The 111,277-nt window shown below is 66.5% G+C and carries 101 protein-coding genes and 1 tRNA gene (2 of these 102 running past the window's edge); 61 read left to right on the top strand and 41 right to left on the bottom strand.

The window, feature by feature from the left end; all coding sequences use genetic code 11:
- The 18 genes from ACJ7Z0_RS13840 to ACJ7Z0_RS13755 form a co-directional block, all read left to right on the top strand.
- A protein-coding gene (locus ACJ7Z0_RS13840) for a F0F1 ATP synthase subunit delta (RefSeq protein WP_055807996.1) crosses the window boundary here: on the top strand, positions 1-185 show its 3' portion. Its footprint begins 346 nt before the window's first position; 185 of the gene's 531 nt are visible here — the last part of the coding sequence; its start codon lies off the left edge, out of view; it ends in the stop codon at positions 183-185.
- Positions 186-233: 48 nt separating this feature from the next.
- A complete protein-coding gene (gene atpA, locus ACJ7Z0_RS13835) occupies positions 234-1,787 on the top strand; it encodes a F0F1 ATP synthase subunit alpha (protein WP_055807998.1) in 1,554 nt (517 codons plus the stop codon).
- 21 nt (positions 1,788-1,808) lie between these two features.
- Complete coding sequence (atpG, locus tag ACJ7Z0_RS13830; protein WP_055807999.1) at positions 1,809-2,684, top strand: F0F1 ATP synthase subunit gamma; 876 nt, start codon at positions 1,809-1,811, stop codon at positions 2,682-2,684.
- 86 nt (positions 2,685-2,770) lie between these two features.
- On the top strand, positions 2,771-3,157 hold the full coding sequence (locus ACJ7Z0_RS13825; RefSeq protein ID WP_434790306.1) for a hypothetical protein: 387 nt from the start codon (positions 2,771-2,773) through the stop codon (positions 3,155-3,157).
- Between the two features lie 127 nt (positions 3,158-3,284).
- Positions 3,285-4,685, top strand: a complete 1,401-nt coding sequence (gene atpD / locus ACJ7Z0_RS13820) for a F0F1 ATP synthase subunit beta (RefSeq protein ID WP_055808003.1) — start codon at positions 3,285-3,287, stop codon at positions 4,683-4,685.
- 130 nt (positions 4,686-4,815) lie between these two features.
- On the top strand, positions 4,816-5,235 hold the full coding sequence (locus tag ACJ7Z0_RS13815) for a F0F1 ATP synthase subunit epsilon (protein WP_093017231.1): 420 nt from the start codon (positions 4,816-4,818) through the stop codon (positions 5,233-5,235).
- Positions 5,236-5,485: 250 nt separating this feature from the next.
- Positions 5,486-6,655, top strand: coding sequence for an ROK family protein (locus ACJ7Z0_RS13810; protein ID WP_434792661.1), 1,170 nt, complete (start codon positions 5,486-5,488; stop codon positions 6,653-6,655).
- Positions 6,652-8,190 (top strand): sugar ABC transporter ATP-binding protein, encoded by a 1,539-nt coding sequence (locus ACJ7Z0_RS13805; protein WP_434790305.1) that lies wholly within the window; start codon positions 6,652-6,654, stop codon positions 8,188-8,190. The genes ACJ7Z0_RS13810 and ACJ7Z0_RS13805 overlap by 4 nt, the downstream gene beginning before the upstream one ends.
- A complete protein-coding gene (locus ACJ7Z0_RS13800) occupies positions 8,153-9,178 on the top strand; it encodes an ABC transporter permease (RefSeq protein WP_434790304.1) in 1,026 nt (341 codons plus the stop codon). Before ACJ7Z0_RS13805 ends, ACJ7Z0_RS13800 begins: the two co-directional genes overlap by 38 nt.
- 43 nt (positions 9,179-9,221) lie before the next feature.
- A complete protein-coding gene (locus ACJ7Z0_RS13795; protein WP_431126944.1) occupies positions 9,222-10,184 on the top strand; it encodes a substrate-binding domain-containing protein in 963 nt (320 codons plus the stop codon).
- A gap of 144 nt (positions 10,185-10,328) precedes the next feature.
- A complete protein-coding gene (locus ACJ7Z0_RS13790; protein ID WP_434790303.1) occupies positions 10,329-11,495 on the top strand; it encodes a Gfo/Idh/MocA family protein in 1,167 nt (388 codons plus the stop codon).
- A gap of 176 nt (positions 11,496-11,671) precedes the next feature.
- Positions 11,672-12,265: a hypothetical protein gene (locus tag ACJ7Z0_RS13785; RefSeq protein ID WP_434790302.1), complete on the top strand. Its 594-nt coding sequence runs from the start codon at positions 11,672-11,674 to the stop codon at positions 12,263-12,265.
- Positions 12,262-12,651: a hypothetical protein gene (locus ACJ7Z0_RS13780; RefSeq protein WP_434790301.1), complete on the top strand. Its 390-nt coding sequence runs from the start codon at positions 12,262-12,264 to the stop codon at positions 12,649-12,651. The genes ACJ7Z0_RS13785 and ACJ7Z0_RS13780 overlap by 4 nt, the downstream gene beginning before the upstream one ends.
- 103 nt (positions 12,652-12,754) lie before the next feature.
- The gene (locus tag ACJ7Z0_RS13775; protein WP_434790300.1) at positions 12,755-14,836 is read left to right on the top strand and encodes an NAD(+) synthase; all 2,082 of its coding nucleotides are present in this window, start codon (positions 12,755-12,757) and stop codon (positions 14,834-14,836) included.
- Positions 14,837-14,947: 111 nt separating this feature from the next.
- On the top strand, positions 14,948-15,475 hold the full coding sequence (locus tag ACJ7Z0_RS13770; protein ID WP_434790299.1) for a DUF3617 domain-containing protein: 528 nt from the start codon (positions 14,948-14,950) through the stop codon (positions 15,473-15,475).
- Between the two features lie 70 nt (positions 15,476-15,545).
- Positions 15,546-16,658, top strand: coding sequence for a ligase-associated DNA damage response exonuclease (locus ACJ7Z0_RS13765; protein ID WP_434790298.1), 1,113 nt, complete (start codon positions 15,546-15,548; stop codon positions 16,656-16,658).
- Positions 16,655-18,310: an ATP-dependent DNA ligase gene (locus ACJ7Z0_RS13760; protein ID WP_434790297.1), complete on the top strand. Its 1,656-nt coding sequence runs from the start codon at positions 16,655-16,657 to the stop codon at positions 18,308-18,310. The genes ACJ7Z0_RS13765 and ACJ7Z0_RS13760 overlap by 4 nt, the downstream gene beginning before the upstream one ends.
- Positions 18,307-21,060: a ligase-associated DNA damage response DEXH box helicase gene (locus tag ACJ7Z0_RS13755; protein ID WP_434790296.1), complete on the top strand. Its 2,754-nt coding sequence runs from the start codon at positions 18,307-18,309 to the stop codon at positions 21,058-21,060. The genes ACJ7Z0_RS13760 and ACJ7Z0_RS13755 overlap by 4 nt, the downstream gene beginning before the upstream one ends.
- Positions 21,061-21,070: 10 nt before the next feature.
- On the opposite strand, the gene trxC is transcribed toward ACJ7Z0_RS13755, so the two are convergent.
- The gene (gene trxC / locus ACJ7Z0_RS13750) at positions 21,071-21,520 is read right to left on the bottom strand and encodes a thioredoxin TrxC (protein WP_434790295.1); all 450 of its coding nucleotides are present in this window, start codon (positions 21,518-21,520) and stop codon (positions 21,071-21,073) included.
- 76 nt (positions 21,521-21,596) lie between these two features.
- Between trxC and pdeM the strand changes: the two genes are divergently transcribed.
- A complete protein-coding gene (gene pdeM, locus ACJ7Z0_RS13745; RefSeq protein WP_434790294.1) occupies positions 21,597-22,283 on the top strand; it encodes a ligase-associated DNA damage response endonuclease PdeM in 687 nt (228 codons plus the stop codon).
- Positions 22,284-22,398: 115 nt separating this feature from the next.
- Here pdeM and ACJ7Z0_RS13740 read toward each other — a convergent pair whose 3' ends face one another.
- The 3 genes from ACJ7Z0_RS13740 to ACJ7Z0_RS13730 are packed head-to-tail and all read right to left on the bottom strand — an operon-like array spanning position 22,399 to position 24,464.
- Positions 22,399-22,917 carry a TPM domain-containing protein gene (locus ACJ7Z0_RS13740; protein WP_434790293.1) on the bottom strand — a complete coding sequence of 173 codons (519 nt, stop codon included), beginning with the start codon at positions 22,915-22,917 and terminating at the stop codon, positions 22,399-22,401.
- Positions 22,918-22,919: 2 nt separating this feature from the next.
- Positions 22,920-23,849, bottom strand: coding sequence for a TPM domain-containing protein (locus tag ACJ7Z0_RS13735; RefSeq protein WP_434790292.1), 930 nt, complete (start codon positions 23,847-23,849; stop codon positions 22,920-22,922).
- A 12-nt stretch (positions 23,850-23,861) separates the two neighbouring features.
- Positions 23,862-24,464 carry a LemA family protein gene (locus ACJ7Z0_RS13730; RefSeq protein WP_093017398.1) on the bottom strand — a complete coding sequence of 201 codons (603 nt, stop codon included), beginning with the start codon at positions 24,462-24,464 and terminating at the stop codon, positions 23,862-23,864.
- A gap of 46 nt (positions 24,465-24,510) precedes the next feature.
- Between ACJ7Z0_RS13730 and ACJ7Z0_RS13725 the strand changes: the two genes are divergently transcribed.
- Positions 24,511-25,269, top strand: coding sequence for a hypothetical protein (locus ACJ7Z0_RS13725; RefSeq protein ID WP_434790291.1), 759 nt, complete (start codon positions 24,511-24,513; stop codon positions 25,267-25,269).
- Between the two features lie 4 nt (positions 25,270-25,273).
- Here ACJ7Z0_RS13725 and ACJ7Z0_RS13720 read toward each other — a convergent pair whose 3' ends face one another.
- The 7 genes from ACJ7Z0_RS13720 to ACJ7Z0_RS13690 form a co-directional block, all read right to left on the bottom strand.
- On the bottom strand, positions 25,274-25,789 hold the full coding sequence (locus tag ACJ7Z0_RS13720; RefSeq protein ID WP_434790290.1) for a cysteine hydrolase family protein: 516 nt from the start codon (positions 25,787-25,789) through the stop codon (positions 25,274-25,276).
- A 130-nt stretch (positions 25,790-25,919) separates the two neighbouring features.
- Positions 25,920-26,852, bottom strand: a complete 933-nt coding sequence (locus tag ACJ7Z0_RS13715) for an ABC transporter permease (protein WP_434790289.1) — start codon at positions 26,850-26,852, stop codon at positions 25,920-25,922.
- On the bottom strand, positions 26,849-28,000 hold the full coding sequence (locus tag ACJ7Z0_RS13710; RefSeq protein ID WP_434790288.1) for an ABC transporter permease: 1,152 nt from the start codon (positions 27,998-28,000) through the stop codon (positions 26,849-26,851). Before ACJ7Z0_RS13710 ends, ACJ7Z0_RS13715 begins: the two co-directional genes overlap by 4 nt.
- A complete protein-coding gene (locus ACJ7Z0_RS13705) occupies positions 27,993-29,525 on the bottom strand; it encodes an ABC transporter ATP-binding protein (RefSeq protein ID WP_434790287.1) in 1,533 nt (510 codons plus the stop codon). The genes ACJ7Z0_RS13710 and ACJ7Z0_RS13705 overlap by 8 nt, the downstream gene beginning before the upstream one ends.
- A gap of 17 nt (positions 29,526-29,542) precedes the next feature.
- On the bottom strand, positions 29,543-30,649 hold the full coding sequence (locus ACJ7Z0_RS13700; RefSeq protein ID WP_434790286.1) for a BMP family ABC transporter substrate-binding protein: 1,107 nt from the start codon (positions 30,647-30,649) through the stop codon (positions 29,543-29,545).
- A 64-nt stretch (positions 30,650-30,713) separates the two neighbouring features.
- Positions 30,714-31,100 (bottom strand): VOC family protein, encoded by a 387-nt coding sequence (locus ACJ7Z0_RS13695; protein ID WP_434790285.1) that lies wholly within the window; start codon positions 31,098-31,100, stop codon positions 30,714-30,716.
- A 2-nt stretch (positions 31,101-31,102) separates the two neighbouring features.
- Positions 31,103-32,104 carry an isopenicillin N synthase family dioxygenase gene (locus tag ACJ7Z0_RS13690; protein WP_434790284.1) on the bottom strand — a complete coding sequence of 334 codons (1,002 nt, stop codon included), beginning with the start codon at positions 32,102-32,104 and terminating at the stop codon, positions 31,103-31,105.
- A 200-nt stretch (positions 32,105-32,304) separates the two neighbouring features.
- Between ACJ7Z0_RS13690 and rutR the strand changes: the two genes are divergently transcribed.
- Positions 32,305-33,015 (top strand): HTH-type transcriptional regulator RutR, encoded by a 711-nt coding sequence (rutR, locus tag ACJ7Z0_RS13685; protein WP_434790283.1) that lies wholly within the window; start codon positions 32,305-32,307, stop codon positions 33,013-33,015.
- Between the two features lie 147 nt (positions 33,016-33,162).
- Here the strand turns inward: rutR and rutF are convergent, their stop codons facing one another.
- From rutF to rutA, 6 genes are read right to left on the bottom strand one after another with little or no spacing between them, the layout of a single operon-like run.
- Entirely contained in the window at positions 33,163-33,705 is a 543-nt protein-coding gene (rutF, locus tag ACJ7Z0_RS13680) for an NADH-dependent FMN reductase RutF (protein ID WP_434790282.1), read from the bottom strand.
- A gap of 21 nt (positions 33,706-33,726) precedes the next feature.
- Positions 33,727-34,329, bottom strand: coding sequence for a malonic semialdehyde reductase (locus tag ACJ7Z0_RS13675; RefSeq protein WP_434790281.1), 603 nt, complete (start codon positions 34,327-34,329; stop codon positions 33,727-33,729).
- A complete protein-coding gene (rutD, locus tag ACJ7Z0_RS13670; protein ID WP_434790280.1) occupies positions 34,326-35,129 on the bottom strand; it encodes a pyrimidine utilization protein D in 804 nt (267 codons plus the stop codon). Before rutD ends, ACJ7Z0_RS13675 begins: the two co-directional genes overlap by 4 nt.
- A 2-nt stretch (positions 35,130-35,131) precedes the next feature.
- Positions 35,132-35,524 carry a pyrimidine utilization protein C gene (gene rutC, locus ACJ7Z0_RS13665; protein WP_434790279.1) on the bottom strand — a complete coding sequence of 131 codons (393 nt, stop codon included), beginning with the start codon at positions 35,522-35,524 and terminating at the stop codon, positions 35,132-35,134.
- Between the two features lie 23 nt (positions 35,525-35,547).
- Positions 35,548-36,339, bottom strand: a complete 792-nt coding sequence (gene rutB / locus ACJ7Z0_RS13660; protein WP_434790278.1) for a pyrimidine utilization protein B — start codon at positions 36,337-36,339, stop codon at positions 35,548-35,550.
- A 14-nt stretch (positions 36,340-36,353) separates the two neighbouring features.
- On the bottom strand, positions 36,354-37,466 hold the full coding sequence (gene rutA, locus ACJ7Z0_RS13655) for a pyrimidine utilization protein A (protein WP_434790277.1): 1,113 nt from the start codon (positions 37,464-37,466) through the stop codon (positions 36,354-36,356).
- 217 nt (positions 37,467-37,683) lie between these two features.
- Between rutA and ACJ7Z0_RS13650 the strand changes: the two genes are divergently transcribed.
- The 3 genes from ACJ7Z0_RS13650 to ACJ7Z0_RS13640 are packed head-to-tail and all read left to right on the top strand — an operon-like array spanning position 37,684 to position 39,745.
- Positions 37,684-38,136: a YybH family protein gene (locus ACJ7Z0_RS13650; protein ID WP_431126996.1), complete on the top strand. Its 453-nt coding sequence runs from the start codon at positions 37,684-37,686 to the stop codon at positions 38,134-38,136.
- A gap of 45 nt (positions 38,137-38,181) precedes the next feature.
- Entirely contained in the window at positions 38,182-39,213 is a 1,032-nt protein-coding gene (locus ACJ7Z0_RS13645) for a YheT family hydrolase (protein ID WP_434792660.1), read from the top strand.
- Positions 39,197-39,745, top strand: a complete 549-nt coding sequence (locus ACJ7Z0_RS13640; protein ID WP_434790276.1) for a DUF2946 family protein — start codon at positions 39,197-39,199, stop codon at positions 39,743-39,745. The genes ACJ7Z0_RS13645 and ACJ7Z0_RS13640 overlap by 17 nt, the downstream gene beginning before the upstream one ends.
- A gap of 72 nt (positions 39,746-39,817) precedes the next feature.
- On the opposite strand, the gene ACJ7Z0_RS13635 is transcribed toward ACJ7Z0_RS13640, so the two are convergent.
- The 4 genes from ACJ7Z0_RS13635 to ACJ7Z0_RS13620 form a co-directional block, all read right to left on the bottom strand.
- Positions 39,818-40,432: a c-type cytochrome gene (locus tag ACJ7Z0_RS13635; protein WP_434790275.1), complete on the bottom strand. Its 615-nt coding sequence runs from the start codon at positions 40,430-40,432 to the stop codon at positions 39,818-39,820.
- Positions 40,433-40,585: 153 nt separating this feature from the next.
- The gene (locus ACJ7Z0_RS13630; RefSeq protein ID WP_434790274.1) at positions 40,586-42,007 is read right to left on the bottom strand and encodes an efflux transporter outer membrane subunit; all 1,422 of its coding nucleotides are present in this window, start codon (positions 42,005-42,007) and stop codon (positions 40,586-40,588) included.
- On the bottom strand, positions 42,004-45,165 hold the full coding sequence (locus ACJ7Z0_RS13625; protein ID WP_434790273.1) for an efflux RND transporter permease subunit: 3,162 nt from the start codon (positions 45,163-45,165) through the stop codon (positions 42,004-42,006). The genes ACJ7Z0_RS13630 and ACJ7Z0_RS13625 overlap by 4 nt, the downstream gene beginning before the upstream one ends.
- Positions 45,166-45,181: 16 nt before the next feature.
- Entirely contained in the window at positions 45,182-46,483 is a 1,302-nt protein-coding gene (locus ACJ7Z0_RS13620; protein WP_434790272.1) for an efflux RND transporter periplasmic adaptor subunit, read from the bottom strand.
- 175 nt (positions 46,484-46,658) lie between these two features.
- Between ACJ7Z0_RS13620 and ACJ7Z0_RS13615 the strand changes: the two genes are divergently transcribed.
- The 7 genes from ACJ7Z0_RS13615 to ACJ7Z0_RS13585 all read left to right on the top strand — a co-directional run bounded on the left by ACJ7Z0_RS13615 (position 46,659) and on the right by ACJ7Z0_RS13585 (position 54,127).
- Complete coding sequence (locus tag ACJ7Z0_RS13615; protein WP_434790271.1) at positions 46,659-47,333, top strand: TetR family transcriptional regulator; 675 nt, start codon at positions 46,659-46,661, stop codon at positions 47,331-47,333.
- A 43-nt stretch (positions 47,334-47,376) separates the two neighbouring features.
- A tRNA-Arg gene (locus tag ACJ7Z0_RS13610) sits at positions 47,377-47,451 on the top strand.
- 611 nt (positions 47,452-48,062) lie between these two features.
- Positions 48,063-49,937, top strand: a complete 1,875-nt coding sequence (locus ACJ7Z0_RS13605; RefSeq protein WP_434790270.1) for an ATP-binding cassette domain-containing protein — start codon at positions 48,063-48,065, stop codon at positions 49,935-49,937.
- On the top strand, positions 49,927-51,285 hold the full coding sequence (locus ACJ7Z0_RS13600; RefSeq protein ID WP_434790269.1) for an ATP-binding protein: 1,359 nt from the start codon (positions 49,927-49,929) through the stop codon (positions 51,283-51,285). The genes ACJ7Z0_RS13605 and ACJ7Z0_RS13600 overlap by 11 nt, the downstream gene beginning before the upstream one ends.
- Positions 51,286-51,385: 100 nt before the next feature.
- Entirely contained in the window at positions 51,386-52,432 is a 1,047-nt protein-coding gene (locus ACJ7Z0_RS13595; RefSeq protein ID WP_434790268.1) for a hypothetical protein, read from the top strand.
- Complete coding sequence (locus ACJ7Z0_RS13590; protein ID WP_434790267.1) at positions 52,419-52,949, top strand: phospholipase D family protein; 531 nt, start codon at positions 52,419-52,421, stop codon at positions 52,947-52,949. The genes ACJ7Z0_RS13595 and ACJ7Z0_RS13590 overlap by 14 nt, the downstream gene beginning before the upstream one ends.
- Positions 52,946-54,127 (top strand): ATP-binding protein, encoded by a 1,182-nt coding sequence (locus ACJ7Z0_RS13585; protein WP_434790266.1) that lies wholly within the window; start codon positions 52,946-52,948, stop codon positions 54,125-54,127. Before ACJ7Z0_RS13590 ends, ACJ7Z0_RS13585 begins: the two co-directional genes overlap by 4 nt.
- A 92-nt stretch (positions 54,128-54,219) precedes the next feature.
- Here the strand turns inward: ACJ7Z0_RS13585 and ACJ7Z0_RS13580 are convergent, their stop codons facing one another.
- Entirely contained in the window at positions 54,220-55,143 is a 924-nt protein-coding gene (locus ACJ7Z0_RS13580; protein WP_434790265.1) for a LysR family transcriptional regulator, read from the bottom strand.
- Positions 55,144-55,252: 109 nt separating this feature from the next.
- On the opposite strand from ACJ7Z0_RS13580, the gene ACJ7Z0_RS13575 reads away from it, so the two are divergent.
- Together ACJ7Z0_RS13575 and ACJ7Z0_RS13570 are read left to right on the top strand one after the other, a co-directional pair.
- Positions 55,253-55,885, top strand: coding sequence for an FMN-dependent NADH-azoreductase (locus ACJ7Z0_RS13575; protein WP_434790264.1), 633 nt, complete (start codon positions 55,253-55,255; stop codon positions 55,883-55,885).
- Positions 55,886-55,938: 53 nt separating this feature from the next.
- Entirely contained in the window at positions 55,939-56,673 is a 735-nt protein-coding gene (locus tag ACJ7Z0_RS13570; protein ID WP_434790263.1) for a glutathione S-transferase, read from the top strand.
- Between the two features lie 3 nt (positions 56,674-56,676).
- Here ACJ7Z0_RS13570 and rsmI read toward each other — a convergent pair whose 3' ends face one another.
- The gene (gene rsmI, locus ACJ7Z0_RS13565) at positions 56,677-57,636 is read right to left on the bottom strand and encodes a 16S rRNA (cytidine(1402)-2'-O)-methyltransferase (protein ID WP_434790262.1); all 960 of its coding nucleotides are present in this window, start codon (positions 57,634-57,636) and stop codon (positions 56,677-56,679) included.
- Positions 57,637-57,681: 45 nt separating this feature from the next.
- On the opposite strand from rsmI, the gene ACJ7Z0_RS13560 reads away from it, so the two are divergent.
- The 3 genes from ACJ7Z0_RS13560 (at position 57,682) to ACJ7Z0_RS13550 (ending at position 59,524) form a co-directional block, all read left to right on the top strand.
- Positions 57,682-58,059 carry a YraN family protein gene (locus tag ACJ7Z0_RS13560; RefSeq protein WP_434790261.1) on the top strand — a complete coding sequence of 126 codons (378 nt, stop codon included), beginning with the start codon at positions 57,682-57,684 and terminating at the stop codon, positions 58,057-58,059.
- Positions 58,060-58,124: 65 nt separating this feature from the next.
- Complete coding sequence (locus ACJ7Z0_RS13555; protein WP_431127034.1) at positions 58,125-58,769, top strand: SIS domain-containing protein; 645 nt, start codon at positions 58,125-58,127, stop codon at positions 58,767-58,769.
- Positions 58,766-59,524, top strand: coding sequence for a BON domain-containing protein (locus ACJ7Z0_RS13550; protein WP_434790260.1), 759 nt, complete (start codon positions 58,766-58,768; stop codon positions 59,522-59,524). Before ACJ7Z0_RS13555 ends, ACJ7Z0_RS13550 begins: the two co-directional genes overlap by 4 nt.
- A gap of 43 nt (positions 59,525-59,567) precedes the next feature.
- Here ACJ7Z0_RS13550 and ACJ7Z0_RS13545 read toward each other — a convergent pair whose 3' ends face one another.
- From ACJ7Z0_RS13545 to ACJ7Z0_RS13535, 3 genes are all read right to left on the bottom strand, one after another.
- Complete coding sequence (locus ACJ7Z0_RS13545) at positions 59,568-60,476, bottom strand: NAD(P)-dependent oxidoreductase (RefSeq protein WP_434790259.1); 909 nt, start codon at positions 60,474-60,476, stop codon at positions 59,568-59,570.
- A 41-nt stretch (positions 60,477-60,517) separates the two neighbouring features.
- Positions 60,518-61,654, bottom strand: coding sequence for a PilT/PilU family type 4a pilus ATPase (locus tag ACJ7Z0_RS13540; RefSeq protein WP_431127040.1), 1,137 nt, complete (start codon positions 61,652-61,654; stop codon positions 60,518-60,520).
- A 170-nt stretch (positions 61,655-61,824) separates the two neighbouring features.
- A complete protein-coding gene (locus ACJ7Z0_RS13535) occupies positions 61,825-62,868 on the bottom strand; it encodes a type IV pilus twitching motility protein PilT (RefSeq protein ID WP_354396606.1) in 1,044 nt (347 codons plus the stop codon).
- A gap of 51 nt (positions 62,869-62,919) precedes the next feature.
- Here ACJ7Z0_RS13535 and ACJ7Z0_RS13530 point away from each other — a divergent pair, with 51 nt between their 5' ends.
- The gene (locus ACJ7Z0_RS13530) at positions 62,920-63,606 is read left to right on the top strand and encodes a YggS family pyridoxal phosphate-dependent enzyme (protein WP_434790258.1); all 687 of its coding nucleotides are present in this window, start codon (positions 62,920-62,922) and stop codon (positions 63,604-63,606) included.
- Here the strand turns inward: ACJ7Z0_RS13530 and ACJ7Z0_RS13525 are convergent.
- The gene (locus tag ACJ7Z0_RS13525; RefSeq protein ID WP_434790257.1) at positions 63,603-64,076 is read right to left on the bottom strand and encodes an Lrp/AsnC ligand binding domain-containing protein; all 474 of its coding nucleotides are present in this window, start codon (positions 64,074-64,076) and stop codon (positions 63,603-63,605) included. The two genes, ACJ7Z0_RS13530 and ACJ7Z0_RS13525, sit on opposite strands and share 4 nt — an antisense overlap.
- 88 nt (positions 64,077-64,164) lie before the next feature.
- Here ACJ7Z0_RS13525 and putA point away from each other — a divergent pair, with 88 nt between their 5' ends.
- From putA to ACJ7Z0_RS13505, 4 genes are all read left to right on the top strand, one after another.
- Positions 64,165-67,137, top strand: a complete 2,973-nt coding sequence (gene putA / locus ACJ7Z0_RS13520) for a bifunctional proline dehydrogenase/L-glutamate gamma-semialdehyde dehydrogenase PutA (protein ID WP_434790256.1) — start codon at positions 64,165-64,167, stop codon at positions 67,135-67,137.
- Positions 67,138-67,265: 128 nt separating this feature from the next.
- A complete protein-coding gene (locus tag ACJ7Z0_RS13515) occupies positions 67,266-68,540 on the top strand; it encodes a Glu/Leu/Phe/Val family dehydrogenase (protein WP_431127048.1) in 1,275 nt (424 codons plus the stop codon).
- Between the two features lie 34 nt (positions 68,541-68,574).
- The gene (locus ACJ7Z0_RS13510; RefSeq protein WP_434790255.1) at positions 68,575-69,228 is read left to right on the top strand and encodes a nucleoside/nucleotide kinase family protein; all 654 of its coding nucleotides are present in this window, start codon (positions 68,575-68,577) and stop codon (positions 69,226-69,228) included.
- Between the two features lie 88 nt (positions 69,229-69,316).
- Positions 69,317-70,003, top strand: coding sequence for a DUF2242 domain-containing protein (locus tag ACJ7Z0_RS13505; protein WP_434790254.1), 687 nt, complete (start codon positions 69,317-69,319; stop codon positions 70,001-70,003).
- 16 nt (positions 70,004-70,019) lie between these two features.
- Here ACJ7Z0_RS13505 and rocF read toward each other — a convergent pair whose 3' ends face one another.
- Together rocF and ACJ7Z0_RS13495 are read right to left on the bottom strand one after the other, a co-directional pair.
- Positions 70,020-70,943, bottom strand: a complete 924-nt coding sequence (rocF, locus tag ACJ7Z0_RS13500; protein WP_434790253.1) for an arginase — start codon at positions 70,941-70,943, stop codon at positions 70,020-70,022.
- Complete coding sequence (locus ACJ7Z0_RS13495; protein WP_434790252.1) at positions 70,940-72,991, bottom strand: prolyl oligopeptidase family serine peptidase; 2,052 nt, start codon at positions 72,989-72,991, stop codon at positions 70,940-70,942. The genes rocF and ACJ7Z0_RS13495 overlap by 4 nt, the downstream gene beginning before the upstream one ends.
- Before the next feature lie 185 nt (positions 72,992-73,176).
- Here ACJ7Z0_RS13495 and ACJ7Z0_RS13490 point away from each other — a divergent pair, with 185 nt between their 5' ends.
- From ACJ7Z0_RS13490 to ACJ7Z0_RS13470, 5 genes are all read left to right on the top strand, one after another.
- Positions 73,177-74,856 carry a WS/DGAT/MGAT family O-acyltransferase gene (locus ACJ7Z0_RS13490; RefSeq protein ID WP_434790251.1) on the top strand — a complete coding sequence of 560 codons (1,680 nt, stop codon included), beginning with the start codon at positions 73,177-73,179 and terminating at the stop codon, positions 74,854-74,856.
- A gap of 137 nt (positions 74,857-74,993) precedes the next feature.
- Positions 74,994-75,548 carry a hypothetical protein gene (locus tag ACJ7Z0_RS13485; RefSeq protein WP_434790250.1) on the top strand — a complete coding sequence of 185 codons (555 nt, stop codon included), beginning with the start codon at positions 74,994-74,996 and terminating at the stop codon, positions 75,546-75,548.
- 17 nt (positions 75,549-75,565) lie between these two features.
- A complete protein-coding gene (locus ACJ7Z0_RS13480) occupies positions 75,566-76,093 on the top strand; it encodes a phasin family protein (RefSeq protein WP_434790249.1) in 528 nt (175 codons plus the stop codon).
- A gap of 41 nt (positions 76,094-76,134) precedes the next feature.
- Entirely contained in the window at positions 76,135-76,770 is a 636-nt protein-coding gene (locus ACJ7Z0_RS13475) for a TetR/AcrR family transcriptional regulator (RefSeq protein ID WP_431127063.1), read from the top strand.
- An 86-nt stretch (positions 76,771-76,856) separates the two neighbouring features.
- Positions 76,857-77,630, top strand: a complete 774-nt coding sequence (locus tag ACJ7Z0_RS13470) for an esterase/lipase family protein (RefSeq protein WP_431127065.1) — start codon at positions 76,857-76,859, stop codon at positions 77,628-77,630.
- Between the two features lie 24 nt (positions 77,631-77,654).
- Here ACJ7Z0_RS13470 and ACJ7Z0_RS13465 read toward each other — a convergent pair whose 3' ends face one another.
- The 3 genes from ACJ7Z0_RS13465 to ACJ7Z0_RS13455 all read right to left on the bottom strand — a co-directional run bounded on the left by ACJ7Z0_RS13465 (position 77,655) and on the right by ACJ7Z0_RS13455 (position 83,033).
- Positions 77,655-80,873, bottom strand: a complete 3,219-nt coding sequence (locus ACJ7Z0_RS13465) for a bifunctional cytochrome P450/NADPH--P450 reductase (protein ID WP_434790248.1) — start codon at positions 80,871-80,873, stop codon at positions 77,655-77,657.
- A 122-nt stretch (positions 80,874-80,995) separates the two neighbouring features.
- A complete protein-coding gene (locus tag ACJ7Z0_RS13460; RefSeq protein WP_434792659.1) occupies positions 80,996-82,258 on the bottom strand; it encodes a branched-chain amino acid ABC transporter substrate-binding protein in 1,263 nt (420 codons plus the stop codon).
- A 67-nt stretch (positions 82,259-82,325) separates the two neighbouring features.
- Positions 82,326-83,033 carry a TetR/AcrR family transcriptional regulator gene (locus ACJ7Z0_RS13455; protein ID WP_434790247.1) on the bottom strand — a complete coding sequence of 236 codons (708 nt, stop codon included), beginning with the start codon at positions 83,031-83,033 and terminating at the stop codon, positions 82,326-82,328.
- 86 nt (positions 83,034-83,119) lie between these two features.
- Here ACJ7Z0_RS13455 and ACJ7Z0_RS13450 point away from each other — a divergent pair, with 86 nt between their 5' ends.
- The 4 genes from ACJ7Z0_RS13450 to ACJ7Z0_RS13435 all read left to right on the top strand — a co-directional run bounded on the left by ACJ7Z0_RS13450 (position 83,120) and on the right by ACJ7Z0_RS13435 (position 89,940).
- A complete protein-coding gene (locus ACJ7Z0_RS13450) occupies positions 83,120-84,733 on the top strand; it encodes an AMP-binding protein (protein WP_434790246.1) in 1,614 nt (537 codons plus the stop codon).
- Positions 84,734-84,744: 11 nt separating this feature from the next.
- Positions 84,745-88,050, top strand: a complete 3,306-nt coding sequence (locus ACJ7Z0_RS13445; RefSeq protein WP_434790245.1) for a carboxyl transferase domain-containing protein — start codon at positions 84,745-84,747, stop codon at positions 88,048-88,050.
- 63 nt (positions 88,051-88,113) lie between these two features.
- Positions 88,114-89,442, top strand: coding sequence for a GDSL-type esterase/lipase family protein (locus tag ACJ7Z0_RS13440; protein ID WP_434790244.1), 1,329 nt, complete (start codon positions 88,114-88,116; stop codon positions 89,440-89,442).
- A gap of 120 nt (positions 89,443-89,562) precedes the next feature.
- Positions 89,563-89,940, top strand: coding sequence for a YXWGXW repeat-containing protein (locus ACJ7Z0_RS13435; protein WP_434790243.1), 378 nt, complete (start codon positions 89,563-89,565; stop codon positions 89,938-89,940).
- 18 nt (positions 89,941-89,958) lie between these two features.
- Here the strand turns inward: ACJ7Z0_RS13435 and purU are convergent, their stop codons facing one another.
- Positions 89,959-90,816 (bottom strand): formyltetrahydrofolate deformylase, encoded by an 858-nt coding sequence (gene purU, locus ACJ7Z0_RS13430; RefSeq protein WP_431127081.1) that lies wholly within the window; start codon positions 90,814-90,816, stop codon positions 89,959-89,961.
- Between the two features lie 66 nt (positions 90,817-90,882).
- On the opposite strand from purU, the gene aptA reads away from it, so the two are divergent.
- Complete coding sequence (aptA, locus tag ACJ7Z0_RS13425; protein ID WP_434790242.1) at positions 90,883-92,217, top strand: omega-aminotransferase AptA; 1,335 nt, start codon at positions 90,883-90,885, stop codon at positions 92,215-92,217.
- 16 nt (positions 92,218-92,233) lie between these two features.
- Here the strand turns inward: aptA and ACJ7Z0_RS13420 are convergent, their stop codons facing one another.
- Positions 92,234-93,091 (bottom strand): ChaN family lipoprotein, encoded by an 858-nt coding sequence (locus ACJ7Z0_RS13420; RefSeq protein WP_434790241.1) that lies wholly within the window; start codon positions 93,089-93,091, stop codon positions 92,234-92,236.
- A 60-nt stretch (positions 93,092-93,151) separates the two neighbouring features.
- Between ACJ7Z0_RS13420 and ACJ7Z0_RS13415 the strand changes: the two genes are divergently transcribed.
- Positions 93,152-94,213, top strand: coding sequence for an AbrB family transcriptional regulator (locus tag ACJ7Z0_RS13415; RefSeq protein WP_434790240.1), 1,062 nt, complete (start codon positions 93,152-93,154; stop codon positions 94,211-94,213).
- Between the two features lie 69 nt (positions 94,214-94,282).
- Here ACJ7Z0_RS13415 and ACJ7Z0_RS13410 read toward each other — a convergent pair whose 3' ends face one another.
- Positions 94,283-94,561, bottom strand: a complete 279-nt coding sequence (locus ACJ7Z0_RS13410; protein ID WP_165442149.1) for a BTH_I0359 family protein — start codon at positions 94,559-94,561, stop codon at positions 94,283-94,285.
- Between the two features lie 120 nt (positions 94,562-94,681).
- A complete protein-coding gene (locus ACJ7Z0_RS13405; protein ID WP_434790239.1) occupies positions 94,682-95,884 on the bottom strand; it encodes a DUF3108 domain-containing protein in 1,203 nt (400 codons plus the stop codon).
- Between the two features lie 134 nt (positions 95,885-96,018).
- On the opposite strand from ACJ7Z0_RS13405, the gene ACJ7Z0_RS13400 reads away from it, so the two are divergent.
- Together ACJ7Z0_RS13400 and loiP are read left to right on the top strand one after the other, a co-directional pair.
- Positions 96,019-97,089 carry a fumarylacetoacetate hydrolase family protein gene (locus ACJ7Z0_RS13400; RefSeq protein WP_434790238.1) on the top strand — a complete coding sequence of 357 codons (1,071 nt, stop codon included), beginning with the start codon at positions 96,019-96,021 and terminating at the stop codon, positions 97,087-97,089.
- A 141-nt stretch (positions 97,090-97,230) separates the two neighbouring features.
- Entirely contained in the window at positions 97,231-97,995 is a 765-nt protein-coding gene (gene loiP, locus ACJ7Z0_RS13395) for a metalloprotease LoiP (protein WP_434790237.1), read from the top strand.
- A 9-nt stretch (positions 97,996-98,004) separates the two neighbouring features.
- Here the strand turns inward: loiP and ACJ7Z0_RS13390 are convergent, their stop codons facing one another.
- Entirely contained in the window at positions 98,005-98,793 is a 789-nt protein-coding gene (locus ACJ7Z0_RS13390; RefSeq protein WP_434790236.1) for a helix-turn-helix transcriptional regulator, read from the bottom strand.
- Positions 98,794-98,874: 81 nt separating this feature from the next.
- Here ACJ7Z0_RS13390 and ACJ7Z0_RS13385 point away from each other — a divergent pair, with 81 nt between their 5' ends.
- The 3 genes from ACJ7Z0_RS13385 to ACJ7Z0_RS13375 are packed head-to-tail and all read left to right on the top strand — an operon-like array spanning position 98,875 to position 101,872.
- A complete protein-coding gene (locus tag ACJ7Z0_RS13385) occupies positions 98,875-100,665 on the top strand; it encodes an FAD-dependent monooxygenase (RefSeq protein WP_434790235.1) in 1,791 nt (596 codons plus the stop codon).
- A complete protein-coding gene (locus ACJ7Z0_RS13380; RefSeq protein WP_434790234.1) occupies positions 100,662-100,892 on the top strand; it encodes a hypothetical protein in 231 nt (76 codons plus the stop codon). Before ACJ7Z0_RS13385 ends, ACJ7Z0_RS13380 begins: the two co-directional genes overlap by 4 nt.
- Before the next feature lie 5 nt (positions 100,893-100,897).
- Complete coding sequence (locus ACJ7Z0_RS13375) at positions 100,898-101,872, top strand: Bug family tripartite tricarboxylate transporter substrate binding protein (RefSeq protein ID WP_434790233.1); 975 nt, start codon at positions 100,898-100,900, stop codon at positions 101,870-101,872.
- 27 nt (positions 101,873-101,899) lie between these two features.
- Here the strand turns inward: ACJ7Z0_RS13375 and ACJ7Z0_RS13370 are convergent, their stop codons facing one another.
- Both ACJ7Z0_RS13370 and ACJ7Z0_RS13365 read right to left on the bottom strand, forming a co-directional pair.
- The gene (locus ACJ7Z0_RS13370; protein ID WP_434790232.1) at positions 101,900-103,093 is read right to left on the bottom strand and encodes a toxin-antitoxin system YwqK family antitoxin; all 1,194 of its coding nucleotides are present in this window, start codon (positions 103,091-103,093) and stop codon (positions 101,900-101,902) included.
- A complete protein-coding gene (locus tag ACJ7Z0_RS13365; RefSeq protein WP_431127112.1) occupies positions 103,090-103,503 on the bottom strand; it encodes a VOC family protein in 414 nt (137 codons plus the stop codon). Before ACJ7Z0_RS13365 ends, ACJ7Z0_RS13370 begins: the two co-directional genes overlap by 4 nt.
- Positions 103,504-103,624: 121 nt before the next feature.
- Here ACJ7Z0_RS13365 and ACJ7Z0_RS13360 point away from each other — a divergent pair, with 121 nt between their 5' ends.
- From ACJ7Z0_RS13360 to ACJ7Z0_RS13345, 4 genes are all read left to right on the top strand, one after another.
- Positions 103,625-104,752, top strand: coding sequence for a TraB/GumN family protein (locus ACJ7Z0_RS13360; protein WP_434790231.1), 1,128 nt, complete (start codon positions 103,625-103,627; stop codon positions 104,750-104,752).
- A gap of 11 nt (positions 104,753-104,763) precedes the next feature.
- Complete coding sequence (locus ACJ7Z0_RS13355; protein ID WP_434790230.1) at positions 104,764-105,135, top strand: DUF2946 family protein; 372 nt, start codon at positions 104,764-104,766, stop codon at positions 105,133-105,135.
- 117 nt (positions 105,136-105,252) lie between these two features.
- On the top strand, positions 105,253-107,538 hold the full coding sequence (locus ACJ7Z0_RS13350; RefSeq protein WP_434790229.1) for a TonB-dependent receptor: 2,286 nt from the start codon (positions 105,253-105,255) through the stop codon (positions 107,536-107,538).
- Between the two features lie 42 nt (positions 107,539-107,580).
- Positions 107,581-108,492 (top strand): copper chaperone PCu(A)C domain-containing protein, encoded by a 912-nt coding sequence (locus tag ACJ7Z0_RS13345; protein ID WP_434790228.1) that lies wholly within the window; start codon positions 107,581-107,583, stop codon positions 108,490-108,492.
- Positions 108,493-108,531: 39 nt separating this feature from the next.
- On the opposite strand, the gene ACJ7Z0_RS13340 is transcribed toward ACJ7Z0_RS13345, so the two are convergent.
- Positions 108,532-110,283 (bottom strand): phospholipase D family protein, encoded by a 1,752-nt coding sequence (locus ACJ7Z0_RS13340; protein ID WP_434790227.1) that lies wholly within the window; start codon positions 110,281-110,283, stop codon positions 108,532-108,534.
- Positions 110,284-110,376: 93 nt separating this feature from the next.
- Positions 110,377-111,277, bottom strand: partial view of an ATP-binding cassette domain-containing protein gene (locus ACJ7Z0_RS13335; protein WP_434790226.1) — the end only. It continues 1,007 nt past the right edge of the window; 901 of the gene's 1,908 nt are visible here — the last part of the coding sequence; its start codon lies beyond the right edge, outside the window; it ends in the stop codon at positions 110,377-110,379.

Genomic DNA, 111,277 nt, shown 5'->3' with positions numbered 1-111,277 from the left:
TCGATGCCGCGGTTCTGGCCAATGTGGCCGTCGCGCTCGAAAAGCGTTTCGGCCGCAAGCTGCAGGTCACGGTCCAGCAGGAGCCGGAACTGATCGGCGGCATTCGTGTGGTGGTCGGCGACGAGGTGCTCGACACCTCCGTCAAAGCGCGCCTTGAACAAATGAAAGTTGCGCTGGCGGCCTGACGGTCTTCAGCCCTCTACTTGTAGCCTCAAAGAAAGAAGGAAAGAGTCATGCAACTCAATCCCGCAGAAATTTCCGAACTGATCAAGAGCCGCATCGAGGGCCTTGGGGTCAGCGCCAACATCCGCAACGAGGGCACCGTCGTTTCGGTGACCGACGGCATCGTGCGCGTGCACGGCCTGTCCGATGCAATGCAGGGCGAAATGCTCGAGTTCCCGCCCACGGCAGACGGCACGCCGTCGTTCGGCCTGGCGCTGAACCTCGAGCGCGACTCGGTCGGCGCCGTGATTCTGGGCGAGTACGAGCACATCTCCGAAGGCGACACCGTCAAGTGCACGGGCCGCATCCTGGAAGTGCCCGTCGGCCCCGAGCTCATCGGCCGCGTGGTGAACGCCCTGGGCCAGCCGATCGACGGCAAGGGTCCGATCAACGCCAAGATGACCGACGTGATCGAAAAGGTCGCTCCGGGCGTGATCGCACGGAAGTCCGTCGACCAGCCGATGCAGACCGGCCTCAAGTCCATCGACTCGATGGTGCCGATCGGCCGTGGCCAGCGCGAGCTGATCATCGGCGACCGCCAGACCGGCAAGACCGCCGTGGCGATCGACGCGATCATCAACCAGAAGGGTCAGAACATGACCTGCGTCTACGTCGCGATCGGCCAGAAGGCTTCGTCGATCAAGAACGTGGTGCGTGCACTGGAGCAAGCCGGCGCGATGGACTACACCATCGTGGTGGCCGCATCGGCTTCCGAATCGGCAGCCATGCAATACGTGTCGGCCTACTCGGGCTGCACCATGGGCGAATACTTCCGCGACCGCGGCGAAGACGCGCTCATCGTCTATGACGACCTCTCCAAGCAAGCCGTGGCCTACCGCCAGGTCTCGCTGCTGCTGCGCCGCCCGCCAGGCCGCGAAGCCTACCCCGGCGACGTGTTCTATCTCCACAGCCGCCTGCTCGAACGCGCAGCCCGCGTGAACGCCGACTACGTCGAAGCCTTCACCAAGGGGGCCGTCAAGGGCAAGACCGGTTCGCTCACCGCGCTGCCAATCATCGAAACGCAGGCCGGCGACGTGTCCGCCTTCGTTCCGACCAACGTGATCTCGATCACCGACGGCCAGATCTTCCTGGAAACCAACCTGTTCAACGCCGGTATCCGTCCCGCCATCAACGCCGGTATCTCGGTGTCGCGCGTGGGTTCGTCGGCCCAGACCAAGGTCATCAAGGGCCTGTCGGGCGGTATCCGTACCGACCTCGCCCAGTACCGTGAACTGGCTGCGTTCGCGCAGTTCGCTTCCGACCTGGACGAAGCCACCCGCAAGCAGCTCGACCGCGGTGCCCGCGTGACCGAACTGCTGAAGCAGGCCCAGTACAGCCCGCTGCCCATCTCGCTGATGGGCGCCACGCTGTTCGCGGTGAACAAGGGTTTCATGGACGACCTCGACATCAAGAAGGTGCTGCCGTTCGAACACGGCCTGCACCAGTTCCTGAAGTCCAGCCATGCTGCGCTGCTCGACAAGATCGAAAAGGCCAAGGCGCTCGACAAGGACGCCGAAGCCGAGCTGACCGCCGCCATCACGTCGTTCAAGAAGTCGTTCGCCTGATCGGCCGGACAAGGAGCACTCATGGCAGCTGGTAAGGAAATCCGCGGCAAGATCAAATCGGTGGAAAACACCAAGAAGATCACCAAGGCCATGGAAATGGTCTCGGTTTCCAAGATGCGCAAGGCGCAAGAGCGCATGCGTGCCGCCCGCCCCTACAGCGAGAAAATTCGCAACATTGCGGCCAACCTGGGCAAGGCGAATCCCGAGTACACCCACGCGTTCATGAAGAAGAACGATGCCAAGGCCATCGGCTTCATCATCGTCACGAGCGACAAGGGACTGTGCGGTGGCTTGAACACCAACCTGCTGCGCGCCGTCACGGCAAAGCTGCGGGAAGCGCAGAGCGCGGGCATCGCCATCGACTCGGTGGCCATCGGCAGCAAGGGCCTGGGCTTCCTGAACCGCATCGGTGCGCGCGTGGTGGCCCATGTCACCCACTTGGGCGACACGCCTCACCTGGACAAGCTCATCGGGCCGGTCAAGACGCTGCTCGACGCCTATGCCGAGGGAAAGCTGTCGGCCGTGTACCTGTGCTACACCAAGTTCATCAACACGATCAAGCAGGAGCCGCTCGTCGAGCAGCTGCTGCCGCTGGCCGCAGACTCGCTGCAAGTCGAGGCGGGCCAGCATTCGTGGGACTACATCTACGAGCCCGATGCGCAGAGCGTGATCGACGAGCTGCTGGTGCGCTATGTGGAGTCGCTGGTCTACCAGGCCGTGGCCGAGAACATGGCGTCCGAGCACTCCGCCCGCATGGTGGCCATGAAGGCGGCAACGGACAACGCGGGCAACGTGATCAACGAGCTCAAGCTGGTCTACAACAAGACCCGCCAGGCAGGCATCACCAAGGAACTTTCGGAAATCGTGTCCGGCGCCGCTGCGGCCGCCGGTGTTTGATGAGGCAATGTACCGGGCCACATTGCCATTCGAGGCCCGCTCTGCGGGCCCGATAACCGAAGGCCTTTTTTAGGGGACTCTGCATAATGAAAAAACTTCTCGTTCTGGTGGCCATGGCCGCCGCGCTGACTGCCTGCTCCAAGAAGGAAGAGGCGCCCGTGGCACCGCCGGCACCCGCCGCCACGCCAGCACCGGCTCCCGCTCCGGCGGCGCCTGCGCCAGCTGCACCGCCGGCCGCAACCGCGCCGACGGCATCGGCCGCGGACCTGCCGCAAGAGTGCAACGACTACCTCGCCAAGGCACAGGCCTGCGCGTCCGCACAAAGCGGCGCAGCCGCCGATGCGATGAAGGCGAGCGTGGAGCAGACCAAGGCTGCCTGGGCTTCGTTGGGCACCGACAAGGCCGCACTGGGCCAGGCCTGCAAGGCTGCCAGCGATGCTTTCGCCGCGCAGGCGGCGGCAATGAAGTGCTGATCGGAAGAAGTATCTGAAATCAAGGGTGCCGGCCCGTCCGGCATTCTTGCAAAAGCGGCCCGCGATGGCACAAGGACGCTTCTGCAAGAACCTGTCGCAACATTATTGAGATCCAGAAGGAAACGCCATGGCTGAAGGAAAAATTGTCCAATGTATCGGCGCCGTGGTCGACGTGGAGTTCCCGCGTGACCAGATGCCCAAGGTGTATGACGCCTTGAAATTCGAAGGCGGCGGGCTGACCCTCGAAGTCCAGCAGCAGCTCGGCGACGGCGTGGTGCGCACCATTGCGCTCGGCTCGTCCGACGGCCTGCGCCGCGGCCTGATCGTGACCAACACCGGCGCGCCCATCACGGTGCCCGTCGGCAAGGCCACGCTGGGCCGCATCATGGACGTGCTCGGCCGTCCGATCGACGAGCGCGGCGAAGTGAGCCAAGACCTCACCGCTTCGATCCACCGCAAGGCTCCTGCCTACGACGAACTCTCGCCGTCGCAAGACCTGCTGGAAACCGGCATCAAGGTGATCGACCTGGTGTGCCCGTTCGCCAAGGGCGGCAAGGTGGGCCTGTTCGGCGGCGCCGGCGTGGGCAAGACCGTGAACATGATGGAACTCATCAACAACATCGCCAAGGCTCACTCGGGTCTGTCGGTGTTCGCCGGTGTGGGTGAACGTACCCGCGAAGGCAACGACTTTTATCACGAGATGGCCGACTCCGGCGTCGTGAACCTCGAGAAGCTCGAGGACTCGAAGGTGGCCATGGTCTACGGCCAGATGAACGAACCTCCGGGCAACCGTCTGCGCGTGGCGCTGACCGGCCTGACCATCGCCGAGTCGTTCCGCGACGAAGGCCGTGACGTGCTGTTCTTCGTGGACAACATCTACCGCTACACGCTGGCCGGTACCGAAGTGTCGGCTCTCTTGGGCCGCATGCCTTCCGCCGTGGGCTACCAGCCAACGCTGGCCGAGGAAATGGGTCGCCTGCAAGAGCGGATCACCTCGACCAAGGTCGGCTCGATCACCTCGATCCAGGCCGTGTACGTGCCAGCCGACGACTTGACCGACCCGTCGCCCGCCACGACCTTCGCTCACTTGGACTCGACCGTGGTGCTGTCGCGCGACATCGCTTCGCTCGGTATCTACCCCGCCGTGGACCCGCTGGACTCGACCTCGCGCCAGCTCGACCCGAACGTGGTCGGCGAAGAGCACTACAACGTGGCCCGCGCCGTGCAAGGCACGCTGCAGCGCTACAAGGAACTGCGCGACATCATCGCGATTCTGGGCATGGACGAACTGGCTCCCGACGACAAGCTCGCCGTGGCCCGCGCCCGCAAGATCCAGCGTTTCCTGTCGCAGCCGTTCCACGTGGCCGAAGTGTTCACGGGCTCGCCCGGCAAGTACGTGCCGCTGGCTGAAACCATCCGCGGCTTCAAGATGATCGTGAACGGCGAAGCCGACCACCTGCCGGAACAAGCGTTCTACATGGTCGGCGGTATCGACGAAGCGTTCGAAAAGGCCAAGAAGGTCGCGTAAAGCGGCGCGGTCGACCGCCTGGCTTCGTCGCCGTGCTCGCCGTACTTGTGTACGGCTGCGCGCGGCGCCTCACCAGACGGCCGACTGCTTGCTTTCCGATGTTCCTCCATAGAACGGCAAAGGAAAAAAGATGGCAAACACCATTCATGTGGACGTGGTCAGCGCGGAAGAGTCGATCTTCTCGGGCGAAGCCAAGTTCGTCGCGCTGCCCGGTGAAGCCGGTGAGCTCGGCATCTATCCGCGCCACACCCCGCTGATCACGCGCATCCGTCCGGGTGCGGTGCGCATCGAAACGGCCGACGGCGGCGAAGAGTTCGTCTTCGTGGCCGGCGGCATTCTCGAAGTGCAGCCCAACGCCGTCACCGTGCTGTCCGACACCGCCATCCGCGGCAAGGACCTCGACGACGAGAAGGCCAACAAGGCCAAGGCGGCTGCCGAGGAAGCGCTCAAGAACGCCAGGAGCGACATCGACATCGCCATGGCGCAATCCGAGCTGGCCGTCATGGCCGCCCAGATCGCGGCGCTGCGCAAGTACCGCCAGAAGAAGTAATTAAGCAAGCAAGCAAGCAAGAGCCAAGGCTCTCGCTCCGAAGAAGCCGCCTCCTAGGGCGGCTTTTTTTCGTCCGCGTTCTGTCGAGAGAACGGCTTCGATCTGAATTTGGTCGAAGTTCGGCCTTGTCCGGCTGAAGCCGCGCACCTAGTATTCCCATTCCGCCGATCGGCACCCACGGGGGGCGGTGGGCCAAAAAGAATATTGGAGACAGCGCGTGGCACCCTGGAGTGGCATCACTGCGGACGAAATGCGATTGCTGGAGACCACCTTCTGGTCGGCCGGCGGGTCGCGCCATGCCATGGCCGAGCAGCTCGGCTTCTCCAAGAGCAAGGCCAATGCGCTGATCGCGGGCCTCGTCGACCAGGGCCTCTTGGCCGAAGCCGGCCTGCAGCGCTCGTCGGGTGGACGGCGCGCCGAAAACCTCCAGCTTCACACCGGCCTGGGCGTGCTCGTGGGCATTGACATCGGCGCCACCAGCCTGGACGTCGCGGTGTTGCGTCCCGACCTCACCGTGCTGGCGCAGCACGATGAACCCGCCGACGTGCGCGAAGGCCCGGCGGTGGTGCTGGCGCGGGTGCGCGTGCTCATGCGCGAGCTGCTCGCGCGCTGCAACAGCGGCGCCAAGGACGTGCTCGGCATCGGCATCGGCGTGCCGGGCCCCGTCAATTTCGAGATCGGCCAGCTCGTGAACCCGCCGCTGATGCCGGCCTGGGACAGCTTCTCGATCCGCGACTACCTGCGGGAGGACTACGCCGCACCGGTCTTCGTCGACAACGACGTGAACCTGATGGCGCTCGGCGAGCTCTGGCGGCTGAAGCGCTCGCTCAACAACTTTCTCGTGATCAAGATCGGCACCGGCATCGGCTGCGGCATCGTCTGCCACGGCGAGGTCTATCGCGGCGCGGCCGGTTCGGCCGGCGACGTGGGGCACATCTGCGTCGACCAGGAGGGCCCGCGCTGCCATTGCGGCAACGTCGGCTGCGTCGAGGCCATGGCCGCGGGGCCGGCCATCACGCGCATGGCCGTGCAGGCGGCCGAAGCCGGTGAAAGCGCCTTGCTCGCCGAATGCCTGCGCGTGCATGGGCACATCGATGCCGTCGATGTGGGCCAGGCGAGCCGTGCCGGCGATACGGTCGCCAACGGCATCATCCAGCGCGCGGGCAACCTCATCGGCCAGATGCTGGCGTCGGTGGTGAATTTCTTCAATCCGTCGCATGTGTTCATTGGCGGCGGCATCACGCGCATCGGGCCGCTGTTTCTCGCGGCCGTGCGGCAGAGCGTCTACCAGCGCTCGCTCGCGCTCTCCACGCGGCACCTGGAAATCCAGTACACGCCACTGGGCGTGCAGGGCGGGCTGATCGGCGCCGGCGTGCTCGCGATGCACGAAACACTCAAAGTCCGCGGGGTGGCGCCATGACGGCACAAGCAGAAACCAAGGGAAGCGTCGCGGTCGAATTCGACGGCGTGGTGAAGGCCTTCGGCCCGGTGCAGGTGCTGCACGGCGTGAGCTTTTCGCTCGCGCCCGGACGCGTCTACGGATTGCTCGGCGAGAACGGTGCCGGCAAGTCGACGTTGATGAAGATTCTTGCGGGCTACGAGTCGCTCACCGGCGGCGCGCTGCGCATCAACGGCGAGCCCCGGCACTTCACGAGTTCGCGCGATGCCGAGGCGCTGGGCATCGTGCTGATTCACCAGGAGTTCAATCTTGCCGAAGACCTGAGCGTGGCGCAGAACATCTTCCTCGGCCATGAAAAGAAGAAGGGCTGGCTGCTCGACGATGCGACGATGGAACGCGATGCTGCGGCAGCGCTCGCCGCCGTGGGCCTGCAGGTCGATCCGCGTACCAAGGTGCGGCGGCTCATCGTTGCCGAGAAGCAGTTGGTCGAAATCGCCAAGGCCATCGCGCGCCGTGCACGTCTGCTCATCATGGACGAGCCCACCGCCACGCTCACGCCCGGCGAGACCGAGCGGCTCTTCAAGCTCATTGCGCAGCTGCGCGCCGACGGCGTGACCATCGTCTACATCTCGCACAAGCTCGACGAGGTCGAGCAGGTGACCGACGAGGTGATCGTGATGCGTGACGGCCGCTTCGTTGCGCGCGCACCCACGCCCCAGGTCACGCGCCACCAGATGGCCAACCTCATGGTGGGCCGCGAACTCGCCGACCTGTACCCGCCGCGCGACGTGGTGGTGGCGGCCGATGCGCCCGCCATGCGCGTGCGCAACTTCAGCGTGCCCGGTTGGGCGCACGACGTCGGCTTCGAGGTGCGCCCCGGCGAGATCCTCGGCTTTGCGGGCCTTGTCGGCGCCGGCCGCACCGAGCTGTTCGAAGGCCTTCTGGGCCTTCGGCCCGCCAGTGGCCATGTCGAGATGCTCGGCAAGCCGGTGCCGCACCAGACGGGTTGGCGCAATCCGCGCGATGCGGCGCGGCACGGCCTCACCTACCTGAGCGAAGATCGCAAGGGCAAGGGCCTGCACGTGAACTTCGGCCTGCGCCAGAACCTCACGCTGATGGCGCTCGAGCGCTATGCCCAGCCCTGGCTCCAGCCCGAAGCCGAACGCGGCGCGCTGGCCGAGGCCGTGAAGGACTACGGCATCCGCACCGGCTCGCTCGACGTCAAGGCATCTTCGCTCTCGGGCGGCAACCAGCAGAAGCTCGCGCTCGCCAAGGTGCTGCAGCCCAGGCCCAAGGTGGTGGTGCTCGACGAGCCCACGCGCGGTGTCGACATCGGCGCCAAGCGCGACATCTACTTTTTGATCCAGCGACTCGCCCGCGAAGGGCTCGCGGTGATCGTCGTCTCGTCGGAGCTGATGGAACTCATCGGCCTGTGCCACCGCGTGGCGGTGATGCGCGCGGGCCGCCTCGTCGCCACGCTCAATGCCGACCATTTGACAGAAGAGGAGCTCATCGCTCATGCCACCGGAACAGCAGACATCCACGCCGCAGCCTGAAGCCGCGCAACACCGCGGCGAAAGCAAGCCGCGCTGGACCGAGCGCCTGCACGGCCTCGGCCCGGTCATCGGCCTCGTGCTGCTGTGCATCGGCGGCACGCTGCTGAACAGCGACTTCGCCACCGTCGACAACGCCATGAACGTGCTCACACGCACCGCCTTCATCGGCATCATCGCGGTCGGCATGTGCTTCGTGATCATCTCGGGCGGCATCGACCTCTCGGTGGGCTCGATGGCGGCGCTCATCGCGGGCAGCGTGATCATGTTCATCAACTGGGCCGGGCCGGCCTCGGGCTCGCCGCTCATGGCGGTGGTGATGGGCGCGGTGCTCGCGGTGGTGCTGGGCGCGCTGTTCGGCCTTGCGCACGGGCTCCTGATCACCAAGGGACGCATCGAGCCCTTCATCGTGACGCTGGGCACGCTCGGCATCTTTCGCGCCTACCTCACGTACTTTGCCGACGGCGGCGCGCTCACGCTCGACAACGATTTGTCGGACCTCTATGCGCCGGTGTACTACGCCAGCCTCGCGGGCATTCCGGTGCCGGTATGGGTGTTCGTGGTCGTCGCGATCATCGGCGGCGTCATCTTGAACCGCACGGCCTACGGGCGCTACGTGCAGGCCATCGGATCGAACGAACAGGTGGCGCGCTACGCGGCGGTGGACGTCGACCGCGTGAAGATCCTCACCTACGTGCTCCTCGGCGTCTGCGTGGGCATTGCCACGCTGCTGTACGTGCCGCGCCTGGGTTCCGCATCGCCGACCACCGGCCTCCTGTGGGAGCTCGAGGCGATTGCCGCGGTGATCGTCGGCGGCACCGCGCTCAAGGGCGGCGCGGGCAGCATCACCGGCACCGTGGTGGGCGCCATCCTGCTCTCGGTCATCAGCAACATCCTGAACCTCACCAGCATCATCAGCGTGTACCTCAACGCCGCGGTGCAGGGCTTCGTGATCATCATCGTCGCGTTCCTCCAGAGAGGACGCCGCTAGGCCGTTCCCGTTCCAATCCATCAACCACAAGGAGACATCCAGCATGACAAGCTTCACACGTCGCATCGCACTCACGGCCGTGGCGGCCGCGGCGCTCGCGAGCCTGCCGGCATTCGCCGCCGAGAAAGTGAACCTCGGCGTTTCGATTCCCGCGGCCACGCACAGCTTCATGGGCGGCATCAACTACTGGGCCAACCAGGCGAAGAAGGATCTGGAGAAGGAACACAAGGACCTGAAGATCACGATCAAGACCGCGGCCAACGCGCCCGAGCAGGCGAACCAGCTGCAAGACCTCTCGACCGTCACCAAGATCAACGCCCTCGTGGTGTTCCCGTTCGAGTCGGCCGCGCTGACCAAGCCGGTGGCGCAGGTCAAGGCCAAGGGCGCCTACGTGACCGTGGTCGATCGCGGCCTCACCGACACCAGCGCGCAAGACGCCTACGTGGCCGGTGACAACACCGCCTTCGGCCGCATCCCGGCCGAGTACATCGCAAAGCAACTCGGCGGCAAGGGCAACGTGGTCGCCCTGCGCGGCATTGCCACGACGCTCGACAACGAGCGCATGGACGCCTTCAATGCAGTGCTGAAGAACTATCCCGACATCAAGCTGCTCGACGCCAAGTACGCCAACTGGAACCGCGACGACGCCTTCAAGGTCACCCAGGACTACCTCACGCGCTTCAAGAACATCGACGCCATCTGGGCGGCCGACGACGACATGGCCGTGGGCGTGCTCAAGGCCATCGAGCAGGCCAAGCGCGACGACATCAAGATCGTCTTTGGCGGCGCGGGCGCCAAGGGCATGGTCAAGACCATCATGGACGGCAAGGACAAGCGCATTGGCGCCGACGTGAGCTATTCGCCCAAGTTCATCTACGACGCGATCAAGCTCACGGCCGAAGCGCGGCTGAAGGGCGAGAAGCTGCCCGCGACCACGATCATTCCTTCGGTGCTGATCACCAAGGAAAACGCGAAAGATTTCTACCACCCGAACTCGCCGTTCTGAGCTGCCTTGCTCCCTCTCCCCTCGGGGAGAGGGTTGGGGTGAGGGCAGCGGCCATGGCATAGGCAGCGTGCTCGTAAACGCCCATGCCCTCACCCTAGCCCTCTCCCAGAGGGAGAGGGGACAGTTTCCAGGGATCTCCTACCGATGACTGATCAACCTCTTCGCAAGCTGCGCTGCGCCATGGTGGGCGGCGGCCGCGACGCCTTCATCGGCGCCGTGCACCGCAAGGCCATGGCGCTCGACGGGCAGATCGAGCTCGTGGCCGGCGCGCTGTCGTCGAGCCCCGGGAAGGCGCGCGCCTCGGGCCGCGACCTCGGCCTGGCGGACGACCGCAACCACGGCGACTGGCAGTCGCTCCTGGCCGACGAGCTCCAGCGCCCGCCGGAGGAGCGCATCGACTTCGTCTCGATCGTCACGCCCAACCATGTGCACTTTCCGGTGGCAGAGGCCTTTGCGGAAGCGGGCTTTCACGTGGTGTGCGACAAGCCGCTGGTGCACACGCGCGAACAGGCCGATGCACTGGTGGCCGCCGTCGCAAGACAGGGCACGGTGTTCGGCGTCACCTACAACTACACCGGCTACCCGATGGTGCGGCAGGCGCGCGAGATGGTCCGCTCGGGCCAGCTCGGCGAGCTGCGCAAGGTGGTGGTCGAATACAACCAGGGCTGGCTCGCGAGCCACGTCGAAGGCAGCGGCAGCAACAAGCAGGCCGACTGGCGCACCGACCCCGCGCGCAGCGGCGCGGCCGGCGCCATCGGCGACATCGGCTCGCATGCCGAGAACCTCGTCGCAAGTGTCACCGGCCTGGAGATCGAAAGCCTCTGCGCCGACCTGAGCGCGCTGGTGCCGGGCCGCATGCTCGACGACGACGGCAGCCTGCTGCTGCGCTTCAAGGGCGGCGCGCGCGGCGTGCTGATCGCCTCGCAGATCAACACCGGCCTGGAGAACGATCTGCGCCTGCGCGTCTCCGGCGCGCTGGGCACCCTCGAATGGCGCCAGGAGCGGCCGAGCGAGCTGCTGCACCTGCTGCACGACGGCCCCAAGCGCATCCTCACGCGCGGCTCGCCGTGGCTTTGCGAATCGGCGCAGCGCGCGAGCCGGCTGCCCGCGGGGCACCCCGAAGGCTTCATCGAGGCCTTTGCCAACATCTACGGCGGCGTGGTGGCCGACATCCGCGCGCGGCTCGCGGGCATTGCAGCCGATCCGCTCGCGGCCGACTACCCACGCGTGGAAGACGGCGCGCGAGGTGTCCGGTTCATCGAGCGCACGGTGGCCTCGTCCGCGAGCGAGGCCAAGTGGACGGCCTGGTGAGGCTGCGCGTCGGGCCCTCACGCGCATCGAGCTCGCTGTAGGTGGCCTCCCACAGTTGAATCTGCCCTGGACTGCTGGCTTGCCACGGCAGCCGGAACAGCATCCCCCTACACCCACTCGCGATGCCCCGCCGACTACGGCGGACCACGGGTGCGGTCAATCGAAGGGAGACGCGTATGGATGCCGTCAACACGCAGACATGGTTGGTCCTGGCGGTCGTCGTGATCCTTGCACTGGTCGCGCTGGCCGTGTACCTCTATCAACGAAAACGACAATCCCAGCAACTCGAGGAGCACTTCGGTTCGGAATACGGCCGCGTCGTCAATGAGCTTGGCGACCGCTCGAAGGCCGAGGCGGAACTCAAGAGGCGGCAGCAGCGAGTCGAAGGGCTGCGCATCGTTGCGCTGGCACCGGGCGAAGCCGCCAGATTCGGCGCGGCCTGGAACAGCCTGCAGGCCGAGTTCGTCGACAACCCCCAAGGGGCGGTGGCCCAGGCGGATGAACTGGTGCGCGAGCTGATGCTGAAGCGCGGCTATCCGATGGGCGACTTCGAGCGTCGGGCGGCCGACATCTCCGTCGACCATCCCGCCGTCGTGAGCAACTACCGCGCGGCACAGGACATCCGGGCGCGAAACCTGCGCGGCGAAGCCGACACGGAGGAATTGCGCAGGGCGGTGGTGCACTACCGGGCCCTGTTCGATGACCTGCTCGAAGTGAGAGAGGTCGAGCGGGAGAGGATGCCGGCAAGGCCGGTGGAGGCCCGATCATGAATCGCGAATCGACCCAGGCAGAGCGCGCCGTCGCGCCGGACGATCTGGAACGCCCCGCGCCAGCGCCCGTACCGGTGCCCGAGACGAAGGTGCCCGCCAGGGGCGAAGACGACGCGCTGGAGCCGCTTTTCACTCCCGACGCGGCGCGGAACTTCCGCGCCAGCTGGGATGCCCTCCAGATCGGCTTCGTCGATGATCCGAGGCAGGCGGTGCGCCAGGCCGACGACCTGGTGCGCCAAGTCCTGGAGGATCTGTCGCGAAGCTTTTCGAACGAACGCAGCACGCTCGACGGCGGAACGGACACGGCGGAGCAGCCATCGACGGAGAACCTGCGCCTGGCCTTGAGGCGCTATCGCTCCTTCTTCCAGCGCCTTCTGTCTCTTTAGCGGCATGCGCGTGGCGGGCACTTGGCCGTGCCCGTCGCCCTGAGCCGGCCCGCATCGGCGCGGGATCGTGACCGCTTTCGCCGGCTGCTCCACAATCCGGTTCATGACCGAGCACGAGTTCTCCAATCCCTACACCCACGGCTTCGCGCGCCTCGCCGTGGCGGTGCCGCGCAACCGCGTGGCCGATCCGGTATTCAACGTGGCCGAGACCATCCGCATGTACCGCGAGGCGGCGGCCGACGGCGCGGTGCTGGTCGCCTTTCCCGAGCTGGGACTCTCGGCCTATACCTGCGACGATCTGTTCCACCAGGCGGCGCTGCTCGATGCCTGCGAGCGCGCGCTGCTGGAAGTGGCCGCGGCCTCGCGGGACATCGGCGCCGTGGCTGTCGTGGGCCTGCCGCTGCGGGTGGACCACCGCCTCTTCAATTGCGCTGCGGTGGTCGCGGGCGGCCGCGTGCTGGGCGTGCTGCCGAAGACCTACCTGCCCAACTATGGCGAGTTCTATGAAGGCCGGCAGTTCAATGGCGCCGACACCGCGCTCTCGACCGAGGTCGAACTCGGCGGCGAGCGCGTGCCTTTCGGCGCCGAGCTCCTGTTCCAGTCGCGGCAGATGCCTCTCTTCAAGCTGCACGTGGAGATCTGCGAGGACGTGTGGGTGCCGATTCCACCCTCGAGCTACGCCGCGCTGGCCGGCGCGACGGTGCTGGTCAATCTCTCGGCCTCCAACATCACGATCGGCAAGGCGGACTACCGGCATCGGCTGGTCAGCCTGCAGTCGGCCCGCTGCCTCGCGGCCTATCTCTATTCGTCGGCCGGCATCGGCGAATCGACCACCGACCTGGCCTGGGACGGGCAGGCGCTGATCTGCGAGGGCGGCGACATGCTGGTCGAGAGCGAACGCTTCAGCAACCGCTCGCACGTCATCGCGGCCGACGTCGACCTGGAGCGCCTGTCGCGCGAACGCATGCGGCAGAACAGCTTCGGCACCTCGGTCCAGAAGCACAAGAGCGTGCTGGCGGGGTGGCGCACCGTCGAGTTCGATCTGGCGCCGCCGCGCCAGGTGCCGGGCGGTCTGCTGCGCACGGTGGAGCGCTTTCCCTACGTGCCCTCGGACCCGGCGCGGCGCGACGAGCGCTGCGGCGAGGTGTTCAACATCCAGGTGCAGTCGCTGGTGCAGCGGCTCGAAGCCAGCCACATCGACAAGCTGGTGATCGGCGTCTCTGGCGGGCTCGATTCGACGCACGCGCTCCTGGTCTGCGCGCAGGCCATGGACCGGCTCGGCCTGCCACGCGCCAACATCCTCGGCTTCACCATGCCGGGCTTCGCCACCAGCGGCCGCACCCTGGCGCAGGCGCACCGGCTCATGGCCAGCATCGGCTGCACGGCGCGCGAGATCGACATCCGCCCGAGCTGCCGCCAGATGCTGGAAGACCTCGGCCATCCGTTCGGCCAGGGCGTGCCGCAGTACGACATCACCTTCGAGAACGTGCAGGCCGGCGAGCGCACCAGCCACCTGTTCCGGCTCGCCAACCATCACAACGGCATCGTGGTCGGGACCGGCGACCTGAGCGAACTGGCGCTGGGCTGGTGCACCTACGGCGTCGGCGACCACATGTCGCACTACAACGTGAACGCGAGCGTACCCAAGACGCTGATCAAGCACCTAGTGCATTGGGTCGCGGCGACCGGGGTGCTGGGCGCCGACGGCAGCGCGGTGCTGCGCGACATCCTCCAGACCGAGGTCAGCCCCGAGCTGATTCCCGACGATGCAACGAAGGATGCCGCCGACGGGTCGTCGAAGCAGCCCGGCCAGCGGACCGAGGACGTGATCGGCCCCTACGAGCTGCAGGACTTCCATCTCTACTACACGTTGCGCTACGGCTTCAGGCCGACCAAGGTCGCCTTCCTTGCGCACGCGGCCTGGGGCGACCGCACGCGCGGACGCTGGCCCGAGGACGAGCTGCAGCCGGCGCGCAACGAGTACGCGCTGGCCGACATCAAGCGCCATCTGGGCACCTTTCTCTACCGCTTCTTCAAGATCAGCCAGTTCAAGCGCTCCTGCGTGCCGAACGCGCCCAAGGTCGGCTCGGGCGGTTCGCTGTCTCCGCGCGGCGACTGGCGCGCGCCGAGCGACTCGGAAGCGGAGGTCTGGCTCGAGGACCTGAAGCGCGTGCCGGAGCGCTGAGCGCAGGGCGGGCAGGGGGTCTGCTGGCCGATCGCCATATTCCGCCGATCCGGCTTGTGGGTTAGAAAGCGGCTGGCTTTCATTTCAGACCCGTCTCTGCTGGAGTACACGATGAAGACCCACATCCGCTTCGGGATCGCCGCCGCGACCTGCCTCCTGTTCGTTGCCGGCGCGGCGCGCGCGCTGGACTACCCGCCGCGCAAGCCGGGGCTCTGGGAGCTGTCGATCCAGTCGGAGGACGGCGCGTCCAAGACCCCCGCCATGCAGACCCAGCAGTGCATCGATGGCGCCACCGACAAGGCCATGCGCGAGATGGGCAGCAGCACCGGCCAGCAAGCCTGCTCCAAGCAGGACATGCGCACCGAGGGCGGCAGGATCGTGGTCGACTCGGTGTGCAAAATCGGCAACACCACCGCCACCACGCATTCGGTGATCACGGGCGACTTCGGCACCGGCTACCGCATGGAAAGCCGCTCCAGCTACAACCCGCCGATGATGGGGCGCAAGGAAGGCACGGCCATCGTCGAGGCCAAGTGGGTCGGGCCCTGCAAGGCCGGCCAGAAGCCGGGAGACATGATGATGTCGAACGGCATGAAGATGAACGTGCTGGAGATGACGGGCGGCGCAAGGAAGAAGTAGGCTCGCGCCGACAAGGCTTCGCGTCGGCCCGTCTGCGCGAAGAGCCGGGCGCCGGCCTACGATGTGCGCCATGCCCGACGACTTGGTCATCGCCCGCCCCGAAGGCCTCTATTGCCCGCCGGGCGATTTCTACATCGACCCCTGGCGCCCGGTGGCGCGCGCCGTCATCACGCATGCGCACTCGGATCACGCACGCATCGGCCATGCCCATTACCTGGCGCACACCGACAGCGCGGGCACGCTGCGCGTGCGCCTGGGCAGCGACATCGCATTGCAGACGCTCGGCTATGGCGAAGCCATCGAGCACCACGGCGTGCGCGTTTCGCTGCATCCGGCCGGCCACGTGCTGGGCTCGGCGCAGGTCCGGCTCGAGCACGGCGGGCGCGTGTGGGTCGCCTCGGGCGACTACAAGACAGAGCCGGACGGCACCTGCGCGCCCTTCGAGCCCGTGCCGTGCGACACCTTCATCACCGAATCGACCTTCGGCCTGCCGATCTACCGCTGGCCCACGCAGGCTGCGCTGTTCGCCGAGATCGACGCCTGGTGGCGCGGCAACGCGGAGGCCGGCCGCGCGTCGGTGCTGTTCTGCTATGCCTTCGGCAAGGCGCAACGCATCCTGCATGGCGTGGACGCTTCCATCGGGCCGATCGTGGTGCACGGCGCCGTCGAGCCGCTGAACGCGGTGTACCGCGCCGCGGGCGTGGCCTTGGCCGAAACATTGCGCGTGACCGACCCGGGTGTCGATGCCGCGCTGCTGAAGCGCGCGCTGGTGCTGGCGCCGCCCTCGGCCCAGGGAACGCCATGGATACGCCGCTTCGGCAACTACGCCGACGCTTTCGCGAGCGGGTGGATGCAGCTGCGCGGCACGCGCCGCCGGCGCGGTGTGGACCGCGGCTTCGTGATGTCCGACCACGCCGATTGGCCCGGCCTGCAGCAGGCCATTGCGGGCACGGGCGCCAGCCGGGTGTTCGTGACCCATGGCAGCGTGGCAGTGATGGTGCGCTGGCTCACCGAGAACGGATTGGAAGCGCAGGGCTTCAAGACCGAATACGGTGACGAAGATGACCAGGAAGCTCCCTCCCCTTCCGGGGGAGGGCCGGGGAGGGAGCAAGCAGCGCTCGATGCGGACGCTGGCGGCCCTCATCCCAGCCTTCCCCCGGGAGGGGAAGGAGCAAAGGCATGAAAGATTTCGCCGCGCTCTACCGCGAGCTCGATGCCAGCACATCGAGCCTTGCCAAGCAAGCCGCGCTGCAGCGCTACTTGCGCGAAGCCGACCCCGCCGATGCGGCGTGGGCCGTGTACTTCCTGGCCGGCGGCAAGCCGCGCCAGCTCGTGCCTACCAAGCTGCTGCGCCTGCTTGCGCAGGAAGCGGCGGGCCTTCCCGAATGGCTCTTCGACGAGAGCTACGAAGCGGTCGGCGACCTGGCCGAAACCATCGCGCTGCTGCTGCCCCCGCCCACCGAGGCGCACGAGCTCGGGCTGGCGCGCTGGGTCGACGAGCACCTGCTGCCGCTGCGCGAAGCCGGCAAGTCGGCGCCGGACGAACTGCCCGCACGGCTGCGTGCGCAGTGGCGCCAGCTCGCGGCCGAGGAGCGGCTGGTGTACTTCAAGCTCATCACCGGCGCCTTCCGCGTGGGCGTGTCGAAGCTGCAGGTCACGCAGGCGCTCGCGGCGGTGGGCGGGATCGATCCCAAGCGCGTGGCGCAGCGGCTCATGGGCTACACCCACATCGGCGGCCGGCCGCGCGCGGAAGACTATCGCGCGCTCATCGCGCCGGAGTCGGGTGCGGAGCAGGTGCAGAAGACCAGTGGACAGCCATATCCGTTCTTTCTTGCGCATGCGTTCAACCTGCCGCTCGAACAGTTCGATGCCGCGCTCGGTCCACCGGCCGACTGGATCGTCGAATGGAAGTGGGACGGCATCCGCGCGCAACTGGTGAAGCGCGCCGGCGCGGTCTGGCTGTGGTCGCGCGGCGAAGAGCTGGTGACCGAGCGCTTTCCGGAGCTTGCCGTGCTGGGCGAGGCGCTGCCCGACGGCACGGTGCTCGACGGCGAAATTGCCGTCTGGCGCGAAGACAGGGTGCAGCCCTTTGCGGAGCTGCAGAAGCGCATCGGACGCAAGGCGCTGGGCGCCAAGCTGCTGCGCGAGATCCCGGTGGTGCTGCTGGCGTACGACATTCTCGAATGGGAAGGGCGCGACCTGCGCGCGCTGCCGCAGTCGGAGCGCCGGCTGCTGCTCGACGAACTCGTCACGCGCGCGCAGCATCCGTCGCTGCTGCCCAGCCCGATGCTCACGGGCATCGCGTGGAGCGATCTTGCGCGCCAGCGCGAAGCGGCCCGCAGCATGGGCGTGGAGGGAATGATGCTCAAGCGCCGCGACGCGCAGTACGGCGTGGGCCGCACCAAGGACGTGGGCGTGTGGTGGAAGTGGAAGATCGATCCGCTCAGCATCGACGCGGTGCTGATCTATGCGCAGCGCGGCCACGGCCGGCGCGCGAGCCTTTACAGCGACTACACCTTCGCGGTCTGGGACGGTCCGCCCGAGCAGGACGACCGCAAGCTCGTGCCCTTTGCCAAGGCCTATTCGGGCCTGACCGATGCCGAGATGGCGCGCGTGGATGCCATCGTCCGCAAGACCACGGTCGAGAGCTTCGGCCCGGTGCGCAGCGTGGAGCCCACGCTGGTGTTCGAGCTCGGCTTCGAGGGCATCGCGCGCAGCGCGCGCCACAAGAGCGGCATCGCGGTGCGCTTTCCACGCATGCTGCGCTGGCGCGAGGACAAGCCGGTGACAGAGGCCGATACCTTGCAGACGCTGGCCGCGCTGCTGCCGTCATGACCGACCCCATGGACCCCGCATTTCTCCCTCCCCTCCCGGGGGAGGGCCGGGGTGGGGGCAAGCGGCGTATCAACGATCAGCCGTCCCTCGAAGGCCGCGCGCCCCCATCCCAGCCTTTCCCCGGAAGGGGAAGGAGCAAGACAGCAGTCAAGGCGGCGCTCGATGTGTGGTTCGCGGCGCGCGGCTGGAAGCCCTTCAAATTCCAGCGCGAGGTATGGAAAGCCATCGCCGAAGGAAAGTCCGGCCTCCTGCATGCCACCACCGGCGCGGGCAAGACCTATGCGGTGTGGCTGGGCGCGCTGCAGGTCTTCTCGCAGGCCCGGAAAGAAACCGCGCGGCCCGCTGCCCCACCGCTCACCGTGCTGTGGCTCACCCCCATGCGCGCGCTCGCGGCCGACACGCTGCGCGCGTTGAAGCAGCCGCTCGAAGCCCTGGGCGCCGAGGTGCATCCCTGGAGCGCCGGCGCGCGCAGCGGCGACACCTCGTCGGCCGAGCGCGCCGCGCAGAACGAGCGCCTGCCGACCGTGCTCGTCACCACGCCCGAGAGCCTGTCGCTGCTGCTTGCGCGCGCCGATGCGAGCCAGGTGCTGGGCCGCGTGAAGATGGTGGTGGTCGACGAGTGGCACGAGCTGCTCGGCAACAAGCGCGGCGTGCAGGTTCAGCTGGCGCTTGCGCGGCTCAGGCGCTGGAACCCGGGGCTCGCGGTCTGGGGCATGTCGGCCACGCTGGGCAACCTGCACGAGGCCATGCACGCCTTGCTCGGCGATGAAGAGGGCGTGCTGGTGCAGGGCCAGGTGCCCAAGAAGCTGGTGGTCGATTCGCTGCTGCCCGGCCGCGCCGAGCGCTTTCCGTGGGGCGGTCACCTGGGCCTCACGATGCTGCCGCAGGTGCTCGACGAGATTGCCGCCAGCAGCACCACGCTGGTGTTCACCAACACGCGCTCGCAATCGGAGATCTGGTACCAGGCGATGCTCGAGGCGCGGCCCGAATGGGCCGGAATCATCGCGCTGCACCACGGCTCGCTCGACCGCGCTGTGCGCGAGTGGGTCGAGCTTGGCCTCAAGAACGGCGAGCTCAAGGCGGTGGTCTGCACCTCGAGCCTGGACCTGGGCGTGGACTTCCTTCCGGTGGAGCGCGTGCTGCAGATCGGCTCGCCCAAGGGCGTAGCGCGGCTGCTGCAGCGCGCGGGCCGTTCGGGCCATGCGCCGGGCCGGCCATCGCGCGTCACGCTCGTGCCCACGCACAGCATCGAGATGGTCGAAGGCGCCGCGGCGCGTGCGGCCATCGCTGCCGGGCACATCGAAGCGCGCCACTCGCCGGCGCAGCCGCTCGACGTGCTGGTGCAGCATCTCGTGACGGTGGCGCTCGGCGGCGGCTTCATGCCCGACGACCTGTATGCGGAAGTGCGCGGCACCGCTGCGTATGCAGAGCTGTCGCGGGAGAGCTGGGAGTGGTGCCTGGCCTTCGTCTCGCAGGGCGGGCCTTCGCTCGCCGCCTACCCGGACTACCGCCGCGCCGTGCCCGATGCGGAGGGCGTCTGGCGCGTGCCGGATGCGCGGCTCGCGCGGCGCCACCGCATGAACATCGGCACCATCGTGAGCGACGCCAGCATGGCGGTGCAGTACATGGGAGGAACGAAGATCGGCAGCGTCGAAGAGGGCTTTGTGGCGCGCATGAAACCCGGCGACTGCTTTCTGTTCGGCGGTCGGCTGCTCGAACTCGTGCGCATCCACGACATGACCGCCTGGGTGCGGCGCGCCACCGGCAAGCGCGCCGCGGTGCCGCGCTGGAACGGCGGGCGCATGCCGCTGTCGACCACGTTGGCCGATGCGGTGGTGCAGCAGCTCGCACTCGCCGGCGAGGGGCGCTTCGAATCACCCGAGTTGCAGTGCGTGCGGCCCCTGCTCGAGATCCAGCAGCAATGGTCGGCCCTGCCCACGCCGCAAACCCTGCTGGCCGAAACGCTCACCACGCGCGAAGGCTCGCATCTGTTTCTCTATCCCTTTGCGGGGCGGCACGTGCACCTGGGGCTTGCCAGCCTCCTGGCCTGGCGCGTGGCGCAGCACGAGGCGCGCACCTTTTCCATCGCGGTGAACGACTACGGATTCGAGCTGCTCAGCGCCCTGCCGGTCGACTGGCCTTTGCTGCTGCCGCAGGTGCTGCGCCTGCCCGAAGGCGAGGATGCGCATGCGCAGTTGCTGCACGAGGTGCTGGCTTCTCTCAACGCGGGCGAACTCGCGCAGCGCCGCTTTCGCGAGATTGCGCGCGTCTCGGGCCTGATCTTCCAGGGCTACCCCGGCGAGAAGCGCAGCAGCAGGCAGCTGCAAGCCTCGTCGTCGCTGTTCTGGGAGGTGTTCCGCAAGTACGACCCATCGAACAAGCTGCTGCTGCAGGCCGAGCAGGAGCTGCTCGCACAAGAACTCGAAATCGGCCGCCTGCGCGCGAGCCTTGAGCGCATGGCCACTCAGCAGTTGGTGCTGAAGACGCTCGAGCGGCCCACGCCGTTTTCGTTTCCGCTCATGGTCGAGCTGTTCCGCGAAAAGCTGTCGAACGAGAACGTGGCCGACCGCATTGCGCGCATGGTCGAGCAGCTCGAAAAAGCCGCGGGGGGCGTGGTCACCGCTGGCGGGGTCGAACGCGTGAAGAGCACGCTGGCGTTCGGACAGGAAGGGCCGGGCAAGCCGCCGGCCGCACCGCGACGGGAGCGCAGGCCGCCATCACGGCGGTCACGGCCCCTGCCGCCGCTGTGACGCGCCCCGCTCAGCCAGCGCCGTGCGACTTGACCCAGCGCACGATGTCCGCCGCGCCCATGGCCCCGGCCTGCCGCGCCACTTCGCGCCCACCGCGAAACAGCGCCAGCGTCGGAATGCTGCGGATGTTGAAGCGCGCGCCCAGGTTGGGCACGGCTTCGGTGTCGACCTTGGCCAGCCGCACACTCGGTTCGAGCTGGGCCGCTGCCTGTTCGTAGGCCGGCGCCATCTGGCGGCAGGGGCCGCACCAGGGCGCCCAGAAGTCCACCAGCACCGGGATCTCGTTGCGCGCGATGTGGCGGTCGAAGGTCGCTTCGTCCGGCAGCGCGGTCGAATGACCGGTGAACAGCGGCCGGTGGCAACTGCCGCAGTCGGGCGCGCTGCCCAGCTGCGCCGCGCGCACGCGGTTGGTCGTGTGGCAGTGCGGACAGACGATGTGCAGCGGAGGCGATTCGTTCATACCGAAGAACTGGGGTCCGAGGGGTGAATTGCAAGACGGCCGCCCGCCCACACGTCTTTTGCGACACTCGTTGCCCGTGACCTCGTCGCACCTTCTTCCCGCATCGGCGCTCCCGGTCCACTGGGCCGGCGAGCTGCTGCATCTGCTGCCCGAGCACGCCATCTGGTGGCCTGCCGGGCGCGTGCTGTTCATTGCCGACCTGCACATCGGCAAGGCCGCGACCTACCGCGCGCTGGGCCAGCCGGTGCCGGGCGGCACCACGCAGCAGAACCTCGCCCGGCTCGATGCGCTGATCGAGGAGCGCGCGCCGCAGCGCATCGTGTTTCTCGGCGACTTTTTGCATGCGGCGCAGGCACGCACGCCCCAGGTGCTGGCCGCGCTGGCCGCCTGGCGCGCCGCGCATGCGTCCATCGGCATGACGCTGGTGCGGGGCAACCACGACAGCCGCGCAGGCGATCCGCCCGCCGCGCTCGGCATCGACGTGGTCGACGAGCCGCATCTGCTCGGCCCTTTTGCCTGTTGCCACCATCCGCAGACGCATGCCACGCATTTCGTGCTCGCCGGGCACCTGCATCCGGTGTGCAGGCTGCACGGCCCGGGGCGCGACAGCGTGCGGCTGCCGTGTTTCGTGAGCGATGCGCAGCAGGCCGTGCTGCCAGCCTTTGGTGAGTTCACCGGCGGGTGGCTGATGGAGCGGGCGCCGGGGAGGCGCTTCTATGCGGTGGGCGGCAAGACCGTGTGGGCCCTGCCCGCATCGGACTGAAGGCGTGGCTCCTTCCCCCTTTGGGGGAAGGCTGGGATGGGGGCAGGCAGAGCGTGCCCCGTGTCAACGCCGCTTGCCCCCACCCCAACCCTCCCCCAGTGGGGGAGGGAGAAAGTCAAAGAACGACGGGCGCGTCCGGCAGCTCGTTGGTGTCGGGCTGGTTCTCCGCCAGCGGAAAGTGCGCCACCAGCAAGGCCGACATTTCTTCCAGCGCCTGCGTGAGCCCGTCCTCGAAGCGGCCTTCGCGGAATGCCGCGCCCATGCGCTGCGCCATGGCGGCCCATTCGGCGTCGTCCACGTGCGCGTCGATGCCGCGGTCGGCCACGATCTCGATTGCGTGCTCGGCCAGCAGCAGGTAGATGAGCACGCCGTTGTTGTGCTGGGTGTCCCACACGCGCAGCTTGCCGAACAGCGTCACGGCACGCTCGCGCGCCGAAGCATTCCGCCGCAGATAGGACCAGGGCAGGCCCGCCTCCACGCAGATGCGGATCTCGCCGCTGTGGCGCCGCTCGCTCGCGCCGACGCGCGCCGCCAGGCGTTCCATGGCGGCATCGGGCAGCACTCGCCGGACATCGGCCTCGTCCATCCACTGGTGGCGCCAGATGCGGCCGAGCTTCGAGAAGAGCGATGCCATGCCTACCAATCCCCCGAGGCGCCGCCGCCCCCGAAATCGCCGCCGCCGCCGGAGCTGAAGCCACCGCCTCCGCTGCTGCTGCCGCCGCTGCTCCAGCCACCACCGCCACCACCCCAGCCTCCGAAGCCGCCGCCACCACCGCCGCGGCGCCCGGCACCCGCCGTGGCCGCGGCAGAAAACAGCGACACCACGAGCGCCGCAAAGCCCGCCAGCACCGCGATGACCACGCTCGTCGTGAGGAAGAAGGCCACCACGCCGATGCCGCCGCCCATGACGACCGAGCCCAGCTTCTTGCCGACAATCGAGCGCACGATCGGCGCTGCGATGAAGACGCCGACGAACAGGAAGATCGCCAGGTTCTCCCAGTCGATGCCGTCACTGGAACCCTCGCTGCTGCTGTCGCCGGCAGGCGCAGGCAGCGCCTCGCCATCGACCAGCCCGATGAGCCGGGCCACTGCCGCGTTCAGTCCGCCCGCGAAGTCGTTGTTGCGAAAGCGCGGCTTCATCTCCTCGTCGATGATGCGGATGGCGGCGAGGTCGGGCACCGCGCCTTCGAGTGTCTTGGCCACCTCGATGCGCATCTTGCGATCGTTCTTGGCCACGATCACCAGGATGCCGTCGCCGACCTCCTTGCGTCCGATCTTCCAGGCATTGCCTACGCGGTTGGCATAGCTTGCAATGTCTTCGGGCTGCGTGGTGGCCACCATCAGCACCACGATCTGCGAGCCCTTGCGCTGCTCGAAAGCGGCCAGCTTGGCTTCGAGGTCGGTGCGCTCCGATTCGCCCAGGGTTTGCGTCTGGTCGATCACCCGTGCCGTGAGCGTGGGTACCGGCAGCAGGCCCTGCGCCCAAGCGGTGGCCGCAAGGCCGGCCCACGCGGCCGCCGCCAGCAGCACGGCGGCCAGCGCACGGCGAATCAGGGCAAGTGCCATCGGGCGGGTGTCTTACTTCTTGGGTGTGCTGAAGTCGACCGTGGGAGGCGTCGAGATCTGCGCTTCGTTCTGCACCGAGAAGTTGGGCTTGGGCTCGTAGCTGAAGATCTTGGCGGTGATGTTGGTCGGGAAGCTGCGCGCCAGCACGTTGTACTTCTGCACGGTCTCGATGTAGCGGTTGCGCGCCACGGTGATGCGGTTCTCGGTGCCTTCGAGCGTCACGCGCAGGTCACGGAAAGCCTGGTTGGCCTTCAGCTCCGGATAGCGCTCCGCCACCACCATGAGCCGCGACAGCGCAGAGGAAAGCTCGCCCTGCGCCTGCTGGAACTTGTTGAAGGCTTCGGGGTTGTTGAGCGTCTCGGGCGTCACCTGGATCGAGGTGGCCTTGGCGCGCGCCTCGATCACCTTGGTGAGCGTGTCCTGCTCGAAACTCGCTTCGCCCTTCACGGTGGCCACGATGTTGGGCACCAGGTCTGCGCGCCGCTGGTATTGGTTGAGCACCTCGCTCCAGGCCGACTTGCTGGCCTCGTCGAGCGACTGGAAATCGTTGTAGCCGCATCCGCTCAGGGACAGGGCCGCAGCAAGAATCAGGAACCAGCGTTTCACGATCGACATTTGCATTACCTCCGCAGAATTGCCGGAAGGTAGCATAGATGGCTCCATGGCCATCGATCCACTTCAAGCCCTGCAGGCTGCCAATCGCCCGGGCGTGCCCGTGGCCGTTGCCACCGCCGGCACGCTGCTCATTGCCGGCGCGACCGGCGCCTTGGGGCAGGAGCTGCTGCGCCGGCTCGCGGGGAGCCACCGCTATGCCCATGCGCGCGTGCTGTCGCGCGAACCCATTCGCGACGGAATGCGCGGCGTCGAAAGCTATCTGAGTTCCGGCCTGCCGATCGCGCAATGGCCACTGACCTCGGCCGACACCGCGGTGATCGCCTTCGACCCACCGCGGATGTACCACGACCGCGAGCGCGCGCTGTGGGTGCCGGAGCCTTCAGACCTGCCCGAACTCTCGCGCTGGCTGCGCGCCTGCGGTGTGCAAACGCTGGCCATCGTGCAGCCGCACGATCAGGGCAAGCTGCCCGAGGCGCTCAAGCGCGGCCTCGCGAGCCTCGACGAGCAGGCGGTGGTTGCCAACGGCTTCGACCGGGTGATCCTCGTGCGTTCGGCGCGCAAGCCCCTGAACGCGAAGTTCGCCAACCCCGCCGAACGGCTCGCGGCCTGGATGCTGTCGGTCGTGCGCTTCATGGTGCCGAGCAGCGAGCAGCCGGTGCGCGCTTCCAAGGTGGCCGAGCTGGTCGACGTGGCGCTGCGCATCGCGCCGCCGGGCGTGCACGTGGCCGCGCCCGAGCTGGTGTGGGAGTCCGCGCAGGGCGACGTGCACGCCGTGGCCCGGCGCTGGCTGGGTCTGGCCGGCTGACCGGTCAACCGCGCCAGTGGCGCAACAGTTCGGTCGAATCGACCACCAGCCCGAGGTGCAGCGACACCATCGCGAGCGCCGCGCTTTCCAGGTGCGCGTCGGTGCCGCGCACCAGGTCCCGCAGCACGATCAAGCGGTAGTTGTGGTTGTTGGCGTCGAAGGCCGTGTTGAGCACGCAGCAGTCGGTGAAGCCGCCATTGAGCACCACCGTCTCGATGCGCTGGTTGCGCAGCAGAAAGTCGAGGTCGGTCGGATAGAAGGCCGACAGCCGGCGCTTGGTCTCCACGCGCATGTCACCGGGCGCCACGCGCGTCACCCACTCGGTCCAGCGCGAGCCTTCGATGGCATGCGCATCGGCGTTCAGAATCGCGCCCACGTGCAGCGGAAAGGTGCGGCGCCATGCGGACGGAATGCCTTGGACGTCGTCCACGCCGCCAGGCCGCAGCACCGATTTGACGTGCACGATGCGAATGCCCAGCGCGCGCGCCGAATCATGAAAGCTGTCGATGGGCGCCACCACGTCGCGCGCCCGCGGCGCGGGGCACGGGCAGTCGGGGCTGTCGTCCAGATGGCCGCGGTGGTGGCCGGGTTCAGGTAGTCGGCGAACTGCGCCGCGTCGAGCTCGCGCTCTTCGTCGTAGACCCAGGCCTTCATCGCCGTTCCTCCCGCACATAGGGCTGGCCGAGTGCGCCGGGCTCGTCGTCTCCGCCGCGCCGGCCCAGTGCGACCCAGACCATCACGCCGAGCGTCACGGCATACGGCGTCATCATCACGAAGTACTGCGGCAGCTGCACGCCGGCCGCGGCCAATTGCGGAATCAGCGCCTCGATGCAGCCGAACAGCAGCGCCCCCACCAGCGCCTTCCACGGCGACCAGCGCGCGAAGATCACCAGCCCCACGGCGATCCAGCCGCGCCCGCCGGTCATGCCGGCGATCCAGAGCTTGGTGCTGACCACCGAGATGTACGCGCCGGCCAGGCCCACCAGCGCCGCGCCCGCGAGCACCGCGGCAAGCCGCCACATGGCAACGCGGAGGCCGGCGGCATCGGCAGCCTGCGGGTTCTCGCCCACCGCGCGCAGCCGCAGCCCGGCCGAGGTGCGCGAGAAGAACCAGGCCACCGCAACGAAGATCGGCAGCGTGAGCCACACCATGGCGTTCTGCTCGAACAGCCGGCCCACGCCGGGCAGCAGCGACAGCGGCCACAGCGCCATGCCGCCGATGCCTTCGGTGGCGTGGTTGGTCCATTCGGCCAGCGAGCCGACGAGCGCCGTGAGGCCCTGGCAGAAGAACACCAGCGCGAGCCCCGCGATCACCTGGTTCACGCGCAGCCAGATCACCATCACCGCGAACAGCAGCGAGACCGCGCTGGCCGCGAGCATGGCCAGCACCAGCGACACGGCCGGCTGCCCGAGCGCCAGCTGTGCGCCGATGCCGGCCAGCGCACCGACGAGCATCAGCCCTTCGGCGCCGAGGGAGAGCACGCCCGCGCGCTCGCTGATGATGAGCCCGAGCGCGGCAAGCGCATAGGGCACCGCAAAATCTGGCGTGCTCGCGAGCCAGTTGAGTGCAATAGCGCTGCTCACTGCGCCGCCTCCCCGCCCACGCGGCGCAGCCGGTGGCGAATGAAGAAATCGCTCGACGCCACGCACACCACGATGATGGCCTGGATCAGCTGCACCATCGAGAACGGCACCTGGTAGAACACCTGCAGGCTGCGGCCGGTGACGAACAAGGCCGCCACCAGCAGCGCCACCACGGTGGCCGCGAGCGGGTTGTTGCGCGCGAGAAAGGCAATCAGGATGCCCGAGAAGCCATAGCCCTGGTAGAAGGCCTGCGTGAGCCGCCCTTCCTGGCCCGAGGCCACCGCAAAGCCCGCCAGCCCGGCCATCGCGCCCGACAGCAGCACGGCGCCATAGATGGTGCGGCGCACCGGCACGCCGTTGGCATGCGCCACGCGCGGATTGGCATCGACGAAGCGCAGGTACAGCCCGGCGCGGCTCACGCCCACCAGCCACCACGCGAAAAGCGCCACCACGGCCGCCAGCACGATCGCGCTGCTCACGCCGGCGCCCAGTTCGGGCAGCCGCTCGAAGGCGCGGAACTGCGGCGAATAGGGAAAGTTGTCCTTCGGGTCCTTCCAGCCGCCATAGACCAGGTGCAGCAGGAAGTTGGCCGCCATGTAGTTGAGCATCAGCGTGGAGATGATCTCGTTCACGCCGAGCCTGATCTTCAGCCACGCCGGCCCCAGCACCCAGACGAGCCCGCAGCCGATGGCGGCCGCGAACATCAGCGGCAGGCGCAGCGGTTCGGGCCCGATCTGCCAGATCGAGACGGCCGTGGCGCCGATGGCGCCCCAGATCATCTGGCCCTCGAGCCCCAGGTTCCAGAAGCGCGCGCGAAACGCCAGCGAGCCGGCCAGGCCGACAAGGATCATCGGCGCGGCCTGGAACAGCACGGCGCGAAAGTTCTGGCCGTCGAAGAAAGTCTGCATCACGAACTCGTTGGCGAGCTCGTCCGCGGGCACGCCGGCCGCCACCAGGATGGCGGCGGATATCGCAAGCCCGACCAGGAGAGCCGCTGCAAGGATCAGCGCCTGCCGCCGCCATGCCATGTGCTGGCGGATCTCGAGCGCATAGCGCCGGCCTGCCAGCGGTTGGCGCCGCGCCCGGTGCGCGGCCTCCGGACTGGTTTGCGCCGCCTCGGCAATGGCCGCGAGCGATGCGTCAGCCATGGTCCACCATCGCCTGTCCGATGGCTTGCCGGTCGGCGGGCTGCGCAAACTCGCCGGCAATGCGGCCGCGCGTCATCACGCCCAGGCGGTCGGCGAGTTGCAGTACCTCGTCGAGGTCTTCGCTGATCAGCAGCACGGCGGCACCGCCATCGCGCGCGGCGCGCAGACGCGCATGCACCTCGGCGCTCGCACGCACGTCGAGCCCGCGGCTCGGGCTGTGCGCCAGCACCAGCGAGGGCGACTTGCCGAACTCGCGCGCGAGCACCAGTTTTTGCGCGTTGCCGCCGGAGAGCAGCGCGGCCTTCTGCGCCACCGAGCGCACCCCCAGCACATCGAAGGCGCGCACCGCTTCCCGCGTGTCGTCCTGGATGCGGCCGCGCCGCAGATGCCAGGCGGGACCGTAGCGCCCCGTGTGCACGCGCCCTATGGCGTAGTTCTCAGCCACCGAAAGGCTGCCCGCGAGCGCCAACCCGTAGCGGTCGGCCGGAATCGCGGCAATGCCCACGTTGCGGCGCTCCGGCGCGCCCATGGCCTTGAGATCGCCATGGCCTTCGAGATGGATCTCGCCTTCGAGCGCGCCGCCGGCATCGGGCAGGCCCATGATGGCGCCGGCCAGTTCGCCCTGGCCGTTGCCGCCGACACCGGCCAGCCCGTAGATTTCGCCGGCATGCAGTTGGAGGTCGACACCGTCGAGCACGCGGCGGCCCTGGGCCGACGCCGCCGAGCGCAGGCCGCGCACCGTGAGCCGCACCGGGCCGCGCGGCGACGTCGCCGCTTGGAAGCCCTGCGTCGCGATGGATTCGCCGACCGTGAGCTTTACCAGCTCGGCCACCGGCGTGGCGCCCGGCTCCAGAGTGGCCACCGTGCGGCCGCCGCGCATCACCGTCACGCGGTCGGCGTACGTCTTCACGTCGGCCATCTTGTGCGTGACCAGCACCACGGCGGAACCGGCGCGTGCGAGCCCCCGCACCGTCCGCAGGAGGCGCGCGGCCTCCTGGTCGGTGAGCACCGCAGTGGGCTCGTCCAGAATCAGGATGCGCGCACCCGCAAGCAGCACCTTGAGAATCTCGACACGCTGCTGCTCGGCAATCGAGAGCGCATCGACGCGTTTGGCGGGATCGATCTCGAAGCCCAGTTCCGAGGCCTTGTTGCGGATGTCGCGCGAGATCTCGCGCAAGCGTTCCCCGTGGCTTTGAAACTCCGCAGGCGCCGGCGCGGTGAGCAAGATGTTCTCTGCCACCGTGAAAGGCCGCACCAGCTTGAAATGCTGGTGGACCATGCCGATGCGGTGCCGGGCCGCATCGGCCGGTCCGGCAAAGCGCACCACGTTGTCGTCGACCAGCAGCTGGCCGGCCTCCGGCGCATAGAGCCCGGCTGCGATGTTCATGAGCGAGGACTTGCCCGCGCCGTTCTCGCCGAGCAGCGCATGCACTTCGCCCCAGCGCGCTTCGAAGTGCGCGTCGGTCAGCGCCGCAAAGCCGTCGAAGGACTTGCGGATGCCGGTGAGCTCGAGCGCGTTGGACACTGCCTGCCTGCCTGCACTTACTTCTGCGTGACCACGCCCTTGACGAACCAGTCCATCTTCCAGAGGTCGGCGTCCGACAGCACCGCGCCCTTGGCCACGCGCTCCTTGCCGTCGCGGTCGGCGAGCGGGCCGGCGTAGACCTGCTTGCCCTTCATGATGGCGTCGCGCTCGGCCGTGATCTGTGCGGCCTTGTCCTTGGGCACCGCCGGGCCGAAGCCCGCGATGTCGGTGCCGCCGTCCTTCATCTCGATGAAGGCGCCATAAGGCGCGGGCTTCCAGTTGCCGGCCATGATCTTCTTGAGCTCGGGCGTCAGGAAGCGGTCCCACACCCACACCGACGAGCACAGCGTGGCCTTGGGCGCGAACTGGCGCAGGTCGCGGTGGTGGCCGGTGCCGTACACGCCGCGCTCCTGCGCCACGATCTGCGGCGTGGGCGAGTCGACGTGCTGGCCGATCACGTCGGCGCCCTGGTCGATCAGCGCGGCGGCGGCGGCGCGTTCCTTCACGGGATCGTTCCACGCCCCGGTATAGATCACGTTGACCGTGGCGTTGGGGTTCATCTTCTGCGCGCCCAGCGCAAAGGCGTTGATGGTCCAGTTCACGACGCCGAAGGGGTTGGCCGCGACGAAGCCGAGCTTGCCGGTCTTGGAGGCCGCGCCCGCGGCCATGCCGCAGAGGTACTGGCTCTCGTAGGTGCGGCCGTAGAACGATTCGAGGTTGCTGCCGTTGGTAGTGCCCGAGCCGTTGAGAAAAGCCACGCCGGGGTACTTGGCGGCCAGGTCCTTGAAGCTGTCGGAATAGCCGAAGGCCGTGCCGATCACGATGTTGGCGCCGCGCTGGATGAACTTCTCGGCTGCCGGCTTGATGGCCGAGGCGTCTTCGGGCACGTTCTCGACAAACTGGATCTTCTGGCCGATTTCCTTCTCGACCTTTGCCCGTGCCTCGTCGAAGGCCTGCGTCCAGCCGCCGTCGTTCTTCGGGCCGAAATAGAGCATCGCGATCTTCGGCTTGTCCTTCAGCGTGAAGCCGTCGGCCGCCATGGCGGGCAGCGCGAACGTCGCGCCGCCGGCTGCGAGCGACAGTGCAAGGCCGAAGGTGAAGCCGTGAGTGGGATTGCGCAGCATGGAGCGACCTTTCGTGAGGAGCGTGTCAAGGAAGAAAGAAGGAGGGGCGGGCCACCGCGTGCCGTCACATCATGAAGTTGATGCGGAACACGTTGCCCTCGGGATCGAGCAGCACCGACTGGTACCAGTTGTAGTAGGTGACGTAGGGCGGCTTCACCAGCGTGGCGCCGGCCTCGAGCGCGACCGGCACCATGCGGTCCACGTCGTCCTTGCTGTCGACGTCGATATTCAGCAGGAACTTCACGCCTCGCGTGTCGGAGAACTCGGCCAGGTGCAGCAGCTCGTAGGCCTCGAGCGCGTTGAAGCCGAGGCTCGACTTGCCGGTGTCGAGTCCGCGAAAGATCGGCGATCGGATCGCCTCGATCTCGGCGAAGCCGAACACGTGCTGGTAGAAGCCGCTGAGCGCAACCACGTCTTTTGCAAAGACGTTGACGTAAGACAGATGCGCCATGCTCAGGCCACGGCCTTGGTGCCGCCGAAGGTGGTCTGCTTGACGAACTTCGACGTGAGGTGGTCGCCCGATGAAATGGGCGCGTACTTCGGCTCTTCGCCCGGCGCGAGGCAGCTTGGCAGGCACTCGACCATCGCGTCGTAGTTGGGCTGGTGAAAGAACACCAGAGACTGCCGGCGGTTGGTGCTTGCCACGTCAAAGGGTGGGTTGACCACGCGGTGCAGCGTGGACACCCACTGGTCGTTGGTCCACTGCATCATCAGGTCGGCAATGTTGACCACCAGTCCGCCTTCCACCTGCGGCACGTCGACCCACTGGCCCGCCTTGTTGAACACCTGCAGGCCCTTGTCGTCGGGCAGCACGATGGTGAGGCTGCCGTAGTCGCTGTGCGCGCCGGCGCGCAGTTGTCCCGGCAGCGGCGCTTCGCGCTGCGGCGGATAGCTCAGCACGCGGAACATGCTGATGTGCCTGTCGATCTTGTCGTCGAAGAACGGCTCGTCGAGCGAAAGGCCGAGCGCGAAGATGCGCATCAGCGAGCGCGAGAGATCGCTCATGGCCTCGAAGTAGCTCTCGTACGCCTCGCGGAATCCGCCGATGGGCGGCCAGCTGTTGGGCTCGAAGTGCGGGCCAGCGGCGGGTCCGCGGTGGTAGTCGTCGTCCGGCACGTTCGAAGGGCCGATCGAAAACGATTCCTTCAGGTCGCCGGGCGCGGCTTCTTCGAGGCTGTAGGAAAGGCCTTCTTCGCCGACAGCGCTGTAGCCGCGCACGGCATCCTGGCGCGGCCGATCGACCTTGCGCTTCTCGGCCAGTGGCATGTCGAAGAACGCACGCGAGAGCTGCGACACGCGCGCGATCAGCTCGGCCGGAATGCCGTGGTTCGTGATGACGAGGAAGCCGATGCTGCGGCAAGCCTCGTCGACCTTTGCCGCGACCTCGGCCTTGCCTTCGGGCGTGCCGGCAAAGTAGGGCGCGAGATCGATGATGGGTACGGACAGGAGCGTCATGTGTCGGTCGTCCTCGTGCTTGGCATGCCTTTCGCCATGCAACGTCTGTGCCAGTTGGACCAAATGGACAAAACGCATTTACCGCGTCAGCATGGTGCGCGCGCAGGGGCTTCAAAGGTTGGCTTGGCGCGTCGCGATGCACCGCGGCCTTACAGTGGTGCGCGTTGAAAGAAGAGTCCGCAATCGAGAAGCGAGGGAAGATGCCGAAGACCAAGGCGCTGGCCGCAGCCAGCAGCACAAAGAAGACCAGCCCGGCGCGCAAGCGCGCAAAACCGGCGGTGCGCAGCGCGTCCGCGGTGAGCCGCAGGCTGCGCCAGATCGAGGACAAGCGCAGCGCCATCCTCGGCGCCGCGCTGGGCTTGTTCTCGCGCTTCGGATTGCACGGCACGTCGATCGACCAGGTGGCGGCGCGCGCCGACGTGTCCAAGAGCAACCTGCTCTATTACTTTGCGAACAAGGAGGAGCTGTACGTCAGCGTGCTGCGCGACCTGCTCGAACTGTGGCTCGAGCCGCTGCGCGGATTCAGTGCCGAGCAAGACCCGCGCGAAGCCATCGGCAGCTACATCCGCCGCAAGCTCGTGATCTCGCGCGACCGGCCGGATGCATCACGATTGTTCTGCCTCGAAATGATCCAGGGCGCGCCGCTCCTGCGCGACGAACTCGATCGCGAATTGCGCACGCTGGTGGAGCGAAAGTCGGAGGTCATCCGTTCATGGATCGAGGCCGGCAAGCTCGCGCCGGTCGATCCGCATCATTTGATCTTCGCGCTCTGGGCCATCACGCAGCACTATGCGGATTTCGGCGTGCAGGTGCAGGCGCTGACGGGGCATACGCTGGAAGATGCGGCGTTCTTCGAGCAGACGGTGGAGAACGTGCAGCGGATCGTGCTGCAGGGGATTGCGCCGCGTTAGGAATTACTCCCTCTCCCTCTGGGAGAGGGCTGGGGTGAGGGTCAGCGGCGCTTAGAGATTCGCCGAGATTGCGAAGGCCGCTGCCCTCACCCTAACCCTCTCCCAGAGGGAGAGGGGACAAGGCAAGGGAGAGGGAACAAGACCAGCTCAGTGCGGCGGCGTTGCTATCTCGTGATAGCGCCGATCGAAATAAATCAAACTCTGCGCCGCACCGCCGATCGCAATCGCCACCGCTTCGCAGAACAGCACGTCGTGCGTGCCCGCACTGGTGGCGCGCACCACGCGGCAGTCGAACGAGGCCGCCGCGTCTTCGAGCACCGGCGAGCCGGTGGCCTTGCGGCTCCAGCGGCCGGCGGCAAAGCGCTCGTCCATCGGCGTCTTGCCGCCGAACAGGCCCGAGAGCGACTGGTGGCCTGCCGCCAGCACGTTCACGCAGAGCACGCCGTTGGCCGTGAACGCGGGGTACACCGAGGCCGAACGGTTCAGGCACACCAGCAGCATCGGCGGCTCGTCGGTCACGCTGCACACGGCCGAGGCCGTGAAGCCGGCGCGGCCGGCCGGGCCGTCGGTGGTGATGATGTTGACGGCGGCACCCAGCCGCGCCATGGCATTGCGGTAGTCGGCCTTGGGCAGCACGTGCGGCGCGCCGCCTGGCGCGACGTTGTTGGAAGCCATTGCGTTCAGCAGCATGAGAAGAAACTCCCGTGGGCGTCAGGCGAGAAGGCAGGCGTCGTCGAAGGCCAGCCGCGGCAGGCGGCCGAACACCTTGGCCGCATCGCCGTGCCCGAGGTTGATCAGGAAGTTGGCGGTCCAGTCGGTGCCCTCGAAAAATGCGGCATCGACCTTGGCCTTGTCGAAGCCCGACATCGGCCCCGCATCGAGCCCCACGGCGCGTGCGGCGAGCAGCAGGTAGCCTGCCTGCAGGCTTGCATTGCGAAAGGCGGTTTCATGTGCGGCCTCGGGGCTGCCGGTGAACCAGCTGCGCGCATCGGCGTGCGGAAACAGCGTGGGCAGCTTGTCGTAGAACTTGCGGTCCCACGCGGCAATCACGGTGACCGGCGCCGTCATGGTCTTGTCGAGGTTGCCCTTGGAAAGCGCAGGCGCAAGGCGCTGCTTGCCTTCGGGCGTGCGAACGAACACGAAGCGCGCGGGCGAGCAGTTGGCCGACGTCGGGCCCATGCATGCGAGCGCGTAGATCTGCCGGATCTGCGCGTCCGTGACGGGTTCGGTGGTCCAGCCGTTGTGGCTGCGTGCTTCGGTAAAAAGAAGCGCCAGTGCGGCGTCGTCGAGAGCGGGGGCGGAGGCGATGGTCATGCGAGAACGCCGGGTGCGCTGACCCGGGAAAGAAAGTCGAGCAGGCTGCGGTTGAAGGCGTCCGCCTCGGTCACGCTGTGCGCGTGCCCGCCGTGCGGCATGAAGTGGAGCGTGACGTCGTGCAGGCCGTCGGCCAGGCGCTGCGAACAGGTCCATGGCACCAGCCCGTCGTCCATGGCGGCCGCCACCAAGGTGGGCATGGTGATGTCGCCGAGGCGCGCGTCGATGTCGAAGGCGCGCAATGCCGCAATGCGCGCACGCATGTTGGCCTCGCCGGGAAAATGCGCAAAGGCATGGTCGACCTCATCGGCCACGCGCTGCGCGTGCTCCGCGCACCAGGCCGCGGGATACAAAAAGATCGGCTGCGCTTCCACGTACGCACGCGGGCCGCAGGCATCGAGCAGCGCAAGCCGCGCATCGAAGCAGCGCGCCGAATGCGGGTTGGGCTTGGACCATGCATTGACGAGCACCAGGCTGGCCACGCGCGAGGGCTCGTCGAGCGCAAGCTGCAGTCCGACGAGCCCGCCCAGCGCATGGCCCACCAGGTGGCAGCGCGGCGTCGACGTGGCGTCGAGGATCCGCACCACGTCGCGCGCCATGTCGGCAATGGCGTAGCCCGCGTCGAGCGCGGCGGGGCTGCGGCCCGTTCCGCGCTGGTCGTACGCAATCACGCGATGGCCCGCTTCGACCAGCGCGCCAAGCTGCGGTTGCCAGAAGGCGGCCGAACCGCCGAGCCCCGACGACAGCAGCACAGCCTCGCCATCGGCCGGCCCATGCACTTCGTAGTGCAGCGGCGGCATGTTCAGGCCTTGTTGCCCACGTGGGCGATCGAGGCAATCTCGACCAGCGCATCGGGCTTGACCAGGCCGCACTGGATGCAATAGCGCGCGGGCTTGGTGCCCGGAAAGAACTCGGCATACACCGTGTTGATCTTCGCGTAGTCGGCCCAGTCCTTGATCATGATCATGTTGAAGGTCACGTCGTCCATGGTGCCGCCGGCCGTCTTGATCACGTTCTGGATCGTCTCGAGCACGTGGCGCGTTTGCGCGGAGGCGTCGCCCACGTGCACCACGTTGTTGTCCTTGTCGAAGGGCAGCGTGCCCGACACGTAGACGACGCCGTCGGCCATGGTGCCGGGCACGAACGGGGCGATGGGCGTGGTGGTTCCGGCCGGGATGATGGCTTGCTTGGGCATGGTGTGGGCTCCTTTGAAAAAAATCAGGCAATGGCCGCTTCGGCCGCAACAGGCGGGGCGACAGGTTCGGGCGCAAAGGTGGCGCAGAACTGGTCCACCGTGGAGACCCAGCCGAAGAAGGTCTCGACGTTGTAGACCGACGCCTTCTGTATGGCCGCACCGCCAAGCTCGTGCGTCGCGTCTTCGAGCATCACAGCAAAATATTCGAGGTGGAACGCGTCGCGCAGCGTCGACTCGACGCACACGTTGGTCGCGATGCCGGTGAACACCAGGTGGCGGATGCCCCGCGAGCGCAAGGTGCTGTCGAGCGTGCTGTTGAAGAAGCCGCTGTAGCGCGTCTTGGGCACCACGATGTCGCCGGGTTGCGGCTTCATCTGGTCAATGAGTTCGTAGTCCCAGCCGCCCTTGGCGAGGAACTTGCCCTCGAGCTCGGGCTTGGCGCGCATGGTCTTGAGCGCGTTCGACTTGTGCCAGTTGGGCGAGCCCGGGCCGCCCGCTTCGACGTAGGCCGCGTCCCAGCCGTTCTGCAGAAACACGACCAGCATGCCGGCCGCGCGCGCCGCCGCAATGGCGCGCGCGATGTTGGCGATGGTGCCCTGCGCGCCTGAAATGTCGAAGCCCGCCGAGTCGACGTAGCCGCCGATCGACGCATAGGCGTTCTGCATGTCGACCACGACCAGGGCTGAATCGGTGGCATGCAGCGCGAGTGGTTCGGGCCGCGCGGGCAGCACCATCGGCGCGGGTGCGCCGGGCAGACGCGGGGCACCGACGGGGGTGGTCGAGGTGAGCGTGGTGTTGCGTGCGGGCGTGGCCATGCGCTTCGTTCCCTTCAGGCCGCAAGGCGCTCGGGTTCGGCCTGCGAGGCCACGGGGCTCTGCACGTGCGCGCGGCTCTTCATCAGCGGCTGGATGCGCTCGCCGAAGGCTTGCACGCCCTGCAGGAAGTCGTCGAAAGTGAGCAGCACGCCTTCGGTGCCCGGCACCTCGGCCATTTCGTCGAGCAGGCCGGCCACGGTGGCATAGGAGCCGACCAACGTGCCCATGTTGATGTTGACGGCCGAGGTCGGGTCGGCCATCTGGCGCACGTTGGTGTCGGCGCCCGACTTGGTGTCGGCCGCGCCCTGCTGGCCGAGCCACGCAATCGCCTCGTGGTCGGCGCCGGCCTTGTAGTGCTCCCACTTGGCGCGCGCGGCGTCGTCGGTTTCGTCGGCAATCACCATCACCAGCACATAGGTGGTGACGTGGCGGCCGGTCTTGCGCGTGGCCTCGATGAGCTTCTCGGCCGCGGGCGCAAAGGCCTTGGGCGTGTTCACGCCCTTGCCGAAGCAGAAGTTGTAGTCGGCGTACTTCGCGGAAAAGTCCATGCCGGCGTCGCTCTGGCCCGCGCAGATCACCTTCATGTCGGCCTGGGGCCGGGGGCTCAGGCGGCAGTCGTCCATCTGGAAGTGCGCGCCCTTGAAGTCCGACTGGCCGGTGCCCCAGAGGTCGCGCAGCACCTGGATGTATTCTGAGAGGTACTGGTAGCGCGTGCCGAAGAACTGGTCGCCGGGCCACATGCCCATCTGCGAATACTCGGGCCGCTGCCAGCCGGTGACGAGGTTCAGGCCGAAACGGCCGTTGGAGATCGAATCGATGGTCGACGCCATGCGCGCGACGATGGCCGGCGGCATCACCAGCGAGGCGGCGGTGGCAAAGAGCTTGATCTTGGTGGTCACGGCCGCGAGCCCGGCCATGAGCGTGAACGACTCGAGGTTGTGGTCCCAGAACTCGGTCTTGCCGCCGAAGCCGCGCAGCTTGATCATCGACAGCACGAAGTCCACGCCGTAGCGCTCGGCTGTCAGCGTGATCTCCTTGTTGAGTTCGAAACTCGGCTTGTATTGCGGTGCGTTTTCGGAAAGCAGCCAGCCGTTGTTGCCGATGGGAATGAAGATGCCGACATTCATGCAGAAGCTCCTGTTGCAAGGTCCGAAAGCCCTATGCATAGGCCGTGCCAAAGAAGAAAGTTGTTTTAAATCAATAGCTTGACTGTTTATAAATGTGTTTGTTTGACCATTTGGTCCAAAGTGGAGCATTTGAATCTCCGCGCTTGCGGCAGCCCGGTGCGCGCGGAGCCAAAGCGGTGCGGTCTCCGCGTCACGGATCGCGCGGCAAAATCACGCCATGCCCAAGACCCCACTCCGCGCCGCCGCGGCCATCGGCGGCACTGCCGACGACGTCGAGGCGGCCTTTTATGAAGCGCTGCAGCGCGGCGACATCGACGCATTGATGGCCTGCTGGGCCGACGAGGACGAGGTGTTCTGCGTTCATCCGGGCGGGCCGCGGCTGGTCGGGGCCACCGCCATCCGCACGGCTTTCGAGCAGATGTTCGGCAACGGCGCCATCCATGCGACGCCGGCGCGCGTGCGCAAGATCGAGTCGCTTGCGAGCGCGGTGCACAACGTGCTCGAACGCATCGAGGTGCTCACCGCCGAAGGACCCAAGCACGCCTTCGTGCTGGCCACCAACGTCTATCACAAGACCGTGGAAGGCTGGCGCCTGGTGGCCCACCATGCGAGCCCCGGCAGCGCGCGTGAGCCCAGCGATTCGAACGATCCACCCCAGACCCTGCACTGATCGATGCCTGCCGACGCGCCCTCTTCACCCTCCATGAATTCGTCCATGGGCTACATGGCGCCCCGGTGGCTGCCCGGCGGCAACCTGCAGACCATCTGGCCGGCGCTGTATGCGCGCCGCTTCGACGGGCCGGCGCCCTTGTACCGCCGCGAGCGCTGGACCGCGCCCGACGGCGACTTCATCGACGTCGATTTCGTCGATGCGGCCTTGCCCGGCCCGCAGCCGCTGCTGGTGCTGTTCCATGGGCTGGAGGGCTCTTCCCGCAGCCACTATGCGGAGGCGTTCGCGGCCTTTGCGGCCGCGCGCGGGATGGCCTTCGCGGTGCCGCATTTCAGGGGCTGCAGCGGCGAGATGAACCTGGCGCCGCGCGCCTACCACTCGGGCGACTACGAAGAGATCGGCTGGATCCTGCGGCGCATGCACGGCCAGCATGCGCTGCGCGGCGGCGGCCCGGTGCTGGCGGCGGGCGTCTCGCTCGGCGGCAACGCGCTGTTGCGCTGGGCCTGCGAGGCCGGCGAGACGGCCCGCGCCTCGGTCAATGCGGTGGCTTCGGTGTCTGCGCCGGTTGACCTGACCGCCGGCGGCCAGGCCATCGGACGCGGCTTCAACCGGCTGGTCTACACGCGCATGTTCCTCTCGACCATGAAGCCCAAGGCGCTGGCCAAGCTGGCGCAGTTTCCCGGGCTGTTCGACCGCGAGCGGCTGCTCGCGGCACGGGATCTCTATGCCTTCGACGACGTGTTCACCGCGCCGCTGCACGGCTTTCGCAACACCGACGACTACTGGGCACGGGGCTCGTCCAAGCCGCACCTCCGCGCGATCCGCGTGCCCACGCTGGTGGTGAATGCGCTCAACGATCCGTTCATTCCGGCCAGCAGCCTGCCGGGCCCCGGCGAGGTCGGCCCGTACGTGACGCTGTGGCAACCCGCGCACGGCGGCCACGTGGGTTTTCCGCTCGGGGTGCCGCCAGGGCACGTGCGGGGCATGCCGGAGCGAGTGGGCGGCTGGCTCAGCCAGTTTGCAGCCCCCATTCCGCGCGCGGGCGAGCACAATAGCTTTCATGGACGACATCGTTAAACAGGCGCTCGCCAAGTGGCCCAACGTGCCGCACTGCTACGGCTGGCTTGGCCTGGACGCGCGCGGCAACTGGTACATGCGCGACGACCGCACGCAGGCCGTGGGTCCATTCCCGACCGAGAAGGGTTCGATGCTGCGGCACGAGAAGCTGATCGACTTCATCCAGCGCAACTACGACCATGACGGAGAGGGCCAGTGGTTCTTTCAGAATGGGCCGCAGCGCGTCTACGTCGAGCTGGAGGCCGCGCCTTTCGTCTGGCGTGTTGCCGACGACAAGGGCTTTGCCGTCACCGCCCACACGGGGCAGCCGGTCGACAGCATCACGGCCTGCCTGCTCGACGAGCAGGGCCGCCTCTACCTTGCCACGCCGCTCGGGCTCGGGCTGGTCCATACGCTGGACGTTGGCCTTGCGGCCGAAGCCGTGGAGCAGGGCCTGTGGACTCCCGAGGCAGTGCACGCGGGCGACTTGCCGCAGCGCTTCGGCCATGTGCTGAGCCCGGCGGCGCGCCGGCTCGCAGCCATGGCAAAGTAGCCGCCGCGACTTTGCGTCGCCCATGAAAAAGCCGGCTCGAAGCCGGCTTTCTCTTTGGCAGTGAAGTAGCGCTTACTTGCTTGCGCTGGCCGCCGGTGCGGCTGCCGAGGCAGCGCCCGCGGCCGGGGCTGCTGCTGCTGCGGGACGATCGGGCATCGGGAACTTGGCGCCGCCGGCGTTGGCCATGTAGACCACGGCACGGCCGATTTCGAGGTCTTCGAAGTCGCCGCCGCCCTGGGCCGGCATGGCGCCCTTGCCATGCAGCGCATGGTCGAGCAGCGTCGCGTAGCCCTGGCCGATGCGCGGGCCCCAGGCCGCGGCGTCGTTCAGGTGGGGCGCGCCGGGAATGCCGGGCGCGGCGTGGCAGGCCGCGCATTGCGCCTTGAAAACGGCATCGCCGGCTGCGAGCGGGCGGTTGGCATCGCGGATCTCGATGGCGCCGACCTTCTTGAGCCGCTCGGCCACTTCGCGGTCGCGCGCATCCTTGGAGACACCGTAGAGCGCCATGTTGTCGCCCTCGGCCGTGCCCGCGGGCTTGGTGTCCGAAACCACATAGGCCACGAGGCCCACGATGATCAGAATGGGTACAACGAAGGAGAAAAATACCGCGAGCAGCAGTTGCTTCGGGTTCTTGATCGGGCCGGAATGGGCTTCTTCTTTGGCCTGGTAATGCGGGTCTGCGCTCATTGGCGTCCTCAATAACGGGGGCTCGTCGGGGGGCTTTTTCGAATCAACCGGCGATTATAGAGAGGCCCTCCGCCTAAAGGACGGAAGGCCTCTCCGCGATGCCTCGACGCAACGAGCCCAGACCAGCGCCGAAGAAGGCGCTTCAGGCGGCGTTCACCCAGCCTTGCGCGTGGCCCAGCCGCCGCCCAGCGTCTTGTAGAGCGTGACCTGGTTCTGCAGCTGCAAGAGCCGCGTGGTGACGGCCGATTGCTGGGCCGTGTAGAGCGAGCGCTGCGCATCGAGCAGGTCGAGCGCGCTCGCGATGCCGTTGCGGTAGCGCATGTCGGAAAGCCGGAAGCGCACCGACTCGGCGTCCGCCTGCGCGCGCTGCGCACGCACCTGCTCGCCCAGCGTGGCGCGGCCGGCCAGGGCGTCGGCCACTTCGCGGAACGCGGTCTGGATCGACTTCTCGTACTGCGCCACGGCAATCTCGCGCCCGGCCTTGGCCGAGTCGAGCGTGGCCCGGTTGCGGCCCGCGTCGAAGATCGGCAGCGTGATCGACGGCGCGAACGACCAGGCCTTGGAGCCGCTGTCGAACAGGCCCGAGAACTCGCTGCTCGCGGTGCCGAGCGTGGTGGTCAGCGACACGCGCGGGAAGAAGTTGGCGCGCGCCGCGCCGATGTTGGCGTTGGCCGCAATGAGCTGCTGCTCGGCCGCGCGGATGTCGGGCCGCTCGGCCAGCAGGTCGGAGGGCAGGCCGGCCGGCACGTCGGGCATCGGCTGCACGCTGTCCAGGCCCTTGACCCCGCCTGCCGTGGCGCTGGCCGGAACCGGCGCGCCCAGCAGCAGGGCGAGGGCGTTCTCGTCCTGCATGCGCGTGCGCTGCTGCTGCGCATAAGAAGCGCGCGCGGTTTCGGCAAGCGAGTTGGCGGCCTGGAAATCGAGCTCGGACGAAACCCCGTTGTCGAAGCGCATCTTGGTCAGGCGCACCGATTCTTCGCGCGTGACCAGCGTCTGGCGCGTGAGTTCGAGCAGTTCGTCGTCGGCAATCAGCGTGAGCCAGCCGGTGGCGACCGCCGCAATCAGGCTCACCTGCGCGGCCTTGCGCGATTCCTCGGTGGCCAGGTATTGCGACAGCGCCTGGTCCTTCAGCGCGCGGATGCGGCCGAAGAAGTCGATCTCCCAGGCCGTGATGCCCAGGTTGACGCTGTACTGCGACGACACGCTGCCCACGCTGCTGTCGAACGCCTGGTAGGGGTTGGGGCTCGAGCGCGATCCGCTGCCCGTGAGGCCGACCGCCGGGAACAGCGACGAGCGCTGGACCTGAAATTGCGCGCGCGCCTGCTCGATGTTGAGCACCGAGACGCGCAGGTCGCGGTTGTTCTCCAGCGCGGTGCGGATCAATCCATTGAGCCGCGCGTCGGTAAAGAAGTCTTCCCACGGCACGGCCGCCGCGGCCTGGCCGGCCGGCTGCGCCGGATCGCCCGGAAAGGTGGTCGGCACCGGCGCCGCGGGGCGCTCGTAGGTCGGAATCAGCGAGCAGCCGGCCAGCAGCATGGCCGCTGCCAGGGCTGTGGGGATCAGTTTCTTGGTCATGTTGCTTTTTCTTCCGTGATGCCGGCTGCCTCCGCATGCCGCTTGTCGGCTTCATGCTGGCGCGCACTGCCCTTGAACAGGCTGCGCACCACCACGAAGAACACCGGCACGAAGATCACCGCCAGCGCCGTGCCCGTCACCATGCCGCCGAGCACACCCGTGCCGATGGCGCGCTGGCTGGCCGAGCCGGCGCCCGAGGCGATCACCAGCGGCACCACGCCCAGGCCGAAGGCCAGCGAGGTCATGATGATCGGCCGGAACCGCAGGTGGGCCGCGGCCAGGGCCGATTCGACGATGCCCTTGCCCTGCGCCTGCAGGTCCTTCGCAAACTCGATGATCAGGATCGCGTTCTTCGCCGAGAGGCCGATGATGGTGATCAGTCCCACCTGGAAGTACACGTCGTTGGAGTAGGCGCGCAGCATGGTTGCCAGCAGCACGCCCAGCACGCCCAGCGGCACCACCAGAATCACCGACAGCGGGATCGACCAGCTCTCGTACAGCGCGGCCAGGCACAGGAACACCGCCAGGATCGCGAAGCCGTACAGCACGATGGCCTGCGAACCTGCCAGCTTTTCCTCGCGCGACTGGCCCGTCCATTCAAAGCCGAAGCCTTGCGGCAGTTGGGCGGCGAGCTTTTCCATCTCGGCCATGGCCGCGCCCGTGCTGAAGCCCGCGGCGGCGTCGCCGCTGATGCGGATGGCCGGGTAGCCGTTGTAGCGCACCGTCTGCGTGGCGCCCTTGACCCACTTGGTGGTGGCAAAGGCCGACAGCGGCACCGGCTGGCCCTGCGTGTTGCTGGCGTTCAGGCGCAGCAGGTCGTCGGGCTGCATGCGGGCCGGCGCATCGGCTTGCACCACCACGCGCTGCAGGCGGCCGCGGTTCGGAAAGTCGTTGATGTAGCTCGAACCCAGGCCGGTCGACAGCGTCGCGTTGATCGCGTCGAAGGTCACGCCCAGGGCGTTCGCCTTGTCGCGGTCGATGTCGATCTGCAGCTGAGGCGCGTCCTCCAGGCCGTCGGGGCGCACCTGCGACAGGATCTTGCTTTGCCCGGCCATGCCCAGCAGCTGGTTGCGCGCATTGATGAGCGCATCGTGGCCCGCGCCCGAGCGGTCCTGCAGCCGGAAGCTGAAGCCGCTGGCATTGCCCAGTTCAGGGATGGGCGGCGGGCTCAGCGGGTAGATGAAGGCGTCGCGGATGCCGGAGAGCGCACCGAAGGCGCGGCCCGCCAGCGCCTGGGCCGATTGGGCCGGGTCCTTGCGTTCGTCCCAGTCCTTCAGCGTCACGAATGCGAGGCCCGCGTTCTGGCCCTGGCCCGAGAAGCTGAAGCCCATCACGCCCACCATGCTCTGCACTTCGGGCTGCTTCAGGATGAAGCCTTCGACCTGCTGCATGACCGACAGTGCGCGCTCTTGCGTGGCGCCCGGCGGCAGCTGCACATTCACGATGATGTTGCCCTGGTCTTCCGCGGGAAGGAACGAGCTTGGCAGCCGCATGTAGGTGAACACCACCGCGCCGATGATCGCCACGTAGATGATCAGGTAGCGCGCGGCGCGGCGCAGAATGCGCGCGACCAGGCTTTCATAGCCCTTGGCGGTGCGCGTGAAGCCACGGTTGAACCAGCCGAAGAAGCCGGTCTTCTCGTGGTGGTGGCCAGCTTCCACCGGCTTGAGCAGCGTGGCGCACAGGGCAGGCGTGAGCGACAGCGCCATGAAGGCCGAGAAGGCGATCGAGGTCACCATCACCGCCGAGAACTGGCGGTAGATGTTGCCGGTCGAGCCCGCAAAGAACGCCAGCGGCACGAACACCGAGATCAGCACCACGGTCACGCCGATGATGGCGCCCGAGATCTGCTTCATGGCCTTGCGCGTGGCTTCCAGAGGCGAAAGCCCCTCTTCGCTCATGATGCGCTCGACGTTCTCGACCACCACGATGGCGTCGTCCACCACGATACCGATCACCAGCACCATGCCGAACATGGTCAGCACGTTGATCGAGAAGCCCAGCGCGAGCAGCGAGGCGAACGTGCCCAGGAGCGCAATGGGCACCACGATGGTCGGGATGATCGTGTAGCGCCAGTTCTGCAAGAACAGGAACATCACCACGAACACCAGCGCCACGGCTTCGAGCAGCGTCTTGACCACCTCGGTGATGGAAATCTGCACGAAGCGCGAGCTGTCGTACGGAATGGTCCACTTCACGCCCGGCGGGAAGAAGCGCTCGAGCTCGGTCATCTTGGCACGGATCGCCTTGGCCGATTGAAGCGCGTTGCCGTTGGGCGTGGGCTGCACGCCAATGCCGACCGCGGGCACGCCGTTCAGGCGCGCCGAGGTGGCATACGACTGGCCGCCAAGCTCGACCCGCGCCACGTCTTTCAGCCGCACGGCCGAGCCGTCGGTGTTGGCTCGCAGAATGATGTTCTTGAACTGCTCCACGTTGGCGAGCTGGCCGTTCACCACCACCGTGGCCGCAATGGCCTGGCCGGGAATGTTGGGCAGGTCGCCGATGGAGCCCGAGGACACCTGGGCGTTCTGCGCGCGAATGGCGTTGTTCACGTCGGTGGCCGACAGGTTGAAGCCCTGCAGCTTGGCCGGATCGACCCAGACGCGCATGGCGTTCTCGGTACCGAACAGCTGGGCCTGGCCCACGCCCACCACGCGCTGCAGCTCGGGCACGATGTTGCGCGCGGCATAGTCGCCGAGCGCCACCGGGGTGAAGTCCGGGTTGTCCGAGGACAGCATCGCAAACAGCAGGAAGTTGTTGCGCGCCTTGTCCACGCGCACGCCCTGCTGCGTCACGGCGGCCGGCAGGCGCGGCGTGGCGCGGGAGAGCCGGTTCTGCACGTCCACCTGCGCCAGGTCGGGGTTGGTGCCGGCCTGGAAGCTGATGGTGATGGTGCCCGTGCCGTCGGCCTGGGCCACCGACTCCATGTAGATCAGGCCCGGCGAGCCGTTCATCTCGCGCTCGATGACGGACAGCACGCTGTCCTCCAGCGTCTGGGCCGAGGCGCCCGGATAGGCGACGTTGATCACGATGGCCGGCGGTGCCACCGGCGGGTACTGCGAGATCGGCAGCTGGGTGATGGCGACGCCGCCCATCACCAGGATGAACAGCGCGATCACCCAGGCGAAGATCGGTCGGTCGATAAAGAATTTGGCCATGCGGGCGCGCTCCTGATTACTTCTTCTCGGCCGTGGCAGACGCCGGACCGCTGGCTGCCGCCGCCGGGGCGGATGCCGCCTGCGCCGCTGGTTGTGCTGCCGGTTGCGCCGCGCCATTCGGCGTCGGCTTCTTCCACGGCACTGCCTTCACGGGCGTGCCGGGCGGCATCATCTGCAGCTTCTGGAAGCCGTCGACCATCACCTGCTCGCCGGCCTTCAGGCCATCGAGCACCACCCACTGGTTGTCCTTGGCGGCGCTGATCTTTACGGTGCGCTGGCTGATCTTGCCGTCGGCGCCCACCACCGACACCGTGTCGCCCTGCTGGGTGCGCGTCACGGCCTGCTGGGGAACGGTGATCGCGTTGCTGGCCTGCGCCTGCTCCAGCCGCACCCGCACATACAGGCCGGGCAGCAGCTCGCCCTTGGGGTTGGGCACTTCGGCGCGCAGCGTCACCTGGCCGGTGGTCGAATCCACCGTCAGGTCGGAGAACAGCAGCTTGCCGGGCAGCGCGTACTCGGTGCCGTCTTCCAGCACCACCGTCACGCTGGCGGCTTCTTCGCCGTTGGCCCGCTTGTACTGGCCCGCGGCCAGTGCGCGGCGCAGCTTCAGAACGTCGGATGCCGACTGCGTGAAGTTCACGTACATCGGGCTGATCTGCTGCACCACGGCCAGTTCGGTCGCGTCGCCCTGGCCGACCAGCGCACCTTCAGTCACCAGCGCACGGCCGATGCGGCCCGCGATGGGCGAGGTCACGTTGGCGTAGCCCAGGTTGATCTTGGCGGTCTGCACCGCGGCGCGGCCCGCGGCCACGTCGGCCTCGGCTGTCTTTTGCGAGGCCACGGCGGTCGCGTATTCCTGCTTGCTCACGGCATTGGCCTCGACCAGCGGCTTGTAGCGGTCGGCCAGCGCCTTGGCCTGCACGGCGTTGGCTTCGGCCCGGGCCAGCGTGGCCTGCGCGTTCTGCGCGGCCGCCACCAGCGGCGCCGGATCGATGCGGAACAGCAGTTGGCCGGCCTTCACGTCGCTGCCTTCGCGGAACTCGCGCTTCAGCAGGATGCCCGAGGCGCGGGCGCGAACCTGGGCCACGCGGGAGGCCTCCAGGCGGCCCGGCAGCTCCGTCACCAGGCCCACGTCGGTTGGCGTGGCAACCACCACGCCCACTTCAGGAGCGGGCCGGGCACCGCCGCCACCCGCGCCGCCGGGCCCGGCTGGCGCGTCGCCCTTGGAACAGGCCGCAAGCGCCAACACCACGGCGGCGGCCACGATCGCGAGGCGCGGCGAAAACGACGATTGACGCGAAACATGCAGGAGAGGCATGCGAATCCTTTGAAGCAAAGACGGGAGACGGCGTGTTCGCGAAGCGAACAGAAAACCAGCGTAAACAGCTGGGCCATCGGGGAAGCCCGCTAGTTTACATACATTCATGGATGTATAGTGACAACCCCAATGGCCCCACGATACCGAAAGGGCTTGGCTTTACAAAACGGGAGACTTGGTGGCACGTCGTACGAAGGAAGAGGCACTGGCCACGCGGCATCGCTTGCTCGATGCCGCGGAGCTGCTGTTTCAGGCGCAAGGCGTCTCGCAGACCTCGCTGCAGCAGATTGCGCAGCAGGCCGGGGCCACGCGCGGCGCCATCTATTGGCACTTCAAGGACAAGGCCGACCTCTTCAACGCCATGATGGAGCGCGTCATCCTGCCGCTGGAAGCCGGCCCCAGGGCCGCCGCGGCGGCCGGCCTCAACGACGACCCCCTGGGCGAGATCGAAGAGGGCATGGTGCACGCCCTGACCCTCATGACCACCGACCCCCAGGTGCGCCGCGTGTTCGACGTGGCCACCCACAAGGTGGAATACACGCACGACATGGCCTCGGTGCAGCAGCGCCACCTGGACGCCCGCAACGCCTGCGTGGCCGATTTCGAAAAAGCCCTGCGCACGGCAGCGCGCCGCGACCGCATCAAGCTGCCCGTGCCCGGCCACGTGGCGGCGCAGGGCCTGCACGCGCTGATCAGCGGGCTCATCCAGAACTGGCTGCTCGACCCGGAGGCCTTCGACCTGGTGCCCACCGGCCGGCGCACCTTCCGCGTCTACCTGGCCGGCCTGGGCTTTGTGCGGAACTCGAAAGCAGGCATCGGGAACGAAGCTGATGAAGAAGTCGCCGTCTGATGGGCGATAATGCGTGGCTCCGGTTCTGCCGGAGCCCAGATTCCTCGCTGTATTTCAACGGATAGAATTCGGCCCTCCGAAGGCTGAGATCCAGGTTCGATTCCTGGCGGCGGGACCAAATATCGAGACCATGGGGTCTCATCAACCCCTAAGAACCCGCACGCTTGCTAGCGTGGCGGGTTTTCTTTTTGCCTAAGCGCATCTCCTTGGCCCGCAGCTATCTCATGTCGGGACTTTTCAGTACCGCTGCCGGAAATTGCAGGGGGCAGACGTGATCCAGGTGGCCGACGTTACAAGGAGCACTGTTGCCCCGACCCAAGTTAACGCCTTTCCCGGCGTAGTTAGCACCCGAGCCGGGCCTTCGCGAAGCGGTCGCAGCATTCGGGGCCCGAATCGCCGAGACGGTGAGACCCTGTTGCTTCAACCTTTTGCCGGCTATTGCGTGAGTTCAGCGTGCTGTCCTCTCCCAAAGGATGAGAACATGCGGATGACAAAATGTGACTTACCGGATCCGCCACTGCATACGCATCCGCCATACCCATGTGTGCACGGCGCCTCGCATGTCGGTAACGGCATAGATACGTCGAATGGACTTCCGCTACAAGACTGAAGGGTGGCTTAGAAGGGGTGCGTGGCGAAACTAATAAATTGAATGTCAGGCTTTAAACGGGCTTCCAATTTTCAAAATACCCTCGTTGACTGATATCACCCCTCCCAAAAATTTATCTTATGTCCGTCGGCACAACTACTCGTTTGAACAAGCCTCTTGAGAATTTATTTGGTCCAACAGAGGTTGTTGATTCAAGATACCGAGGCGAGAATGAAACGAAATTTAAACTCTCCTCGGGTGCTGTTCTTGAATTGCCACCATTTGCTCCGCTGGCGAAAGGCGATGAAATTTTCTTCAAGGGGGTATACCCCCAAGTCATTTTAGAAAAACGAAAAACAAGTGTGCCTCTGGCTCCGGCTTGGTCTGAACATTTCGATGTTCGGCTGTCTGGTGAAATTATTGAAATCACCATCAAAGAAGTCGAAACGGAGGCAGAGGCCTATGCTCTGAAAAGATTAAAGCACCATCACTATCGTGGTCAAAATGTCGCTGGGCGAGTCGCTCCGTTGATTGCGGTTGCGCATCATCCCTTGCTGCCAGAGGTTGTGGGTTTTATCGAAATTACCTCGGCTCTTCTGGTTAATACTGCGCGCAAACCGTTGCTTGATCGCCCGTTCTCGGACGCAGAAAACGATATTGTTTGGCAGCGATGGGACATGAAAACAGCGAAGGAGCAGACGAAACGAATCGCTAGGATATCGCGTTGTGTCGTCTATCCTGAAATCCGAGGATTGGGTATCGCAGCGCTTCTTGCAAAGGCCGCAGTAAACTATACGAGGGAGCGGTGGCACTACGGTGGAGCTAGACCTTTGTTTTTGGAAATTACCGCGGACATGCTGCGCTATACGCCTTTTGTGCGTGGAGCGGGTTTTAAGTATGTGGGAGACACTGAAGGAAATGAAGCGCGTGTCCTAAAAGACATGAATTACCTGCTGCGACGCACAATAAGGAGCGGGGATGACACCAATTTTCCAAAGGGTGGCGGTGGGATCATGCACCTGCAACGGTCTTACGCGACAACGCTGCTCGCCACTATGAATCGACGTGAGTGGTCGCTGGAGCAATTATTGAATGTCCTGAGGAAGAGCCCAGAAGGCCTTTCCGACGAAGAATGGGTTGCAATGCATCATGTATACCGCAGGCCAAAGCCCACGTATATCGCCGGACTTACCCCTGCTGCATGTTTGCATTTAAAAACTGTGGTACCGCAAACTCATGAATCAAAATCCATTCAAAGAAAAAAAATAGCAACCAGAGTGCGCATGACCCCGTTATTAGAAATCGAAAACTATTCGCTACACGCAAGTGCTCAGCCTTCAACGACGGGTAGGTCGAGAAAAGTTGCGGAAGCCTTTGGGATTGTTTCTAAGGCGCTTGAGCAACCGCTATTTGAAGGTCTCAGTTTCAACGTTTCGCAAGGTCAAATTATCTTGATAACCGGGCCGAGCGGCACGGGGAAGTCGCTACTGCTAAGAGCAATGGCTGACGCCGCACAAAAAGGGCTTGGAAAGCTCCCAGCCTCTGTCTGCGCGAAAACGGGCGAGATTCGAGGGCAAACAAAGGCAGCTTGGGTGATGACCGAAAGAAGTGCCGAGTCACCGATTGACCTGCTGAGCGACGTCTCCATCGAAGCTGCATTGGTGGCATTGTCCAATGCTGGCCTAGCAGAGGCGTCGCTGTTCGTTCGTCCCTCCTCCTATCTTAGCGATGGACAGCTCTACCGCCTGGGGATAGCGCGGGCACTGACAACTGAGCCCAAAGTGCTATTTATTGATGCGTTCTGTGAGCCGTTGGACGATTTGTCAGCCGCCTCCGTCTGCAAAAAGATTCGTTTGTTGGCTGATCAACAAGGGATGGCGTGCGTCGTTGCGACAGCGAGTCCGCGGCGGCTCTTACACGAGCTGCAACCAAATCTGGTTGTTCAATTGCTGCCAGGGAGATCTGTTTTAACGTCGGCTGGAAAAAATTTCTTGGAGCGCTTTGGTGAAAACTAAAAAGGTTATAACGACTGCTGCTCTACGAGCAAACGAATCAGCTGCATTTTTGAACGTGGATTCGGCCGACAGAGCAGTAGTAGTCGGAAGAAGGTTGGGGCAAAGCGGCGCCAATGTCGGACTTCTCGGGAAAGTCTGTGAGAACGCTCAAGGCTCAAGCGTACTTGATGCTGGTGTTTGGCTTGACCTATCGTTCCCGCACGTCATTGGGATCTTTGGCTCGCGCGGCAGTGGAAAAAGTTTTGATCTAGGCGTTATTGCCGAGAGCGTCTGTGGAGCCGGGCCCATCTGGGGCACCAAGACACAACCGACCGCAAGCGTCATTTTCGACGTCCAAGATCAGTTTTGGACTCTTGGGCACACCCCAGCCGAAAATCTGTCTGAAGATGTAGAACAAATTCAAGCAATAAAAGCTTGGGGTTACTCCCCGACCTCGGCTTCGTCTGTGAAGCTCTGGGCGCCGGCAGGCTATAAAACTCCGCTTAGCCAAGTCGCGGAGCTTCAGATCGCGCCGAGTCAACTTCGTGGTGACGATTGGCTCGCCCTTGTAGAAATCGAGCGCTTTTCGCCGATCGGTCAAGCGCTTTTAACTCTGGTCAAGGCGTATCCACATGACACGCCGGAATCGCTGGCTCTGCGCTGTCTACCTGCCGGACCATTGCAAAAATTTCAAGCCTCTACTGTTGACTCCCTTCGGTGGAGGTTGGAATCCTTAGTCGAGTCCCAATTGATCGGCGGAAATGGCGTGGCTTTGGATGAGCTGCTAAGGCCGGGATGTATTTCAGTAATCTTGATGCGGCAATTGGGAGAAGGCTTAAGATCGCTCGTTGTCGGAGTTCTCGTGCGTCTCCTTTCGGATCGCATGAGTTATCACCACCAGGAAAAGCGCGTTGCTCGCCGCTTGAAAAAAGAAAGCCTAAATGCGGAATTGCCCGATCGTCTTTGGGTTTTTCTGGACGAAGCCCATGTTGTCGTTCCGGCTGCGGGGAATACTTCTGCAACCGGACCCGTTGTCGACTATGTAAAGCGAGGTCGTGATGCTGGCCTTTCCATGGTGTTTGCGACTCAACAGCCTTCTGCAGTCGATCCCCGCTTGATGAGCCAAGTTGATATAACACTTACTCACTATCTTGGCTTTGACGCAGATCTGCAAGCTGCAGTTGCTCGCATGCCGACAAGGTCTTCCGTTACTTACGACATTGGCGCCACAAAGGGTATCGATATTCAGAGTGTCCTGCGGTCGTTGGATCCTGGAGAGTGTCTATTGGCTGATGCAGCAAGTGGGCGAGTTTTTGCCACCAAAATCCGGCCCCGAGTTACAGCTCACGGTGGGAACACCCCAAGTTAACGTGGCAACCGTTTATTCAAGGGCGAGGGCGGAAGCGGAGCTGGTGCATGCACTGACGCGGCAAATTGGATATACCACTGGGGCATATAGCATCCGGCGAATGGCACTGCTTGCTGAGCTGTTTAAGCAGCATACAGCGTATCAGTTTGAACTAACTAAGCAGCTCCAAGCAACAGGACTCGACGGAAAGCCTTTAACAGATAAATACGCTATTGAAATATTGAATTTCTCGGGTGAGCTTGGAATAATTCAGAAATTGCCAGGTGCGAGCAACGCGCCGCATTTGAGCCGCCTTGCGCTTACCGATAGCGGGATTGCTATAAAAGCGGCGTCCAATGAGGACCTTCGACTGGCAAATATCGTTCTTGAGCATTTAATTCTCGAGGCCGATGCCGATGCTTATCTGACAGTTCTTCAGATATTAAAGCAGGACTTAAAAAAGACAAGTGAGGAACAGGCTGAGGAGTTTCGCCAAAAAATCTTGGCAATGAGGGCGGTGAGGCTTGAGTGGTTGGCAACGGCCTTTCCAAATAAATCAGTTCTAACTCGCTTGATTAAAGGTGGCGCTCATCAGGTGCATTGGGTAAAGATTGATAGGCTCGGCCGCCTCGACTTTGAAAAGCCGAGCGCAGATTTTGGTCGGCATCATTTTAGTCCACGCAAAACATGGGCTGTAGAGTTAGGACATTATGATGCGGATAATGCGAAATTGACGGCCATGGGGGAGAAGTTCCTCACGCAGTCAGGTTATCCAAGCGACAGTTCAGGATGGATCGGTCCAGATCCTCAATGCGTCGAGTTTTTACGCCCGCAATCTCCTCTCGTGCTTAAAGGCGCTTCTGGTTCGACACTAGAATTGCTTCGACCCCAATCAGCACAGATTGCGCCGCATAGAGATTTTCTTGAAAAGGTCGCCGATTTTCTTGAGCATTCATTCCCGAAAATTAAACTATTCCACGCTAAGCAAGCTTCGGTCGCTGCCGCAATGTACTTTACTATCTTGTGTGAGATCGAGCATGGCTATCGAGTAAGCTTCGAAGAAGTCCTCAGGTCAATCGCGGTTTTACGTCCAGGACGATTTGCGTTTTTTGCTAGCCGCACCGGTGCATTGGCATACTATCAGTTGCGAAATAATGTCAAAGATTGAAATCCATTGCACGCGCCCCTTTGCGCAGCAGTTCCGAAATGCTCTTGCGCAGGGGCCGAGATCTATAACAATCGTCTCTCCATTTTTAACGCCCGTTAAGCCATGGTCATCGGTGCTAGAGTTTGCAAGGCATGCTATTTCTCGCGGAACCGATCGAATCGAAATTGTCACCTGTCCGCCTGCTGATGATGCCGCGGTCGGCCAGCAAAATGTCATAAGAAGAGCGGAGGCGTCGCAGCTAGAAGCAGAAGGAGTGAGCCTTAAAATTCGCGAAACAAGTCTTCATTCGAAGTTGTTTCACTTCGAATTTGACGCACCTAAACGATATACGGCGTTTATTGGAAGTTCGAATTTCACTCAGGGAGGTTTTGAGCGCAATGACGAAACAATGGTTCGCATTGACAATCCAGACCATGAGGCTGCTGTGGAGAAAGAGCTTAAGCGCCTTACGGGTTTTGGGAGTTTCCCGTTCTACGTTTGGCAAGCAAGCAAATTAACCTCTAAAGGAAAAGCATGAGTACGATCGGAGATTTTGGCCTGATAGCTGACCCTTTCGCGATTACCGTCGGAGAGTTGTCAGTTCATAAGTGGGCCGGAAGAGAGCGGGAAAAGGAGTTGCTTCTGGACGTGGTTGAGAGTGTTCGCTCCAGTGATATTGGCTCAAGTGAATTTGTTGTAGTCCATGGTGACTATGGGGCGGGAAAGTCGCATGCCCTTCGGTATCTCACGACTTTGATTAACGAAGATGAGGTCGAGCGATTCAAAGGAAAAGCTATCTACGTGCAAACTGTTCGAGTAAGTCAAAAAATTACGTTTGTTGATGTTTATCGCACATTAATCGATCAGCTTGGCCGAGATTTTTTCTCAACTTTGGCGGCGCATGTAAATGTTCAGGTCAACTCCGCCGCGACAGCTTACCTTCAGAGTTTGAGTCATATTGAAGCTTCGAGTCTGATGGCGGATCGAAGTTTGTTGGTCTCGCGTACGCTAGGACAACACGTGCCGCCATCTTTAACTCCTTTTATTCATTTGTTGCTGAAGGCGGCCAATGGAGGACTGGTTGATGTATGGAGATACTTGCGAGGTGAAAAACTCAGCTTTCCCGATATAGGTCTTAATTCATCTCTTGATGCGGACTATCCGGCGGTTGCTACGCTGGCGGGCCTTTTTAAGGTTATGACCTCCGATATCGGCAATGAACGGGCTGCCTATGAGGCTGTTTATTTGTTTGTTGATGAGCAAGAAAATTTGGTCGAGATGAAGGCGGTAGAGTCGATTCAACTTCTACAGTCTTTTCGCGAGCTCCTCAATCAGTTGCCGAATTATTTTTGTATGATTTGGGGTTTTAGCGCTGACGCTGCGTTGATTGAGGCTGTCCTTCCAACTCCTATTTTGCAGCGACTTACTCGTAAATACATCGAACTGCCAGCACTGGAACCAGAGGCGGCGAAGAAATTTGTTCGTGAGCAGTTGAGTGGATTTAGAAAGCCTGAATTTATAGCTCCGAGTTTGTATTATCCATTTTCGGAGGCTGCGGTCGATGCGGTGCTTGAAAGAATTGTTGAAATGACGCCGAGAAACATATTCAAGCTTATGAGGGCGGTATTGGAGCGGGCGGTTAGAAAACACGGATTAGAGCCGCCAAATGCGATCTCTGGCGATCTTGCGAATTCAATATTGGATCTTCAAACGTAACGTCGTAAATATTTGGTTTTTAGGCAGAACTAAGCAAGGCTCTGCTGTGGATTTGATGCGCGTGGGGACGGGCGCTGCGATGTATTAGAGCGCTACTCCAAGCTTTCCGGTCTCGCATTTGCTCGACTTACGCCGCGCGCGGCTTGAACATGCGCCCCGCGCCACCGAAAGCAAGCCTCGCGAACTTCATCGGCCAGCGCTGACAGGGCTTCGGAAGCGATGCCGCTTTTGGCATGCTGAATCACAAACCGCGCCGGCGGCAGCGCCGGCAAAAAACTCCCCGGCGAAATGGAACGCAGGCCCGCCGGCATGCCGGAAGGCGTCAGCACGGTGATGGCCAGCCCGGCGGCGGCGGCCGACACCAATGCGCCAGAACTCTGCGCGGTCAGCACGATCTGCCAGTTCGCCGCGCCATGGCCGGCCAGTGAGGCGAGCGCGGCTTCGCGGAACGGGCAGGGCTCCGAAAGAAAGGCCAGCGGCGCGGGCGCGTCAGGGTCGAGCAGCGCGCGCTCGGAAAAGGCCCATACCAGCGGTTCCATCCAGAGCGTTTCGGTGTCGCTTCCGGCATCGCAGACCGTGCCGACCATCAGGTCGAGCGAGCGCTGCCGCACCTGTTTGGCCAGCACGGTGCTGAGGCCGCCGGTGATCTCCACATGCACGTCGGGCCGGCGCTGGCGAAAGCCTGCGAGCGCGGCAAAGAGCCATTCGCTTGGAAACCCCTCCGAGCATCCAAGGCGCAGGGTCGTCGGCGCATGGCGGGGCGCCGCGAGCCGGGAGACCGCCTGCTGCTGCAGGTTGAGGATGCTCCTCGCATAGCTCAGCAGCACGCTGCCCTGGGCGGTGAGCTGCAGCGAGCGGGTGGTGCGCTCGAAGACCCGGCAGCCCAGCTGTTCTTCGAGCCTTTTGATCTGTGCGCTGACGGCCGATTGCGTCAGGTGCATGGCTTCGGCGGCGCGGGTCACGCTGCCGTGGTCGGCGACGGAGACAAAGGCGCGCAGTTGCTGGGAATCGAGCATGGTTTCGTTCAGTGCAGTTTGTTCTGAATTGCCGCAAATTATGTTGCTTGTGCGCGCGCTGGTTGGTGCCTAGCCTCGGCTGACCTGAACCACTCACGCCCTGCAAGCCATGAAAGAACTCCTGTACATCGAGACATCGCCAAGGCAAACGCGTTCCGCCAGCATCGAAGTGGCCGGCGCATTCATTGACGAGGTGAAGCGCGTGCACCCGGCGTGCCGTGTCACCACGCTCAACCCCTGGACGATGGCGCTTCCGGAACTGTCGCAAGACATGCTCGACGCCAAGTACGCCGGCATCAACGGTGTGCCGCTCACCGATGCCCAGCAAACGGCCTGGGACGAGGTCCGGCGCATCGCCGCGCCTTTCCACGCGGCGGACCATATCGTGCTGGCGATGCCGCTGTGGAACTTTGGCATTCCCTACAAGCTGAAGCACCTGATCGACGTGGTGTCGCACAAGGACGTGCTGTTCCGCTTCGACGCCTCGGGCCTGTCGGGCATGCTCCAGACCCGCATGGCGACGGTGGTGTGCGCGCGAGGGTTGGACTATCCGCTGGGAAAGGATGGCTCCGCGCACGAACTCGACTTTCAGCTGCCCTACGTCGAGACGTGGCTGCGGTTCATCGGCGTGCGCGAGGTGCGCTCGGTCGTGGTCGAAAAAACGTTGATGGGACCGGAGGTCGACGCCGTCGCGCGGACTGATGCAAAACGCCGCGCGGTGGAACTGGCCGAGAGGCTGTGAGGGGCTAAAAGCGGGCGGTTGCGGGGCCGCGCCGAGCCTGACACCATGGCCGGATGACCACCACTTATCAACTCCACTACTGGCCCACGATCCAGGGCCGCGGGGAATTCGTGCGGCTCGCGCTCGAGGCGGCCGGCGCGGACTATGTCGACGTGGCGCGGCTGCCCGAATCGAAGGGCGGCGGCGAGTCCGCATTGGGCGACCGGCTCGACGACCCCGAGATCGTGCGCCCGTCCTTCGCGCCGCCGTTCCTGATCGATGGCGACATCGTCGTCGGGCAGACCGCGGCCATCCTGCTGTACCTCGGGCCCCGCCTCGGCCTTGCGGGCGTCGGCGAATCCGACGGCCTCTGGACGCACCAGCTGCAGCTCACCATTGCCGACGTGGTGGCGGAGGCGCACGACACGCACCATCCGATCTCCACCGGCGCCTACTACGAAGACCAGCGCGACGCGGCCGTGCAGCGCGCGCGGGCCTTCCGCGAAGAGCGGATTCCCAAGTTCCTGAACTGGCTCGAGCGGGTGCTGCAGCGCAATCCGGCGGGTTCGTCGCACCTCGTGGGCGATGTGCTCACCTATGCCGACCTGTCGCTGTTCCAGCTGGTGGAAGGCCTGCGCTACGCGTTTCCGAAGGCCGCGGGCAGGGCGCTCGCCGTCACGCCCTTAGTCGAGAAGCTGCACGACAACGTCAGGCGCCGCCAGCGCGTGCACGACTACCTGCAAAGCCCGCGCCGCATCGCGTTCAATGAAGACGGGATCTTCAGGCGCTATGCGGAGCTGGACGGCTGAGGTTTATTCGTCGTCGGCCGAACCGGCCTCGCTGCGAATGCGCAGCGCCGTTTCGTACAGCGCATTGCGGGGCGCGCCGCTGATCTCGGCCGCGAGCCGCACCGCCGTCTTCACGGGCAGCTCGGCCAGCAGCAGGCGCAGCACGCGTTCGCCTTCGGCGCCATCGTCGGTGGATGCGGCCACCGGGTGCAGCACGAGCGCGAATTCGCCGCGCGTGCGGTCGCGGCCGGCGGCAAACCAGCCCGGCAACTCTGCGGCGGCAACGGTCGCAATCTCCTCGAACTGCTTGGTGAGCTCGCGTCCCACGGTGATGCGGCGCTCGCCCAGCGCGGCCAGCGCGCGGGCCAGGGCCTCGATGCGGTGCGGCGCCTCCAGCAGCACGACTGCGCGGGGCTCTTGCGCGAGCGCCTGCACCGCGGTGTCGCGCTCGCCGGCCTTCGTCGGCAGGAAGCCCGCGAACACGAAGGCGCTGCTGGCATTGCCGTCGCTTCCACCCTCGGCCACCAGCCCGGCCGCACCGACCAGCGTGGTCACGCTGCTCGCGCCCGGCAGCGGCAGCACGCGCTGGCCGGCTGCGCGCACGGCCGCCACCAGCCGAGCGCCGGGATCGCTCACGCCCGGCGTGCCGGCGTCGCTCACGTAGGCGATTCGCTCACCCTGGGCGAGCCGCGCAACCACGGTTTGCGCCGCCTCGGCCTCGTTGTGCTGGTGCACGGCCAGGAGCTGGCCGCCGGGCCGGTCGATGCCGTAGGCGCGCAGCAGGCTTTGTGTGTGGCGCGTGTCCTCGCAGGCAATGGCGTCCACGATCTGCAGCACATGCAGCGCGCGCAGCGTGATGTCGGCCAGGTTGCCGATGGGCGTGGCCACCACGTACAGCGTACCCTGCGGATAATGCTGTGCACCCGAGGCGTCGCGCGCGGCCGCAAGGACGGCGCCGAAAGAAGCGGGTGCAAATGAAGCCAATGGGTTTCTCCGAAGAAACAAAAAAGATAACGGCAGGGAGCACGCATGAAGACCATCACAACGACGACGAAGCGTCGTGGCGATGCCGCGGAAGACGCCGCGCTCGACCACCTGCAGGATGCCGGCCTGGTGCTGGTTGCGCGCAATTATCGAACGCCCGGGCGCGGCGGCGGCGAGATCGACCTGATCATGCGCGATCCGAAGGACGCCACGCTGGTGTTCGTCGAGGTGCGGCAGCGCAGCACCGGCGCGCACGGCGGGGCGGGCGGCAGCATCACGGGGGTCAAGCAGCGGCGCATCGTCTTTGCGGCGCGCCATTACCTGAACAACCTGCGCACGCTGCCGCCGTGCCGGTTCGACGTGGTGCTGGTCGAGGAGCGCATCACCTGGCTGAAGGCCGCATTCGATGCGGGCGGGAACTGAGCGCTCGGCATAAGCTCCACACCACACACGTCTTGTTTCATCGCCCCCCGGTATCATCCCGCCCCATGCTCGAGCAACGGATTCAGCAACACTTCATCGATAGCGCCGACCTCAAGTACCAGGCCGGCCCAGTCCTGAGCAAACCCATTTCGCAAGCCATGCAGGCCTTGCTCGCGTGCGTGACCAGCGGCGGCAAGGTGCTGGCCTGTGGTGCGGGCGTGTCGGGCCTGCTTGCGGCGCAGTTCGCGGCGCAGTTCGTCGGCCGCTTCGAGCGCGAGCGGCCCGAACTGGCCGCCATCGCACTGCCCGGCGACACCACCGATCCCGCGGCCGACAGCGCCAGCGCCATCGACGCCGACCGCTTCGCCCGTCAGGTGCGCGCGCTCGGCCAGGCCGGCGACGTGCTGCTGGTGCTCAGCGCCAGTGGGCAGTCGGCCGCCGTGCTGGCCGCGGTATTGGCCGCGCACGAGCGCGACATGACCGTGGTCGCGCTGCTGGGCAACGCCAGCGCCGGCCAGCCGGCATCGCCCGGCGCGGGCAGCACCGGAACCGGCGGCGCCATTGGGCGCGCGCTGCGCGAAACGGATGTACAGATCGGCGTGTCGCACGAACGTGCGGCCCGCATCCACGAAGTCCACCTGCTCGCACTGCATTGCCTGTGCGACGGCGTGGATGCCCAGTTACTCGGAGAACAGGAAGCTTCTACATGACGACGACACCGTTCCAACGCATCGCCATTGCATTTGCCTCGGGGGCCGTGCTGGTTGCCGGGCTTTCGGCCTGCGTGCCGCTGGTGGTGGGGGGCGCCGCCGCGGTGGGCATGGGCATGGTGGCGACCGACCGCCGCAGCTCGGGAGCCCAGCTCGACGACCAGGGCATCGAACTACGTGCGGCCGCGCGCGTGCGCGAGATTGCCAACGACAACATGTACGTGAGCGTCACCAGCTACAACCGCCAGGTGCTGCTGACGGGCGCCGTGGGCAGCGAGGCCGACCGCCGCCGCGTCGAGGACGTGATCCAGCGCGTGGACAACGTGCGCTCGGTGGTCAACGAACTCACCATCGGCCAGTCCAGCACCTTCCAGGAACGCTCGAACGACCTGTTCATCAGCGGCAAGATCAAGGCTTCGCTGCTCGACGCCAAGGACATCTTCGCCAATTCGTTCAAGGTGGTGACCGAACGCGGCGTGGTCTACCTGATGGGCATCGCCACACGGCGCGAAACCGACCGCGCGACCGAGATCGCACGCGGCATCTCGGGCGTGCAGAAGGTGGTGCGCGTGGTCGAGATCGTGAGCGAATCGGAACTGGCCAACCAGGCGCAGCGCGGCGGCACGGGGGCGCCTGCACCTGCGCCCGCACCTGGCCCCGCGCCATCCTCGTCTTCTTCGCGCGTGCCGCTGCCGCCGATGGAACCGCTGCCGCCGGCCCAGCCCGGCGGCGCGACGCCCACGCCGGTGCGCTGACCGTAAAACAAAGAAAAAGCCCGCTTGCGCGGGCTTTCTTTTTTTACTTGAGCCGGGTGATCAGGCTCGACGTGTCCCAGCGCTTGCCGCCGGCCTGCTGCACGTCGGCATAGAACTGGTCGACCAGCGCCGTCACGGGCAGGCGCGCGCCGTTGCGCTTGGCCTCGTCGAGCACCAGGCCCAGGTCCTTGCGCATCCAGTCGACGGCAAAGCCGTAGTCGAACTTGCCTTCGATCATGGTCTTGCCGCGGTTGTCCATCTGCCAGCTCTGGGCGGCACCCTTGCCGATGACGTCGAGCACCACCTTCATGTCGAGGCCCGCGCGCTGGCCGAAGGCAATGGCTTCCGAGAGGCCCTGCACCAGCCCCGCAATCGCGATCTGGTTCACCATTTTTGCGAGCTGGCCGGCGCCGCTCGCGCCAAGCAGCGTGACGGCCCGCGCAAAGGCGGCCATCACGGGCTTGACCCGTTCGAAGCTCGTCTTGTCGCCGCCGCACATGACGGTGAGTGCGCCGTTCTGCGCGCCGGCCTGCCCGCCGGACACCGGCGCGTCGATGAACTGGAAACCGGCCGACTGCGCCGCATTCGACAGCTCGCGCGCCACGTCGGCCGAAGCGGTGGTGTGGTCGACGAAGACGCTGCCTTGCTTCATGCCCGCGAAGGCACCGTTCGGGCCCAGCACCACGGCGCGCAGGTCGTCGTCGTTGCCGACGCAGCTGAACACGATGTCGGCGTCGGTCGCCGCTTCGCGCGGGGTGGCGGCATGGCGGCCGGGGGCGCCGAATTCGGCCACCCAGTCCTGGGCCTTGGCCGGTGTGCGGTTGTAGACAGTGACCTTGTGGCCGGCCTTGGCCAGGTGCCCGGCCATCGGCCCGCCCATGACGCCAAGGCCCAGAAAGGCCACCGTCTGGGAGGGGGTGGATTCGTAGGTTCGGGAGTTGATGCTGCTCATGGACGAGAGCTTAAAGCCAACGCGGCGCCCGCGTCACGCGTCTAGACGATCGCGAAATGCTCCGTCCCCGCCGCGAGGTCGGTGCTGCGCGCGCGCTGGCTGTTGAGCTTGATCTGCAGGCGCAGGTCGTTGGCCGAGTCGGCGTTGCGGATGGCGTCGTCGAAGGTGATCGAATGGCTCTCGAACAGGTCGAACAGCGCCTGGTCGAAGGTCTGCATGCCCAGGTTGCGGCTCTTGCGCATGATCTCCTTGATCTCGCCCACCTCGCCCTTGAAGATCAGGTCGGAAATGAGCGGCGTGTTCAGCAGCACTTCCACTGCCGCCACGCGGCCCAGCCCGTCCTCGGTGGGCACCAGACGCTGCGAGACCAGCGAGCGCAGGTTCAGCGACAGGTCCATCAGCAGCTGGGCGCGGCGCTCTTCGGGGAAGAAGTTGATGATCCGGTCCAGCGCCTGGTTGGCGCTGTTGGCGTGCAGCGTGGCCATGCACAGGTGGCCTGTTTCGGCAAAAGCCACTGCATGCTCCATGGTCTCGCGGTCGCGGATTTCGCCCATCAAAATGACGTCGGGCGCCTGGCGCAGCGTGTTCTTGAGCGCGGCTTCCCAGCTGTCGGTGTCGATGCCCACTTCGCGCTGCGTCACCACGCAGTTCTTGTGCGGATGCACGAATTCGACCGGGTCTTCCACCGTCACGATGTGGCCGTAGGAGTTCTCGTTGCGCCAGTCGACCATTGCCGCCAGCGTGGTCGACTTGCCCGAGCCCGTGGCGCCCACCAGGATGGTGAGGCCGCGCTTGGTCATCGACACGTCCTTCAGCACCTGCGGCATGCCCAGGCCGTCGATGGTCGGCAGCTTGGCCGGAATGGTCCGCAGCACCATGCCGACCTTGCCCTGCTGCACGAACGCGTTCACGCGGAAGCGGCCGATGCCGGTCGGCGAGATCGCGAAGTTGCATTCCTTGGTGCGCTCGAACTCGGCCGTCTGGCGGTCGTTCATGACCGAGCGCGTGAGCGCCAGCGTGTGCTGCGCGCCAAGCGCTTGCTGCGAAACCTTGGTGACCTTGCCGTCGACCTTGATCGCGGGCGGAAAGTCGGCGGTGATGAACAAGTCGCTGCCGTTGCGGCTCACCATGAGCTTGAGCAGGTCGTTGATGAACTGGCTGGCTTGATCGCGTTCCATGTGCGACTCCTGATTCAGTGTGCCGTCATTATTCGACGAACGCGGCGTTTAAAAGGTGATCCCCATTCTGGGAACACCGCGGAACCGGCTTTGCCGGGCCGCTGGTGTTGCCCCCGGTAGGGGGTTGGCGAAGCGACACGAAGTGCGCGCAGACTGGGGGCGAGCCACATCTAGCCGGGGAAGTTTTCGGGAATCTTGGCCTTGCCGCGCGCTTCCGCCGCCGAAATGGCACTGCGCCGCACGAGCTCGGTCAGGTTCTGGTCCAGCGTCTGCATGCCCGCGCCCTGGCCGGTCTGGATGGCCGAATACATCTGCGCCACCTTGGCTTCGCGGATCAGGTTGCGGATGGCCGGCGTGCCCAGCATGATCTCGTGCGCCGCCACGCGGCCCTGGCCGTCCTTGGTCTTGCACAGCGTCTGCGAGATCACGGCCTGCAGCGATTCCGACAGCATGGCGCGGATCATTTCCTTTTCTTCGCCCGGGAACACGTCGATGATCCGGTCGATGGTCTTGGCGGCCGACGAGGTGTGCAGCGTGCCGAACACCAGGTGGCCCGTTTCGGCCGCGGTCATCGCGAGGCGAATGGTTTCCAGGTCGCGCAACTCGCCCACCAGAATGGCGTCCGGGTCTTCGCGCAGCGCCGAGCGCAGCGCGTTGGAGAACGAGAGCGTCATCGGCCCGACCTCGCGCTGGTTGATCAGGCACTTCTTCGATTCGTGCACGAATTCGATCGGGTCTTCCACCGTGAGGATGTGGCCGTACTCGTTTTCGTTCAGGTAGTTGACCATCGCGGCCAGCGTGGTCGACTTGCCCGAGCCGGTGGGCCCGGTCACCAGCACCAGGCCGCGGGGCTTGAGCGCCAGTTCCGCGAAAATCTTGGGCGCGTTCAGCTGCTCCAGCGTGAGGATCTTCGAAGGAATGGTCCGGAACACCGCGGCCGCGCCGCGCGCCTGGTTGAACGCATTCACGCGGAAGCGCGCCAGGCCGTCGATCTCGAAAGAGAAATCGACCTCCAGGAACTCTTCGTAGTGCTTGCGGTGCGTGTCGCTCATGATGTCGTACACCATGGCGTGCACCGCCTTGTGGTCGAGCGCATCGACGTTGATGCGCCGCACGTCGCCGTGAACGCGAATCATCGGCGGGAGCCCGGCCGACAAGTGCAGGTCGGAGGCTTTGTTCTTGACGCTGAATGCCAGCAGTTGGGTAATGTCCACGGGGCTCCTCGATCGAGTTCGGTGACGTTTTGATACGATTTGGGGACGATTATGACGATGATTGGCGACGACCTCCAGCAAGTAAAGAGCCGGATAGCAAAGGCGTGCGCCGCCGAGGGGCGCAACCCGGCCGAAGTCCGGCTGCTGGCGGTGTCCAAGACCTTCGGGCCGGAGGCTGTGCGCGAGGCCTTCGAGGCAGGGCAGCGGGCCTTCGGCGAGAACTACGTGCAAGAGGGCCTGGACAAGATCGAGGCGCTTTCGGATCTGCGCTCGGAACTCGAATGGCACTGCATCGGCCCTCTGCAAAGCAACAAGACGCGGCCCGTGGCCGAGCATTTCGACTGGGTGCACGGTATCGACCGGATCAAGATTGCCGAGCGCCTTTCGGCGCAGCGGCCGGCGCATTTGCCGCCGCTGCAGGTGTGCCTGCAAGTCAACGTGGATGGCGGCGCGAACAAGTCTGGCGTGCCGCCGGAAGAGGCGCTGCCGCTCGCGCGCGCTGTGGTGGCTTTGCCACATTTGCGGCTGCGTGGGCTCATGGCCATTCCCGAACCGGCACCGGATTTCGCCGCGCAGCGTGAACTCTGCCTTCGCGCCCGTGCCGTCTACGACGCCATTCGGGCCGCGGGCATCGAGATGGACACGCTTTCGCTCGGTATGAGCGCCGACCTCGAGGCGGCCATCAGCGCCGGCAGCACAATGGTGCGCATCGGCACCGCGATCTTCGGCCGCCGCTAGATGCCCAGCGGCAGCCGCGCGCTGCTTTTCACTTCTTCCATGACCGCGTAGGTGCGTGTTTCGCGCACGCCGGGCAGTTGCCACAGCACGGTGCCCGCGAACTCGCGGTAGGCCGCCATGTCGGCCATGCGGGTCTTGAGCAGGTAGTCGAAGCCGCCCGCCACCATGTGGCATTCCATGATTTCGTCGCGCACCTGCACGGCCGCCTTGAACTGGTCGAACACGTTGGGCGTGGTGCGGTCGAGCAGTATTTCGACGAACACGGTGAGGCCGCGCCCGAGCTTGTGGGGATCGAGCCGGGCCTCGTAGCCCAGGATGAAGCCGTCCCGCGTGAGCCGCTGCACCCGGGCCAGCACCGCGGTGGGCGAGAGCGCCACCGCCTCGGCCAATTTGAGGTTGGTGATGCGGCCATCCTGCTGAAGAATCTTCAGGAGCCGGAGATCGATGCGGTCCAGGTCCATGTCGTGCATTGGTGAATTATCCGGTCGAGGTTGTCATTTTTGGCAAAAGATTCGGTCTATATCCAAAGATCATAGGGGATAGAACCAAGGAACTGCCATGCACCTGCCCATCCCTTACCGGCCCGAAGCCGACGTCGTCTCGCACCGCCTCGCCTCGCTGGCAGGCGCACTCGAATGGAGCGCGGCGGCCGCCGCCGCGCGCCCCTGGGTGGAGGCGGTGCGCCGGCACCCGCCGCCCTTCTGGGCCATGGAAAGCCTGCTGCGCGAATACCCCATTTCCAGCGCAGAGGGCCTGGCCTTGATGCGTCTGGCCGAGGCGCTGCTTCGCGTGCCCGACGCCGCCACGGCCATTGCGCTCACGGCCGACCAGCTGGGCCGCGCCGATTTCGACGGCGCAGCCGATTCCACGCTGTCGCGCCTTTCGTCCGCGGCCATCGCGATGTCGAAGAAATTCCTGCCCGAGGGCGACCATCCGCCCGGCCTCATGGCCAAGCTCGGCGCACGCACGGTGGTGGCCGCCACGCTGCGCGCGGTGCAGCTGCTGGGGCGCCAGTTCGTGCTGGGCCAGACCATTGCCGAAGCCATGGACGAGGCCCGCTCGGCGCACCGCAAGCACGACGCCCTGCGCTTCAGCTACGACATGCTCGGTGAAGGCGCGCGCACCGACGCCGATGCGCTGCGCTATCTCGAGAGCTATACGCATGCCATCCGCGCCATTGCGGCCGGTGCCGATGCGGCCAGGCCGCCCGAGCACAACGACGGCATCTCCATCAAGCTCAGCGCGCTGCATCCGCGCTATGAAGACGCGCAGCGCGAACGCGTGATGCGCGAACTGGTGCCGCGCGTGTGGCAGCTGTGCGAGCTGGCGGCCGCGGCCAACCTCAACCTCACCATCGACGCCGAAGAAGTCGACCGGCTCGAGCTGTCGCTCGACGTGTTCGAGGCGCTGGCCGCGCGCGTGGCGGCCGAGCAGCCGCAGTGGCGCGGCTTCGGCCTCGCGCTGCAGGCCTACCAGACGCGCGCGCTCGAACTGATCGAGCATGTCACGGCGGTGGCGCGCAAGCACCGGCTGCGCCTGATGTGCCGCCTCGTGAAGGGCGCCTATTGGGACGCCGAGATCAAGCGTGCGCAGGAGCTCGGGCTGCCGCACTACCCGGTCTTCACGCACAAGCACCACAGCGACGTCAGCTACCTGGCCTGCGCGCGCGCGCTGCTTTCGGCGCCCGACGCGATCTATCCGCAATTTGCCACGCACAACGCGGGCACCATCGCGGCCATCCTGCAGATGGCCGAAGCGGCGCGGGCACCGTTCGAGCTGCAGCGCCTGCATGGCATGGGCGAGGGCGTGTACCGCGAAGTGATGAAGAGCACGGCCGCGCCGGTGCGCGTGTATGCGCCGGTGGGCCAACACAAGGACCTGCTGGCCTACCTCGTGCGGCGCCTGCTGGAGAACGGCGCCAATTCGTCGTTCGTGAACCAGCTGGGCGACGAAACGGTGGACGTCGACGAGCTGCTCATGTCGCCGCTCTGGCTCGAGGCCACCAACCCTGCCTTGCCGTTGCCGCCGGCGCTCTACGGTCCGGCGCCGGCACGGCGCAACAGCGAAGGCCTGGACCTTGCGGTCGAGTCGATGCGCGCGCCGCTGCTGGCGGCCCTGGCGACCACTGCCGTGCCTCGCGTCGAAGCGTTCGATGCCGCCAGTGCGGCAAGGGCCGTTGCTGCCAGCGCCGCCAGCTTCCGTAGCTGGCGCAAGACCCCGGTGGAAAAGCGCGCCGCCATGCTGCGCCAGGCCGCCGATGCGCTCCAACGCGAGCTGCCGCGCTTCTGCGCGCTGCTGGTGAAGGAGGCCTTCAAGACCTGGGGCGACGCGGTCGCCGAAGTGCGCGAGGCCATCGACTTTTTGCGCTACTACGCTGACGAGGCCGAGCGCATCATGCAGCCCGTGGCGCTGCCCGGCCCGACGGGCGAGAGCAACGAACTGCGGCTCACCGCGCGCGGGCCCTGGGTCTGCATCAGCCCCTGGAATTTCCCGCTTGCGATCTTCATGGGCCAGGTGGCGGCCGCGCTGGCCACGGGCAACACCGTGCTGGCCAAGCCGGCCGAGCAGACGCCGGCCGTCGCACTCGAGGCCGTGAAGCTGCTGCACGCCGCCGGCGTGCCGGCCGACGCGGTGCAGCTGCTGCACGGGCCGGGCGAAACCGTCGGTGCCGCGCTGGTCTCGGCACCCGGCGTGGCGGGCGTGGTGTTCACCGGCTCGACCCAGGTGGCGCGAATCATCCATCGCGCGCTCGCCGCCAAGGACGGCCCGATCGTGCCGCTGATCGCCGAGACCGGCGGCATCAACGCGATGCTGGTCGATTCGAGCGCGCTGCCCGAGCAGGTGGTCGATGCCGTGGTGCAAAGCGCATTCCGCTCGGCCGGCCAGCGCTGCTCGGCGCTGCGCCTTCTGGTGCTGCACGACAGCATCGCCGACGCGGTGATCGAGATGATCCGCGGCGCGGCCGGGGAACTGGCCGCCGGCGACCCGGCCCTGCTGGCGACCGACGTGGGCCCCGTGATCGACCGCGAAGCCGCCGACAACATCCGACGCGACCTGAAGCGGCTGGACTCGGAAGCGAAGCGCCTTCTTGCACCGGCTTCTTCTTCGACCGAGGGCAACCTGGTTCCGCCGCAGGCCTACGAGGTGAGCTCCATCGACCGCGTGACCAGCGAGATTTTCGGCCCGGTGCTGCAGATCGCGCGCTGGGGCCGTGGCGAGCTGAGCGAGCCCGCAGAGGTGATCGACCGGATCAACGCGCTGGGCTACGGCCTCACGCTCGGCATCCAGACCCGGATCGATTCGCGCGCCCAGGCGCTCGCCACCCGTGCGCACGTGGGCAACATCTACGTGAACCGCAACATCATCGGCGCGGTGGTCGGCGTGCAGCCTTTCGGAGGCGAGGGCCTGAGCGGCACCGGGCCCAAGGCCGGCGGGCCGCACTACCTGTATCGCTTTTGCGCCGAACAGACGGTCACGGTCAACACCACGGCGGCCGGCGGCAATGCGGCCCTGCTGAGCGCCGTGGCGTAGGCCCCTGGCCGAGGCTGGCCGGCCAAGCCTCTCTTGCATAACCCGACAGCGCGGCGCGCATAAGCCATGGCGCAGCGGGCGGGAGAGGTCTATCGTTGCGGCCATCCATTCAAACCAAGGGACCTCCCATGAGTGAAAAGCTCTCCTTCGTCAATCCGACCGCCAACAGCCCCTGGGGCACGTACCTCTCGCAGGTCGACCGCGTGGTGCCTTACCTCGGCCCGCTGGCCCGCTGGGTCGAAACGCTCAAGCGCCCCAAGCGCGCGCTGATCGTCGACGTGCCGATCGAAATGGACGACGGCACCATCGCCCACTTCGAGGGCTACCGCGTGCAGCACAACATGAGCCGCGGCCCGGGCAAGGGCGGCGTGCGCTTCCACCCCGACGTCACGCTCGAAGAAGTGATGGCGCTGTCGGCCTGGATGACCATCAAGACCGCGGCCGTCAACCTGCCGTACGGCGGTGCCAAGGGCGGCATCCGCGTCGATCCCAAGAAGCTGTCGCTGCAAGAGCTGGAGAAGGTCACGCGCCGCTACACCAGCGAGATCGGCATCATCATCGGCCCGCACACCGACATTCCCGCACCCGACGTGAACACCAACGCGCAGATCATGGCGTGGATGATGGACACCTATTCGATGAACGTCGGCGGCACCGCCACCGGCGTGGTCACCGGCAAGCCGCTGCACCTGGGCGGCTCGCTCGGCCGCGTCAAGGCCACCGGCCGCGGCGTGTTCGTCACGGGCCGCGAAGCAGCGCGACGCCTGGGCATGGACCTGCGCGGCGCACGCATCGCGGTGCAGGGCTTCGGCAACGTGGGCTCGGTCGCGGCCGAACTCTTTGCCGAGGCGGGCGCCAAGATCGTCGCGGTGCAGGACCACACCGGCACCATCGTCAACCCGAACGGCCTCGACCTGGCCAAGCTGGTGCCCATCTCGCGCACCGACGGCGTGGTCGGCTTCAAGGCCGGCGGCGACATCGTGCCGAACGAAGACTTCTGGGAAGTGGCCTGCGACATCCTGATTCCGGCCGCGCTCGAAGGCCAGATCACGGCCGAGCGCGCGCAGAAAACGACCGCCAAGCTGGTGCTCGAAGGCGCCAACGGCCCCACGGTGCCGGTGGCCGACGACATCCTGGCCGAGCGCGGCGTGCTGGTGGTGCCAGACGTGATCTGCAACGCTGGCGGCGTGACGGTGAGTTATTTCGAATGGGTGCAGGACTTCTCGTCCTTCTTCTGGGACGAGGACGAGATCAACGTGCGCCTGGACCGCATCATGATGAACGCGCTCAACCAGATCTGGGACACGGCCGACAAGCACAAGATCTCGCTGCGCACCGCCACTTATGCGGTGGCTTGCGAGCGCATCCTGATGGCCCGCCAGGAACGCGGCCTGTATCCCTGATTTTCGAAGCGCCGGAGGGTTGTACGCTCGGGGGATGAGCACCATCCCCGCGCAAGAACTTCCCTCCATTCCCGCCGACGGCATGGCCCGTCTGCATGCCCTGATGGCCGGCGGGCGGCGCAAGCTGTTGGGGCTGGTCGGCGCTCCCGGTGCGGGCAAGTCCACGCTCGCGCTGGCGTTACTCCAGGCGGTGGGCGCGAGCCGCGCGCAGGCCGTGCCGATGGACGGTTTTCACTTGGCCAACGTCGAGCTGCAACGGCTCGGCCGTGCCGGCCGCAAGGGCGCGCCCGATACCTTCGACAGCGCGGGCTACGTGGCGCTGCTGCAGCGGCTGCGCGAGCAGGGGCCGGACGACCCCATCGTCTACGCCCCCGAGTTCCGCCGAGAGATCGAGGAGCCGATCGCTGGCGCCATCGCGGTGCTGCCGGAGACTCAGCTGGTGATTACCGAGGGCAACTATCTCCTGCACGACGACGGCCCCTGGGCCGGCGCGGCGGCGATGCTCGACGAGGTCTGGTACGTCGACATCGACGATGCGGTGCGCGAAGAGCGTTTGCAAAAGCGCCACCAGCAGTTCGGCCGCAGCGCCGAGGCGGCGCGCGACTGGGTGGCCCGAACCGACGCGCCCAATGCACGGTTGATTGCCGCGACGCGCGTGCGTGCGCACCACGTGCTGCACTGGTCCTGAAAAATTCTTGCGCCGCGCTGGGAACGCCGGCGCCCGGCGATGCTCGAAAACCTCGCCGGCGGAGACGCCGGTTAGGATTCGCCGCGCCATGACTATGTCCCTTCGCTTCTCATCTGCCTTTTCCGTCGTTCGCGCTCCGGTTCTGGTCCTCGGCCTGTTGTCGGCCCTATTGCTCGCCGCTTGCGGCAGCAGCCCGCGCCGGGTGTCGTACGAAACCGAGGAGTTCGACTCCACCACCACCCACACGCGCAGCTACGCCGCCACCGAGGCCCAGACCTGCGAAGCCGCGCGCCGCGCCCTGCTGAGCCAGGGCTACATGATCAACGCGGCCAACCCCGACCTTGTGACGGGGCGCAAGAGTTTCCAGCCGGCCTTCGAGGTGCACGTGGAGGTCGAGTTCCGCGTGGTGTGCGCGCGCGAAGGCGGCAAGGCCGGCAAGCGAAGCACCGTGGCCTTTGCGACCGCGCTGCAAGACCGCTACGGCATCAAGAAAGTCAATAGCTCAGCCAGCGTTGGAGTGGGCGCCTTCGGCTCGCTTTCTCTGCCTTTTGCCGGCAGCGACGACGCCATGGTCAAGGTGGCCAGCGAGACGCTCACCGACGAACTCTTCTACGACCGCTTCTTTGCGCTGCTCGATCGCTTTCTCGAAGGCCAGGGCGGCGAAGAGCCCGCAACCCCCAGCGTCGCGCCCGAAGCTCCGCGGCCGTCCGCGCCACTCGCTCCCCCGGCGCCGGCCACGCCTTTTCCGGTGAAGCCGGTACCGAACCCAGGTTGAGACCGGCCTGACGCGCTCAGCGCACCAGCGTCGACTTTCCGAACAGGCTCTCGATCAGCTCCACCGCCACCTCGGCGGTCTGGTTGCGCACGTCGAGCGCAGGGTTGAGTTCCACCACGTCGACCGAGCCGAGCCGGCCGGTGTCGGCGATCATTTCCATGCACAGCTGCATCTCGCGGTAGGTCGGGCCGCCGCGCACACCGGTGCCCACGCCTGGCGCGATGTTCGGGTCCAGGCAGTCCAGGTCGAAGCTCACGTGCAGGTGGGTGTCTTCGCCCACGTCCTGCAGCGCCTCGGTCATGGTGGTGCGCATGCCGTGCTCGTCGATGTGGCGCATGTCGAACACGTGCAGGCCAAGGGTGCGAATGGCTTCCTTCTCTTCCGCGTCGACGCTGCGGATGCCGATGAAGCGGATGGCGTCGTGCTCGAGCGCCGCGCGCTCGCCGCTCCAGCCGGTGAGCACCGCGGGCCCGTGGCCCAGCAGGCACGACACGGGCATGCCGTGCAGGTTGCCGCTCGGACTGGTGGTTTCGGTGTTGACGTCGGAGTGCGCATCGAGCCACAGCACGCGCAGCTTCTTGCCGCGCTTGCGCGCATGCCAGGCCACGGCGCTGATCGAGCCGATGGCAAGGCAATGGTCGCCGCCCATCATGAGCGGCACGTGGCCGCTGCCCAGCGCGGCGTCCACCGACGCATAGACGGAACGGTTCCAGGCAATCACCTCGTCGAGGTGGCGCAGTCCGTTGGCGGGTGCGGTCCAGGGCGTGGCCGGCCCGGCGAGATTGCCGCGGTCGAGCACGGTGAAGCCCTGCCTCGCAAGCGCCTCCGGAAGCCCCGCCACGCGCAGCGCGTCGGGGCCCATGCCGGCACCGCGCACGCTGGCGCCGATGTCGGTGGGCGCGCCGATCAGTTCGAGGGTGGTGCCGTTGTCGTTGCTCATGTCGATGTGCGTCCGATGTGCTTCCAGAGATAGGCGTAGCCCAGGGCGTCCATGAAGGCCGATTCCTTGTTGTCCGCCGCCGCGCTGTGGCCGCCTTCCATGTTCTCGTAAAAGCTGGTGTCGTAGCCCATGGCGGCCAGTTTCGCGTACATCTTGCGCGCATGCACCGGGCCCACGCGGTCGTCGCGCGTCGACGTGGTGAACAGCGCCGGCGGGTAGGGCTGCCCCGGCCTGGCGTTCTCGTAGGGAGAGAACGCCTGGATCCACGCCCATTCTTCCGGATCTTCCGGGTCGCCGTATTCGGCGATCCACGAGGCGCCGGCCGACAGCTGGGTGTAGCGCTTCATGTCGAGCAGCGCCACCTCGCTCACGATGGCGCCGTAGAGCCCGGGATGGAGCGTGAGCATGTTGCCCATCAGCAGGCCGCCGTTGCTGCCGCCCATGGCGCCCAGGTGTTGCGGCGAGGTGATGTTGCGCGCGATGAGGTGCTCGGAAACAGCGGCAAAGTCTTCGCAGGTGCGCAGCCGGTTCTGCTGCAGCGCGGCCTGGTGCCAGCGTGGCCCGTACTCGCCGCCGCCGCGGATGTTGGCCACCACGTAGACGCCGCCTTGTTCGAGCCATGCGCGGCCGATGCTGCCGCTGTAGCTCGGCTGCAGCGAGATCTCGAAGCCGCCGTAGGCGTATTGCAGCGTCGGGTTCCCGCCGTCGGCCTGCAGGTTCTTCGGCGCGATCTCGAAATAGGGCACGCGCGTTCCGTCCTTCGAGGTGGCGAAATGCTGGCTCACCCGATGGCGCGAGGCATCGAAGAAGGCGGGGCTGTCCTTCAGCGGCTCGGGCTCGCCCTGGCCGATGGTGCCGACGTAGAGCGTGGTCGGCTGCAGGAAGCCGCTCACGGTCAGAAAATAGTCGTCGTTCTCGTCTTCGTCGATGCCGCCGGCCGCAATGGTTGAGAGCTCGGGCGCGCCGCCCAGGCTTTCGCGCTTCCATTCACCGGATTGCGGGGTGAGCACCTCGAGCTTGTTCACCACGTCGTGCATCACGTTGAGAATCAGGTGGTGGCGGGTCCACGAATGGTCGTCGAGCGCGGTGGTGTCGTCGGGCTCGAACAGCACCGTGATCTCGCGCTTGCCGGCCATGTAGTCGTCGAACTTCGTCGCCAGCAGCGAGCCCGGCTTGTAGGTGGTGCCGGCCACGGTCCAGGGGCTGCGGGGCTCGACCAGCATCCACTCGCGCGTGATGTCGGCATTGGCATCGTCGGGCACGTCGATCTTCGCCAGCCGGCCGTCGCTGCCGCGCAGCCAGGTTTCGCTGTCGTAGAAGTCCATCTGGCGCGAGACGAAGTCGCGCTCGAAGCCCGGCGTGTTGTCGCGCCAGGCGCTCACCGTCATGTCGTCCATGCCGCCTTCGTACACCACCTGCGCGCTCTCAAGCGGCGTGCCGCGCTTCCACTCCTTGACGATGCGCGGATAGCTGGAGCTGGTCATCGAGCCGGGGCCGAAATCGGTCGCCACGTAGAGGTGGTCGATGTCTTTCCATGCGATGCTGTTCTTGGCCTCGGGCAGCGTGAAGCCCCCGGAGACGAACTGCTTGAGCTCGAGGTCGAACTCGCGCACCACGTCGGCATCGGCACCGCCGCGCGAGAGCGAGACCAGGCAGCGCTTGTACTCGGGCTGCAGGCCCTCTGCGCCGTGCCAGACCCAGTTTTCCTTGTCGGCCTCGGCCAGCGCATCGAGATCGATCACCGTTTCCCAGTCGGGCTGCGGCTTGCGGTATTCGGCCAGCGTGGTGCGGCGCCACACGCCCTTGGGGTTCTTCTTGTCGCGCCAGAAGTTGTAGAAGAGCAGCCCGATCTTGCGCACCATCGGAATGCGCGCATCGGAGTCGAGCACTTCGAGAATGCCTTGCTCCATGCGCTCGAAGGCGGGCGATTGCGCATAGCGTTGCACGGTCTTGGCGTTGTGCTGCCGGGCCCATGCGAGCTGTTCGGCGCCGTCGATGTCTTCGAGCCACAGGAACTCGTCGGTCTGCGTGGAAGCGATGGATGTCATGGGCCCAGTGTACGAATCCGGCGTGAAGTGGGCATGTCTCGCGGCCCGGCGAAAGCTATTGAATTAATAGCGCACCGCGCAGGGGTCTCGGGACAAACCCGCGTTCAATGCTTTAGCCCCGATTCGCAGGGCTGTGCACGGGTATCCTGCCGAACGGCGCCTGCGCACACAAGGAGACATGACACATGAAACACCTGAGCGGTCTTGATGCCACCTTCCTGCATCTGGAGACTCCCGAGATGCCGATGCACGTGGGCTCGCTCAACGTGCTCGACCTGCCCAAAGGTTACAAGGGCGACTTCTACGAGGACGCCAAGCAGTTCATGGCCAGCCGCATCCACCTGGCCGACGTGTTCACGCGCAAGCTCGCGCTGATGCCCTTCGACCTGACCAACCCGGTGTGGGTGGAAGACGACGACATCGACCTGGACTACCACGTGCGCCACATCACGCTGCCCAAGCCCGGCACCAACCGGCAGCTGCAGCAGTACGTGGCGCGGCTGCATTCGACGCTGATCGACCGCAGCCGCCCGATGTGGGAGTTCTTCATCATCGACGGCCTGAAGAGCGGGCAGGTGGCGCTCTACACCAAGGTGCACCATGCGGGCATCGACGGGCAGGCCGGCGTGGCGCTCGGCAAGGCCATCTTCGACCTCGAAGCCACGGGCCGCGTGGTGAAGCCGCCGCGCTCACGCCCGCGCAGCAGCGGCTACCAGCTGGGCATGGCCGAACTCGCGACCGCGGCGCTGCGCAACACGGCGCAGCAGTACGTCAAGCTCTTCAAGATGGCGCCGGCCATTGCGCGTGCGCTGGGCGGCCTCGCCAAGCCCGACGAGAAGGCGGCCGAGAAGAACGCAGCCACCGCGCCCAAGAAGTTCAACCTCTTTGCGCCGCGCACCTCGCTCAACGTGTCGATCACGAACCAGCGCACCTTTGCGGGCCGCACCATTTCGCTGGCCGAGACCAAGCACATCGCCAAGCACTTCGGCGTGTCGCTCAACGACGTGGTGATGGCCACGGTGGCCGGCGCGCTGCGCCACTACCTGGCCGACAACAACGAGCTGCCCGCCAAGCCGCTGGTGGCCGGCGTGCCCGTGAGCCTGCGCGAAGCCGGCGACGAGACCGCCAACAACCAGGCCAGCATGATCCTCGTGAGCCTGGCCACCGACATCACCGACCCGGTGCAGCGGCTCAAGGCCATCAACGCCTCGTCGACCAGCTCGAAGTCGACCATGAACCGCTTCAAGGCGGTGATCCTGGACGACTTTCCCACCTTTGCCGCGCCCTGGCTGGTGTCGGGCATCGCCTCGATGGTCGGGCGCTCTGGGCTCGTGAACCTGCTGCCGCCGGCCGCCAATGTGGCCATCTCCAACGTGGCCGGCGCGCCGTTTCCGATGTACTTTGCAGGCGCACTGGTCACCAGCTACTACCCGGTCTCCATCGCGAGCCACGGCACGGCGCTCAACGTCACGGTGCAGAGCTACAACGGCCGCATGGACTACGGTCTCATCGCCTGCCGCCGCGCGGTGCCCGACATCACCGAGATCGGCGACTACCTGCTGGCCGAGCACCAGCTGCTGATGAGCCTGACGCAGAGCCACCCCGCGGCAGCGCCGAAGGCCGCGGCTCCCGAGCCGGCACCTGTCGCGAAGGCAGCGGCCAAGCCCGCCTCCAAGCCCGCGGTGGAACCTGCCGTGAAAAAGGCCGCAGCCAAGAAGGCGCTCCCGGCGAAAGCCCCTGCAGCCAAGGCGCCGGCGGCCAAGACCGCCGCCAGGAAAGTGCCCGCCAAGGCGCCCGCTGGCAAGGCGCCGCCGCGCAAGCCCGCCGCGCCGGCCAAGCGCGCCAGGGCCGCTGCTGCGGCATGATCGGCAGGCCATGGCCGGAAAATTGGGGCAGTTGGACTAGTTTTCCGACGGTTCTAGCTTTTCAGGCCTAGGCGCTCTGGAAGAAGATCACTCCATCGCAAATCCGCGACCGATCAATCAACTTCCAGGAAATCCACATGACCACGCAAGCTTCTTTCTCTTCCGCAGCCATCCACGTCATCGGCCAGTACAACGACGCCGGCAAGACCCTGGTGGGTGCCTATCGTGCCGGCGTGCATCGCCTGCTCGGCGGCGCTGCTTCGCGCTACAGCGAATTCCTGGGCAGCCGCCAGATTCCGCTGGTGAGCGAACAGGTCAAGGCCAACCTGATCGGCGCGCAAGAAAAGATCAACGGTTTCCTGGCCAACCGCCTGGACATCGACACCGGCCGCATCGTTTCGGTGATGGACCGCGTGGCCGCGGGCACGACCAGCGGCATCGAAGCCGTGGCCGGCCGTGTGGCGGGTGTCGAATCGCCCATCGTCACCTCGGTGGTCAAAACCCTGAACGCGCTGAACCAGCCGATCGCCAACGTGTCGGTGCAGATCGCCGACAAGGTGGTTGCCGGTGCCAAGCAGATCGAAGTGCGCGTGAGCGGCACCGAAGAAGCCAAGACCGTGCGCACCGTGAAGGCCAAGGCCGCCGCCGCCAAGAAGCCGGTTCGCCGCACCGCTGCCCGCAAGGCAGCCTGATCCTGGAGCAAGAACGCATGGCGACCCGTCCCGACCCGACCCCAAATCTGCAAAAGAAGAGGGCGGCGGCGCCTGCGAAGAAAGCCTCCACGGCCAGGAAAGCACCCGCAGCCAGGAAGACGGCTGCGCCAGCGAAGAAAAAAACTGCTGCTGTCACACCACCCGAAGCCCGTCCGGACCCAAAGGCCGGCGGCGCCGAAGGCCTGCTGCGCGCGGGCCTGAAGGTGCTTGGCAACGTGCGCAACGACGTCGCCAAGCGGCAGGCCAACGTGATCGAGGGGCTGCTGGGCATCGGCCAGGTCAAGCCCGACGTCGCCAATGGCGCCAAGGCGGCGATTCCGCGCGGCTTTCCGAGCCTCGACAGCTTTGGCCTTCGCAAGTTCGAAGACGTCTTCGACCAGCGCGTTGCCACCGCATTGCAGCGGCTCGGCATGCCCAGCGCCGAAGAGGTGCAGGCCTTGCGCGAAGAAGTGGCCCGGCTGCATGAACGCCTCGCCCAACTCGACCCCAAGAACGCCGGCCCGCGCGGCAGCGGCAAGCGCTGAGCATCGGCCCAGCGAAGCACCGACGCACGCAGCAGCCGGTTGTGGCCAGTTCCAACACCACGCGCGATCGCATCCTGCAGGCCAGCCTTGCGCTGTTCAACGCGGAAGGCCTCGCGGCGGTGTCCACGCACAAGATCGCGGCCGAGCTCGGCATGAGTCCGGGCAACCTGCACTATCACTTCAAGGCCAAGCAGCTGATCGTCGAGTGGCTGTTCCGGCGTTTCGAGCAGCGGCTCGAGGTGCTCGACGGGTCTTCCGGTGCGATCACCGCCATCGACGACCTCTGGCTGGCGCTGCACCTGCGCTTCGAAGCCATCGACCAGTACCGGTTCATCTATCGGGACATGGCCTTCCTGGCCAGCGAATACCCCACGCTCGGGCAGCGCGCGCAGGCGCTCACCGCGCAGAACCTGCTGGCGGCCCAGGCGCTCTGCGAAGGGCTGGTGGCATCGGGCGTCATCGAGACCAGCGCCGAGCAGGCGCGCATCCTTGCGCTGCAGATGGTCTTCACCACCACCTGCTGGCTTTCGTTCGAACGCCTGGTGCCGGGGCGCGACGCGCTGGCGCAGGCCGACCCCGGATTGGCGGCTTTTTACACGCTCACCCTGATTTCCCCGTATGTTTCGAGCGAATCGAGGGCTTACCTTGATTACTTGCGGGGCAAATACCTCGGATAAACATCGCTGTCGTCCGACGGGGCGGTGAAACTTTGGTTCGCCATGCTCGTCCTATAGAACAAAGACCAGAAAGGAAAGCTGCCCTCATGACCACTGCAACCCGAGACCACATCGCGCCGCCATCGGGCCTGCTGATGCTGGCCGAAGCGCGCGCACTCTGGGAAACGGGTGCCGGCATCGCCATGTGGCCGCTGCTGCAGCTCACGCCGCGCGGCGACGGGCACCCGGTGCTCGTGCTGCCGGGCCTCGTGGCGGGCGACGGCTCGACGCTGGTGCTGCGCCGCTACCTGTGCAGCCGCGGCTACGACGCGCACGGCTGGGGCCTGGGCCGCAACTTCGGTCCGCGCCAGGGCGTGGAAGATGGCATGGTTGCGCTGCTCAAGTCCCTGCACGAGAAAAGCGGCCAGAAGGTCAGCGTGATCGGCTGGAGCCTGGGCGGGATCTATGCGCGCCTTCTGGCGTCGGCGCAGCCGGACCTGGTGCGCAACGTCGTGACCCTGGGCAGCCCGTTTTCCGGCAGCCCGCGCGCCACCAACGCATGGCGCGTTTATGAGGGCGTGAGCGGCCAGAGCTCGCACGACCCGCGCCGCATGAAGTTCGTGCAGCCCACGCCGCCGGTGCCCACGACCTCGATCTTCAGCCGCACCGACGGTGTCGTCGCGTGGCGCTGCAGCATCGAGAAGCCGGGACCGCAGGCAGAAAACATCGAGGTGGTGGCCAGCCATCTCGGACTCGGCGCGCATCCCGCAGTGCTCTATGCCCTGGCCGATCGCCTGGCCCAGCCGGAGGGCCAGTGGAAGCCGTTCAACCGCGGCTTGCTGGGGCCGCTGGTCTATCCCGATCCGGACCGGAAGGCCTGAAGGCCTGAGTTGGGGGCGGCGGGGCTATGCCCCTGCCCACACGTCGAGCACGTAGCGCTGGTCGGCGATCATCTGGTCCATCCAGGCTTGGCTGTCGTGGCCGTGCTCCCTCGCCAGGTCGGCGAGGGTGCGCCGCACATCGGGCTCCATGCGCGAACCGTCGCCGCACACGTAGATCACCGCCCCGGCCTCGAGCAGCTTCCATACGGCCGCGCCCTGTTCGCGAATCAAGTCCTGCACATAGACCTTGCGCTCGCCCGCGCGTGAGAACGCGGTGTGCAGCTTCATGAGCCCGCGATGCGACCACGCCTTCAGCTCCTCGGCATAGATGAAATCCTGCTCGGGGTGCCGGCAGCCGAAGAAGAGCATCGCATCGCCCAGCGATTCGCCGCGCTCGACCCGTGCCGCGCGCTCCTGCAGGAAGCCGCGGAACGGTGCAAGGCCGGTGCCGGGGCCGACCATGACGAGCGGGCGCTGCGGGTCCTCGGGCAAGCGGAAGCCTTCGGCCGTGGTTTCGCGAATCACGCCGTGCACCGTGTCGCCGGCTTCGGCGCGCGCGAGGTAGTTGGAGCACACGCCTTCGAAGGTGCCGTTGCCCGAGAGCGCCGGCGCGCTCACCACGCCCACCGTGACGCTGCAGCGCCCCGGTGTCATGCCCGGCGAGGACGAGATCGAGTAGTAGCGCGGCGAGAGCGGCGACAGCATTTCGAGAAACACCGCGAACGGTACCTGGCAGGCGCGGTGTTCCTCGAGCAGGTCGAGCAGCGACCTGCGCTTGTGCAGCACCTCGGCCTTGTAGGTGGCCTGAGAAGCGTCGTCGCTGCCCGATAACGCAGCGAGCCTGGGCTTGGTGAACGGGCACTCGGTGTGCGCCGCAAGCGTGGCGATCTGCTTGCGCGTGGCCACGTCCTGCAGTTCGACATAGTCGCCCAGCAGGCGATCGACCGCAATGACCTGGTCGACCGGCAGCGCCGTCTTGCGGCCTGAAGCGGCATGCAGCCGCACGTGCGCGGAACGATCGAACCCGAAGCGCGCCATCGCGCGCTCTACCTGGGCCGGGCTGTTGCGCGGCACCACGCTCAGGTGGTCGCCGGGGATGTAGTTCACGCCCTCGGGCAGTGTCAGTTCGACGTGGCGCGTGGAGCGGCCGCTCTCGGTGTCGCTGCCGGGGTTCTGCAGCTCGCGGTTCTCGATCACGCGCAATGCCACGGCGCCCAGCGCATCGACGAGCGCGTTCTTCTGCGGCGGGGGCAGCTCCTCGAGCGTGTAGAGCGGCTCGGCCTCGGCCGGCGTGTCGGCGCCGGATTGAATGCCGAAGGCTTTCACCAGCTGCGGCCAGAGCGCATCGCTCCAGTCCTGGAACGCGCCGTCCATGTCTTCGCGTGCATCGCCTTCGCCGCGCGGATGCACGCGCGTGGCGCCGAGCGCTTCGAGCCGCTCGTCGATGCGCCGCGGCACCGCCTGGTAGGTGGCGGCCCAGTCGGTGTTGCCGCAGCCGAAGACGCTGAAGCGCACGCCGTTGAGTGAGTCGTCGGCCTTGTCGAGCCAGCGATGGAACTCGGCGGCGTTGTCGGGCGCCACGCCGTTGTACGAGGCGCAGACGATGGCCACGGCGCCGCTGGCGGGCAGCCGCTCGGCATAGTCGTCGAGCGAAGCCACCTGGGTCGAGAAGCCGCGCAATTCGCCGGCCTCGGCCAGCTGGCGCGCCAGGTCTTCGGCCGTGCCGAGGTTGGAACCCTGCAGCACCAGCAGCGACGTGCCGTGCCGCGCGGCCTGCGGCTTGCGCGCGGTGGGTTGGGCCGGCGTCGCAGGGGTGGCGGCCGCATCGCCGTTGCCGCGCGGCCGCGTGGCCGGATCGCGCAGCAGCGCCTTGATCTTGAAGTTCTCCGGCTTGATCGTCAGGGCTTCCTTGATCTTGAGCTTGTAGTCCGTGTGATCGACCAGCGTGAAGCGCTGCAGGATCATGCCCAGCGTGAGCACGGCTTCCTGCGTCGCAAACTGGCGCCCGATGCAGGCGCGCTGCCCGTTGCCGAAGGGCTTGAAGGCATTGACCGGACGCTCGCGCTCGGCTTCGCGGCTGAAGTTTTCCGGATCGAACTGGTCGGCGTTTTCACCCCAGATGCCCTTGTCGCGATGCAGCGCCAGCGCATGCATGATGATCATGTTGTTCTTCTTGATCGTGTACTGCCCGCCGATGGTCGTGTCTTCCTTCGCGCGCATCGAGATCGCGGGCGCGGTCGGGTAAAGGCGCAGGGCCTCCTTCAGCACCTGCGTCACGTACTGCAGGCGGTTGACCTGCGCATACGTCGGCTTTTGGGAGGTGTCGGGCCCGAACACGCTGTCGACCTCGGCCTGCGCCTTGGCCAGCGCCTCGGGGTTCTTCAGCAGGAAGTAGATCGCGAAGGAAAGCAGGCCGCTCGTGGTCTCGTGTCCCGCAATGAGGAACTCGATGCACTCGTCGCGGATCATCTTGTCGGTGAGCTTCTCGCCGCTCTTCTTGTCGACGCCCGCGATCATGTAGCTCAGCAGGTCGGGCTTGGTGGCAATGTCGGCCCCGCCCGCGCGGCGCTCCTCGATGATGTCTTCCACCATCTTGTGCATGAAGCGGATGTCCTTGCGCTGCTGGGCGAGCTCCTTCTTGAGCATCAGTTCCTCCAGCGGCAGGCCGCGGCGGTTCTGCACCGTTTCGAGCGTGCGCACCATCGCATCGACGAAGGGATGAAAGCCCTCGCGGTAGAACGAATTGAAGCGATAGCCGAAGCCGCACAGGCCGATGGTGTCGAGCGTGAGCGCCGTCATGTCGCGCACCACGTCCACCTCTTCGTCGAAGTTCAGGCGCTCCCACTTGGTGACCAGCTGGTCCGCGATGTCCAGCATCATCGGGTGGTAGGCCTGCATGGCGCGCTGGCTGAAGTTGGCCAGGAGGATGTTGTGGGGCTTGGACCAGGTTTCCTCGTGCGTATCGGAAGTGAAGAGCCCGTGCGATGCGGCGCGCAACCGGCGCAGCGCGCCGCGCGTGCTCTTGTCGAAGCGCGCTTCTTCGCAGAGCTCGTCGACCAGCGCGGGCGATGAGACCACGATCACCGGCATGCCCGGCATGTCGAGCCAGTAGATGCCGCCGAGTTCCTGGGCGATCCTCCACATGTCGAGCACGGGAGAGTCCGATCCGATCGACAGCAGGTTGCCGACGAACGGCTTCTTTGCAGGATGCGGGATCGGATAGAGCGAGTTCTTGCCTGCCATGGGTTCTTGCGCCTTTGGTGTGGACCCGCTTCGGAGATCCGGGGTGTGACACCCGGAGTATCTCGACCGCACGGGTGCGCGGCAGGACGGGGTTTCCCTTAGGACGCCCCATGCATCGCGCGTCAACCGCCGGGGCGGACCATCTTGCAGTCGGAGCCCTGGGCCAACTCGTTCCCGGTGTAGACCGCGTCGGTCCGGAAGCCATAGCTGGTGCCCTCCCAGCCCGACTTGACGCTCTTGCCATCGACCGGCGCGATGGTGTTGACCACCTGCGGCAACAGCAGCTGGTGGTCCTCGGCGCGCATGCGGATGGGGCCCACCACGGAATCGAAGCGCATGTCTTCGAGCGCGTAGGCCACCTTCACCGTGTCGGTGCTGCCGGCCTTGTTGATGGCGGCGGCCAGCAGGCGCGGCGTGAAGTCGATGCGCGGCGCGAGGAAATCCTTGCCGGTCTTGGCCTTGTAGGCCTTGGCGAGCGCATCGACCCGCGGCGTGTCGGCCTGGCCCGGATGCCATTCGGCGACCCAGGTCAGCTGCCCCAGCTTTGCTTGCGACACAGCCAGCACGGTTCCGGGCACCGAGCCCGCGCTGTGGTTGAAGTAGCGCAGGTTGTAGCCCGCATCGCCTGCGGCCTTCAGCAGCAGGGTCATGTCCTGCCCCCAGTTGCCGGTAATGACCGAGTCGGCCCCGCTTTGCTTGATGTTGGCGATGTAGGGCGAAAAATCTTTCACGCGGCCGATGGGGTGCAGCGTCTCGCCGACGAACTGCACGTCGGGCCGCGCCAGGCCCACGAGCTGTCGCCCGTAGCTCGCCCATTGCTTGCCGTGGGCATAGTCCTGGTTCAGCAGGTAGACCTTCTTCACGTCGGGCGTCTTCTTGATGTAGTTGGCCAGCGCCTTCATCTTCATCGCGGTATTGGCCTCGGTCTGGAAGTGCCAGAAGCTGCAGGTCTTGCCCGTCATCTCGGGGTCGATCGACGAGTGGTTCAGCACGATCAGCTCCTTGCCCGGATTGCGCTGGTTCCAGCGCGCCACCGATTGCACGAGCGCGGTGACCACCGAGGAACCCGAACCGCCCGTGACGATGGCCTTGGCGCCCTGGTCGATGGCCGCCTGCAGCGCGCTCTGGCTTTCCTGCGCCGAGAGCTTGCTGTCGAACTGCAGCAGCTGCAGCCTGGTGCCGCCGAGCACGCCGCCCTTGGCGTTGATCTCCTCGATGGCGTATTGCGTGTGCATGAGCATCAGCTCGCCCACGTTCGCGAACGGCCCCGAGAGCGGATCGATGTAGGCGATCTTGTAGGTCTGCTGCTGGGCTTGCGATGCACCCGCAAGGGCCAGCAGCGAGGCAAGGGCGATGGGCGCCAGCGGCGCGCGGATGGATTTCAACATGTCCGTCTGTCTCCGATGTCGTTGGAAAGACTTCCGCGGAGGGCGCGGCAGCGCGCCCTTCGCTTCAACGCGGTTCTTTGGCGCTGCGCAGGCCGATCACGCGGCTCGCCAGCCGGGTGAGCTCGGCCACCACTTCCTCGGGCGAGAGGCGGCCGCCGGGGCGGTACCAGCTGTAGAGAAAACCCGGCAGGCTGCAGGCAGCGAGCGCGGTGATCTTGGTCTCGGTGAAATCCAGGTCGCCATCGCGGCGCGCTTCTTCGAGCAGCGGGCAGAGCAGGTCGTAGAAGTGGTGCGCGAGCTTCTTCTGCGCGGCGACGTATTCGGGCCGGTAAACCTGCGGCTCGCGGTACGGAAAGAAGGCGCAGGGGTGGTGCGCGATGGTGGCGCGAATCAGCCGCTCGATGCCTTCGAGCACCTTCTCGCTCGCGCGGCGCGGATCGCCCGCGGCGAAGTCGAGCGCGGTGAAGCAGTCGACCGCGGGGCGCCACGAAAGCGTTTCGAAGATCTCCTGCTTGTCGCGAAAGTAGTAGTACACGAAGGGCTTGGTCACGCCCAGCGCGCGAACGATCTGCGCCATGGTGGTGTTGGCGTAGCCCTGCGCGGCAAAGAGCTGCGCCGCAGCCTGCAGGATGCGCTCGCGCTGCAGGTCGGTGCTCTGCGTGGCCGCGCGCTGTCGGCCCGTGCCCTGGGGCAGGTGCGCCTGTGCGGCGGCGCCCGCCGAGGTTCTGGCGTTGCCAGAGGGTTTGTGCCGTGTCGCCGAAGTTATACCCATGGGTAGGATTGTTGGTGCACCATGCACTCATTGGCAAGCGCCTGCCCCGCGCAGGCGGCTATCGATAACCCTGAGGAAGTGACGCCATGGAGACATTGCCCGATCGCCCGCAACAGCCCCTGCACGAATACCTGCGCACCCATGCGCGAGAGCGCGGCGACCGCGCTGCCTGCATCTGGTACGGCCGTGCCATGACGTGGGCCCAGCTCGACCGCGCGAGCGACGCCTTCGCGGCGCGGCTGCAGGCCATCGGCGTGAAGAAGGGCGAGCCGGTGGTGCTGTTTCTCAACAACTGCCCGCAGTACCTGGCGGCGCATTTCGGCATCCAGAAGATCGGCGCCATCGTCTGTCCGTGCAGTCCGCTCAACAAGGAGCACGAGCTGGCCTACCAGGTGAACGACCTCGGTGCGCGCGCGATCGTTGCCGCCGCGCCGCTGCTGCCGGTGGTGCGCAAGGTGCAGCCGGAGAGCGCACTCGAGCATGTGTTCGTGGTGCACTACGCCGACTTGTTGCCCGACCAAGCTGCGCTCGACCTGCCCGCCGAACTGCTGGCCGAGCGCGATGCCGCGCGCAGCGTGCCTGCGGACTGCGAAGATTTCCTGGCCGTGATGCAAAGCGGCGCCGTGCCGCAGCCCGTGGCCATCGATCTCGACGACGTGGCGCTCATGACCTACACCTCGGGCACCACGGGGCTTCCGAAGGGGGCCATGCTGAGCTATGGCAACGCGCTCTTCAAGACACGTGCGGCGTCCGACTGCAACAGCGTGGCAAGCAGCGACGTGCTGCTGTCGATTCCACCGCTCTATCACATCGCCGGCATGCTGATGGGCGTGAACGTGCCCGTGCTCAGCGGCGCGGCGTCGGTGCTGCTGCATCGCTTCGATCCGCGCGCCGTGCTGCAGGCCATTGCGCAGTACAAGGTGAACTGGTGGTACAGCATCGCGCCGATGAACGTGGCCTGCATGCAGGTGCCCGACATCGCGAGCTTCGATCTCTCCAGCCTCCGGCGCAATCCGGTCACCAGCTTCGGCATCACCTTCACTGAAGCGCTGGCCGCGCAGTGGCGCTCGCATGCGCCCAACTGCACGTCGTTCGAAGCCGCGTACGGGCTCAGCGAAACCCACACCTGCGACACCTACACGCCGCATCATTCGCCGCGCTGGGGCACCCAGGGCATTGCGGTGCCGGGCGTGACCATCCGCATCGTCGACACCGAGACGCAGGCCGACCTGCCCACGGGCGAGGTCGGCGAGATCGTGCTGACCAGCCCCGGCTGCTTCAAAGGCTACTGGAACAAGCCCGAAGCCACGGCGGCGACGCTGCGCAATGGCTGGGTGCATACCGGCGACATGGGCAAGCTCGATGCGGACGGCTACCTCACCTTCATCGGCCGTATCAAGGAGATGATCAAGGTCTCGGGCTACAGCGTGTTCCCCGAAGAGGTCGAGACCATTCTCATCAAGCATCCCGCCGTGGCGCAGGCGGCCGTCATCGCGCAGCCCGACGCCGAGAAGGGCGAGGTGGTCAAGGCCTTCATCGTGCGCAAGCCCGGCGCCGCGCTCGACGCCGACACGCTCATCGCCTGGTCGCGCGACAACATGGCGAGCTACAAGGCGCCGCGTGCCGTGAGCTTCATCGACGCATTGCCGACCACCGGCGCCGGCAAGGTGCTGCGCCGGCTGCTGAAAGACAAGACCTGAAAGGCGCTCTCTTGTTCTCCAAGATCCTGATTGCCAACCGCGGCGAGATTGCCGTGCGGCTGGTGCGCGCGCTGCGCGACCTGGGCATTGCCAGCGTGGCGGTGCATGCGCGCGACGACGCCTCCGCGCTGCACGTGCAGCTGGCCGATGCCGTGGTGGCGCTCGATGCAACGGGCCCGTCGGCCTATCTCGACATTGCGGCCTTGATCGCCATTGCGCGCGCGCAGGGCTGCGATGCGGTGCATCCCGGCTACGGTTTTTTGAGCGAACGCGCCGACTTCGCAGGGGCCTGTGCCGAGGCCGGCCTGGTGTTCATCGGCCCGACCCCCGATCAGCTGGCGCTGTTCGGCGACAAGGCGCGCGCACGCGCACTCGCCACGCAATGCGACGTTCCCGTGATGCCCGGCAGCGCCGGCGCAGTGACGCTCGCAGAGGCGCAGGCCTTCTTTGCCGAACAGCATGCCGAGGGCGCGGGCGTGATGATCAAGGCGATTGGCGGCGGCGGCGGGCGCGGCATGCGCGCGGTGCTCCAGGCGGGCGAGTTGCCCGAAGCGCATGCGCGCTGCATGTCCGAAGCCAAGGCGGCCTTCGGCGTCGAAGGCGTGTATGTCGAACGCCTGATGCGCAACGCGCGCCATATCGAAGTGCAGGTGCTGGGCGATGGGCAGGCCGTGGCCAGCCTCGGCGAGCGCGAGTGCACCTTGCAGCGGCGCTTCCAGAAACTGGTGGAAATCGCGCCCAGCCCTTCGCTGCCCGATGCGCTGCGCGCGCAGGTCACACAGGCCGCGCTGCGCATGGCAAAGGCCGTGGGCTATCGCGGCCTGGGTACTTTCGAATTCCTGGTCGATGCCGGGTCGCCCACGCTTCCCTTCGTCTTCATCGAGGCCAACCCGCGGCTGCAGGTCGAACACACGGTGACCGAAGCCGTGACCGGGCTCGACCTGGTGCAGCTGCAGATCGCGGTGGCCGCCGGCCAGCCGCTCCGTGCGCTCGGCGTGGACGCGGACCGCACTGCATCGCAGCGCGGCTTCGCGGTGCAGTGGCGCATCAATGCCGAGACGCTCGATACAGAGGGCAATGCGCGGCCTTCGGGTGGCGCACTGGGGCGCTTCGATCTGCCGGCGGGGCCGGGCGTGCGCGTCGACACGCATGGCTATGCGGGGCTTGCGCCTTCGCCGCACTACGACACCTTGCTCGCCAAGTTGATCGTGCATTCGCCATCGCCGCAGTTCGCCGATGCACTGCGCCGCTCGCTGCGCGCGCTGGACGAATGCCACATCGACGGGATTGCCACCAACCTTGCGTTGCTGCGTGCCATTGCGACGCGGCCCGAGTTTGCGAACCAGGCGGTGCACACCCGATTCGTGGAGGCGCATCTGGGCGATCTGCTGGCCTCGGCGGCGGCATTGGAAGAGAAGCGGCCGAAGAAGATCGCACCCGTTCCCGATGCCGCAAGCGCACGGGCGAGCGACGTTTCCGAAGACCTCGACAGCCTGACCGTCAAGGCGCCCATGCCCGCAAGGCTGGTGCAGTTCGAGGTGTCGGTGGGCGACGTGCTGCCAGCCGGTGCGCAGCTCGGCGTGCTCGAGGCGATGAAGATGGAGCACCTGCTGCATGCGCCCACCGCCGGCCGGGTGGTTGCGTTGCTGGCCGAGCCCGGCGACTACCTCGTCGAGGGCCAGTCGCTGGTGCGGCTGGAGCCCGTCGATGCAGAGGCGATTGAAGCCGAGGCCCGCGCCGAGCACGACCTGGACGTCATCCGTCCCGATCTGCAGAAGGTGATCGACCGCCATGCCTACACGCTCGATGCCAACCGCGGCGCGGCCGTGGCCAAGCGGCACGCGCAAGGCGGGCGAACCGCGCGCGAGAACATCGCCGACCTGTGCGACACCGGCTCGGACCCCGGCAACTTCATCGAGTACGGCGCGCTCGCCATTGCCGCGCAGACGCGGCGCCGCACGCTCGAAGACCTGATCGCCAACACGCCGGCCGACGGCATGGTGACGGGCCTCGGCAGCATCAACGCGAAGCAGTTCGGCCCCGAGGTGTCGCGCTGCGCGGTGCTGGCTTACGACTACACGGTGCTGGCCGGCACGCAGGGCATGCGCAACCACCACAAGACCGACCGGCTGCTGGCGGTGGCGCATCAGCTCAAGCTGCCGGTGGTGCTGTTTGCCGAGGGTGGCGGCGGGCGGCCGGGCGACACCGACATGCCCATCGTCGCGGGCCTCAACAACCACACCTTCAGCCAGTTCGCGGCGCTGTCGGGCAAGGTGCCGGTGGTGGGCATCGTGCATGGCCGCTGCTTCGCGGGCAACGCGGCGCTTTTGGGCTGCGCCGACGTGATCATCGCCACCAAGGGCAGCAACATCGGCATGAGCGGCCCCGCGATGATCGAGGGCGGCGGTCTCGGCAGCTTTGCGCCGGAGCAGATCGGGCCGAGCAGCGTGCAGTCGCGCAACGGCGTGATCGACATCCTCGTCGAAGACGAAGCTGCGGCGGTGGCTGCCGCAAGACAATACCTCTCGTACTTCCAGGGGGCGACCAGCGACTGGCAATGCGCCGATCCGCGCATGCTGCGCCACGTGGTGCCCGAGAACCGGCTGCGCGTGTACGACGTGCGCGCCGCGATGCGCGGCGTGGCCGACACGGGCTCGCTGCTCGAACTGCGTGCCGGCTTCGGTGCGGGCATCGTCACCGCGCTTGCGCGCATCGAGGGCAAGCCGGTGGGGCTGATGGCCAACAACCCGCATCACCTCGGCGGCGCCATCGACGTGGATGCCGCGGACAAGTCCGCGCGCTTCATGCAGCTGTGCAACGCGCACGGCTTGCCGATCGTCTCGCTGTGCGACACGCCCGGATTCATGGTGGGGCCGGAGATCGAGGCACAGGCCCAGGTTCGACACGTGTGCCGCATGTTCATGGTGGCTTCCCATCTGCGCGTGCCCTTCTTCGCCGTGGTGCTGCGCAAGGGCTATGGCCTGGGGGCGCAGGCCATGACGGCCGGCGGCTTCGATGCGCCGGTCTTCACGGTGGCCTGGCCCTCGGGCGAATTCGGTGCCATGGGGCTCGAAGGCGCGGTGCGGCTGGGCTATCGCAAGGAGCTTGCCGCGGTGGCCGAAGGTGCCGAGCGCGATGCGTTGTTCAAGAAGCTCGTGGCACAGCAATACGCCAACGGCGAGGCCATCCACATGGCGCAGACGCTGGAGATCGATGCGGTGATCGATCCTGCCGAAACGCGCACCTGGCTGGTGCGCGGACTCGCATCCGCAGTGCGTCCAATGCAGGCGCCCTTGCCTTATGTAGACACTTGGTAACGATGCACTAGACCTCGTCACATGCCAGGGCAAGGAGGCTCCGTAAACTGAGTCGCTTTGCGCATGAAACTGGGTTCGCATTGGCTTTCCGTTCTTCGCCAAGGGGTACTGCGGCACGGAGTGGCCGCGGTCGGTTTCTTGCTGCTGGCCGCTGCGGTGGCCGTGCAGGCCGTTCAGCCCACGGCGCGTCCGCGCCAGCCCGCCGAGGCGCAATGGGTGGCCGGATGGGCTGCCGCTCCGCTGGACTTCCGCGAGCTGAGTGCAAATCCGCTCTTTACGGCAGCGGCTCCCCGGCCCGGCGGTGACGCCTTTCGCGGGCAGACGGTGCGGCAGCAGTTCGAGCCCGCGCTGAGTGGCGAGCGCGTTCGCATCCGTTTCTCCAATCGGTTCGGCAAGACGCCCTTGCGCATTGCCGCGGCGAGCGTGGCGCGCAGCACGGGCGGTGGCGCCATCTCGCCGTCCACGGTGCGGGTGCTGCGCTTCGGCGGGCGTGGCAGCGTGGTCGTCGCACCGGGCGCGGAAATCTTCAGCGATGGTGTCGATCTGAAAGTCGAGGCCGGGCAGGCGGTGGTTGCGAGCGCCTTTTTCGATCGCGCCGTGCCTTTTGCGACCATTCACCTGCAGGCGCCCGACGCGAGCTGGGTGGCCAGCGGCAACGCCGTTGCCGCGGCCACGCTGCCGGATGCGGCGCCCTTGCCGCTGAATCACATCGTGACGGGCCTCGACGTGATGACCTCGCAGCTCACGCGCGCAGTGGTCGCGTTCGGCGACTCGATCACCGCGGGCGGCGGCGAGGGAGGCGACGGGTCGTACCCCGACCTGCTTGCAACGCGGCTGCGCAACAGTCCCGCGGCAGCGCAGCCGGTGTCGGTGCTCAACGCGGGCATCGGCGGCAACCGGCTGCTGGTCGACGGGATCGGCCCCAATGGCCTTTCGCGCTTTGCGCGCGATGCGCTGGGGCAGACGGGCGTGACGCACGTGATCGTGCTGCTCGGCACCAACGACATCGGCCGCAGCGTGTTCGTCGGCCTGCCGGGGCGGCCAACGCCCGAGCACGAGGTGGCGACCGCGGAGCGCATCACCGATGGCCTGCAGCAGTTGATCAAGCAGGCCCGTGCCAAGGGCGTGAAGATTCTGATCGGCACCGTGCCGCCGTTCAAGAACACACCCTATTGGGCGGAAACTTCCGAGGCCATGCGCGGCGAGGTCAACCGCTGGATCCGCAGCCGCCAGGACGTGGACGGCGTGATCGATTTCGATGCCATCCTGCGCAACCCCGCCGATCCGATGACGCTGAATCCCCTGTACGACAACGGCGACCACCTGCACCCCAACAAGGCGGGCCATGCCGCCATGGCCGCGGCCGTCGATCTTCGTGAATTGCAAGAGTGAGTGCCAACAAAGGTATTCATTCCTGCGAAACACCTCTACACAAAGTCCCGTCGAGTGCTTACAGGCGCTTCACATGGCGCCGGCAGCATGAAGGCTCCAACCACTCATGAGGGGACACCCATGAAAACAGTCGCAATCACTTTGGCCATCGGCGCAGCTTCGCTGCTTTCCGTGGGAGGCGCACTCACCCTGCCGACCACCGCGCATGCGCAGCGCCCAGTGATCGTCGAGACGCCGCCGCCGCCGCCGCGTTCGGAGCGCATGCCGCCCCCGCGCCGTGGCTACGTGTGGGCCCCGGGGCACTACGAATGGCGCAACGGAGAACACGTGTGGGTCCGGGGCTCGTGGGTGCGTGCCCGTCGGGGCTATGCCTACCGTCCGCCGGAATGGCGCGAACGCGACGGCCGTTGGGAATACCGCCGCGGCGAATGGGACCGTGACCGCGACGGAGTGCCGAATCGCTACGATCGCCGTCCGGACAACCCCAACCGCAACTGACCCCCCGGGGGCGCCGCGCTATCGGAACACGACCGTGCGGTGCCCGTTCAGCAGCACGCGGTGCTCGCTGTGCCACTTCACCGCGCGTGCGAGAACCTGGCTCTCGGTGTCGCGGCCGCGGGCCGTGAGGTCTTCGACCGTGTCGGTGTGGTCGGCGCGCGCCACGTCCTGTTCGATGATCGGGCCTTCGTCGAGGTCGGCCGTCACGTAGTGGGCGGTGGCGCCGATCAGCTTCACGCCGCGGTCATGGGCCTGGTAGTAGGGCTTGGCGCCCTTGAAGCTGGGCAGGAACGAGTGATGGATGTTGATCGCCCGTCCGGCCAGGCTCTTGCACAGGTCGTTGCTCAGGATCTGCATGTAGCGCGCCAGCACCACGAGCTCGGCGCCCTCGGCCTCGACGATTTCCAGTTGCCTGGCCTCGGCCTGCGCCTTGGTGGCCGCCGTCACGGGAATGTGGTGGAAGGGCACGTTGTAGCTGGCCGCCAACTGGTAGAAGTCGCGGTGGTTCGAGATGATGGCGCGCACGTCGATGGCGAGCAGGCCGCTCTTCCAGCGGAACAGCAGGTCGTTGAGGCAGTGGCCTTCCTTGCTGACCAGGATCACGGTCTTCATCGGTTCGGCCGCCGCGTGCAGTTGCAGGCTCATGCCGAAGCCGGCGCCAAAGGTGGCGAGCTGCTCGCGCAGCGCCGCCTCCGGGTGGTCGCTGCAGGCGAAGCGCACGCGCATGAAGAACAGGCCGGTGTCGTGGTCGTTGTACTGGGCGGCTTCCTCGATGTTGCCGCCGCGTTCGAGCAGGAAACCCGAAACGGCATGCACGATGCCCGTCCGGTCGGGGCAGGAGAGGGTCAGGATGTAGGCGGGCGTAGTGGTCGTCATCAGGGGCATGATTGTCGCAGGGGTGCCAGAATGCCGTTTTTTGGTGCGCGTTAAGCAGGAGAAATCATGGCTTATCAGGACTTCAACATGGGCAACCAGTGGTTGCCCTTCACCCCCAACCGCCACTTCCAGAAAGACCCGCGCGTCTTCGTGGCGGCCGACGGCATGGAGTTCACCACGCACGACGGCAAGAAGGTGATCGACGGCATCTCGTCGCTCTGGTGCGTGGGGGCGGGCCACAACCGCAAGCCGATCAACGAGGCGATCAAGAAGCAGCTCGACACGCTCGACTACGCCACCGCCTTCCAGGTCAGCAACGACAAGGCGTTCAAGGCGGCGGAGATGATCGCGTCGATGGCGCCGGGCGACCTCAACAAGGTGCTGTTCTGCAATTCGGGTTCGGAAGCGGCCGACACCTCGATGAAGGTGGCGCTGGCCTACCACCGCGCACGCGGGGAGGGCCATCGCAACGTGTTCATCGGGCGCGAGAAGGGCTACCACGGGGTGGGCTTCGGCGGCATGTCGGTGGGCGGCATTCCGGGCAACCGCAAGGTGTTCGGCTCGGCCTTTTTGCCGCGCGTGGACCACATGCGCTTCATCCACGATCCGGTGAACCACGCCTACGTCCACAACGAGGAGCCGGTGTGGGCCGAAGACCCGCTGGTCGAGCTCGAGACCCGCATCCTGCCGCTGCACGACCCGAGCAACATCGCCGCGATCATCGTCGAGCCGGTGGCCGGTTCGGCCGGCTGGTACCTGCCGCCCAAGGGCTACCTGCAGAAGCTGCGCGCCATCTGCGACAAGCACGGCATCCTGTTGATCTTCGACGAGGTCATTACCGGTTTCGGCCGCATGGGCACCAACTTTGCATCGGACTACTACGGCGTGGTGCCCGACATGCTGAACTTTGCCAAGTGCGTGACCAACGGCGTGATTCCGCTCGGCGGCGTGATCTGCCGCGACAAGCTGTACGACGCGATGATGAAGACCGACGCGCCCGAGCACGTGGTCGAGTTCTTCCATGGCTACACCTATTCGGGCCACCCGGTGGCCTGCGCCGCGGCCATTGCCACGCTCGACCTTTTCAAGCAGGAGAACCTGTTCGCTCGCGCGGGCGAAATGGGCAAGGTGCTGGGCGATGCCTTCCACAGTACCTTCAAGGGCCTGCCGAACGTGATCAGCATTCGCAGCCTGGGCCTTGCCGCGGCGGTGGAGCTCGCGCCCATTGCGGGCACGCCGGGCAAGCGCGCCTACGACATCTTTCTGGATTGCTTCCACAAGGGCGCGCTGGTGCGGCCCGCGGGCGACGTGCTGGTGATTGCGCCGCCCTACATCGTGGAGAAGCAGCACATCGACACGCTGGTCAACACGCTGGCGGATTCGATCAAGAAGCTCGCCTGAGCCGCTGCGCAGGAGGCTATTTGGTGCGCATGCTCGCGCAGTAGTCCTTCGGCGGCAGCGGGGGCGTGCGCCAGACGGCGTCGTAGGCGCCCTTGTTTTCTTCTTCATCGTCCGGTGATTCGCCGGCCTGCAGCCGTACGGCTTTCACGGACACATCCGTGGGCAGGTGCTGCGGCACGCCCAGCACCTTGGTGGCGTGGCCCGCGCCGCTGATCAGCAGCACCGTCTTGCCCGGCTGGCGCGCCTTGACGATGGCTTGCGCCATGGCGCGGTCGCGCCCCACCTGGATGCGCGTCATCGGCACGATCTGGGGCTCGGGCAAGAGCTTGCAGTGGCCCTCCCGCACGGCGTCCTGCTGCGCGGTGTAGGCCTCGCCGTTGAGTTGCACGTCGAGCGAGACGTCGGCCATGGCGTTCTTCATTCGCGCGCGTGGCAGGTTGGCTCCGATGACCGGTACGCCGGCGCGCACCGCGGCCATCACCACCGGACCGTAGCTTTGCCAGGGCCAGGCCTTGTCGTTCCAGCCGAGCGCGGCCTGCGCCTGCGCATCGGTGGCTGCGGTGTCGAGGCGGGCGGTGCTGTTGCCTTCCTCGGCCATTTCGAGCAGCAGCGCGGCCAGCTTGCCCTGGCCTGCCAGCGCTTCGACGGTTTCGCGTTCGATCGCGTGGTGCTCGGCGGCGTCGTGCTGCTCGCCGAGGATCAGTGCGTCCGCGGGCAGCAACGCCGCGGCGCGGCGCGCCACCGGCGCATTGGGGCCGTCGAAGAAGGCGGAGCAACCCGCCAGCGACGCAATGGCAATGGCTGCGGCAACGACCGCGAACAGGGGCAACAACGGCAAACGGGCGGCCTGCGCGGGGGAGGGTTGGCATCGCATCGCGCCATACTATGCGTTGGCGCTCGCACGCCGTGCCGTCCATTTCCGCTTTTTCCTGTGGTGTCTTTCCGTTTTTTGGTTCGCGTGCTGGCCACGCTGTTGCTGGCACTCGCCGCGGCGGAGCTTTGCCTCGCCCTGCGCACGCCGCTGCCATGGATGATCGGCCCGCTGCTTGCGGTTTCGCTGGCCTCGATCGCAGGTGCGCCCACCGCCAGCTTCACGCCGCTGCGCAATGCGGGCCAGTGGACCATCGGCACCGCGCTGGGCCTCTACTTCACGCCGCAGGTGGTTGCGCTGGTGGCCGGCGTCTGGTGGGCCATTGCGCTTGCCATTGCCTGGGCCTTGCTGCTCGGCTGGGGCTTCGGGCGCTGGCTGCACGGGCTGCACGCCAGGCGCATGCCGCATGTGCCGGCACGCTCCATGAGAGCGACGACTTACTTTGCCGGTGCCATTGGCGGTGCGTCGGAGATGACGCTGCTGTCCGAATCGGCCGGTGCACGCACCGATCTGGTGGCCGCGGCGCACAGCCTGCGCCTGGTGGTGGTGACCATCGCGATCCCGTTCGCCATGCAGTGGAGCGGCCTGCACGGGCTCGAAATCAACCCGCCCATGGTGCGCGAGGTGAATGCGGCCGGGCTCCTGCTGCTGGCGCTGGCCACGGGCATCGGCGGCCTCGCGATGCGGGCGCTGGGCCGCACCAACCCCTGGTTCATGGGACCACTGGTGGTGGCGATGGGCTTCACCATTGCGGGCCAGCCGCTTTCGGCCGTGCCCACCTGGATGTCGAACGCCGCGCAGCTCGTGATTGCCGTGAGCCTGGGCGTGCGCTTCAGCCGCGAGTTTCTGCACACGGCGCCGCGCTGGCTGGGGTCGGTGGCGCTGGGCACCGCCGCCATGCTGGTGCTGTGCGCAGGCGCCGCCTGGCTGCTGGCGTGGGCCACGGACCTGCATCCCGCCACGATGATCCTGGCCACCTCGCCCGGCGGCATTGCGGAAATGTCGATCACCGCCAAGGTGCTTCAGCTCGGCGTGCCGGTGGTGACGGCTTTTCAGGTGTGCCGGCTGGTGGCGGTGCTGCTGCTGGTAGGGCCGATGTACCGGTGGATCTACGGGCACAAATGAACGGCTGGGCCTGAAAAAGACGCAAAAAAAGCGCCCATTGGGCGCTTTTTGCAGTCGGCGGGGCGTATTTCAGTGCACGAGCACGGGCGTGTGGGCCAGCTCGGCATAGCCCTCGAGCGTGTCTTCGACCTCTTCCTGCGTGGGCGTGTTGAGCTGCCAGGCGGCAATCTGCTGCTGGAACAGTTCGGCCCAGGAACCGTCGAGGTAGACCTCCTTGCCGGAGCGCTTGTCGACGATTTCGAAGCCGTGGCGTTCCAGAACCGGCACATTGGGTTGCGCCGGTGTATCACTTTCGTTCGGCTGCACGTGCACGACGACGAAGGACTCCGAGTCATAGAGCATGTTCATTGCGGGGCCTGTGAGTATGTCGATAGCGTTCATGTGGCTTAGATAGCAATCAACGCGCCAGATTCAAGAAGGGTTGTCGCATTGCAGTCACAACGGTATTTCTTTACTCGATTTGTACGCTCAGCTGGCCGGGCCCGCGGGAAGGGTTTCGCGCAACTGCATGTCGGCGAAATCGCCGTTGGGCTGTGTCAGTTTCATCCGTACCGGTAGGTACCCCATTGCCGGCGCGAGCCAGATTTCGACCTTGTCGTCGAACTCGCGCCGCGGGTTGCGGGTGAGCTTGCGCACCGCGTAATCACCGGCCGGCACCGTCATCTGCTCTTCGCCTTCGATGTTGAACACCCACACCCCCGCTTCGCGCGGCCCGACTGTCTGGACGGAAATGCGGCTGCCGGCCGGATAGCGGGCCGGATCGCCGGCCAGCATGCCGCCCAGCTGCATCACCACGCTGAGCCGGTCTTGCGCGCCCGGAAGCAGCGGCACGCTCGGCGCGTTGTTACTGAACATCACCTGTCCCTGGTCGCGCAGGAAGTGCGAGGCCACCTCGCCCTTGCGGCTCTCGGAGAAGCGCGCCGGTTCGATGCCGGTGGCCCCGATCTGGCCGGTGCTGTGCTGGCTGCGAATGGTCTTGAACAGGAATTTGAGCGACAGCCGGGCGTCGTAGCTGCTGCCGTCCTGCAGCCAGACCAGGTCGCCGAAAACGCCCTGCATCGGCGAGGCGCCCTGCTGGCCGGTGACCGCGAAGGCCAATTTCACGGAACCCGGAATGCGCAGTGCTTCAGCTCCCACGACGTTGCCCGCCGTGGCGGAAGCGGCGCCCGCGGACTCGCCGGGCGTGCCGTTCTCCATGCCGGTGTTGGCCGTGCTGCCTGCGCCGCCCAGTGCAGCGCCTGCCGGAGCGCTTGCCGCCGGTTCAGGGGCGGTTGCCCCTGAATCGGCAGCGTTCTGTGCCATGAGATCGGGCGTTTGCGGCGGGTTCTGTTCCGAAACCTGGGGCGCCGGTGCCGGTGCCGGTGCCGGCTTGGGCGGGGACGGCTCGCGCGGTCGCCGCGGTTTTGCGGGCGGCGGTGGCTTGGCTTGGGCGGCGGGCGCCGCGGCAGCAGGCGCAGCCGGCATTTCCGCAGCCGGCGGCGCGATCACGATGGTCCGGGTAGTGAACTTGTTCGCGAGCGGCGAGGGCTCAGGTCCCATGGCGGCCGGCGCCAGCCCCAGCAGCAGCACATGAACCAGCGCCACCGCCAGCGTCAGCCCGGCCAGCACCCGCCACGAGGGGCGGCCGAGAGGGACGGTGGACGGCGGCAGAGGGGCGACGAGCGTCGGCATGGGGTGGTGGAGTGGGCGCCAGCGCGGAGGTTCACCAAGAGCACCTCGGTACACTGCCGCCCGTTCAACCAGTTTAGTGGGCGCGGCGCCGGCTCTCGTTTTCGCGCCGTGTCCTTTCTCACGCATTTGCCATCATGAAACTCGCCACCCTGAAGGACGGCTCGCGCGACGGCCAGCTCGTCGTCGTCTCGCGCGACCTCACGCTCGCCCACTACGCCACCGGCATCGCGAGCCGGCTGCAGCAGGTGCTGGACGACTGGGGCTTCATGGGCCCGCAGCTGCAGGACCTGTACGACGCCGTCAACACGGGCCGCGCGCGCCATTCCTTCCCGTTCGACCCCTCGATGTGCATGGCGCCCCTGCCGCGCGCCTACCAGTGGGCCGACGGCTCGGCCTACCTGAACCACGTCGAGCTGGTGCGCAAGGCGCGCAACGCCGAGGTGCCCGAGAGCTTCTACACCGACCCGCTGATGTACCAGGGCGGCAGCGACGACTTTCTCGGCCCGACCGACGACGTGGTCGTGCCCAGTGAAGCCATGGGCATCGACTTCGAGGCCGAGATCGCGGTGATCACCGGCGACGTGAAGATGGGCGCCACGCCCGACCAGGCGCTGGACGGCATCCGCCTGGTGATGCTGGCCAACGACGTGAGCCTGCGCAACCTGATTCCGGCCGAACTGGCCAAGGGCTTCGGCTTCTTCCAGAGCAAGCCGGCCACCGCCTTCAGCCCCGTGGCCGTGACGCTCGACGAGATCGGCGAAGCCTGGCAGGACGGCCGCGTCCACCTTACGCTGCAAAGCAGCTGGAACGGCCGCAAGGTCGGCATGTGCGACGCCGGGCCCGAGATGACCTTTCACTTCGGCCAGCTCATTGCCCACATCGCCAAGACGCGCAACGTGCGTGCCGGCAGCATCGTCGGCAGCGGCACCGTGAGCAACAAGGGCGTGGAAAGGAACGGCCAGATGGACTGGCCCAAGGGCTACTCGTGCATTGCCGAGAAGCGCTGCATCGAGACCATCCAGGGCGGCGAGCCGGTCACTGAATTCATGAAGTTCGGCGACACGATCCGCATCGAGATGAAGGGCCTGGACGGCCGTTCGCTGTTCGGCGCGATCGACCAGGAGATCGTGTCGACGAGCGGGCGGCCGAAGGTGGCGCCGGTGTCGCTGGTGAAGGCACCGGCCGAGGACGCCGGCGAAGACTGAAGCCTCCGCGCTTCGCGGGCATCGCGCCCGCCATGGCTATGATCCTCCCGCTGCCGCGACTCGGAATCATTCGCGAGCGGCAGTGCGTTCGGCGGCTGCTTCCGCAGTCGCCATTCAAATCAAGAAAAACGGGAGTTTTCAATGCGTTATTTGCCTATTGCCGCCGCCGTCGTTGCGGTCTCCGCCCTCGTCGGCTGCGAAACCATGAAGAACGCCGACACCGGCGCACTCACCCAGGCAGGCGGCTCGGCCTTCAAGGCCATGTCGCTGAGCGACGGCGAGATCGCCACGATGTCCGACCAGTCGTGCGCCGCCATGGACCAGAAGAACCAGATCGCGCCGGCCAGCAGCCGCTACGCCACGCGCCTGAACCAGGTCATCAAGCAGATGCCCACCACCGTGAACGGCAAGACCGCCAACTACAAGGTCTACGTGACCAAGGACGTGAATGCCTGGGCCATGGCCAATGGCTGCATCCGCGTGTACAGCGGCCTCATGGACCTGATGAACGACGACGAGCTGCGCGGCGTCATCGGCCACGAGATCGGCCACGTGGCGCTGGGCCATTCCAAGTCGCGCATGCAGACGGCCTACGCCGCCTCGGCTGTTCGCGGTCTGGCCGGCGCCGCCGGCGGCGTGGTGGCCCAGCTGTCGCAGTCGCAAGCCGGCGACCTGGGCGAAAAGTTCGTCAACGCGCAGTTCTCGCAAGCGAACGAAAGCGCGGCCGACAACTATTCCTTCGACCTGCTCACCGAACGCAAGCTCGAGCGCAAGGGGCTGGTCAGCGCGTTCGACAAGCTGGCCAAGCTCAGTGGCGGCGCCACCGGCAGCTCGCTCATGAGCTCGCATCCGCCATCGGCCGAGCGTTCGGCCCGCATGCAGAAGCGCCTGGACGCTGCCAAGTAAGGCGAAGCGCTACGGCGCTTCCTGTGTCACGCGCAGCAGCAGTTCCTTCTGCGTGCGTATTCCGAGCCGGCGGAACGCCCGGTACTGGTGGGTGCGCACCGTGGTTAGCTCGATGCCCACGTCGCGCGCCACCTGCTTGGCGGTCTTGCCGGCCAGCAGGTGGCCGATGACCTCGCGTTCGCGCAGGCTCAGGGTCAAGAGGCCCGAGGCGAGGGCGGGCGCCACCGCTTCGCGCGTGCCCACCGCGCTGCGGCCATGGGCCAGGGTGGCATCGGCCAGCAGCGTGGCATGGCCTTCGATCGCCGCGAATTCGGCGGCATCGAATTCGGGCTGCGCGAGGCTGCGGTAGAAGCTCACGGCCACGCGTTGGCCGGCCGGCGTCAACAGCAGCACCGACGCACGTTCCCGGATGCCCACGTCCCCATAGCAGGCGGCCCGGTAGGCGGGGTCGGCCACTTCGTCGGCGCGCTGGTGGCCCAGCCAGAGTTGCGAGCGCTTGGGCAGCTTGCGCGATGCGAGCCATGTCATGTTGGGATCGAGCAGGTCGAAGCGCTGCGCCACGTAGCGCTCGGTCGTGCGTTCGGCCGTGGTGCCGTAGCTGCTGGCGGCCGACACCGCCTCGATGCGGCCGGTGGCATCGACCGCGAACACGGTGCAGAAGGTCACGGGCATCACGCGGTGCATGGCCGCGAGGCAGCTGGCCGCCAGATGCGGCGTGGCGACACCTGCCAGCACGTCGCCGACGATGGCCGCGGACAACACGGTGCCCGCGGTGGGTTGAATGCGCCAGCGTCTCATGGGAGCAGATAAGCCAAGGGTAATTACTTCGTACGAAGTTATGACAGTGGCCGGCACCGCACATCGGGACAATCCCGCTGCATGACGAACCTCACCATTGCGGTCGCCGCGGCGGCACCCGGCACGCGCGCCGCCGATGCCGCGACAGGCCCCGTGCCGCCAATGGCCAGCGCCAGCGAACTGCCGCCCTCCGTCGGCGCCTTTCAGTACACGCGCTACAAGCCGTGGACGCCGCCGCTGGAGCACGACGGCGTGGAGCCCGGCCGCCACCCCGTGGTGATCGCGGGCGGCGGACCCGTCGGGATGGCGCTCGCGCTGGGGCTCGCAAACCACGGCGTGCGCTGCGTGGTGCTCGAAGCCGACGACACGGTGTGCGTGGGCAGCCGCGCGGCCTGCATCTCGCGCCGCAGCCTCGAGATCATGGAACGGCTGGACGTGCTGCCGGCCTTCATGGCCAAGGGGCTGCCGTGGACCGGCGGTCGCAGCTTCTACAAGACGTCCGAGGTTTTTCGGTTCGAGATGCCGCACGATGAGCGCCAGAAGCTGCCGCCGATGATCAACCTCGAGCAGTACTACATCGAGCAGTACCTGCTGGAAGAGATCTTCCGCCGCAACGAAAAGGCGCCGGGGCTCATCGACATCCGCTGGGGTACCGAACTCACCGGCATCGTGCAGGATGAAGACGGCGTGACGCTCGACGTGCGCAACCCCGAGGGCGCCTATCGGCTGCAGGGCCAGTGGCTCGCGGCCTGCGACGGCGGCCAGAGCTTCGTGCGCAAGGCGCTGGGGCTCGCGCTCGAGGGCACGGGCTACGAAGGCCGCTACGTGATCATCGACATCGAGCTGCACAGCACGCACCCGACCGAGCGCCGCGCGTGGTTCGATCCGCCGTGGAACCCCGGCTCGACCGTGCTGATGCACCGCCAGCCCGACGACATCTGGCGCATCGACTACCAGTTGCGCGCCGGCCAAAGCACCGAGGAAGCGCTGCAGCCGGCCGCGGTGGCCGAGTTCGTGCAGCGCCATCTCGACGCCATCGGCGAAGGCCACCTGCCCTGGAAGACGGTGTGGACCTCGGTCTACCGCGCGGGCGCGATGACGCTCGGGAGTTACCGGCATGGCCGCGTTCTCTTCGCCGGCAATGCGGCCCACGCGATGCCGATCTTCGGCGTGCGCGGCCTCAATTCGGGCTTCGACGATGCGGACAACCTGGCCTGGAAGCTGGCCTTCGTGGCGCGCGGCCTGTCGGATGCGGCGCTGCTCGATTCGTACTCGCAAGAGCGCATCGCGGCCTTTCACGTGAATGCCGAGAACGCGATGCGCAGCACCGAGTTCATGTCGCCGCCTTCGCGTGGCTTCGATCTGCTGCGCGAGGCCGCGCTTTCGTTGTCGGAATCGCATCGCGGCATTGCGCAACTGATCAATCCCCGCCAGACGCAGGCCGTGCGCTACGAGGATTCGGCGCTGTCCAGCGAAGGCGATGCACTGCCGTCGGGGCCGCTGCCCGGCGAGGTCGTGGCCGAGCAGCAGCTCGAGCGCGGCCACCTGAGCGACTGGATCGGCCCGGTCTTTACGTTGCTGGTGCTGCAGCCCGGAGCCGATGCCGTCCCGCTGCCGGACGGCGAGGTGGCGCAAGCGTGCGGCGGCGCCCTGCCATTCGCGGTTCGCACCATTGCAAGCCCGGGCGTCGAGGGTGCGGATGCGCATGCCGGCCCGTCTGTGTTCGAGGCGCTGGGCGCAACCGATGGGGCCGTCTATCTGCTGCGCCCGGATGGACACGTGGCCGCGCGCTGGCAGCGCCTTCTGCCGCGTGGCGCGTTGTCGGATGCGCTGGCGCGCGCCGCCGTTGCGACCAAGGAGATTGCCGCATGACGACATCGCTTCACCCCGACGCGCGAGACCGTCTGTATGCCGAGTGCGCGCGCGCCATCAGCGAAGCCGGCGCAGAGCGCGAATCGCTGTTCCTCGCGCGGCTCGCGCTGCTGCTTTTCGAGCAGGTCGGCGACGAGGCGCGCTGCCGCCGCGCTCTGGCCGACGCGCTGCATGCGCTGCCCGTACCATCGCTGTCCGCAGCAGAAATACTACAAACCGGAGACTGATCGACATGGACCGCCGCACACTTCTTGCCACGCTCGCTTCGGGCGCCGCCGTGGCCGCCACGCCCTTCGCACGCGCGCAGGACTATCCCTCGCAGATCATCAAGTGGGTGGTGCCGTATCCCGCGGGCGGCGGCACCGACGTGATCGCGCGCACGCTGGCCGAGGCCATGCGCCAGACGCTGGGCCAGCAGATCGTCGTGGACAACCGGCCCGGCGCTTCCACCAACATCGGCGCCGACCTGGTCGCCAAGAGCAAGCCCGACGGCTACACCGTGATGTCGGCCGACAACGCCGTGCTGGCCTTCAACGAGCACCTGTTCGGCAAGCTGCCGTTCAACCCCGAGAAAGACTTCACCTACATCGGCGCCATCGGCAAGTTTCCGCTCGCGCTGGTGGTCCACCCGGATTTCCCGGCCAAGAACTTCAAGGAGTTCCTGGCCTACGTGAAGGCCAATCCCGGCAAGGTCAACTATGCCTCGCCGGGCAACGGCTCGCCGCATCACCTGGCCATGGAAATGTTCAAGGTGCGCACCGGCACCTTCATCACCCACATTCCGTACCGAGGCGCGGCGCCCGCGATGGCCGACGTCATGGGCGGCCAGGTGCCGTGCATGTTCCTCGACCTGGCCTCGGGCCTGTCGATCATGCAGGCCAACAAGGTCCGCGTGCTCGCCATCGGCTCGGGCGCCCGCAGCAAGCTGCTGCCCAACGTGCCCACGCTGGCGGAAGTGGGGGTACCCAATACCGAGGTGTTCGCGTTCCAGGGCGTGCTCGGCCCGGCCGGCCTCCCGCCTGCGGTGGTAACCAAGCTCAACGCCGACCTGAACCGCGCTTTCGGCACGCCGGCCGTGCAGAAGCGCTTCGACGATTTCGGCATGGAAGCAATGCCCGGCACGCCGGCCCAGTTCGCGGCGCTGTCGCGCGCCGAGTCGCAGCGCTGGGGCCCCATCATCAAGCAGGCCGGCGTCAAGCTGGACTGAAGTTGCGCGAGGCCGGGGAGCGGCGAGCTATTTCTTCTCGTCGAAGACCTGGTCGTCGCGCTCCAGCACACCGTTCTCGTCCCAGCTGCGCTCGCGGGTTACGCGGCCCTTGGTATCGAAGATCGACTCGGCCAGCAGCGTTCCTTTCTCGCTGAAGCGCTGGTGCTTGCCAATGGGCATTTGCCGGCCGCGGCCCACGACCAGGAAGCGGCCATAGGCGGCGCGCTGGCCGCTGTCGTAAAACTCGGTGATCTCGACCGTGCGCGAATCGCCCGAACCGCGGTAGACGGACTTGCTGCGAAGCTGGCCGTTGAGGTGATAGCTGTCGTCGCTGATGGGTTCGCCCGCGGGGTTCCAGCGCTGGTCGCGGATGAGCGCGCCCTTTTCGGAGAACTCCTGCTCGCGTTGCCGCACCGCAGTGCGCTCGACCAGCCGCCACACCGTTTCGCGGCGCTTCACGCCCTCGGATGAAAACTGGCGCTCGGTGCGCTGGTTGCCGACGATCTCGTCCTGCACCGAGGGCTTGCCGTTGTCGTAGAAGTTCTGCGACCGCACGCGCTTGCCCGCCAGGTACGAGAGCCGCGAGCGCAGGATGCCGCGCTCGTCGAAAAGCTCGACTTGCGAAGGCCCGCCAGTGAACCCGCACAGCCCCGCGTCGTCTGCCACCGGCGCGAGCATCGGCTTTTCGCCGCAGCGCAGCGCCGACATCTGGCCGCGCTCGGTGAACTCGACGAAGGCACGGTCGGTTCCGACATCGGGATAGAAGGTGACGCGGCGCAGCCGGCCGCCGGGGTAGAAGCTGCGCACCAGCCCGCGCTCGCGGCCGTCGTCGTAGACGGCCTCGCGCACGACCTGCCCGTTGGGCGCGAACTCACGTGCGAGGCCGTGGATGTTGCCCTTGGCATTGAGCGTGTGCTCCTTGGCCAGCTTGCCTTTTTCATAAAAGCGGGCCAAGCCCATGAAGACGCCGTTCTGCAGTTGCTGCTCGCGCTGGAGTTCGCCGGTGCCGCGTTCCTTGCAGCGCATGAGCCCCGTCTTGCCCCCGACGCTGCTGGCGTCTGTCGGATTGACGCTGCGGCCGTTGAGCTCGCAGTCGAGCGCGGCGTGAGCAACGCCGGCCGCAAGAAAACAGAGCGCGGCAGTTGCAATGCGAGGCACGACGACGCGAGCTCGCGCAGAAGCTGCGAGCCGGCTGGAGGCGGCCCGGCGCAGAGGGTTCATTTGTCGTAGATCGCCGCAAGGGAGCGAAAGCCCTTGACCTCGATGGGGTTGCCGAAAGGGTCGCAGAAGAACATGGTCCATTGCTCGCCCGGCTGGCCTTCGAAGCGCACTTGCGGGGCAAGCACGAAGTCCGTGTTGGCAGCCTTCAGCCGCTGGGCGAGTGCTTCCCAGTCAGGGAGTGCGAGCACGATGCCGAAATGAGGCATGGGCACCATTGCGTCGCCGACCCGGCCGGTGCGCGTGGTGGCGAACGGTTCGCCCAGATGCAGCGAGATCTGGTGGCCGAAGAAGTCGAAATCGACCCAGGTATCGGTACTGCGGCCTTCGGCGCAGCCGAGGACGCCGCCATAGAAGCGGCGGGCCACGTCGAGATCGCGGACGTGAAAGGCAAGATGGAAGATGCTCTGCATGGTTCCGGATTATGGGCAGCGGTGCTGTGAGAATGCCGGACTTTCTTTCATCGTGGAGCAAGCCTTGCGGATACTCCGGGCCCTGATTGCGCCGTGGCGCAATATCGATTTGAAGGCGCCTATGCGCCCCTCGCTTTTTTCACGCCTGCCGCGCCTTGCGCTGGCCGGCGTCTGTTCTGTTTTTGCCCTGGCAGCGCATGCCGCCTGCCCGCCGTCGGCCATTGCCAGTCTTGGAAAGCCGGGTGCGGCAGTGGGCCAATGGAACGCCGCCGATCGCGGCCTGCTGTGGCGCGCCGAAAGGGACGGCCGGACCGCCTGGCTCTATGGAACCATTCATCTCGGCCGCGCCGAATGGGTACGGCCCGGTCCCACCGTGCAGAAGGCGCTGGAGCAGAGCGACGCGCTGGCGCTCGAACTCGACACGCGCGACCAGGCCGCGATGCGCGCCCTGACCCAGCCGGCGGATCCGGCCGTGGTGGCGCGGTTGCTCAGCGGCGAGCGCGCGCAGCGCCTGGCCCGCCAGAGAGAGGCGGCCTGCGTGTCGCCCGAGACCACGGCCGGGCTGCAACCCATCCTGCAGGTGATGGCGCTGACCGGCCTGGTGGCCCGCGTCGACGGCCTGTATCCGGAGTTCGGCGCGGACGAGGCGCTGGCCGTCTCCGCGCGCAACAACGGCAAGCCGGTGTTCGCGCTGGAAAGTGCTGCGGCGCAACTGAAGATGCTGACCGGCGATTCCGAAGCCGAGGAGGCGGAGCAGATCGACGCCGCCCTCGACGAACTGGAGTCGGGCCAGCTGCGCACGCAGATGAAAGAGCTGGCCGACGTCTGGGCCCGCGGCGACGCCGACAAGCTCGCCCGCTACCCCGAGTGGTGCAACTGCCTCAACACGCCGGCCGAGCGGCGGCTGATGAAGCGCCTGCTCGACGACCGCAATCCGGGGCTGGCGGACGGCATCGAACGCATGCACGCGGGCGGCAAGCGCGTCTTTGCCGCCGTGGGTGCCTTGCACATGGTCGGGCCGGAGGGACTGCCCGCGCTGCTGGCGGCGCGTGGATTCACCGTCTCGGCGGTGCCGCTCGCCGCGCAGCCGCCGGTCGCGGTGCCGACGGCGCCTGCGCCCAAGGCGGCCGCGCGGGGCGGCCGCAATGCCAAGGGTTCCACCGCAAGGAGCGGTGCCAGGACGGCGGGCAATGCCAAGCCGGCGCAGCGCAGCACGACGCCGACACCCAAGAGCAAACAGCGCCGATAATCTCATTTGCCATGCACCTGCTGCGAAACCACCCCCGCTTCCTCGGCCTCGTCGGCCGATGGGCGCTGCTGTGGTTCATGCTCTCGCTTGGCGTGGCGGTGGCATCGCCCATCGTGCATCCGCAGGCCATGGAACTGGTGTGCTCGAGCGCCGGTTCGATCAAGGCGGTGGTGCAGACCGATGACGGCGTGCAGGAAGTGGGCGCCTCGCACATGGACTGTCCGCTGTGCCTGCTGACCGGCGCACCGCCTCCGTCGCCGGCCGCCGCGGCCTTCGATCTGCCCTTGCCGCTGGGCCGCGTGCTCCAGTCGATTCCCGCCGCGCGACTTGCCGCGGCCACCGCCGCGCCGCTGCCTGCGCGCGGACCCCCGGCCTTCTCCTGAAACTGCCAAAACCGTAGCCGCACGTGCCCCGATCCGAGGGGCGCTGCGGCCTGTCCGGCTTGAAGTTCGTGGAGCAGGTTCCCAATGAAAAAGCATTCCCGCGCCTTGGCGATCGCCATGGCATTTCCCCTTGGCGCGCCCGTGTGGGCGCAAAACGCGCCTGACCCGTCGGAGGACGGCGGCGGCCCGCGCACCTTGAGCACCGTCACCGTCAGTGACGGCCGCCCGACCTCGCTGCCGACGCAGATCCCGACCACCATCGAGGGCGTGACGCACGAGCAGATCGTCGAAACGGTCAATGCGACCGACAGCGAAGACGCGCTCAAGTACCTGCCGAGCCTTGTGGTGCGCAAGCGCTACATCGGCGATTTCAACCACGCCGTGCTTGCCACGCGCGCCTCGGGCACGGGCAACAGTGCCCGCTCGATGGTGTACGCCGACGGCATCATGCTGTCGAACCCGCTGGGCAACGGCGCCACCTACGCGCCGCGCTGGGGCATGGTGTCGCCCGAAGAAATCGAACGGGTCGACGTGCTCTACGGTCCGTTTTCGGCCGCCTACCCGGGCAACTCGGTCGGCGCCGTGGTCGACTACGTGACGCGCATGCCCACCAAGCTCGAAGCGCACGTCAAGCTCAGCGGCTTTGCCTCGAACTTCGACCTGTACAACAGCCACTCGTCGCCCGCGGGCCAGCAGCTCGACCTGTCACTGGGCAGCCGCAGCGGCGACTGGTCATGGTGGCTCAGTGCCTCGCGCACCCACAGCAAGGGGCAGGCGCTGGTGTTCGGCAACCGGCTGGTGAGCGTCGGCACCTTGGGCAATGCGGGCACGCCGGTCACCGGTGCGGTGCTGGGGCTGAACCCGTCGAACCAACCCTGGTGGCTGGTGGGCGGCTCCACCATCTACGACACCACGCAGGAGCAGGCCAAGCTGAAGGTGGCCTACGACTTTTCGTCCACCGTTCGCGCCACCTACACGCTGGGCGCCTGGAACAACACCACGCATGGCAGCGTCGACACCTACCTGCGCGACGGCCTCGGCCGGCCCGTGTATTCGGGGCGGGTGAATATCGCCGGGCGCACCTACAACCTGGATTCGCCGAGCGCCGCGCTGGCGCCGACGGAGACGGCGCTCACGCACTATATGCATGGCCTCTCGGTGAAGAGCCACACCGGCGGCGTGTTCGACTGGGAGGTGGCCGCGAGCCTGTTCGACTATTCGAGAGACACCTCGCGCACGCCGACCACGCCCTTGCCCGGCGCCTTCAACGGCGGCCCCGGGCGCACCACCGACATGAGCGGCTCGGGCTGGCACACCTTCAAGGCGGCAGGCACGTGGCGGCCCACCGGCTCGGCCGAGGGCGTGGGCGCACACGTGGTCGACTTCGGTTTCCAGCAGGACACGGCGCGCCTGCGCACCAGCGTCGGCAACACGCTCGATTGGATCGGCGGACCGGCCGTGACGCCGTTCTCCGCCTTCAATGGCAACACGCGGCTCCAGTCGCTCTACGTGCAGGACACCTGGCGTTTTGCCAGGAACTGGAAGACCACGCTGGGCCTGCGCCACGAGCGATGGGAAGCCTATGGCGGCCAGCTCGGCAACGCGACCAGGCTGCTGGATTTTGCGCCGCGCAAGAACAGCTACGACTCGCCGAAGGCCGCCATCGCCTGGCAGGCTACGCAGGATTGGTTGTTCAAGGCCTCGACCGGCCGCGCGGTGCGCATGCCGACCGTGAGCGAGCTCTACCAGGGCTCGATCGACGGCAGCCGCATCGTCAACACGAATCCGAATTTGCGGCCGGAGCGTTCGTGGACCACGGAACTCAGCGCCGAGCGCGATCTGAAAACATGGGGGCTCGACGGCGTCCTCCGCACCACGCTCTTCTTCGAAAACACCAAGGACGCGCTCTACAGCCAGGCACTCACCAACCTGGCGAGCACGGTGCAGAACGTCGATGCCATCCGCACGCGGGGGCTGGAGGTGGCGTTGAACGCGGTCGATGTGGGCGCGAAGGGGTTGGACTTGAGCGGCAGCCTCACGCTGACGCGATCGAAGATCGCCGCCAACAGCGGCTTTCCCGCCAGCGTGGGCCACGAACAGCCGCGCGTGCCCAAGGTGCGGGCCACGCTGCTCGCCACCTATCGGCCGGACGCCAGATGGAGCTACACGGTCGGCGCACGCTACAGCGGCAAGCAATACGGCACGCTGGACAACAGCGACACGAACGGCGCCGCGTATATGGGCTTTTCGAAGTTCTTCGTGGTCGATGCGCGCATACGCTATCGCATCGACCGGCAATGGAGCGCGGCCGTGGGCATCGACAACCTGAACAACAACAAGTACTGGGCCTTCCATCCCTACACGCAACGCACCTACGTGGCCGAACTCAAGTTCGACCTCTGACCTTCTTTCTCTCTTTTCACCGCTTTCTCCAAGGAGTTCCAGATGAACCACCCGCGCATCACCCTCAAGACCGTTGCCGCATGCGCCATGCTGGCGGGCACCGCAACCGCGTTCGCCCACGTCACCCTGCCGCGCGGCGGCGTCACCGTCGGCAGTGACTACGACGCCGCCTTCCGCGTGGGCCATGCCTGCGAAGGCGCCAAGGCCACCACCGGCCTGGCCGTTCGCCTGCCCAAGGGCTTCATCCTGAGCGACGCGCAGGCGCGCAAGGGCTGGAAGCTCGACGTGCAGAAGAATGCCGGCGACGGCGAAGTTCGCTGGACCGCGGAAAGCCCGCAAACGGCGCTGCCTGCCAGCGAACGCGCCGAATTCGTGTTGCGCGGCAAGGTGCCCGGCACGCCGGGGCCGCTGTGGTTCAAGGTGCTGCAGACCTGCGACGTGGGCCGCATCGACTGGGCCGAGGTGCCGGCGTCGGGCACCTCGACTGCGGGGCTCAAGACCCCTGCCGCCAGGCTCGACGTGGTGGCGCAGGGCGTGGCCACGGTCGACGTGCGCGATGCCTGGGTGCGCCAGTCGGTCCCGGGCCAGAGCGGCACCGGCGCCTTCATGAAGCTCACCGCACCCACCGGCACCAAGCTGGTCGGCATCTCGACGCCGGCCGCCGGCGTGGCCGAAGTGCACGAGATGAAGATGGAAGGCGACACCATGAAGATGCGCGAGTTGCCGGCCGGGTTGGAGTTGCCCGCGGGCCAGACCGTCGAGCTCAAGCCGGGTGGCTACCACGTGATGATGATGGACCTGAAGCAGGCGCTGGCCAAGGGTTCGACCGTGCCGATGACGCTCCGGTTCGAGGACGCGAAGGGCCAGAAAACCTCGCTCGACCTGAAGCTGCCGGTGGGCGCGCCGGAAGGAGCCGACGCGGCCGCGCCGGCTGCCCATCAGCACAAGCACTGACCTGCCGCCCCCAAGCAGCGGGATTCGGCCTCTCGCGCGCTACAGCAGCTGGTCCGGCGCCAGCGGGCCGAACAGCTTGAGCATCAGGCGCAGGGTCAGGCTGGCGTCGGGCTCCGTGGAGGTGTCTTTCAAGCCGCTGCCTTCGGGCGCTCGCCAGACCAGCGAGCCGTCGTTCAGCTCGACGCGCCACGAGCCTTCGCGCATGCCGCGCTCGATCTGCTCGGACGCCGAGCGGGAGAGTTCGGCGCTTCGCACGAGCAGGGCGATTTCGGTGTTCTGCAGTTGCGAACGCAGGTCGAGGTTCATCGAGCCGACCACCAGCAGCCGGCCGTCCATCACCAGCACCTTCGAGTGCAGCATGGAGCGCGATGCGCCGATGCTGCCGTCGCCCGATGAGCCGAAGGCGTTGCTGACACTGGCCTGTTCGCTGCGCAGTTCGTAGAGTTCGACGCCGATCTTGAGCAGATCCTGGCGGTGGCGCGAATAGCCGACATGCGCCACCGGCGCGTCGTTCGACGCCAGCGAGTTGGTCAGCACGCGGATGCGAACCCCCCGGCCCCGGGCCGCCGCAAAGGCTTGCTTCATGTCCGGGCCGGGCACGAAATAGGGCGAGATGACGAGCAGGTCGCTGTTCGCCTGTCCGATCAGTTGCAACAGGCCTTCCACCACCGTGTCGCTGCCGGCGGCGAGGTCGGAGCTGGCCTCGAGCGATGCGGCCCGGCGTGACGGGTTGGCCCTGTCGTTGGGTTGGCTCACCACCAGGCCCGGTGCCTTCTCCTGGTTCGGCCCCTTGTCGGCGGGAATCTTGCCGGGCTGGTCGGCGAGCATCACCGCGGGCGCCCAGACGAAGCGGGCGGTGCGCAGATCCAGGGGCTTTTCGTCCCATGCCCGGGTCAACTGCGCCGCCGTTGGGGCGGCGCCGGGCTTGGGGTCGCCTTCCGTGGGCGTCGGCGTCTGGGGTGTCGGTGGTGGCGCGTTCAAGGACCGGGCCGATTCATCGGCCAGTTCCCGGTCGACCCGTTCCGCACGTTCGCGGATGGCCTGCAGCTCTTCGCGCTTGACCAGCGACTGCACGGGGTAGGCGCGCTCGTTGTTCCAGTAGCTGTCGAAACTGCGCGACAGGTCCTGCACGATCGGGCCGGCCGCCAGGATGTCCAGATCGATGAAATTGCCCTTCAGCGCATTGCCGAAGTAGGCGTCGCCCAGGTTGCGGCCGCCGGTCACGCCCAGCACGTTGTCGGCGAGGAAGAGCTTGTTGTGCATCCGCTGCTGGATCCGCGAGGCATCGCCGATCGAGTTGAAGAGTCGTGCCAACGAAGACCCACGCGCGCCGGCAAGCGGGTTGAACAGGCGCATCTCGATGTTGGGTACGAACGCGAGGCCCAGCACCAGCGCATCGCGGCCGGTGCTGTGAAAATCGTCGAGCAGGATCCGCACGCGCACGCCGCGCCCGGCCGCCGCCCGGATCCCCCGCAACAGCCGGCCGGTACTGGCGTCGGCGTGGATCGCGTAGTACTGCAGGTCCAGCGTCTTCTGGGCGCCTTCGATCAATGCGAGCCGGCTGCCGTAGGCGGCGGGAGGCCCGCCGAGCAGCAGGAAGCCGGATTCGAATCGCGCCCCATCGGCCTTGCGGCGCTGCTGGACCAAGGCCTCCAGGGCGGTGCCGTTGGGCGACGGAATTGCGACCGATACCGGGCGGTCGACCTGCTCGGGCAATTGCGCGCAAGCGCCCTGCAGAACAATGGCCAGGAGTGCAACGGACCGGCCGAAGAGCGCGTAGATGGAAGGCATGCGGCGTTCCCGGAGCTTTGAAGCCGCATATATAGCCTAGTCGGCGCTGTCCGCACGTGGGACGGCGGGAGAGTCCGCTGCAGAACTAATGCACTAACGCCCGGCGGACAATTCCTCCTGGCGCTCCAGCGCGGCCAGCAATTCGTCGTCGATCTGGGCGTGGCGCTGGCTCAGTTCGGCCGCGCGTGAGGCGTCGGTGGCATAGATCGCCCCGCCGTCGAGCTCGAGCATTTCGGTGATGCGCTTCTGCTCGGCTTCCAGTGCCTCGATCTGCGCCGGAAGCGCCTCGAGCTCGCGCTGTTCCTTGTAGCTGAGCTTCTTGCGCGCGGCCGCGGGACGGGCGGCGGCTGCGGGTTCGGCCGCGGCAGGTGTCGGAGCCGGCGCTGGCGACGGGGGAGGGCTGGCGGCTTGCCGTTGTTCCGCGATCTCGCGCGCGCGCTTCGACTGGATCAGCCAGTCCTGCACGCTGCCTTCATATTCGCGCCAATGGCCATCGCCTTCGAACGCGATCGTGCTGGTCACCACGTTGTCCAGGAAGGTCCGGTCGTGGCTGACCAGGAAAACCGTTCCGTCGTAGTCCTGCAGCAGGCCTTCCAGCAGCTCGAGGGTGTCGATATCCAGGTCGTTGGTCGGTTCGTCCAGCACCAGCACGTTGGCCGGACGGGCGAACAGGCGGGCCAGCAGCAGCCGGTTGCGTTCGCCGCCGCTGAGCGAGCGCACCGGAGAATTGGCGCGCGCGGGGGAAAAGAGAAAGTCGGAGAGATAGCTCTTCACGTGCTTGCGCTGGCTGCCGATCTCGATCCATTCGCTACCGGGGCTGATGAAGTCTTCCAGCGTGGCGTCCAGGTCGAGCTTGTCGCGCATCTGGTCGAAATACGCCACCTGCAGGTTGGTGCCGCGGCGGATCTTGCCGCTGTCCGGTTCGAGTTCGCCCAGGATGAGCTTGAGCAGCGTGGTCTTGCCCGCACCGTTGGGGCCCAGCAGGCCGACCTTG

The organism is Variovorax palleresanus (assembly GCF_051144945.1).
GTDB classification, from domain to species: Bacteria; Pseudomonadota; Gammaproteobacteria; order Burkholderiales; family Burkholderiaceae_C; genus Variovorax; species Variovorax paradoxus_S.
This window is presented reverse-complemented; position numbering and strand designations above follow the sequence as displayed.

Coding starts and splice junctions, on each gene's coding strand:
- rutF (WP_434790282.1), bottom strand. CDS start 33,705: ATGCTGCTGAACGCAATGGCTTCCAACAACGTCGCGCCAGGCGGCGCG.
- ACJ7Z0_RS13780 (WP_434790301.1), top strand. CDS start 12,262: ATGAATCGCGAATCGACCCAGGCAGAGCGCGCCGTCGCGCCGGACGAT.
- ACJ7Z0_RS13800 (WP_434790304.1), top strand. CDS start 8,153: ATGCCACCGGAACAGCAGACATCCACGCCGCAGCCTGAAGCCGCGCAA.
- rocF (WP_434790253.1), bottom strand. CDS start 70,943: ATGAGCAACGACAACGGCACCACCCTCGAACTGATCGGCGCGCCCACC.
- ACJ7Z0_RS13710 (WP_434790288.1), bottom strand. CDS start 28,000: ATGGCTGACGCATCGCTCGCGGCCATTGCCGAGGCGGCGCAAACCAGT.
- ACJ7Z0_RS13630 (WP_434790274.1), bottom strand. CDS start 42,007: ATGACCAAGAAACTGATCCCCACAGCCCTGGCAGCGGCCATGCTGCTG.
- ACJ7Z0_RS13360 (WP_434790231.1), top strand. CDS start 103,625: ATGCGCCCCTCGCTTTTTTCACGCCTGCCGCGCCTTGCGCTGGCCGGC.
- rutD (WP_434790280.1), bottom strand. CDS start 35,129: ATGCCGCCGCTGCACTACGAAGTGCATGGGCCGGCCGATGGCGAGGCT.
- ACJ7Z0_RS13400 (WP_434790238.1), top strand. CDS start 96,019: ATGAAACTCGCCACCCTGAAGGACGGCTCGCGCGACGGCCAGCTCGTC.
- ACJ7Z0_RS13455 (WP_434790247.1), bottom strand. CDS start 83,033: ATGGGTATAACTTCGGCGACACGGCACAAACCCTCTGGCAACGCCAGA.
- ACJ7Z0_RS13495 (WP_434790252.1), bottom strand. CDS start 72,991: ATGACATCCATCGCTTCCACGCAGACCGACGAGTTCCTGTGGCTCGAA.
- ACJ7Z0_RS13695 (WP_434790285.1), bottom strand. CDS start 31,100: ATGGCGCATCTGTCTTACGTCAACGTCTTTGCAAAAGACGTGGTTGCG.
- ACJ7Z0_RS13795 (WP_431126944.1), top strand. CDS start 9,222: ATGACAAGCTTCACACGTCGCATCGCACTCACGGCCGTGGCGGCCGCG.
- ACJ7Z0_RS13480 (WP_434790249.1), top strand. CDS start 75,566: ATGGCGACCCGTCCCGACCCGACCCCAAATCTGCAAAAGAAGAGGGCG.
- ACJ7Z0_RS13370 (WP_434790232.1), bottom strand. CDS start 103,093: ATGAACCCTCTGCGCCGGGCCGCCTCCAGCCGGCTCGCAGCTTCTGCG.
- ACJ7Z0_RS13355 (WP_434790230.1), top strand. CDS start 104,764: ATGCACCTGCTGCGAAACCACCCCCGCTTCCTCGGCCTCGTCGGCCGA.
- ACJ7Z0_RS13555 (WP_431127034.1), top strand. CDS start 58,125: ATGCTCGAGCAACGGATTCAGCAACACTTCATCGATAGCGCCGACCTC.
- ACJ7Z0_RS13785 (WP_434790302.1), top strand. CDS start 11,672: ATGGATGCCGTCAACACGCAGACATGGTTGGTCCTGGCGGTCGTCGTG.
- ACJ7Z0_RS13345 (WP_434790228.1), top strand. CDS start 107,581: ATGAACCACCCGCGCATCACCCTCAAGACCGTTGCCGCATGCGCCATG.
- ACJ7Z0_RS13490 (WP_434790251.1), top strand. CDS start 73,177: ATGAAACACCTGAGCGGTCTTGATGCCACCTTCCTGCATCTGGAGACT.
- ACJ7Z0_RS13810 (WP_434792661.1), top strand. CDS start 5,486: ATGCGATTGCTGGAGACCACCTTCTGGTCGGCCGGCGGGTCGCGCCAT.
- ACJ7Z0_RS13350 (WP_434790229.1), top strand. CDS start 105,253: ATGGCATTTCCCCTTGGCGCGCCCGTGTGGGCGCAAAACGCGCCTGAC.
- ACJ7Z0_RS13740 (WP_434790293.1), bottom strand. CDS start 22,917: ATGGCATCGCTCTTCTCGAAGCTCGGCCGCATCTGGCGCCACCAGTGG.
- ACJ7Z0_RS13435 (WP_434790243.1), top strand. CDS start 89,563: ATGAAAACAGTCGCAATCACTTTGGCCATCGGCGCAGCTTCGCTGCTT.
- ACJ7Z0_RS13805 (WP_434790305.1), top strand. CDS start 6,652: ATGACGGCACAAGCAGAAACCAAGGGAAGCGTCGCGGTCGAATTCGAC.
- ACJ7Z0_RS13775 (WP_434790300.1), top strand. CDS start 12,755: ATGACCGAGCACGAGTTCTCCAATCCCTACACCCACGGCTTCGCGCGC.
- ACJ7Z0_RS13725 (WP_434790291.1), top strand. CDS start 24,511: ATGGCCATCGATCCACTTCAAGCCCTGCAGGCTGCCAATCGCCCGGGC.
- ACJ7Z0_RS13730 (WP_093017398.1), bottom strand. CDS start 24,464: ATGTCGATCGTGAAACGCTGGTTCCTGATTCTTGCTGCGGCCCTGTCC.
- ACJ7Z0_RS13595 (WP_434790268.1), top strand. CDS start 51,386: ATGGCACTGCTTGCTGAGCTGTTTAAGCAGCATACAGCGTATCAGTTT.
- ACJ7Z0_RS13575 (WP_434790264.1), top strand. CDS start 55,253: ATGAAAGAACTCCTGTACATCGAGACATCGCCAAGGCAAACGCGTTCC.
- ACJ7Z0_RS13420 (WP_434790241.1), bottom strand. CDS start 93,091: ATGCGATGCCAACCCTCCCCCGCGCAGGCCGCCCGTTTGCCGTTGTTG.
- ACJ7Z0_RS13585 (WP_434790266.1), top strand. CDS start 52,946: ATGAGTACGATCGGAGATTTTGGCCTGATAGCTGACCCTTTCGCGATT.
- ACJ7Z0_RS13735 (WP_434790292.1), bottom strand. CDS start 23,849: ATGGCACTTGCCCTGATTCGCCGTGCGCTGGCCGCCGTGCTGCTGGCG.
- ACJ7Z0_RS13770 (WP_434790299.1), top strand. CDS start 14,948: ATGAAGACCCACATCCGCTTCGGGATCGCCGCCGCGACCTGCCTCCTG.
- ACJ7Z0_RS13540 (WP_431127040.1), bottom strand. CDS start 61,654: ATGGAACGCGATCAAGCCAGCCAGTTCATCAACGACCTGCTCAAGCTC.
- purU (WP_431127081.1), bottom strand. CDS start 90,816: ATGACGACCACTACGCCCGCCTACATCCTGACCCTCTCCTGCCCCGAC.
- ACJ7Z0_RS13515 (WP_431127048.1), top strand. CDS start 67,266: ATGAGTGAAAAGCTCTCCTTCGTCAATCCGACCGCCAACAGCCCCTGG.
- ACJ7Z0_RS13765 (WP_434790298.1), top strand. CDS start 15,546: ATGCCCGACGACTTGGTCATCGCCCGCCCCGAAGGCCTCTATTGCCCG.
- ACJ7Z0_RS13440 (WP_434790244.1), top strand. CDS start 88,114: ATGAAACTGGGTTCGCATTGGCTTTCCGTTCTTCGCCAAGGGGTACTG.
- ACJ7Z0_RS13465 (WP_434790248.1), bottom strand. CDS start 80,873: ATGGCAGGCAAGAACTCGCTCTATCCGATCCCGCATCCTGCAAAGAAG.
- ACJ7Z0_RS13525 (WP_434790257.1), bottom strand. CDS start 64,076: ATGCACGACATGGACCTGGACCGCATCGATCTCCGGCTCCTGAAGATT.
- ACJ7Z0_RS13690 (WP_434790284.1), bottom strand. CDS start 32,104: ATGACGCTCCTGTCCGTACCCATCATCGATCTCGCGCCCTACTTTGCC.
- ACJ7Z0_RS13825 (WP_434790306.1), top strand. CDS start 2,771: ATGAAAAAACTTCTCGTTCTGGTGGCCATGGCCGCCGCGCTGACTGCC.
- ACJ7Z0_RS13530 (WP_434790258.1), top strand. CDS start 62,920: ATGACGATGATTGGCGACGACCTCCAGCAAGTAAAGAGCCGGATAGCA.
- ACJ7Z0_RS13390 (WP_434790236.1), bottom strand. CDS start 98,793: ATGAGACGCTGGCGCATTCAACCCACCGCGGGCACCGTGTTGTCCGCG.
- ACJ7Z0_RS13365 (WP_431127112.1), bottom strand. CDS start 103,503: ATGCAGAGCATCTTCCATCTTGCCTTTCACGTCCGCGATCTCGACGTG.
- ACJ7Z0_RS13625 (WP_434790273.1), bottom strand. CDS start 45,165: ATGGCCAAATTCTTTATCGACCGACCGATCTTCGCCTGGGTGATCGCG.
- ACJ7Z0_RS13570 (WP_434790263.1), top strand. CDS start 55,939: ATGACCACCACTTATCAACTCCACTACTGGCCCACGATCCAGGGCCGC.
- ACJ7Z0_RS13510 (WP_434790255.1), top strand. CDS start 68,575: ATGAGCACCATCCCCGCGCAAGAACTTCCCTCCATTCCCGCCGACGGC.
- ACJ7Z0_RS13410 (WP_165442149.1), bottom strand. CDS start 94,561: ATGAACATGCTCTATGACTCGGAGTCCTTCGTCGTCGTGCACGTGCAG.
- ACJ7Z0_RS13760 (WP_434790297.1), top strand. CDS start 16,655: ATGAAAGATTTCGCCGCGCTCTACCGCGAGCTCGATGCCAGCACATCG.
- ACJ7Z0_RS13450 (WP_434790246.1), top strand. CDS start 83,120: ATGGAGACATTGCCCGATCGCCCGCAACAGCCCCTGCACGAATACCTG.
- ACJ7Z0_RS13385 (WP_434790235.1), top strand. CDS start 98,875: ATGACGAACCTCACCATTGCGGTCGCCGCGGCGGCACCCGGCACGCGC.
- putA (WP_434790256.1), top strand. CDS start 64,165: ATGCACCTGCCCATCCCTTACCGGCCCGAAGCCGACGTCGTCTCGCAC.
- ACJ7Z0_RS13545 (WP_434790259.1), bottom strand. CDS start 60,476: ATGAGCAGCATCAACTCCCGAACCTACGAATCCACCCCCTCCCAGACG.
- ACJ7Z0_RS13580 (WP_434790265.1), bottom strand. CDS start 55,143: ATGCTCGATTCCCAGCAACTGCGCGCCTTTGTCTCCGTCGCCGACCAC.
- ACJ7Z0_RS13550 (WP_434790260.1), top strand. CDS start 58,766: ATGACGACGACACCGTTCCAACGCATCGCCATTGCATTTGCCTCGGGG.
- ACJ7Z0_RS13380 (WP_434790234.1), top strand. CDS start 100,662: ATGACGACATCGCTTCACCCCGACGCGCGAGACCGTCTGTATGCCGAG.
- ACJ7Z0_RS13620 (WP_434790272.1), bottom strand. CDS start 46,483: ATGCCTCTCCTGCATGTTTCGCGTCAATCGTCGTTTTCGCCGCGCCTC.
- ACJ7Z0_RS13590 (WP_434790267.1), top strand. CDS start 52,419: ATGTCAAAGATTGAAATCCATTGCACGCGCCCCTTTGCGCAGCAGTTC.
- ACJ7Z0_RS13755 (WP_434790296.1), top strand. CDS start 18,307: ATGACCGACCCCATGGACCCCGCATTTCTCCCTCCCCTCCCGGGGGAG.
- ACJ7Z0_RS13645 (WP_434792660.1), top strand. CDS start 38,182: ATGGGCTACATGGCGCCCCGGTGGCTGCCCGGCGGCAACCTGCAGACC.
- atpG (WP_055807999.1), top strand. CDS start 1,809: ATGGCAGCTGGTAAGGAAATCCGCGGCAAGATCAAATCGGTGGAAAAC.
- atpA (WP_055807998.1), top strand. CDS start 234: ATGCAACTCAATCCCGCAGAAATTTCCGAACTGATCAAGAGCCGCATC.
- ACJ7Z0_RS13470 (WP_431127065.1), top strand. CDS start 76,857: ATGACCACTGCAACCCGAGACCACATCGCGCCGCCATCGGGCCTGCTG.
- ACJ7Z0_RS13635 (WP_434790275.1), bottom strand. CDS start 40,432: ATGAGCGCAGACCCGCATTACCAGGCCAAAGAAGAAGCCCATTCCGGC.
- rutA (WP_434790277.1), bottom strand. CDS start 37,466: ATGAATGTCGGCATCTTCATTCCCATCGGCAACAACGGCTGGCTGCTT.
- ACJ7Z0_RS13340 (WP_434790227.1), bottom strand. CDS start 110,283: ATGCCTTCCATCTACGCGCTCTTCGGCCGGTCCGTTGCACTCCTGGCC.
- trxC (WP_434790295.1), bottom strand. CDS start 21,520: ATGAACGAATCGCCTCCGCTGCACATCGTCTGTCCGCACTGCCACACG.
- rutC (WP_434790279.1), bottom strand. CDS start 35,524: ATGCCCAAGCAAGCCATCATCCCGGCCGGAACCACCACGCCCATCGCC.
- ACJ7Z0_RS13640 (WP_434790276.1), top strand. CDS start 39,197: ATGGACGACATCGTTAAACAGGCGCTCGCCAAGTGGCCCAACGTGCCG.
- aptA (WP_434790242.1), top strand. CDS start 90,883: ATGGCTTATCAGGACTTCAACATGGGCAACCAGTGGTTGCCCTTCACC.
- ACJ7Z0_RS13700 (WP_434790286.1), bottom strand. CDS start 30,649: ATGCTGCGCAATCCCACTCACGGCTTCACCTTCGGCCTTGCACTGTCG.
- ACJ7Z0_RS13485 (WP_434790250.1), top strand. CDS start 74,994: ATGACCACGCAAGCTTCTTTCTCTTCCGCAGCCATCCACGTCATCGGC.
- ACJ7Z0_RS13675 (WP_434790281.1), bottom strand. CDS start 34,329: ATGACCATCGCCTCCGCCCCCGCTCTCGACGACGCCGCACTGGCGCTT.
- ACJ7Z0_RS13505 (WP_434790254.1), top strand. CDS start 69,317: ATGACTATGTCCCTTCGCTTCTCATCTGCCTTTTCCGTCGTTCGCGCT.
- loiP (WP_434790237.1), top strand. CDS start 97,231: ATGCGTTATTTGCCTATTGCCGCCGCCGTCGTTGCGGTCTCCGCCCTC.
- ACJ7Z0_RS13605 (WP_434790270.1), top strand. CDS start 48,063: ATGTCCGTCGGCACAACTACTCGTTTGAACAAGCCTCTTGAGAATTTA.
- rutB (WP_434790278.1), bottom strand. CDS start 36,339: ATGGCCACGCCCGCACGCAACACCACGCTCACCTCGACCACCCCCGTC.
- ACJ7Z0_RS13560 (WP_434790261.1), top strand. CDS start 57,682: ATGAAGACCATCACAACGACGACGAAGCGTCGTGGCGATGCCGCGGAA.
- ACJ7Z0_RS13405 (WP_434790239.1), bottom strand. CDS start 95,884: ATGCCGACGCTCGTCGCCCCTCTGCCGCCGTCCACCGTCCCTCTCGGC.
- rutR (WP_434790283.1), top strand. CDS start 32,305: ATGCCGAAGACCAAGGCGCTGGCCGCAGCCAGCAGCACAAAGAAGACC.
- ACJ7Z0_RS13815 (WP_093017231.1), top strand. CDS start 4,816: ATGGCAAACACCATTCATGTGGACGTGGTCAGCGCGGAAGAGTCGATC.
- ACJ7Z0_RS13790 (WP_434790303.1), top strand. CDS start 10,329: ATGACTGATCAACCTCTTCGCAAGCTGCGCTGCGCCATGGTGGGCGGC.
- ACJ7Z0_RS13650 (WP_431126996.1), top strand. CDS start 37,684: ATGCCCAAGACCCCACTCCGCGCCGCCGCGGCCATCGGCGGCACTGCC.
- atpD (WP_055808003.1), top strand. CDS start 3,285: ATGGCTGAAGGAAAAATTGTCCAATGTATCGGCGCCGTGGTCGACGTG.
- ACJ7Z0_RS13375 (WP_434790233.1), top strand. CDS start 100,898: ATGGACCGCCGCACACTTCTTGCCACGCTCGCTTCGGGCGCCGCCGTG.